This is a genomic window from Streptomyces sp. NPDC014889 (assembly GCF_043081205.1).
Classification (GTDB): Bacteria; Actinomycetota; Actinomycetes; order Streptomycetales; family Streptomycetaceae; genus Streptomyces.
This window is the reverse complement of sequence record NZ_JBIBWH010000017.1, coordinates 54,548-152,375: the sequence shown is the minus strand read 5'-3', so window position 1 is coordinate 152,375 and position 97,828 is coordinate 54,548. Positions and strand designations below refer to the sequence as shown.

The following is a 97,828-nucleotide window of genomic DNA, read 5'->3' as shown; positions in this document are numbered from 1 at the left end:
GGCGCCGCCCCCCCCGGGGGGGCCCGCGCGCGGCCCCCCCCCCCCCCCCCCCGCGGGGGGGCGGCGCCGGGGCCCCCCCCCCCCCCGGGGGGGGGGGGGGCCCCCCCCCCCCCCCCCGACCCGCACAGTCTGTTCAGGCCCTATGCCAGAAGGAAGCCACAGGTCACAGCGCCGGACATGCTCCCAACGCTGCCGCCAGAAGGCATATCGACGACGGAAGACGACGCTGTCCTGTCCCGAAGAAGAACGTGGGGAAGGTTGAAAGGCCTCTCGGCGGCAGCAGCCATGGAGCGTCACGGAGTCCACGTAAGTTTCCGAAGCTCGATCGCCGGTTACTGAAAGTCATATTCGGCGCGGTACGGCTCCGTCCTGCCAGCGGTAGAGGTCGCGCAGCAGGGAAATCTCGGCGCCGTGATGGATCAGCTCCCTGTTGACGTGCAGGACCCTGTTCTCCATGGGAAACCGCTCGGGACCCACCGTGGGCGGATTGTCCAGGTCAGCGTCCGAGAGCTCGCGGACCCCCGCGTTCCATCTCCCATACATCTCATCGAGTTGTTTCAGCGCCTCGTCAGCGGTCCCCGCGTAGGCGAATGTCTGGGAGTCGACGTCCTGGCCGCCGAAGTACCATCCGACCCGATAGCCCAGGCACGAGACGATGATGTGCGCCAGCCGCCAGGCAATCGTGGTCACCGGTGCCGGCACCGGGGCAGGGGACGCGGAGTCCATCGTCCATTCCCCCGAGCCTTCCAACATCGGTGCGGCCGACGGGACACGTGGGCGGATGCTCCAGCAGCCGCGCACCGGCTCCCAGAAGTACTCCTCGTCGGTAAGACCGTCCAGCCGTGGCCGCAGGTTCTTGCGCCAGTACCAGTCCAACTGCTCCGCGAGCCGCTCGCTTCTTGTCATTGCCGCACACTACAGACCCGTCGAGCAGAGTGATCGTCGCCGTCTGCGGTCCTCCTCCACTGTCACAAACCCTGCAGGCAGTCATCCCTAATTGGCACAGAAGTCAATCGATCGGCCTTCGCTGGCAATCGATCAACACCCACTGACACAGGTCAGAAGGCGCAGTTCGGAGGGGCTGGTCAAACGAACTGTTCCGATATATCGTTGAGGCATCGCGACGGATCGACGATGGAATGGAGTGGTTGCGATGCATACCCATGGATACGAGCACGGGCACCGGCAGGGTGGTCCTCGGCGTGACCGCGGTGGCTTCGAGGAGCGCAGGGCGGCCTTCGGGCCCTTCGGTCCGGGCGGACCGGGGTTCGGCCCCGGTTTCGGCCCGGGGCACTGGGGCGGTCGAGGGCGCGGCGGACCGCGTGGCCGGGCCCGGCGCGGTGACGTACGGGCCTCGATCCTGGCCCTGCTGAAGGACCGTCCCATGCACGGCTACGAGATGATCCAGGAGATCGCCGAGCGAAGTGGCGGCGCGTGGAAGCCCAGCCCCGGCTCGGTCTACCCCACCCTCCAGTTGCTGGAGGACGAGGGCCTGATCGTCAATGAGAGCGAGGGCGGCAAGAAGCTGTTCTCGCTCACCGAGGCGGGCCGTACCGCGGCCGGCGAGGGGCCGGACGCGCCCTGGGAGGAGGCCTCGCGCGGTGTCGACTGGGAGGCGCTCGGCGAGATCCGGCAGGCCGGCTTCGGTCTGATGGAGGCCTTCGGCCAGGTCTGGAAGACCGGCAGCAAGGAGCAGCGCGAGAAGGCGCTCGGCGTCATCAACGAGGCCCGCAAGAAGCTGTACCTGATCCTCGCCGACGAGGACTGACCGCCGACGAGGACCGGCGGTCGGCCGCGTGACCCGGGCGCCCTCCGAGCCGGAGGTCGCCCGGGTCACGCGTGTCTGTGCGTTTCCCGGGGAGCCGCTGTGGGGATGCGTCCCGATCTCATCCGTAAGGAGGAGATTTCATCCCCTCGGGTCCACTTCCCGTGGGAGGCCGAAATGCTTCCCGCCGGGGATGACCGTAGCCGGAGAGGCTGGTGAGCTGGACGATGTGCAATCCCGTGTTCCCCCGCGGCCGTCCTCCGGGCAGGACGCCCTGCGTCCGGACGACGACGCCCGGCTCAGTGCCGAACTGGCGGCGGTGGTCGCCGGTGCCCGCAGGAGGGCGGTCCGGGACGGGGACCGCCAGATCGACACCGCCCACCTGCTGCACACGCTTCTGGAGTCCGACCCCGAGGTGCGCGCCGTGTTCGGCGGCGGACCGCAGATCGCCCGGCTGCTCGGCTACCTCGTGCAGCGCAGCATCGGATACGGCCTGCGCTGGCAGGGCGCGGTCGAGGACTCCGGCGCGGTGCCCGTGGTGACGGAGGCCGACGGCCTGTCGCCGGTGGCCTCCGCCGCGCTGGAGCACGCCTGCGGGCGTGCCGCCCGGCGCGGCGACCACCTGGCGCGCGGCACGGACCTGCTCGCGGCGATCGTCGCGGACCCGCGGGCGCGCGCCGTCGAGGTGCTCACCGGCGCCGCGATCGACGCGCGGGAGCTGGCCGCGCGGCTGGACGACGATGCCGGCGCCTGTCCGGGGGAGTACGCGGCGGACGGCGGGCCCACCGCCTGAGAGAGGCGGTTCCGGGTCTTTTGCCCGGAATGCCCGGTGATGGTCCCGTCCATGCGGTGAGACAGGTGCCATCGAAGGTGACGCTCATGTCATCGCCTGTCATCATGTGCCGGTGCGTAAGTCTCAGATCAGTCAGGGCCGTTCCGGCAAGGGGGTCGGGCTCGGTCTCGCGCTCCTGTCCGCGGTCGCCTTCGGCGGTTCCGGTGTCGCGGCCAAGCCACTGATCGAGGCGGGCCTCGACCCGTTGCACGTGGTGTGGCTGCGTGCCACCGGCGCGGCCCTGGTCATGCTGCCGCTCGCCGTACGCCACCGCGGGCTGCTGCGCACCCGCCCCGCCCTGCTCGCCGGGTTCGGCCTGCTCGCCGTCGCAGGTGTCCAGGCCTGCTACTTCGCCGCGCTCTCCCGGATCCCCGTCGGGGTCGCCCTGCTCGTCGAGTACCTGGCGCCCGCCCTCGTGCTCGGCTGGGTGCGGTTCGTGCAGCGGCGGCCGGTCACCCGGGCCGCGGCCTTCGGCGTGGTCCTCGCGGCGGGCGGACTCGCCTGTGTCGTCGAGGTGTGGTCCGGCCTGAGCTTCGACGTCCTCGGACTGCTGCTCGCGCTCGGCGCGGCCTGCTGCCAGGTCGGCTACTTCGTGCTCTCCGACCAGGGCGGCGACGCGGGCGACGAGGCCCCGAACCCGCTCGGCGTCATCGCCTACGGGCTGCTGATCGGCGCCGCCGTCCTGACCGTCGTCGCACGCCCCTGGAGCATGGACTGGTCGGTGCTCGCGCACGGCGCGGACATGAACGGCACGTCGGTCCCGGCCGTCGCCCTGCTGCTGTGGGTCGTGCTGGTCGCCACGGTCCTGGCGTACGTCACCGGGGTGCTCTCCGTGCGGCGGCTCTCGCCGCAGGTCGCCGGGGTGGTGGCCTGCCTCGAGGCGGTCATCGCGACCGTGCTGGCCTGGGTGCTGCTCGGCGAGCGCCTCTCGGCCCCGCAGGTCGTCGGAGGCGCGGTCGTCCTGCTCGGCGCGTTCATCGCGCAGTCCTCCACGCCGTCGAAGGGCTCGGAGGGGCCGGTGGCCGGCGGCGGGGCGGAAAGGGAGTTGTCGGCCCGGGGAACGGCCGCCTAGGGATTCGGCGGCGGTGCCGGCCGTCGCCCTGCTCGGCGAACACCTGACGCCGGCAACCCTCCTCGGCACCGCCCTGATGCAACTGGCCCTGGCGGAGGCGCACGGAGGACGGACGCCGGCGGAGGAACCGGCCCCCGCCTGACACCGGACGGCCCGGCGTCGCGGACCCGCCCCCGGGCGGGCTCCGGCGGGTCGTCGTCGGGGCGGGTCCGCCCGGAAGTCTCCAGGGCGCGGTCGCGTCTCACGCGCGGATCAGGGTCACAGCGCCGTGAGATAGCCGGGAAGCTCCGTGCCGGGGGTCAGATCGGCGGCGGGGAGCGGGGCGCCGTACTGCCTGTCGACCGGGATCACGCCGGCCCAGTGAGGGAGGGAGAGGTCCTCGGGCTCGTCGTTCACGCCGCCGGTGCGCAGCTTGGCGGAGACCTCGGCCAGGTCGAGGCGGAGCACGGCGGTCGCGGCCAGTTCCTTGGTGTTGGCGGGGCGGGAGTCGGCGGAGCGGCCCGGCACCACCTGGTCGACGAGCGCGTCCAGCGCGGCGCGCTTCTCCTCGGGGTCGGTGACCTGCTGGGCGGTGCCGTGCACCACCACGGAGCGGTAGTTGATCGAGTGGTGGAAGGCGGAGCGGGCCAGGACCAGGCCGTCGACATGGGTGACCGTCAGGCAGACCGGCAGCCCGGGGTCGGTCCTGCCGGCCGTCCGCAGCGGGCGCGAGCCCGTCGAACCGTGCACGTAGAGCCGCTCGCCGACGCGGGCGTAGAGCGTCGGCAGCACCACGGGCGCGCCGTCGCGGACGAAGCCGAGGTGGCAGACGTAGCCCTCGTCGAGTATCGCGTGCACCAGTTCCCTGTCGTACGACGCCCGGTCGGCGGAGCGGGTGGGAACGGTCCGGTCGGTCGGGGCGTAGGCGGCGGACGGCGACGCCGGCGGCTGGGTCTCCTGCATTTGTGCCCTCCATTGCACTAGTGCATAATCTGCTTTGTGCTAGGAGAGTATCGGATCGAGGGGCGGCGCGCAGCAGAGATCGCGGCGAGCGTCGAGCGTGCGGTGGGCTCCGGAGACCTGGAGCCGGGCCAACCGCTGCCGCCCATGCGGGAGTTGGCAGCGGAGTTGGGGGTGAACCCCAATACCGTCGCGTCCGCGTACCGGACCCTGCGCGAGCGCGGGGTCATCGAGACCGCCGGGCGCCGCGGCAGCCGGGTGCGGTCCGCGCCCGCCACCACCGGGCGGGACAGCGTCCGCGTGGACGTTCCCGAGGGCGTGCGCGACATGTCGAGCGGCAACCCGGATCCGGAGCTGCTGCCTTCGCTGGCACCCGCGTTCGCGGCGGCGGCCGCCCTGGCCGACCGCGAGCCGGTGCTCTACGGCGAGGTGGCCGTGGAGCCGGAACTGGCCCGCATCGCCCGTGCTGCGCTGGACGCCGACGCGGTGCCGGACGGTCCGCTCGCCGTCCTGTCCGGTTCGCTCGACGGGGTGGAGCGCGTCCTCGCCGCCCACCTCAGGCCCGGTGACACCGTCGCCGTCGAGGACCCCGGGTGGGGGAGCACCCTCGACCTAGTCCCCGCGCTCGGACTGCGCACGGCGCCGGTGGGGGTCGACGACAAGGGCCCGCGCGCCGACGACGTCCGCCGTGCCCTCGCGGACGGCGCCCGCGCGCTGATCGTCACGGCCCGCGCGCAGAACCCGACCGGCGCCGCGGTGAGCGCCACGCGTGCGCGTGCCCTGCGGGCCGTCCTCCGGGAGTATTCCGAAACGCTGCTGATCGAGGACGACCACGGCCACGGCATCGTGGACCTGCCCCTGCACCCGCTCGCCGGCGCCACCCGGCACTGGGCCTTTCTGCGCTCGGTCGCCAAGGCGTACGGCCCCGACCTGCGGCTCGCCGTGCTCACCGGAGACCGGACCACGGTCGACCGGGTGCGCGGGCGGCAACGCCTCGGGCCGGGGTGGGTGAGCCGCCTGCTCCAGCGCGCGGTGGTGCGGCTGTGGGCGGACGGAGCCCTGGACACGCACGCGGTTGCCACGGCCTACCGGCGGCGGCGCGACCTGCTGACCGGTGCGCTGGCCGACCGCGGCATCGCGGCCCACGGGCGCAGCGGGCTGAACGTGTGGGTGCCCGTGCCGGACGAGACCGGCGTCGTCGCGAGCCTGCTGCACGCCGGCTGGGCCGTCGCCCCCGGTGCCCGCTACCGGCTCGCCGCCCCGCCCGGCATCCGGATCACGGTCTCCACCCTGCGGGACGAGGAGACCGAGCGGCTCGCGGACGCGGTGGCGACGGCCCTGCGACCGGCGCCCGCGCGGAGTTACGTCTAGTGCTGCGACCGGAAAGGTTCACCGGCTCGCGACGCCCGGCACGGCACCTCGCCGCGTTGTCGCATCACCCGAGTACATCCAGTACGCGGGCGATGCTCCGCCTTGCGACCACTGCCTGAAGGGCGTGGGAGGTGCCCCCGGCACCGGACGCCGCGAGCTTCCCGGCAAACCTTTCCGGCCCCAGCACTAGGCGGTATCAGGGCAGGGCCCTATGACATCTGCCGCTGAGCCGTCGTGGCCGGCTCCGGGCTCGACGGCGGCTCGGGCGTCGTCGGGGCGGGGGCGGGCGCCTCGGCCGGCCGCGGTGTGCCCGGCCGGGCGGACGTACCGCCGCTCTTCGGGCGGGCCTGCGTCAGCGCCGCGCCCGCCAGGACGATCACCGCGCCCACCGGGGTCGACCAGGTGAGCGTCTCGCCGAGCACGGCGACGCCGGCGGCGGTGGCGATCACCGGGACGAAATACGTGACCATCTGGGCCGTGGTCGGCCCGACCTCCGCGACCAGCCCGTACTGGACGAGCATCGCGAAGCCGGTGCCCAGGGCGCCCAGGGCGGCGATCGCGAGCAGCGGCATGACGGGCAGATGGTGCGGTGCGCTGGTGAACAGCGGTGTGACGACGGCCAGTTGCACCGTGGCCAGCAGCAACTGCCCGCCGGTCAGGGACAGGTGGGACTCGTTGGAACCGGCCAGGGTGCGCCGGACGTAGATCCAGCCGACCGGGTAGCTCAGCGAGGCCAGCAGCGCCATCGCCGTGCCGCCGGCGTCCAGTCCGTGGAAGCCCTGCCATGCGCCGAGCACCGTCAGCACGCCGAGGAAGCCCAGCCCGAGGCCCGCGACCCGGAGCCGCGTCGGGCGGTCCTCGGAGAGGGCGACCAGGGACAGCGCCATGCCCCACAGCGGCGAGGTCGCGTTGCAGATCCCCGCGAGGGTGGAGGGGATCGTCAGCTCGGAGTACGCGAAGAGTGAGAACGGCAGCGCGTTGAGGAAGAACGCCGCGACCGCCAGATGCCCCCAGGTCCGCCCGCCGCGCGGCAGCCGCTCCCGCTTCACCGCCATCGCCACCGCGAGTACCGCCGTGCCGAACACCAGCCGCCCGAGCGTCACTTGGAAGGGGGCGAAGCCGTTCGTGCCCACCTTCATGAACAGGAAGCTGAAGCCCCACACCAGCGACAGGAAGGCGAAACGGACCCGCCAGTGCACGGGGCGGCGGGCCGGTCCTGCGGGGCCGGGCGGGGACTGCGGGGAGTCGGGCGAGGTGCTGCTCATGGTCGTAGGATGCACGCCCGCGACCTCGTAGCACAATCGACGATTCGCGCGCGACATCTCGTAGCATTGCTTACATGTTGAATCTGGAGCGCCTGCGCACCCTTGACGCCCTCGCGCGGCACGGCTCGGTCAGCGGCGCCGCGGAGGGACTGCACGTCACGACGTCGGCCGTCTCCCAGCAGATGGCCAAGCTGGAGCGGGAGGTGGGCCAGCAGCTCCTGGCCAAGAACGGCCGGGGAGTTCGGCTCACGGACGCCGGACGGCTGCTCGCCGAGCACGCGACGCGCATCCTGTCCCAGGTCGAGCTCGCCCAGGCCGACCTGGAGGCACAGCGCGGACAGGTGGTCGGCGAGCTGCGCCTCGGCGCGTTCCCGACCGCCGCGCGCGGACTGTTCCCGGCCGCCCTGTCCCGTCTGCGCGACCGGCACCCCGGCCTGCGGGTCCGCACCGCGGAGATGGAGCCGGCCGCCGCCGTGCGCGCCGTGCTGCGCGGCGACGTCGACCTGTCCGTCGTCCTCGACTGGTACAACAAACCGCTGCCCGTGCCGGACGGGCTCACCCGGGCCGCGATCCTCGACGACCCCGCCGACGTGGCACTGCCCGCCGCGCACCCGCACGCCGACCGCACCGAGGTCGACCTGGAGGACTTCGCGGACGACGACTGGGTCACCTGGGGCGAGGCCGAGTTCTGCGACGAGTGGCTGCTCGACACGCTGCGCTCCAAGGGCGTCGAGCCGCGCATCGCCCATCGCGCCGAGGAGCACGCCACCCAGCTCGCCCTGGTCGCCGCCGGCCTCGGCGTGTGCGTGGCACCCCGGCTCGGGCGCGGGCCGCTGCCGGCCGGGGTACGGACCGTGCCGGTGCGGCAGGCGGTGCGGCGGCACATCTACGCCGTCTGGCGTGCCGACGCCGACCGCCGGCCCTCCATCCGCGCGGCCGTCGACGCCCTGCGGACGGTGGGAGCGCGGATCGCCTGAGACGCGGCCCACCTCCACCACCCGCCGCCCGTCCTGCCCCGAGCCCCGTGGCCCGTCCTGAGACGCGACCCGCCGCCCGTCCTGCGCGGAGCCGCCGGTGTCCTACACCGAGCCCAGCTTGCGGAAGTCCCAGGAGACGATCTTCTCGGGCGTCAGTCGCAGCCATGCGTGCCGGCCGTCGTACGGCAACTCCTCCAGGCCGAAGTTCTTGCGGGCGAACAGCGTCTCGGGCAGGTCGAGTTCGGCGCACAGCTCCCCGGTGCGCGGTGCCTCGCCCACGAACTCCGCGGTGCCGGACAGCTCCACGCCCCGCAGTTGTTCGTACTCCTCGCCCGTGTCGACGATCACCGCGACCCGCGGATCGCGGCGCAGATCGGCCCAGCGCCTGCTGCGCACCACGGAGTAGAGCCACAGCGAGGTGCCGTCCCAGACGAACCACAGGGCGCTCACGTGCGGAGCGCCGCCGGGCGACACGGTGGCGACCCGGCAGGTGCGCTGGGTGGTCAGGAACTCGTCCAGCTCGCCCGGCGTCATCATGATTTTCCGGCCCCGGCGCTGAGTGACGGTCATGCGGCTCTCTCTTCCCCTCTCCCATGCGCGGGGGGCACCCTCCGACGGCCCCCCGCTACGACCCGCCCCACCCTCCGGTGGCGTCAGGCGAGCCTGATCTCCCCGTCCGCGACCGAGATGTCCTTGGCGGGCAGCGGCTTCAGGGCCGGGCCCTTCTTCACACTGCCGTCCTCGGCGGAGAACTCGCTCTGGTGGCACGGGCAGACGATCACGCCGTCGGCGATCCGGTTCACCGCGCACCCCTGGTGGGTGCAGGTGGAGGAGAACGCCTTGAACTCGCCCTTCGCCGGCTGCGTGACCACCACGCCCTGGCTGCCGAAGACCTTGCCGCCGCCCTCGGGAATGTCGGAGGTCTTGGCGAGCACCGCGCCACCGGGACCCGCGTCGGCGCCGTCGCCGCCCGACCCACCGGCCGGGTCGGAGCCGTTCTGGGTGGTGGACGTACCGGAGCCGGACGTGTCCTTTGATCCGCACGCGGTCAGCGCGGCGGCGATCCCCGCCGCGCCCACCGCCGCCACCACCGTGCGGCGGGCCGGAGCCCCCTGGGGGTGAAGCGATTCACTGGTCATGCCGACGTTCCCCTCTCCCTATGGTTTTCGAGCGGCCCGCGCAGATGCACGTGGGTGCCGCGCGGGGCTTCCTGGTGTGTCCAGGGGTACGGGCGAGGGGCATCCGGTGTTCAGACGGGGTCCGGACCCCGAGCGGCGGTGAATCGGCCGCCCGCCGAACGCACCGTCACCGCACCGGTAAAGTGGGGCGGTGCTCAAGGACGTCATCGCGACCCGCTACATCACCCCGCTGCGTGAGGGCGGCTCGCTGCCGGGACTCGTCGAGGGCGACGACTTCGGGACGTACGTCCTGAAGTTCACCGGCGCCGGGCAGGGCCGCAAGACCCTCGTCGCCGAGGTGGTCTGCGGGGAACTCGCCCGCCGGCTGGGACTGCGGGTGCCCGGCCTGGTGACGGTCGACGTCGACCCGGTGCTGGGGCTCGGCGAACCCGACGAACAGGTGCAGGAACTGCTCAGGTCCAGCGGCGGCACCAACCTCGGCATGTACTTCCTCTCCGGAGCGCTCGGCTTCGACCCGCTCGCCTTCCCGGTGGACGCCGAGGAGGCGGGCCGGATCGTCTGGTTCGACGCGCTGGTGAACAACGTCGACCGCTCCTGGCGCAACCCCAACCTGCTCAGATGGCGCGGCGAGCTGTGGCTCATCGACCACGGCGCCACGATGATCTGGCACCACAACTGGCCGGGCGCGCAGGCCTCAGCGGTCCGGCCCTACGACGCCTCGGACCATGCCCTCGCGCCCTTCGGACCGGACGTCGCCGTGGCCGCGCGGCGGCTCGCGCCCCTGGTCACCGAGGACCTGCTCGCCGAGGTGACCGCCGAGGTCCCGGACGCCTGGCTGACCGGCGAACCCGGCTTCGACACGCCCGACGACCTGCGCCGGGCCTACGCGCGACCGCTGCTCGCACGGGCCGCCGTGATCCACGAGCGCATCCACGGCATCGAGGAGGCCCGGTGAACGAGCGTCACCTCGCCGGAGGCGGCCGGGCGGGCGACCGCCACATCGTCCGGGCCGGCCGGACGGACGACCGGGACGTCTACGAGTACGCGCTGCTGCGTGTCGTGCCGCGCGTCGAGCGCGGCGAGTGCGTCAACGCGGGCGTCCTCGTCTACAGCCGCGCCCGCGCCTACGTCGGCGCCCGCACCCACCTGGACGAATCCCGGCTGCTCGCCCTGGACCCGGACGCGGACGTCGCGGGCGTGCGTGCCGCGCTCGCCGCGATCGAGAGCGTGTGCGCCGGCGGAGCGGCGGCCGGGCAGGCCGCGGGCGACGACGCCGGGCGGCGCTTCCGCTGGCTGGTCGCGCCCCGCTCCACCATCGTCCAGCCCGGTCCGGTGCACACCGGGCTGACCACCGACCCGGCCGCGGAGGCGGAGCGGTTGCTGGACCTCCTGGTGAGGTAATGGATCACATGCACCCGTAGGGCCGTTGACACCGGGTGCCACGGCTTCTAGCGTCGCATCCACCAAAGGTACTAAGCGGTCGCTCACCATAGATCAGGTTCTCTCAAGGGCGAGGAGAAGCAGCAATGTCCACCACTGAGCAGCGGGTCGCGGTCGTCACCGGTGCCGCGCGCGGAATCGGCGCCGCCACCGCCGTACGACTGGCCGCCGAGGGACGCGCGGTCGCCGTGATCGACCTCGACGAGGCCGCCTGCAAGGACACCGTGGAGAAGATCACCGCGGCCGGCGGAAAGGCCGTCGCGGTCGGCGCCGACGTCTCGGACGAGGCACAGGTCGAGGCGGCGGTCGCGCGCGTCGTCGAGGAACTCGGCGCGCCCACCATCCTGGTCAACAACGCGGGAGTGCTCCGCGACAACCTGCTGTTCAAGATGAGCGTCTCGGACTGGGACACCGTCATGAACGTCCACCTGCGTGGCTCCTTCCTGATGAGCCGTGCCTGCCAGAAGCACATGGTGGACGCCGGCTTCGGCCGGATCGTCAACCTCTCCTCGTCCTCGGCCCTCGGCAACCGCGGACAGGTCAACTACTCGGCCGCCAAGGCGGGTCTGCAGGGCTTCACCAAGACCCTCGCCAAGGAGCTCGGCAAGTTCGGCGTCACCGCCAACTCCGTCGCCCCCGGCTTCATCGCCACCGAGATGACCAAGGCCACCGGGGAACGCGTCGGCATGGGCTTCGAGGACTTCAAGGCCCTTGCCGCCACGCAGATCCCGGTGCAGCGCGTCGGCGAGCCGGAGGACGTCGCCAACGCCATCGCCTTCTTCACCGGCGACGCGGCCGGCTTCGTCTCCGGCCAGGTGCTGTACGTCGCCGGCGGCCCGCTCGACTAGGGATCACGGACTATGACTGAACTTTCCGGCAAGGTCGCCCTCGTCACCGGCGCGAGCCGCGGCATCGGATACGGCATCGCCGAGGCGCTGGTCGCCCGGGGCGACCGGGTGTGCATCACCGGTCGCAACGAGGACGCCCTGAAGGAGGCCGTGGAGAAGCTCGGCTCCGACCGGGCCGTCGCGGTCGCGGGCAAGGCCCACGACGAGGCCCACCAGGCCGAGGTGGTCGAACGCGTCATGGAGGCGTTCGGCCGGGTGGACTTCCTGATCAACAACGCCGGCACCAACCCGGTGTTCGGACCGATGGCCGACCTCGACCTCAACGTGGCCCGCAAGGTCTTCGAGACCAACGTCGTCTCCGCGCTCGGCTTCGCGCAGCGGACCTGGCACGCCTGGCAGAAGGACAACGGCGGCGCGATCGTCAACATCGCCTCGGTCGCGGGCCTGTCGGCCTCGCCGTTCGTCGGCGCCTACGGTGTCAGCAAGGCGGCGATGATCAACCTGACCCAGCAACTGGCGCACGAGTTCGCGCCGCGGGTGCGGGTCAACGCGATCGCGCCGGCCGTGGTGAAGACCAGGTTCGCCAAGGCGCTGTACGAGGGCCGGGAGGAGGAGGCGGCCGCCTCCTACCCGCTGGGCCGGCTCGGTGTGCCCTCCGACATCGGCGGCGCGGCGGCGTTCCTCACCTCCCCGCAGTCCGACTGGGTCACGGGCCAGACGCTCGTCGTCGACGGCGGCATCTTCCTCAACGCGGGGGTGGGCTGACCCGCGGCGGTCCCGGGTGGCGCGGCGCGCCGGGGCGCCGATTCCGTCGCTTCGTCGCTTCGTCGACATACCGCTTCGTCGACGTTCTGCCGGCGGAACCGGCGCCCGCGCCGACGGCTTGCGCCCGCCCGTCGCCATGACAACGTCGTCATGTTTCGAACTGATCAAGAGCCCCCTCCGAAGCAGGTTCAACGGGTGGGGCTCTGCGGTATGGTCTGCCGACCCCGTCCCCTTGGCATGGCAGATCGAGGAGCGTGCGCGTGTTCAACCGGAAGCGATGCCTGCGGCCGGCGGCGGCGACCGCGGCCATATCCCTGGTGGCCGGATGCGGCGTCCTTTCCAACGGGGGCTCGCAGGACACGGGACCCATCGTCGTCGGGACCACGAGCGCCCCCAGCACCCTTGACCCGGCTGCGTCCTGGGACGGCTCCTGGGAGCTCTTCCGGAACATCTACCAGACCCTGCTCGCCTACCCGGACGGCGCGACCACGCCCCAGCCGGACGCCGCGGAGCGCTGCGAGTTCACCGACAACGGCTACCAGACCTACCGCTGCCAGCTGCGTCCGGACATGAAGTTCGCCGACGGGCACGTGCTGGACGCGCGAGCCGTCAAGTACTCGATCGACCGGATCAGGACCATCGACGTGGCCGGCGGCCCGGCCGGGCTGCTCGACAGCCTGGACCAGGTGCAGGTGACCGGCGACCGGGTCGTGGTCTTCAAACTGAACAAGCCCGACGCCACCTTCCCGTTCGTGCTCGCCACCCCGGCCATGTCGATCGTGGACCCCAACGACTATCCCGAGCGCTCGCTGCGCGAGGACAACCAGGTCGACGGGTCCGGTCCGTACTCGCTCAAGGCGTACGACGAGGGGAAGAAGGCGGAGCTGGTCAGGAACGACCACTACAAGGGGTTCGCCGACCGAAGAAACGACGCGGTGACCATCCGGTACTTCCAGGACTCCGCCGCCATGGTCAAGGCGCTGCGGGACAAGCAGATCGACGTCACCTACCGGGGCCTGGGCGCCGAAGACATCATCTCCCTCCAGCGCAAGGACACCAAGGACCTCCAGCTCGTCGAGGGCGCCGGCACCGACATCAGCTACCTGGTGTTCAACCCGAAGGACCGCTGGTCCGCCAAGCTGGCCGTGCGCCAGGCCGTCGCCCAGGTCGTCGACCGCGCCGCCATCGCGCACAACGTCTACGACGACACGGTCGACCCGCTGTACTCCATGGTCCCCAAGGGCCTCACCGGCCACACCACGGGATTCTTCGACGACTTCGGGGACCCCAGCGTCGACAAGGCCCGCAAGATCCTCACCGACGCGGGCATCACCGGGAAGGTGCCGCTGACCTTCTGGTACACCACCGACCGCTACGGCTCGGAGACGGCCAAGGAGTTCGAGGAGCTCAAGCGGCAGCTCGACGGCTCCGGCCTCTTCACGATCACCCTGAAGAGCCGGCCCTGGAAGACGTACGTCGTGGGCTACCAGAAGGGCGAGTACCCGGTGTTCGGGCGCGGCTGGTTCCCGGACTTCCCCGACGCCGACAACTTCATCGCGCCCTTCGTGGGCGAGCAGAACGCGCTCGGCACGCCCTACCCGGCGCCGGAGATCACCAAGGTGCTGCTGCCCGAGTCGCGCCGCGAGGCCGACCGCGCGAACGTGGTGAAGCAGTTCCAGCAGGCGCAGCAGATCATGGTGAACGACGCACGGCTGGTGCCGCTGTGGCAGGGCAAGGTGTACATCGGCGCCAGCGAGGACATCTCCGGCGGTGAGCGGGCGCTCGACCCGTCGACGATCATGATGATGTGGGAGCTGTCCCGGAAGACAAGCTGGTAGGGGGCGTTCTCCCGGGCGGGAGCCCGTTGTCAGTGGTCGCCTGTAGGTTCTGAGAACTGGAAGTGACCGCACATCGTGAGGACGTTGACGTGACCGACATCGCCATGCTGCCCGAGTCCTGGCGCGGGGTTCTGGGCGACGAACTGCAGCAGCCCTACTTCAAGGAGCTGACCGAGTTCGTCGAGGAGGAGCGGGCGAAGGGCCCCGTCCACCCGCCGCGCGAGGAGGTCTTCGCCGCGCTGGACGCCACGCCGTACGACAAGGTCAAGGTCCTGATCCTCGGTCAGGACCCCTACCACGGCGAGGGCCAGGGGCACGGCCTGTGCTTCTCGGTGCGCCCCGGGGTGAAGGTCCCGCCGTCGCTGCGCAACATCTACAAGGAGATGCACGAGGAGCTGGGCACGCCGATCCCGGACAACGGCTACCTGATGCCGTGGGCCCGGCAGGGCGTGCTCCTGCTGAACGCGGTGCTCACGGTGCGCGGGGGCGAGGCCAACTCCCACAAGGGCCGCGGCTGGGAGCGGTTCACCGACGCGGTGATCCGCGCGGTGGCCGGCCGGCCCGACCCCGCGGTCTTCGTCCTGTGGGGCAACTACGCGCAGAAGAAGCTCCCGCTGATCGACGAGTCCCGGCATGTGGTGATCAAGGGCGCGCACCCGTCGCCGCTGTCGGCGAAGAAGTTCTTCGGCTCCCACCCGTTCACGCAGATCAACGAGGCGGTGGCAGGGCAGGGGCACGAGCCGATCGACTGGCGGATCCCGAACCTGGGGTGACGTGGGCGCGGGGGCGCCCTGATCGGCGGGGGTCGCGGTTAGCGTCGTAGGCGTAGGCGTAGGCGTCGGTAGGGGACAGGCCTGGAGGGCGTGCGGTGGTGGAGCGACAGGAGCAGGCGTCGTCGGACGCCCTGCTGACACGGATCGGGCAGGGTGTCCTGCTGCATCACGCCGGGGACCGCGAGGAGGCCCGGGGCCGCTTCCTGGCCCTGTGGGCGGAGATCGGCGAGGACGGCGATCCCCTGCACCGGTGCACGCTGGCCCACTACATGGCCGACACCCAGGACGACCCCGCGGACGAGCTGGCCTGGGACCTCAGGGCGCTCTCGGCGGCCCAGGAGCTCACGGGGGACCGGCGCGCCGAGCGTGAGGGCGCGCCCGCGGCCCGCGCCCTGTACCCGTCCTTGCATCTCAACCTGGCCGCCGACTACGCGAAACTCGACCACCGCGAGGCCGCCCGGGACCACCTCCACCACGCCCGCAGCGCGGCGGACGCGCTCGGCCGCGACAGCTACGGCGACGGCGTCCGCTCGGCCATCCACCGCCTCGCGCTGCGACTGGGCGAGGACGGACCCGGCCCGGAGCCGGGGGGCCCACCGCGGCAGCGGTCTTAGGGGGTGTCTGACACGGGGGCTGGATTCCGACCGACTCACCGCCCGCGCGGTGCCGCACGGCGGGCGTCGCGCGGTGGGGCTCCAGGGCGTCTTTCTCGTCGGACGTACGTCCGACGGCGCGTGTTCGCCTCCGGGTCGCGGTGGGGCCTGCGCCGTGCGCCTCGGCGTGGGGCCGGGCGGTGGTCAGCGGTCGTACGTCTGGCGGCAGATCCTGGTTTCCGGGCTGTCCGGTTTCCAGCCGCCGTACTGCCTGCCGAGGGCGCAGAGGTCCGTGTTCGGCGGCAGGGCGTGCCTGGTGCCGGGGAGGTGGGTCCGCGGTGGAGACGCGGGCCGGGGGTGCCGGGGGGCCGTATGCGCCGGGGGCCGGCCGGTGGGGTGGGCCGGCGGGGGCTGCCGCTCGCCGCGCGGGGCCGCCTCGGAGGGCGCCCGGGGTGGTGTGGCCGGGGTGGAGGAGTGGTGCGGGTCGCCGATGCGCTCCAGGGCCTCGCGGGCGGGTGCCTGCACGGCCGGGTGCCCGGCGCTGCCGTCCGGGCGCGGGACCGAGAGCGAGGTGCTGGCCGCCGCCGGGCCGGGCGCCGGCGGCCGCTGGACCGTGACACAGCCGGAGAGGGCCGAGACGGCCACGGAGACCAGGAGCGTTGCGGTGGTCGTCGTACGATGCACCCGCGCAACTCTGCTCGCTCCGGGGCGCGGTCGGAACGCGGTCGGGCGGAGGATGCCACGGACGGGTGATCCTGCGCCCCGTAAGGGGTGTGCCACCGCGCCCGCGGCTGACGCCGGGTGCCGGGTTCAGTCCCCGGCCGCTCCGTCGATCCGCTCGCGGAGCAGGTCGGCGTGCCCGTTGTGCCGGGCGTACTCCTCGATCATGTGGGTGTAGATCCACCGCAGGTTGAACGGTTCGTCGGTGTGCGCGCTCCTGCCCTGCGACAGCTCGTCCAGGCCGAGGCCGGCGGCGTTGCGGCGGGCGGTCTCGATCTCGGACTGCCAGGTCGCGTACGCCTCCGCCCAGGTGTCCGCCTCGGTGACGTGGAACTCGCCGTCCGGGTCCTTTTCGCTGTAGTAGATCGGTCCGGGGGCGTCCAGCACGAGCACATCGCGGAACCAGTGCCTCTCCACCTCGGCCATGTGCCGCACCAGACCCATCAGGGTGAGTTCGGAGGGCTTCGCGGACGCGGTGCGCAACTGCTCGTCGGTCAGGCCCTCGCACTTCCATGCCAGCGTCTGCCGGTGGTAGTCCAACCAGCCCTCCAGCATCGCGCGTTCGGAGGCGTTCTGGGCGGGCTCTCGTCGTCGCTCGGTCGTCATGCCCCGATCCTGGACCGCGCCCGGGCCGTCACGCCAAGGGTTTTCCGGCGCCGAACATTCCGTCCAGCAACTCCCGTAGTCCTGCCCGCAGTTCGTCCAGTTCCGGTACCCGGGCGTGGAAGGACCCCGCCACGCAGGAGTACATGAGCCCGTCCGCCCAGGCGACCAGGGACAGTACGTGCCGCTCCGGGGCGGTCGAGCCCATGGCCGTGACCAGCGCGCTCAGTTGGTCGCGGAAGCGGGCGCCGGCCGCGTCGAAGTAGGAGCGCAGTTCGGGGCGGCGGGTGGCCTCCAGGGAGAGTTCGTAGCGGGCGAGGGTCAGGGCCCGGTTGCGGGTCAGGGCGCGGTGGGTGGCCAGTGCCAGTCCGTCCACCAGCGAGTCGAGACCTCCGGTGCGCGGGTCCGGCATCTCGTGCAGCGCCAGCACCCGCGCCTCCCGCTCGGCCAGCCGGCGCACCGCCAGTTCCAGCAGGGCCTGCCGGGTGCGGGCGAGGTTCGACGTCGAGCCCTGCGGCAACCCGGCCCTCTCGTCGACCGCCCGGTGCGTCAGACCGCGCATCCCGCGCTCGGCGAGCAGGGCGAGCGCGGTGTCGGCGACGAGATCGGCGCGCTGGGCGCTTTCGGGACGTGCGGACATGGAGATCAACCTACCCGGCGACTACACCCGTAGTGCAACGCACTACGTCCGTAGTATCGTCGGGTCACCGGGTCACTACAGGCGTAGTCTCACCATGCAGGAGGAGCCATGCCCCAGCAGCCACGCGTCGTCGTCATCGGCGGCGGCATCGCAGGACTCACCGCGGCCGCGGCCCTGCACCTCGCCGGCCGGCAGGTCACCGTGCTGGAACGGGCACCCTCCCTGGAGCCCGTCGGCGCCGCCATCTCGCTCTCCCCGAATTCCCTGCGCGCCCTGGACGTCCTCGGCGTCGGCGACCGGATCCGCGATCTCGCCGCCTGGCAGGGCGAGGGCGGACTGCGCAGCCCGTCCGGCCGCTGGATCACCAGGACGGACGCCGCCGCGGCGGCCGAGCGGTTCGGCGGCCCCCTCGTCCTGCTGCACCGCGCCACCCTGATCGACACCCTGGCCGCCCTCCTCCCGCCCGGCACCGTCCGCACGGCCGCCGAGGCGCGCCTCGCCGACCCCGGTGACGACGGCCGCCCGGCCCGCGTGAGCACCCCCGACGGCGACCTGGAGGCCGGCCTGGTGGTGGCCGCCGACGGTGTGCACTCCGCGGTGCGCCGCACGCTGTTCCCGGACCGGCCCGGGGCCGTCTACGCCGGATTCACCACCTGGCGGGTCGTGATCCCCGTGCCCGGCGCCGAGTTCGCCTCCCACGAGACCTGGGGCAGGGGATGCCTGTGGGGCACGCACCCGCTCAAGGACGGCAGGGTCTACGCGTACGCCGCCGCCGTCACGCCCGCCGGACAGCGCGCGGCCGACGACGAGAAGGCCGAACTCCTGCGCCGCTTCGGCCACTGGCACGACCCGATCCCCGCCGTTCTCGCCGCCGCCCGCCCCGAGGACGTGCTGCGCCACGACGTCCACCACATCGCCCGGCCGCTGCCCGCCCACCACCGCGGCCGGACCGTGCTCATCGGCGACGCCGCCCACGCCATGCCGCCGAACCTCGGACAGGGCGGCAACCAGGCCATCGAGGACGCCGTCGTCCTCGCCCACCACGCCGACGATCTCGCCGCCCACACCGCGGCCCGGCTGCCCCGCACGACCGCGATCGCCCGCCAGGCCGTCAGGGCCGCGCGGCTGAACCTGATGCGCAACCGCGCCGGGATCTTCCTGCGTGACGGCGCGATCGCGGCGCTGTCCAGGATCAGCCCGGACCTGCTGCTGCGCGGATTCGACGGCATCGCCGACTGGCGTCCGCCGCAGTCCCCGTATGCTGCCGTGCAGTCAGGCACGGCGGAGCGGTGAAGGAGCCCAGGTGAAGGTCGGCTGCATCGGACTCGGCGACATCGCGCAGAAGGCGTACCTGCCGGTCCTCGGCTTCCAGCCCGGGATCGACCTGCACCTGCAGACCCGGACACCCGCGACGCTCCAGCGGGTCGCCGACAGCCTGCACCTGCCCGCTCAGCGGCGCCACACCGACCTGGACTCCCTGCTCGCCCAGGGCCTCGACGCCGCCTTCGTGCACGCGCCCACCGCCGTCCACCCGCAGATCGTCACCAGGCTCCTGGAGGCGGGTGTGCCGGTGTACGTGGACAAGCCGCTCGCCTACGAACTCGCCGACTCCGCCCGCCTGGTCGGCCTCGCCGAGGAGCGGGACGTCTCGCTCATGGTCGGCTTCAACCGGCGTCACGCACCCGGCTACACCCAGTGCGCCGACCATCCCCGTGAGCTGATCCTGATGCAGAAGAACCGCGTCGGGCTGCCCGAGGAACCGCGCACGATGATCCTCGACGACTTCATCCACGTCGTGGACACCCTGCGGTTCCTGGTGCCGGGCCAGGTCGACGACGTCACCGTACGCGCGCGTGTGCGTGACGGTCTGCTGCACCACGTCGTGCTGCAGCTCGCCGGGGACGGATTCACCGCGCTCGGCGTGATGAACCGGCTCAGCGGCTCGGCGGAGGAGATCCTCGAGGTCTCCGGGCAGGACACCAAACGGCAGGTGGTGAACCTCGCCGAGACCGTCGACCACAAGGGGCAGCCGACCGTGCGCCGACGGGGCGACTGGGTGCCCGTCGCCCGCCAGCGGGGCATCGAGCAGGCCGTGCTGTTCTTCCTCGACGCCGTACGCGCCGGGAAGGTGCTCAGTGCCCGTGACGCGCTGGAGACCCACGAACTGTGCGAACGGGTGGTGCGGACGGTTCTGGAGCGCGCCGGCGCCGCCTGAGCGCCCGCGCGCTCTCCGTCGCCCCCAGCACGGCCAGCACCAGCAGCGCGCCGTGCGCCGGCCAGTCGCCGAAGCGGACGTACAGAGTGACGCCGTGCGCGGTCGGCACATCGTACACGCGCGCGGTGCTCTCGTCCGTGCCCAGCCAGGAGCCGACGCGCTGCCCGCGCGGCCCGTACACCGCGGACACGCCCGTCAGCGTCGCGTGCACCATCGGCCGCCCGGTCTCGGCGGCGCGCAGCGCGGCCAGCGACGCGTGCTGCTCGGGGGCCCAGCTCTGCTGGAAGGTCGAGGTCGAGGACTGCGCGAGCAGCACCTGCGCCCCGTCCTGCGCGAGGTGCCGGCTCATGTCGGGGAACGCCGTCTCGAAGCAGATCATCGGGCCGATACGCAGGCCGTGGCCGACGTTCATCACCACCTGATGGGTGCCCCGCTCGCGGTCCTCGCCCGCGGCCCTGCCGACGGAGGTCGCCCAGCCGAGCACCGAGCGGGCCGGTATGTACTCGCCGAACGGGACGAGCCGCATCTTGTCGTAGCGCTCGCCGGTCGGGCCGTCCGGTCCGACGAGGACCGAGCTCTTGTATATGCCCGGCCGGTCGGAGCGCCGGGCGTCCACGTTGACGAGCACGTCGGCGCCGGTCTCGCGGGACAGGGCCGCTGTCCGCCGCGCCAGGTCCGGCCGGTGGCCCAGGTCGAAGCCGACGCTGCTCTCGCCCCAGACGACCAGGTCGGGGTGCTGTCCCACCAGCCGGCGGGTCAGCTGCTCCTCCAGGTCGAACCGCCGCTGCCCGCTCTCGATACCGGCCACGACGCCCGGCTGCACGACGGCGATCCGGACGTGGCCGTCGGCGTCGGGGCGCGGCGCCCACACCCACACCGCGGAGGTCGCCGCGGCCATGGCCGCAAGGCCGGCCACCGCGGTCACCCGGGACGCGCGGAGCGCGACCGCCGCCTGCCGGGGCACCAGCAGCGCGACGGCGACATTGACGGCCACCACGAGGAAGCTCAGCAGCCACACTCCGCCCACCGAGGCCAGCCGCAGCGCCGGGGCCACCTGCCACTGGCTGGAGCCCAGCATGCCCCACGGCCCGCCGAGGCCCTGCCAGGACCGGACGAGCTCGATCGTCAGCCACGCCGACGGCAGCACGACCAGCGCTGCCGCGGCCCGTCCCGGTGAGGGCGTCCCCGCCAGGAACCGCCGCACCAGCCAGCCCCAGGGCGCCCACAGCAGGCCCATCAGCGCCGCGAGCACGACGGTGAACACGTTCAGGTTCGGCAGCAGCCAGTGGAAGACGGCCAGCATGAACCCCAGCCCGCCGAACCAGCCGTCGTAAGCCGCCCGCTTCCCGGTCGGAGCGGAGCGGGTGAGCAGGATCCACGGGACCAGCGCGACGTAGGCGAACCACCACAGGGACGGGGCGGGAAAAGCGAACACGAACAGGGCGCCCGCGAGCGCGGCGAGCACCGAGCGTTGCCACGGGGAGGTGAGCCACCGGCCGAACGTCTTCATACGGTGCCCTCCTACCCCCCACGGATGGCTCCAGTGTGCCCGTCCCGCAGGCGCCCCGGAAGATCCCCTCCGGAGGTCCCGGCGGGGCCCGGAATCCTTGCCTCCGCGCCCGGGCGGCAGCGGTCCTAGGATGATCACATGGGGTGTGGTCGCTCGGTGCTGCGGAGGTCCCAATGAAACGTCTCGTGACAGTCGTCACCGGCGGTGGCCGGGGCATCGGGGCCGCGATCTGCCGGCGGCTCGCGGCCGACGGGCACGACGTGGTCGTGGGGTACGTCGATGACACCGCGGCCGCCGAGGCGGTGGCCGACGAGGTGCTCGAGGCCGGCGCGCGGGGGGTGACCGTGCGGATGGACACCTCGGTGGAGGCGGACGTCGAGCGGCTCTTCGCCATGGCGGAGGAGCGGCTAGGACCGGTGACGGGGCTGGTGAACAACGCCGGGGTGAGCGGGCCGCTGGGCCGGCTCGCCGACACCGACACCGCCGACCTGCGGCGCGTCGTGGACGTCAACCTTCTGGGCACACTGCTGTGTTCGCGCCGTGCGGCCCAGCTGATGGCGCCCCGGAAGCACGGCGCGATCGTGAACGTGTCGTCGGCGGCCGCCACGCTCGGCAGTCCCGGGGAGTTCGTCCACTACGCCGCGACCAAGGCGGCCGTGGACGCCTTCACCCTCGGCCTGGCCAAGGAGCTCGGCCCGGACGGCATCCGCGTCAACGCGGTCGCGCCCGGCCTGATCGACACCCAGATGCACGCGGCGATGGGCGACCCGGAGCGGGTGCGGCGGGTGGCCGGAACCGTCCCACTGGGCCGGGCGGGCCGTGCGGAGGAGATCGCCGCGGCCGTCGCCTGGCTGATGTCACCGGACGCCTCCTACACGACGGGAGCGGTGCTGCGGGTGTCGGGCGGACGCTGAGCCGGAACCGGGCCGCGGGGCCCGGCCGGCCCGGGCCGGTGCGGCGACCGCCCGTGGACCGGGGACGTCAGGCGGCCGCGATGAGTTCGTCCCGCATCGCGGCGGCCCACTCGACCACCAGTAACTCGTACGCCGTGCGCTCCTGGGCCGACAGGGACCCGCCTGAGCGCAGCCACAGCGACCGGATCTGCTCGTTCAGCTCGGCGGCAGACCGCACGGAACCAGGGGCCACTGAATCGAGGAACATGGCCACAGCCTAGGGGCAAGGACTGACACTGCGCTACCGGACGGCTACAGCGGCCGTATGGACTCGGTCACGGGTGCGCGTCCCGGCCGCCGCGCCGAACGGTCGCCGGGCACGCGTACGCGTGCGGCGCCGTCAGCGGCGCCGCAGGTGGTGGCGCTTGCGCCAGGCGATCGCCGTGCCGAGCACGGCCGGTACCACGATGCAGGCCATCGCCAGGAGGAAGGCCGGAGACGTCGGTGCGGAGGCGCGGGCCCCGGCGACGGCGTACGCGGCGGTGTTCGGGATCGAGCCGAGGGCCGTGGCGAGGAGGAACGCGGTCCAGCCCATGCGGGAGACGGCGGCGCAGTAGTTGGCGGCCCAGAACGGGACGCCCGGGAAGAGCCTGGCCGCCATCATCGAACGGAAGCCGTGCCGGCTGAGCTGCCCGTCCGCCGCCGTCAGGAGCCGGCCGCGCAGCAGCGGCCGCAGCGCGTCCTGGCCCAGCACGCGGCCGAGGCCGAAGGCCGCCCCGGCGCCCAGGACCGTGCCGGCCAGCGCCGCCGCGAGTCCCAGCTGCGAGCCGAACAGGGCGCCCGCGGCCAGGTTCAGCAGGGGCCGTGGCACGAACGCCACCGTGCACAGGCCGTACGCCGCCGCGAACACCACCGCCGCGGCGACCCCGCCCAGTTGCGGCGGCCAGCCGTGCGCCAGCAGGCGCTGCGGCTCGAAGAGCAGCACGGACACTCCGGCCGCCGTGAGCAGGACGAGCAGGAGGGAGAGCCGTGCCCAGGGCGACAGGAGCGCACGCGCCCAGCGGGCGGCAGGAGCGGACGCGGACGGGACGACCGGGACCGGCGGGGCCGTGGTGACGGCGGCGGCCGGCTCGGTGGCGGCGGCCCGGGGAGAGGCTGTGGCGGTGCCCCCAGAGCGGGTGGTGGCATCGAGCATTCGGTGACATTAGCGGACGGATGAGAGTGATCGCCGCACGGCCCGGCGCACGAGAGGTGTTCACCGCCCCGAAAACCGTTCGACGGGCGGCCGGGATCTCGTGAATGATCGGTGCCATGTTCCGGCACGCCTTCGTCCTCGCAGCATCCGCGGTCGCGGATGCACCGGAGGCTGCCGTCCTGATCCTCGTCGCCGCAGTCGACGGCGCCCGAAGCTGACCCTCCCCGGACCGTCCGGCGGACCCCTCAGGGGGAGGGTCGGCCATCCCGTGGGGTCCCGCAGCGCAGCACCTACCAGGCTTCGAGGTGACAGCCATGCCCAAGACGGCGTACGTACGCACCAAACCGCACCTGAACATCGGCACGATGGGTCATGTCGACCACGGCAAGACCACGTTGACCGCCGCCATCACCAAGGTGCTGGCCGAGCGCGGCTCCGGCGCCTTCGTCCCGTTCGACCGCATCGACCGGGCCCCGGAGGAGGCCGCGCGCGGCATCACCATCAACATCGCGCACGTCGAGTACGAGACCGACACCCGGCACTACGCGCACGTGGACATGCCCGGCCACGCCGACTACGTCAAGAACATGGTGACGGGGGCCGCGCAGCTCGACGGCGCCATCCTCGTCGTCTCCGCGCTCGACGGGATCATGCCGCAGACCGCCGAACACGTGCTGCTCGCCCGGCAGGTGGGTGTGAACCACATCGTCGTCGCCCTCAACAAGGCCGACGCCGGCGACGAGGAACTCATCGACCTCGTCGAGCTGGAGGTCCGCGACCTGCTCACCGCACACGGTTTCGGCGGCGACGCGGTCCCCGTCGTCCGCGTCTCCGGCCTTCGCGCACTGGAGGGCGACTCGCGCTGGACGGCGTCGATCGAGGCGCTGCTCGACGCGGTGGACACCTACGTGCCGATGCCCGAGCGGTACCTGGACGCGCCGTTCCTGCTGCCGGTGGAGAACGTGCTCACCATCACCGGCCGCGGAACCGTGGTGACGGGCGCGGTCGAGCGCGGCACGGTCCGCGTCGGCGACCGGGTCGAGGTGCTCGGCGCCGGCCTGGAGACGGTGGTCACCGGCCTGGAGACCTTCGGCAAGCCCATGGAGGAGGCGCAGGCCGGGGACAACGTGGCGCTGCTGCTGCGCGGGGTGCCGCGTGACGCGGTCCGCCGCGGGCACGTCGTCGCGGCGCCGGGCAGCGTGGTCCCGCGCCGGCGCTTCACCGCGCGGGTGTACGTGCTGTCGGCGCGTGAGGGCGGCCGTACGACACCGGTGGCCACCGGCTACCGGCCGCAGTTCTACATCCGCACGGCGGACGTGGTGGGCGACGTGGACCTCGGCGAGGCGGCCGTCGCGCGGCCCGGCGACACGGTCACGATCACGGTGGAGCTGGGGCGCGAGGTGCCCCTGGAGCCGGGGCTGGGCTTCGCCATCCGTGAGGGCGGCCGCACCGTCGGAGCGGGGACCGTGACCGCTGTCGTGTGAGCCGTCCGAAGGGGACCGCACGGCCGGTGTCCGCCGGCCGTGCGGTCCCCCCCACCTGGGGAGCGAGGGACCGTGCCGGGTGTGACGGACCGGCACAATGGACGCGTGATGGAGTCGATACCCGTGAGCCGAGCCGTCGATCAGGGGACCGCCAAGCTGATGCCCGACGTCGACCGCGAGCGGGCCTGGCTGCTGACCGTGGACGGCGCGCCGCAGTCGTACGTCGACCTGGACGCGCCCGCCCACCTGGAGTTCGAGTACGCGCGGCGGCTCGGCCACGCCCTGGACACGGTCGCGGAGCCGGGCTCCCGGCTGGACGTGCTGCACCTCGGCGGTGGCGCCCTCACGCTGCCGCGGTACGTGGCCGCGACCCGGCCCGGTTCCCGGCAGGACGTCGTCGAGGCCGACCGCGGCCTGCTGGAGCTGGTCGTCGCCCATCTGCCGCTGCCGGACGGCGCCGATGTCTCGCTGCACACCGTCGACGCCCGCGCCTGGCTGGAGGCCGCCCCCGACGACTCGGCGGACGTCCTGATCGCGGACGTCTTCGGCGGCTCCCGGGTGCCGGCCCATCTCACGTCCCTCGGCTACGTCCGCGAGGCGGAGCGCGTGCTGCGCCCCGACGGCGTCTACCTCGCCAACCTCGCCGACTCCGCTCCGTTCGCCTTCCTGCGCTCCCAACTCGCCACCCTCGCGGTGGTGTTCGAGGAGATTGCGCTGATCGCCGAACCCGCGGTGCTGCGCGGCCGCCGCTTCGGCAACGCGGTGCTGATCGCCGCACATCGCCCCCTCGACGTGGCCGCGCTGACCCGGCGGACCGCCTCCGACGCGTTCCCGGCCCGTGTCGAACACGGCGCCGCACTGCGGGAGTTCACCGGGAGCGCCGAGCCGGTTCCGGACGACGGGGCCGTACCGTCGCCCGAGCCTCCGGAGGGCGCGTTCGGCATCGGCTGACCGGTGCCGCCCGGGCGCCGCCGCGGGTGCCGGCCGGCCGACGGTCAGCCCCCGGTCGGGGTTCCGTGCAGCCGGACCGTGCTGAGGATCTTCATGATGGTCGCCGTGGGGACCTCCTCGCCCACACCCTTGGCGCCGTAGAAGTTCCAGGACACGAAGTCCCCGGCGGAGTTCTTGAAGCCGAAGGAGAGCGCCTTGCCGTCGCTCGCGCACTTGCCCTTCTGGGGCGTGTTGCTCGACTGGGCCCAGGCGATGCTGCCCTTGATGCCCGACGTGGTCGTGTAGGGCTTGGCCTTCTGGTCGAACGTCAGGCTCTTCTTGTCGGGCTGGGTGTAGCCGCCGTAGACCCACCAGCCCACCGTGTTCACGGCCACCTCGTCGGTGTCCTTGGCGCCGTCGGCACCCTTGGTGCCCGCCGCGGCGAGCGACGTGTCCTCCTCGCGGCCGTCCTTGTCGTCGTCGGACGTGCACCACTTGGTCTTGTACTCGGCTACCCCGGACATGATGGCGAGCGGCTTGCCGTTCTTGTCCTCGAAGCCGATGCTCAACCCGGCCGACTGGACCTCCCAGTCGGTCGGGACGTCGAAGGCGACTCCCCGCTTGGGGTTCACGACGACCTTCCAGCCGGGGATCGTCGGCTTCTCGGTCTCCGTGCCGCGCGGGTTGTCGTCCGAGGCCGAGTCCGAGGCGCTCGGGTCGGCGGAGGCCGAAGCAGTGGGCGACGGGCTGGACTTGGTGTCGTTCGAACCGCCGTCGGCCTTGTCGTCCTTGTTCCCGCCGAGCACCAGGAAGCCGGTCACCGCGGCGGTCAGCGCCACGGCCGTGACGCAGAGGATCGCGACGAGCTTCGTCCGGTCGCCGCCCCCGCCGGGCTGCTTCGGCGACTCGGGGCCGCCTATCTGTGTGGGTGCGCCCCACTGCGGTTGCTGAGCATATGGGTTGGGCTGCTGGTAGCCGGGCTGCTGATAGGGATTCGGCTGTTGATATCCCGGCTGCTGATACGGGTTGTTCTGCGGGTTCTGCTCGCCCCCGGGCGGCTGCTGTCCTGGCCACATGGGCAGTAACCCTAGTGGCGCCAGGGACACGATTCGGTCACCGCCGGTTGTCAGGGACGTACCAGTGACGCATGCGGCCGACGGTCCGCGGGGTCTGGCCCGAACGGGCTACCGATGAGTAACATTCCGGCATGAGCGCTGACCAGATGTCGATCGGCGAGATGCTCGCCGCCACCGTGCCGATGGCACGGACCCTGAACCTCGAGTTCCGTCAGACCACGCCGGAGAAGGCGGTGGTGGCCCTGCCGGACCAGGCCGACTACCACAACCACGTGGGCGGGCCGCACGCCGGCGCGATGTTCACGCTGGGGGAGTCCGCGAGCGGGGCCATCGTGCTGGCCGCGTTCGGCGACCAGCTCTCGCGGGCCGTGCCGCTCGCCGTACGGGCCGAGATCGCCTACCGGAAGCTGGCCATGGGGGCCGTCACCGCCACCGCGACCCTGGGCCGCCCGGCCGCCGACGTCGTCGCGGAGCTGGACGCGGGACAGCGGCCGGAGTTCCCGGTGTCGGTCGAGATCCGGCGCGCGGACGGAGACGTGACGGGAGAGATGACCGTCGTCTGGACCCTGCGGCCCAACGGCTGAGCGGCTGCCGTCACCCTCCGCCAGGCCGGGGGGCGCTGGTCCGCACAGCACCGAGGCGGACACCCGGCGCCCCCCTGAGGCGGCGGCGCCGGTCCGCCCGGTGACGGCCGGGAACGACGGCGCGATGCTCGGGAGCCGCCCGGTGGCGGCCGGGAACGCGGGCGCGATCCGCGCGGGCCGCCCGGCCGGGCCGAACGGGTAGGCTTCCCCAGGGGCGCGTCGCGCGGCGCTCCGCAGCAGCACAAGGACGCGAAACGGGGAGGAACCGGCGGTGCACGTCCAGGAGTGGCTCGACACGGTACCCGCGGCCGCCGTCTACGCCTTGGTCGGTCTGGTGATCGGTCTGGAGAGCCTGGGCATCCCGCTGCCCGGCGAGATCGTCCTGGTCTCCGCGGCCCTGCTGTCCTCCCAGCACGCGGGCATCAACCCGGTCGTCCTCGGCGCGTGCGCCACCGTCGGCGCGGTCGTCGGCGACTCCATCGGTTATGCCATCGGCCGCAAGGGCGGCAGGCCGCTGCTCGCCTGGCTGGGGAAGAAGTTCCCCAAGCACTTCAGCGAGGGACACATCGCGACCGCCGAGCGCTCCTTCGAGAAGTGGGGCATGTGGGCGGTGTTCTTCGGCCGCTTCGTCGCCCTGCTGCGCATCTTCGCCGGCCCCCTGGCCGGCGTGCTGCACATGCCGTACTGGAAGTTCCTCGTCGCCAACGTCCTCGGCGGCATCTGCTGGGCGGGCGGCACCACGGCTGTCATCTACTACGTGGGCGTCGTGGCCGAATCCTGGCTGAAGAAGTTCTCCTGGCTCGGCCTGGTGGTGGCCGTGCTCATCGGTCTCGGCTCGATGCTGGTGCTCAAGCGCAAGGCGAAGCAGGCGCAGGCCGGCGCGCAGAGCGGGACCGAGGAGCCGGAACCGGTTCCCGCCGGGGAGTAGCCGGGCCGGCCCCGGCGAGAGGGGCGCGGGCGGCCGGTCTCAGGCGTGCACCTCGCGGTGTGCCTGCGCGAGCTGCGTGTACATCGTTCCGTTCAGGGTGATCCCCTGGCGTTCCTCCTGCGTCAGCTCCCGCCTGACCTTCGCGGGAACACCGGCGACCAGCGACCCCGGCGGCACCCGCATGCCCTGCGGCACCAGGGCCTGCGCCGCGACCAGGGACCCCGCCCCGATCACCGCGCCGTTCAGCACGGTCGCCCCCATCCCGATCAGGCAGTCGTCCTCGACGGTCGCGCCGTGCACCACGGCGTTGTGACCGATGGAGACGCGCTCGCCGACGCTGACCGGGAAGCCGGGGTCGGCGTGCAGCGTGCAGTTGTCCTGGACGTTGCTGCCCGCGCCGACGGCGATCCGCTCCACGTCGCCGCGCAGCACCGCGCCGTACCAGACGCTCGCCCCCGCGCCCAGTGCCACGTCACCGATCACCGTGGCCGTGGGCGCGAGGAACGCCTCCTCCTCCACCTGCGGCTCACGGCCGCCGATGCCCGCGATCAGCGCCTTGTCCGTCATCGTCGTTCTCCCTTTCACCGCATGGGTCCGACGGCACCGTACGTCATCCGGTGGGGTGAAGATCACAGACGTGCGGCGCCATGGGCGTGGCCGGGGCTGAGTACGGTGAGCGGGTGCCCACGCGTAGGAACACGTTCTCATCATGGTGGCGCCGCCTCGCGCAGCGCGCCGTCCACGCGGGCTGGGCCTGGGTGCAGCGCACGGGTTCCGTCACGGCCGAGCGGCCCGGACGCCTCCGCTTCGGCTCCATGGGAACAGGTACCAGGCTGGCCTTCCCGCTCGGCACGGTCTTCGGCGAACCGTGGATCCGCCTCGGCGCCCACTGCGTCGTCGGCGAGCAGGTCACGCTGACCGCCGGCCTGATGCCCGGCCTGGACCTCGGTCCGGAGCCGATCCTGCGCATCGGGGACGGGGTGGTGCTCGGCCGCGGCAGCCACGTCATCGCCGACACCAGGGTCACCATCGGCAGCGACTGCTACTTCGGCCCCTATGTCTACGTCACCTCCACCAACCACTCCTACGACGACCCGCACCAGCCCATCGGCAAGCAGTGGCCGCGGATGGAGCCGGTGGAGATCGGCCCCGGCTGCTGGGTCGGCACCGGCGCGGTGATCCTGCCCGGGGCGCGGATCGGGCGGAACGTCGTGGTGGCGGCCGGTGCGGTGGTGCGCGGCGAGGTCCCCGACCACGCGGTGGTCGCGGGGGCGCCCGCCAAGGTCGTACGCCGCTGGACCGCCGCCGAGGGCTGGCAGCCGCCGCTGCGGACCCCGGCGCCGGTGCCGATACCGCAGGGGATCACTCCGGAGCAGTTGCTGGCGCTGGCGGAGCTGGACGAGGAGGGCGCCGCCGAGTGGGACGGGGATGCCGGCTCCCGGCTGGCCGGGCTGGAGACCGAGGGCGGCTGATCCCGTCCGGTGGCCCCCCGGCCGGCCCCGTGGCTCAGCCCGTCGCGAGCAGCAGCGTCCCCAGCAGCGCCAGACCCGCTCCGGCCGCCTGGACGGCGCGCAGCCGTTCGCTGAGGAAGCCGCGGGCGGCGAGCGCGGTCACCACCGGGTAGAGGGAGGCGAGGACGGCGGCCACGGTGACCGGGCCGTGCTGGGCGGCGACGCAGTACGTGCCGTTGGCCGCCACGTCCGCGAGGCCCACGAAGCCGAGCGCGGGCAGCGAGCGCCAGGGGAATCCGGCCTCGGGCAGCACGGGTCCGCCGCGCCGGGCGGAGGCGTACAGTGCCGCCCCGCCCACCGCCACATTGGTCACGCGCTGCACGAAGAGCGCGAGGAACAGGCCGCTGACGGTGGTCGAGGCCTCGGCGATCAGCGCGAACACCGTGCCGAAGCCGAGGGCGGCGACCAGGGTCAGCCCGATCGCCCGCCGCTGTACGACGGCGCCCCCGAGGCGCGGTCCGCCCGCGAGCATCACACCCGTGACGGCGACCGCGATCCCCGCGACCTGGAGCAGTCCCGGCCGCTCGCCCAGCACCAGGCCGACGGAGATCGGCACGGCGACGCCGAGCGAGGCCAGCGGCGAGACCACGCCCATCGGGCCGAGGGCGAGCGCCTTGTAGAAGGAGAGCATCGCGACCGGCCCGACCAGGCCGGCGGCGAACGCGAACCACAGCCGCGGTCCGGCCTCGCTCCAGCCGCCGGTGGCGACGACGATCGCGCCCAGCACCGCCGCCACGACGGACTGGGAGACCACGACGACCGTCAGCGCGGGCATGCGCCGGGTGAGCAGTCCGCCGCCGAAGTCGGCCATACCCCACAGGAGGCTGGTGGCCAGGGCGAAGAATGCTGTCACGGCGTGCCTCGCAGTACAGTTCGGTGAACGATCGAGTGCAACCCACCGTAGTTCAGCGAAGTAAACTCTGTCATCCAGAATATTGGACGGAATGTGTCGGACCTCGAACTGCTGACCCAGTCCCTGGCGCGCAACGTCAAACGCTGGCGTACCGAGCGGGCCTTCACCCTGGACACCCTCGCCGCCCGCGCGGGAGTCAGCCGCGGCATGCTCATCCAGATCGAGCAGGCCCGCACCAACCCCAGCCTCGGCACCGTCGTCAAGATCGGTGACGCGCTCGGCGTCAGCATCACGACGCTGCTCGACTACGAGCAGGGACCCCGGGTCCGCGTCGTCCCGGCCGACCAGGCCGTCCGCCTGTGGCACACCGACGCCGGCAGCTACAACCGGCTCCTGGCCGGCGTCGAGGCGCCCGGTCCGCTGGAGATGTGGGAGTGGCGCCTGATGCCCGGCGAGAGCAGCCCCTCCGACCCGCACCCCGTCGGCACCGTCGAACTGGTGCACGTCACCGCGGGGGAGCTGACGCTCACCGTCGACGCCGTCGAGTACCGCGTGCCCACCGGTGCGAGCGCGTCCTTCGAGGCCAACACCCCCCACACGTACGCCAACGACGGCGCCGAGCCGATGGACATGGTGATGGCCGTGTCGGTCCCGCCCGTGCACTGAGACGCCCCGCCGCACCGCCCGCCGCGACTGTTAGCGTGCGGTCATGCGCGCACCCATCGGGAACTTCGACCAGGCCACCCCCGCCCCCGACTGCCTCGACCAGCTGACCCGCCCGGTCGCCGACGCCGTACGCCAGTGGCGCGGCGGTGTCCCGGCCGACCAGATCGTCTACGTCGAGACCGACCCGGAGTGGGCCGACACCGCCGTCTTCGTCGGCCACTACGGCCAGGACCTGCTCGAGGCCTCCGCGAACTGCGTGGTCGTGGCGGGCCGGCGCGGCGGCGAGACCCGGCTGGCGGCCTGCCTGGTCCTGTCCACCACCCGCGTCGACGTCAACGGCGTCGTCCGCCGACAGCTCGACGCCCGCAAGGCCTCGTTCGCGCCCATGGAGGTGGCGACCGGCGAGACCGGCATGGAGTACGGCGGCATCACCCCGATCGGACTGCCCGACGCCTGGCCCCTCCTGGTCGACTCGCGCGTCGTCGACCTGCCCTACGTCCTGGTCGGCAGCGGCCGCCGCCGCGGCAAACTCCTGGTCCCGGGCAAGGCGTTCGCACAACTGCCGGGCGCGGTGGTGCTGGAGGGGCTGGGCGTCTGACCGCGGCGGCCCGGAAGGGCACCCGCGCCAGACGTCCGTCACCCGCCTGGTCAGCCCAGGCGGGGGATCTCGATGGCCGGGCAGCGGTCCATGACCATGTCGAGGCCCGCCGCGCGGGTGCGTGCGAAGGCGGGCTCGTCGATCACTCCGAGCTGGAACCAGACGGCCTTCGCGCCCTTGGCGACCGCCTCGTCCGCGACCTGGCCGGCGAGATCGCTGTTGACGAACACGTCGACCACGTCCACGTCGAACGGGATGTCCGCGAGGGAGGCGTACCCCTGCTCGCCGTGCACCGTCTCCGCCTTCGGGTGGACCGGCACGACCCGCTTGCCGAAGCGCCGCAGCACCTCGGCGACGCCGTACGCGGCCCGGCCCCGGTTCGAGGACAGGCCCACGACCGCCCAGGTGTCACCGTGCTCGGTCAGGATCCTCCGGATGGTCGCAGCGTCGCCGTACACCAGCGGTCTCCTCGTCTCGGAAAGTGTTTCCCTCCGGCAACGACGGGCGCCGCCCGGCGATTCCCGGCCGGTGCGGAACGCGCCGCGGTGTCCGGAACACGCGCCGCCGGACTGCGCGCCGCCGTCCGGCGGCCTACGCTCGGGCCGTGCTGCGCATCATCGACGCCCGAACCGGCGAGCTCGTGGACGCCGCCCCCGCCCGCCACGGGCTGACCCGTGTCGAGGCGCACGCGTCCGGCTCCGACGCCTCGGGCCTGCGCGTGCTGCTGGTCACCGACATCCTCGTCCGCGCCCTCGAACTGGACGGCACGCCCGTGTGGCCGCTGCTGTCCGGCGGCCGGGAACAGGCGCAGGAGCTGCGGGCCGCCACCACCGCCCTCGGCATCCGCCCCTTCGAGGACGCCCGCGGCGCCGGCACCGCTCCGGGCGGGGCCCAAGTCCTCCATGTGGCCGCCGAGGGCGCCGGCACCGCGGCCGGGGGAGTGCGGATCGCCGTCGCGCCCGTCGACGCGGCCGTACCCGCCGTCCCCGCGCCCGACGACGACCCCGCCGCCCTGCGCCTGGCGCTGCTCACCCGCCGCCACACCCGGCCCGTGCGGCTGGACGAGGCCGCGCTGGACGACGCCAGGCAGAAGCTGGCGCGCTGGCGCGCGGCGGTCGCCGACTGGGCGCGACGGCCCTCCCGGCCGGTCCCCGACGAGGTGCGCGGACGGCTGCGCGGCGCCTGGGAGGACGACCTGGACGTGGCGGCCGTCCTGCGGGTCCTGGAGTGGGTCGGCACCGATCCGGACCTGGCGGACGGCGCGCGCTTCGAGACGTACGCGTACGCGGACCGGCTGCTCGGCGTCGACCTCATGCGCGATCTGGGGCGTACGGCGTGATCGCCCGTCCCGGAGCCGGCCCGCTGCGCCGCCTCGTCGTGCTGCGGCACGCCAAGTCCGCCTGGCCCGACGGCGTCGCCGACCACGACCGTCCGCTCGCCCCGCGCGGCCGCCGGGACGCGCCCGCGGCGGGCCGCGCGCTCGCCGAGGCCGACTGCCTTCCGGACCTCGCGCTCTGCTCCACCGCGCTGCGCGCCCGGCAGACCTGGGACCTGGCCTCCGCCCAGTGGGGCACCCCGCCGCCGGTACGCCACGACCGCCGGCTGTACGCCGCCGACGCCTCCGCACTGCTCGCCGCCGTGCGCGAGGCGCCGCCCGAGGCCGGGACGCTGCTCCTGCTCGGCCACAACCCGGGCCTCGAGGACCTGGTCCTGGAACTGGCCGGCGACGGTCTCGACGACACGCTGGAGCGCCTTCGGACGAAGTTCCCGACCTCCGCGATCGCCGTCCTGTCCTGGTACGGCCCCGGCTGGCCGTCCCTTGCCCCGGGCACCGCCCTCCTGACGGGCCTGATCGTGCCGAGGGGCACCAAGAAGCAGCGGTGAACACGGTCTGACCTTCCCTCCCCGCGGGCCGGAGTCAACCCTCGTGCGGCCCGCGCGCGGGTGCCGCATAGGCTGGACCGATGCAGGACGAGTACCGCACAGTCGCACGCGCGGGGGTGCACGAGACCGAGGTCAACCGCTCGCGCTTCCTGTGCGCTCTCGCCCCGGCGGCCACCGAGCGGGAGGCCCAGGACTTCGTCGCCGCCGTCCGCAAGGAGCACGCCGACGCCACGCACAACTGCTGGGCGTACGTCATCGGCGCCGACGCCGGGATCCAGAAGGCGAGCGACGACGGTGAGCCCGGCGGTACCGCCGGCGTCCCCATGCTCCAGATGCTGCTGCGCCGCGACATGCGGTACGTCGTCGCCGTCGTCACCCGTTACTACGGCGGCGTCAAACTCGGCGCGGGCGGCCTCATCCGGGCCTACGGGGGCGCCGTGGGCGAGGCCCTGGACACGCTCGGCACCCGAACCCGCCGCAGGTTCCGCATCGCCACCGTGACCGTGGACCACCAACGGGCCGGCAAGGTGCAGAACGACCTGAGGGCCACCGGGCGCGAGGTGCGCGACGTGCGCTACGGCGAGGCCGTCACCCTGGAGATCGGCCTGCCGGACGCCGACGTGGACGCCTTCCGGGGGTGGCTCGCGGACGCCACGGCCGGGACCGCCCGGTTCGAACTGGGCGGCGAGGCCTACGGGGACGCGTGACCGAAGGGGCGTCGCCCCCGCGCTGCCTTCTTCGTTGCTCAGCGCGGCGCGTGGAGATGAGCGGCACGGTACTCCGACGGGCTCATCCCGTAGGAGGAGCGGAAGGCGCGGCTGAACTCAGAGGGGCCGGCGAAGCCCCAACGGCGGCCGATCGCGTGGACGGGGAGGGCCGCCATCCGGGGGTCGGCGAGGTCACGGCGAGCCCGCAGAAGGCGCTGGCCGCGGATGAAGGAGGCGACCGTGACGCCGCTGTCCTGGAAGAGGCGGTGCAGTGTCCGCAGGGACACGTGATGAGCGGCGGCCACGCTGGAGGGCGTCAGGTCCGTGTCGGCGAGATGGCGCAGGATGAAGGCGCGGATCTCCAGGAACTGGACACGCTGCCGGGTCTCGACGGCCGTCCGGCTCCGCAGATCCAGGCTGTGCGCCAGCCAGGCGGTGATCAGGTCGGTCAGGAGGGAGCCCAGGCGTGTGCTGTCCGCCGGCCCGCAGGTGCCGGGGGCGGTGGCCAGTTGGCCCAGGAAGGCGGCGAGCAGACCGCCGACGCCGTCCTTCCCCGGCAGGCGGGTGGCCAGCAGCCGGTTGAGGTGATCCGCCGGCAGTGGCAGCGTCCCCGGATCGAAGCGGGCCAGAACGGCGGCGGCCGTGCTTCGGCCGTTCAGGGGCTCGGCCTGGGTGTCGTAGGGGCGGGAGTCGCAGTACAGCACCAACTCACGTGCTGTGACCGAGGCGTGACGCCGTTCCTGGTCGATCCACTGGTTGCCGCTCAGGGTCAGCGCGGCGACGTAGTGCCCCGGATCGGACCGGCGAATCAGCTTCGGGGTGCGGTGCGACCGCAGCGCCGAGTACGTCAGCGCCGTCACCTGCACCTCCCCCAGATCCCGGGCCCGCAGGGAAGCGCTGAAGGACGCGGGATCGTCGACCAGGACCTCGTTGGGCGCCAGGGCGTGCGTCATCAGCTCACGCCACGCTTCAACCCGGTCCTCGGCAGGCAGCTCTCTGGTGTCGAAGACGTCGGCCAGCATCGTTGGACCCCCCGTGAACCGGCCCGAACAGTTCTCACCAGCCTCTCTTCCGTTCCCCTGCCGGTCCAGAGCCCCGTCGGCCAACAATGACCGGAACGACCGGATGGGGCCCCGGACCGGGTCGTCCGGCTCGTGCGGTCAGAAGTTCCGCAGGCCGTACCAGGTGTTCTTGCCGACGACGCCGTCGGCCCCGCCCGCGACCTTGTAGTCGGTCTGGAACCGCTTGACCGCGGCCCGCGTGTTGGAGCCGAAGTCACCGTCGATACCCGACGAGCCCACGCTGTAGCCGAGGGACAGCAGGAGACACTGGGCCTCCCGGACGGTGTCCCCCTTCGCCCCGTACGAGATGGTGGGCGGCGTGGTCCGGTTGTCGTAGCCGCAGTACCACCCGGAGGCCTGCTTCGTGGACTGGGTCGTCGGCTGAGGCGCGGCGTGGGCGGGCGTCATGGTGGCTGCGACGCCGCCGAAGGCCAGGGCGGAGGCCACCAGAGTGGTGGTGGTGAAGCGACGTAAACGGTTCACGGTCATTGCCTCTCGGGTTGACGAAGTGAAACGGGCTTTCCGGGAGAAGAACCGTAGGCGCGCGGAAGAGGGAAGTCGTTGGCCGTCGACGCCAGGTCCTGTGCACTGCGCGCCACGAACCTGAGCGGCGTCCAACAGCACTGAGGAACGGGTATTTCGGGCAATCCGGCACCGAGCGACGGCGATGAGCGGGGTTCGTGAGGGATCGGGTGCCACGAGGCGTTAGCGTGGTGGGTGCTGACCACGAGCCTTGCCGGCTTGTGCTGGTCCGGATCCATAAGAGGGGGAGACGTGCAGGCCGGAGCGTTTTCTTGAGATTGCTGCACACGTCCGACTGGCATCTGGGCCGGGCGTTCCACCGCGTGAACATGCTCGGCGCACAGGCGGATTTCATCGGCCACCTCGTCACGACGGTGCGTGAGCGCGACGTCGACGCGGTGGTCGTGTCGGGAGACGTGTACGACCGCGCGGTGCCCCCGCTGGCCGCGGTCGAGCTCTTCGACGACGCCCTGCACCGGCTCGCCGGCCTCGGCGTGCCCACGGTGATGATCTCCGGGAACCACGACTCGGCCCGCCGCCTCGGCGTGGGCGCGGGGCTGATCGACCGCGCGGGCATCCACCTGCGCACCGAACCGTCGGCGTGCGGGATTCCCGTGGTCCTTGACGACACGCACGGCGAGGTGGCCTTCTACGGGCTGCCCTACCTCGAACCCGCGCTGGTCAAGGGCGAGTTCGGGGTCGACGGCGCCGGCCACGAGGCGGTGCTCGGCGCCGCCATGGACCGGGTCCGCGCCGACCTCGCCACGCGTGCGCGTGGAACCCGCTCCGTCGTCCTCGCACACGCCTTCGTCACCGGCGGCGAACCCAGCGACAGTGAACGGGACATCACCGTCGGCGGGGTCGCCGCCGTCCCCGCCGGTGTCTTCGCCGGCGTCGACTACACCGCCCTGGGCCATCTGCACGGCTGCCAGAGCATCACCGAGCGCGTGCGCTACTCCGGCTCCCCGCTGCCGTACTCCTTCTCCGAGGCCGCCCATCGCAAGAGCATGTGGCTCGTCGACCTGGACGCCGACGGCTTCGCGGGCGCCGAGCGGGTCGACTGCCCGGTCCCGCGCGCGCTGGCCCGCATCCGGGGCACCCTGGAGGACCTGCTCGCCGACCCGGACCTCGCCCGCCACCGCGAGGCGTGGGTCGAGGCGACGCTCACCGACCCGGTCCGCCCCGCCGAACCCATGGCCCGTCTCACCGAACGCTTCCCGCACACCCTCAGCCTCGTCTTCGAGCCCGAACGCGGCCCCGGCGAACCGGACGTGTCCTACGCCCGCAGGCTGGCCGGCCGCGGCGACCAGCAGATCGCGGAGGACTTCGTGGCCCACGTGCGCGGCGCCGCACCCGACGAGCACGAACGGGCGGTGCTGCGCGAGACGTTCGACGAGGTCCGCGCGGACGAGGCGGTGCGGGAGGTGGCGCGGTGAGGCTGCACCGGCTCGACATCACCGCCTTCGGCCCCTTCGGCGACTCCCAGACGGTCGACTTCGACGCGCTGTCGGCCGCCGGGCTGTTCCTGCTGCACGGCCCCACCGGCGCCGGCAAGACCTCTGTCCTGGACGCCGTGTGCTACGCGCTGTACGGGGCGGTCCCCGGCGCCCGGCAGAGCGGACAGGGCACGACCCTGCGCAGCGACCACGCCGCCGCGGGCACCCGCACCCAGGTCACCCTCGATCTCACCGTTGCCGGACGCCGGCTGGAGATCACCCGGCTGCCGCCCTGGGAACGCCCCAAGAAGCGCGGCACGGGCACGACCCTCGACAAGGCCCAGAGCCTGCTGCGCGAGTACGACGCGACGGCCGGCGCCTGGAAGGACCTCAGCCGCTCCCACCAGGAGATGGGCGAGGAGATCACCCAGCTCCTCGGGATGAGCCGCGAGCAGTTCTGCCAGGTCGTGCTGCTGCCGCAGGGCGACTTCGCGCGGTTCCTGCGCGCCGACGCCGAGGCCCGCGGCAAGCTCCTCGGCCGGCTGTTCGACACCCATCGCTTCGCCGCGGTGGAGAAGCGTCTCGCCGAGCGCCGGCGTACCACCGAGGCCCGGGTGCGCGAGGGTGACGCCGCGCTGCTGGCCGACGCGCACCGTATGCAGCAGGCCGCGGGCGACGCCATGGAACTGCCCGAACTCGCGCCGGGCGAACCCGGCCTGGCCCGGGCAGTCCTCACCGCGGCCGCCGTCGCCCGATCCACCGCGCGCGAGCAGCTGACCGTCGCCCGCTGCCGGCTCACGGCCGCCGAGTCCGCCCACGCCGACGCCGAGGCGGAGCTGCACCGGATACGCGAAGTGGCCCGGCTGCAACAGCGGCACGCCGAGGCGCGGGAGCGCGCCGAGCGCCTGGCGCAGCGGGCCGGCGCCCACCAGGAGGCACAGGCGCGCATGGAGCGCGGGCGCAAGGCGCAGACGGTGGCGCCGGCGCTGGAACTGCGCGAGGCCGCCGACGCCGGGCACCGCCGTGCGGCCGCCGCCGAGGCACGCGCGCGTGCGGCGCTCCCGGCGGAGTTCGCCGACGCCGGCGCCGCCGGACTGGCCGCCGCCGCGCGCCGCGCCGCCGAGGAACTGGGCGGGCTGGAGTCGGCCCGCCGCGCCGAGCGGCGGCTGGCCGAGGTCGTCGCCGAACGCGCCGCGGCCGACCGGCAGGAGCGCGCCGACGACGACGTCCTGCAGGAGGCCGAGGCCTGGCTCGCCGGATGGGAGACGTTCCGATCGGCGCTGCAGGCGCGCGTCGACACCGCCCAGGAGGCCGCCGGCCAGGCCGAGCGGCTCGCCCTGCGGCTCGAACCCGCGCGCCTGCGGCTCGCCGCCGCCCGGGTCCGCGACGCACGGGCCGCGGACACCGAGGAGGCAAGGGGGCGGGCGCTCGCCTCCGCCGAGGCCGCCGCGGACGCCAAGGACCACTGGCTGGCACTGAAGGAGCAGCGCCTGAACGGCATCGCGGCCGAACTGGCCGCGAGCCTCGCCGACGGAGAGCCCTGCGCCGTCTGCGGCGCCACCGAACACCCCTCGCCCGCGCGCAAGGTCGCCGGGCACGTCGACCGCGAGGCCGAGGAACGCGCGCTCGGCGAGCACCAGGCCGCCGAGGAACAGCGCGCCCGGGACGAGCGCCGCCTCGGCGCCGTACGCGAGGAACTGGCCGCCGCCACCGCCGAGGCGGGCGACACCCCCACCGCGCGCCTCGCCGAGGAGGCCGGGGAACTGGAGGCGGAGCTGGCCCGGGCCCGCCGGGACGCCTCCACCCTGCACGCGGCACAGCAGGAACTGCTCCGCGCCGAGCAGGAGCGCGAGCGGCGGCTGACCGACCGTCGGGAGGCGGAACTGAGGGCCACCTCGCGGCTGGCCCTGCGGGAGAGCCTGGACCGGGAGAAGGCCGCCCTGGAGGCGGAACTGGCCCAGGCCAGGGGAGCCGCCGGGACCGTCGCCGCGCGGGCCGCCCAACTGGAGCGGCGGACGGCGCTGCTCACCGAGGCCGCCGACGCCGCACGCGCTGCCGAGGACAGCGCAGAGCGGCTCAAGGACGCCGACGGACGACTCGCCGAGGCCGCCTTCCGGGCCGGCTTCGACACCCCCGGCGCCGCGTCCGCCGCCCTCCTCGACGACGCCGCCCACCGTGAGCTGCAACGGCGCCTGGACGCCTGGCACACGGCGGAGGCCGCCGTGCGCGCGGTCCTCGTCGAGGCCGACACCGCGGCCGCCGCCCACCAGCCGCCCGCCGACCTCGCCGCGGCCCGGGCCGCCGAGGCCGCCGCGGACCGGCGGTCGCGGGAGGCCGTCTCCGCGCGGGACGCCGCCGACCGCCGCTGTGCCGAACTCGACCGGCTCTCCGCGCGCGCGGAGACCGGCATACGCCGACTGGCACCGCTGCGGGAGGAGTACGACCGTGTGGCCCGCCTCGCCGCCCTCACCGCGGGCACGTCGGCCGACAACGAACGCAGGATGCGCCTGGAGTCCTACGTCCTCGCGGCCCGACTGGAACAGGTGGCCGCCGCCGCGACCGTGCGCCTGCGGCGCATGTCGTCCGGCCGCTACACCCTCGTCCACTCCGACGACCGGGCCGGCCGCGGCCGCAGCGGGCTCGGACTGCACGTCGTCGACGCCTGGACGGGCCGCGAACGGGACACGGCGACCCTGTCGGGCGGCGAGACGTTCTTCGCCTCGCTCGCCCTCGCCCTCGGGCTCGCGGACGTCGTCACGGACGAGGCCGGCGGGGTCCGCCTGGACACGCTCTTCATCGACGAGGGCTTCGGCAGCCTCGACGACCAGACCCTGGACGAGGTCCTCGACGTCCTGGACTCCCTGCGCGAACGCGACCGCAGCGTCGGGATCGTCAGCCACGTCGCCGACCTGCGGCGGCGCGTCCATGCCCAACTCGAGGTGGTGAAGGGCAGGTCGGGATCGGCCGTACGGCTGCGCGGGGCGGGCTGAGCGGACCGGGCGCGCGGGAGAGCCGGGGCGGCTGGAGGCCGGCCGCCCCGACCGGGCTCACAGCTGGGAGAGTTCGTCCACCAGGTCGTCCAGGCCCAGCGAACCCTGGGACAGGGCCGCCATGTGCCAGGCCTTCGCGTCGAACGCGGCGCCGTGGCGCTGCCTGGCCTTCTCCCGGCCCAGCAGCCAGGCCCGTTCGCCCAGCTTGTAGCCGATGGCCTGGCCGGGCATCGACAGGTAGCGGATCAGCTCGCTCGCGACGAAGTCCCTCGGGCGGCTGCTGTGCGAGCCGAAGAACTCCCGCGCCAGCTCCGGCGTCCAGCGCTCACCCGGGTGGAACGGCGAGTCCGCCGGAATCTCCAGCTCCAGGTGCATGCCGATGTCGATGATGACGCGGACGGCGCGCATCATCTGCGCGTCCAGGTAGCCGAGCCGCCGCTCCGGGTCGGTGAGGAAGCCGAGTTCGTCCATCAGGCGCTCCGCGTACAGCGCCCAGCCCTCGGCGTTGGCGCTGACCCCGCCGACGGTGGCCTGGTAGCGCGAGAGGTCGTCGGCCACGTGCGCCCACTGGGCGAGCTGGAGATGGTGGCCGGGGACGCCCTCGTGGTACCAGGTCGAGACCAGGTCGTAGACCGGGAAGCGGGTCTGCCCCATGGTCGGCAGCCAGGTACGGCCCGGCCGGGAGAAGTCGGCGGACGGTGCCGTGTAGTAGGGGGCCGCGGCGCCTCCGGGCGGCGCGATGCACGACTCCACCTTCCGCACCCGCTCGGCCAGTTCGAAGTGGGTGCCGTCGAGCGCCTCGATCGCCTCGTCCATCAGGTCCTGCAGCCACTGGCGGACCTCGTCGACGCCCTCGATGTGCGTGCCGTGCTCGTCGAGGTGCGCGAGGGCCGCCCACGGGGTCTCGGCGCCGGGCAGGACCTTCTCGGCCTCCTGCTTCATCTCGCCGAGCAGGCGGTGGAACTCCGACCAGCCGTACGCGTACGCCTCGTCGAGGTCCAGGTCGGTGCCGTTGAAGTAGCGCGAGAAGCGGGCGTAGCGCTCGCGGCCGACCGTGTCCGGGGCGTCGCCGATCGTCGGCGCGTACACGTCGCGCATCCAGTCCCGCAGTTCCACGACGGCCGCGTTGGCCGCACGGGCGGCCTCGTCCAGCTCCGCGCGCAGCGACTCGGGGCCGTCGGAGGCGAAGTCCTCGAACCAGCCGCGGCCGTTGCCGTCGGTGTCCGACCACTCGGTGAGCTGCTCGATGAAGATCGCGGTCGGCTGCGGACCGGCGTACAGCTTGCGGTCCAGACCGAGGGCGAGGGACTCGCGGTAGCCGCGCAGCGCGGCCGGCACGGCCCGCAGACGCTCGGCGATCGCGGCCCAGTCCTCGTCGGTGGCGCTGGGGGTGATCGTGAACACCTCGCGCACCGAGTGCACCGGGCTGTGGATGTTGCTCACCGTGCGCAGGCCCTCGTCGGCCTCGTGCACCGCGAGCTCCGCGGTCAGGCGCTCGCGCAGCAGCCGGGCGCACCGGCGTTCGATGTCACTGTCGGCGCCGGGCTGCCGCTCGGCCTCGTCCAGCCGGGCGAGCGTGGTGCGCGCGAGGTCGGCGAGCGCCTGCTGGCCGGCGGGCGAGGTGTCGGGCAGCCTGCTCGAACTCTCCTTCACGCCGAGATAGGTGCCGGAGAGCGGGTCGAGGGCGATGAGTTCGTCGACGTAGGCGTCGGCGACCTGACGGGGCAGCGGGCTCTTGGTCTGTGACATGCCGACCATCCTCGTACGGACGGGCGGCTCGCGTCAGCCCGGTTTACCCGGCTCCGGGCTCTGTTCGGTCCGATTTCGCCGAGAGCGTGCCCGGCTGCGCGCCGGGCGGCAGCAGCGGGCCGCAGTCCCACTGCTGGAAGATCAGCCGGGTCTCCACCCGGGCCACTTCCCGGCGGGCCGTGAACTCGTCCAGGACCAGGCGCTGGAGATCCGCCATGTCCGCCACCGCGACATGGACCAGGTAGTCGTCAGGACCGGTCAGATGGAACACGGTCAGCGACTCCGGCAGCGCCCGGATCCGCTCCACGAACGGTCCCACCAGCTCCCGCCGGTGCGGCCTGACCTGCACCGACAGCAGCGCCTGGAGGCCCCTGCCCAGCTTGGCGGGGTCGAGCCGCAGCCGGTGGCCGAGAATGAGCCCCGAGCGGCGCAGCCGGGTCACCCGGTCAAGGCAGGTCGACGGAGCGACCCCGACCTGCGCGGCGAGGTCGCGGTAGGTGGTCCGGGCGTCGTTCTGCAACAGCCGCAGCAGATGCAGATCCACCGGATCCAGTACGACGGATTCGGCCATGTGGCGAACGTAGCACGGCCCTCGGCCCCGTGATCCCGGCCGCTGTTCACCCTTCGGTCATGGACACGCCCTTGGACTCCGCGAGCACGCCCGCGTACGACGACGTACGCCCCGCACCCAGAGCACTGGCCACCGAAGCGGTGCACGCCGGCCGTGACGACCTCGCCCGGCAGGGACTGCACGCCCCGCCGATCGACCTGTCCACCACCTACCCCTCCTACGACAGCCGCGCCGAGGCCGCCCGCATCGACGCCTTCGCCACCGACGGCGCCGAACTCGACGGCACCCCGGTCTACGGACGGCTCGGCAACCCCACCGTCGCCCGCTTCGAGACCGCCCTGGCCCGGCTGGAGGGCACCGAGGCCGCGGTGGCGTTCGCCAGCGGCATGGCCGCGCTGAGCGCGGTCCTCCTCGTCCGGTCGGCCATGGGCCTGCGGCACGTCGTCGCCGTGCGCCCGCTGTACGGCTGCAGCGACCACCTGCTCACCGCCGGGCTGCTCGGCACCGAGGTGACCTGGACCGACCCGGCCGGGATCACCGACGCGCTGCGCCCGGACACCGGTCTGGTCATGGTCGAGACACCGGCGAACCCGACGCTGGCCGAGGTGGACCTGAGGGCCGTCGCCCACGCCTGCGGCTCCGTCCCGCTGCTGGTCGACAACACCTTCGCCACCCCGGTGCTGCAACGCCCCGCCGAGCAGGGCGCGCGCCTGGTGCTGCACAGCGCCACCAAGTACCTGGGCGGCCACGGCGACGTGATGGCCGGCGTGGTGGCCTGCGACGAGGAACTCGCCGGACGACTGCGGCAGGTGCGGTTCGCCACCGGCGGGGTGCTGCACCCGCTCGCCGGCTATCTGCTGCTGCGCGGGCTGTCCACGCTTCCGGTCCGGGTGCGGGCCGCCTCCGCCACCGCCGCGGAACTGGCCGCCCGCCTGGCCGGCGACCCGCGCGTCGCCCGGGTGCACTACCCGTCCATCGGCGGTGCGATGGTCTCCTTCGAGGTGCACGGCGACCCCCACGACGTCATCGGCGGCGTCGGTCTGATCACGCCGGCCGTGAGCCTCGGCAGCGTCGACACCCTGATCCAGCACCCGGCGTCCATCAGCCACCGCATCGTCGACGCGGAGGACCGGCGGGGCGCCGGGGTCGGCGACCGGCTGCTGCGGATGTCGGTGGGCCTGGAGGACGTCGAGGACCTGTGGGCCGACCTGGACCGCGCGCTGGGGGCGCGGACGGGGCAGCCGCAGGTGAAGGGGCTGCAGCAGGCGCTGAGCTGACCTGGGGGGCGGGCGGCCCGGACGGGTGCGCGGCCCGGCACGCTCCGGCCGCGCGCCCTCCCCGGGCCGCTGGTCAGTCCCCTGGACGGGACCCCTCGTACTGCGCCTGCCCGGCTTCGTACGGCAGGCGGGAGGCCACCGGGGTCGCGTCCAGCCGGGCCGTGACGACCAGGGTGCCCTCCTCGATCTGGAAGTCGAGCGGCAGGCCGAGGCCCCGCATGGCGGCGACCATGCCCGTGTTGGCCGCCCGCGTCACGGCGTACACGCTCGCGCAGCCCGCCTCGACGGCCATCGCCACCAGCCGGCCCAGCAGTTCGCCGCCGATGCCGCGGCGCTGCCAGGCGTCCTCGACGAGCAGCGCGACCTCCGTCTCGTCGCCGTCCCACAGCAGGTGACCGAGGCCGACGATCCGCCCGGAGGCGGTCCGGGCGGCCAGCGTACGGCCGAACCGCGGGCTCAGCAGGTGGCCGAGATAGCGGTCGGCGTCACCGACCGGCCCGTGGTAGCGCAGGCCGAGGGTGCGCTTCGAGCAGCGCGCGTGCATCTCGTGGGCCGCCGCGAGGTCGCCGGTGTCGGCCCTGCGCACGGTGATCGCGTCGCCCTCGGGCAGCGTCAGCACGTCCTGGCCGCGCGGAACACGTGGTCCGAGCCGGGTGTCCAGCTCCACCAGGGCACGCGCCCGCGCGAACTCGGTGGGTGTGAAGGGCGGATACGGCCGCTCCACGGTGATCGTTCCGCCCTCCGGCGCCCGCAGCCGCATCACCGTGTCCTCCAGCGCCCCCTCGGCCGGCACCTCCTTCGAGCCCCCGCCCGGCGCCGACCGGTCCGGCACTGAACGGATGGTGCACCGCCCCAGCAACTGCCGTAGCGCCAGCGGGAGTTCCGCCGCGTCGAGCGCCGTGCGGGTGGCCAGGCCCAGGACCCGTGTCGGCGCGTCCACCAGATCGTGCGCGTCGGCGCGTTCGATCCACGTGTCGGCCCCGCCGGCCAGCGCGACCGCCCGGGTGATGCCGGACGCCTCGAGCCCGCCGGGAGCGCGCAGCAGGAACTCGTCCACCGTGCCCTCGGCCAGCGGATGCGTCTGCAGGCTGAGGATGTCCACGTGCCGGACGGCCAGTGCCCCGCAGAGCGCGGCCAGCGAACCGGGCGCGTCCCGCACGGTCGTCCGCATCCGCCACAGCGCGCTGTCGCCCGGCGCCGCTCCGGCCGCCACGGGACCGGCGGCGGGCGGCCGGGCACCGGTGTCGTCCGCGGGCGGTGCGTGGCCGTGGCTCCGTGCCCACCAGGTGTGGAAGGCCGCCGTGGCCACCAGCGCGCAGGCCGAGATCATCAGCAGGGCCGGGCCGTCGGGGCCGTGGCCGATCAGGTTCGCCACTCCGTCGGCCACGGCCACCGCCGTGAAGAGCGCGGCCAGTTCGACCAGGTCCCGCCGCCAGTGATGCGCCCGGCGTCCGTGCTTCGACCACGTCGTGTTCGACACTTCTCGAGTCATACGACCACTGTGGCGGAACGGTGTTGCGTGATCGCGAACGCGCTGTGACCGATGAGTAAAGCGATGTTCGCACCTTTCGTCGCCGTTTCGTGAGGTTGTTCCTTCTGGTCGCTTCCAGGGGGGCGCCCGGGCGGGCGCCGGGTCAGGCGGCGGCCGCCTCCGTGGCCAGCGCGCCACGCAGCCGGCGGGCCTGCGCCACCAGGCGCGACGAGCCGCGCCGCTCCGCCGCCCCCGCCAGGTGCGGCATCTCGCCCCGCGCCCCCGACCGCTCGACGCACTCGGCCGCCACGGCCAGCAGATCACCGAGCCCCCGTATCGGCCCGTCCGGTCCGTCGGCGGCGAGGTCGGAGAGCAGCGGCGGCAGGGCGTGGCCGAGCAGACCCCACACGGTGGCGTACGCTCCCGTGGCCGCGGCCGTGCGCAGCGACTCCGCCAGCCGCAGCGGCTTCACCGCGTCGTCCAGCACCAGCTCCCCGAGATCCTTGCCGAGCCGGGAGGCGTCCAACTGGCCGCGCGCGGCGAGGACGAGCAGCGCGTCCACGGCGGCCAGCCGGTCCTCCGGGTGCCGGGCGCCCAGCCCGTACGCCACGCACAGGTGCGTCGCCGGGCCCGCCTCACCGCCGGACTCGGCCAGCGGCGGAAGCACGGAGGCCGTGCCCCGCGTGTCGTCCACGGCCACGGCGGACAGGTCCCGCAGGAACCGCACGGCCACCAGCTCACGCAGCTCGGGCAGCACGGCCAGCCAGTGGGGGCGCGGGGAGTCGCTCCAGTGGGAGCAGTACCGGCTTTCCACGAAGTCGCCGGACGGTCTGCCCAGTGCGCGGAAGGCGTCGGGGAAGTCCTCGCGCAGTTCAAGGAGTTCACCGGACTCCGCCAGTATCCGCGACCCCGACGTGCGGCGCCGGATCGCCGGCAGTACGGGAGCGACAGCTAGCCAGTGGGCGAGCCGCCTCCCTTCCACCGTGCCCAGGGCCGCCGCCCGCTCCGCTGCCGCCGCAGCCGCCGGGCGGTCCCCGGGCCGCACCCGCAGCAGCGCCTGCGCGAAGTCGGCCTCCGCCACGCGCGCCCTCAGTCGCCGGTATGCGTCGAGCCGCTCCACCAGTTCGTCCGGCTCCAGCAGGCCCGTGCTCCAGGTGGGCGTCGAGAGCAGGAACGGCAGGGGATCCGTGCGGATCCGGTACGCCACCTCCCACAGGCGGGCGTCGAAGGCCTGGGAGAGCGCGGCGTGCACACAGAACCGGCCCGGGGTCGCGGACCGGACCGAGGCGCGCAGCGTGGTGGTCTTCAGCTTTCCGCGCAGGGTGATGAGCAGCAGGTCCAGGCCCGTGGACGCGTCGAAGCTGCCCCGGCCGTCGCCGAATCGGTGGTCGAGCCGCAGGTGGTAGTACGGGTCGGTGCCGTCCCACCACCGGCGGGAGATCACCGGTTCCAGCGCCTGGAGCAGGGCGTCGCGGTCGCGGTGGGCGTGGCGCACCAGCCCGTCCAGGGCGCGTTCAAAACCGGTCACGTCGGTGTCGGACTCCAGCGCGGCCCCCACCTCCTCGGCGAGCTCGACGACCGAGGCCGCCGCGGGGGCGAGACGCGCGGGCCCGGGAACCAGCGGAAGCACCTCCTCGTACGCCGCGGTCGCCTCCGCCGGTGCCGCGCCCAGCGACCCGACCGCCTGGGCGCGCAGCGGGGGGATCAACTCCTCTGCCGCGAGCGCGATCGCGGCGCGTACCTCGGTGGAACGGACCTTCCCCACATGCCGCTGGGTGAGCTTGAGCGCCCGCTCCTGCACACCGGCGTCCTCGTGCCCGAAGGCCTGTGCGACGGCGGGCAGCAGCTCGTCGGCCGCCGCGGCGTCCCGGGCGAGCACCTTGCCGAGCAGTACGAGCTGAGCCCGCACCAGCTTGCGCTCCGGCCGGAACAGCACCGCACCGGACACCTCGGCCAGGTGACGGTGCGACAGCCGCCCCTCAAGGGCCAGCGCGCCCAGCACCGACTGGGCGTGCGAGGCCACCGGGGACACCGCGTCCGAGGCGAGCGCCATCCAGTCGGCCACCCGCTCCCGCTGCTCCTCGGGCGTGAGCGCCAGGGACGTCAGCACCCGCAGGAACGCCCGGTGGTCGGCGTTCGTGCCGCCCCGCAGCAGGCGGGCCACGCAGGCGTCGACCGTGGCCCTCCGGTCGAGCCGGCCCTCCGCGGTGAGCCGCTCGAGTGCCCCGTGCCAGCTGCCGGGCCCTTCTTCGGCCCCCCATTGCAGCAGGCCGCCGATGTCGTTCACCTCGAAGAGCGCGGCCACGAGCGGTACGAGGTGCGGGTCCGTGCGCAGCCGCTCCAGCAAGGTGTTGCCGCGCTGCCAGTCGCCGCCGACCTGCTGCACCCAGCCCCGCACATAGGCGTCGGTCGTCGGCACCGGGCAGCCCGCCAGGCGCACCAGGGCGGACATCAGCTCGTAGGGCACCTGCGCGGTGGCGGGCCGCCGGGCGAGCCGGTCCGTCAGATCGGCGAGCCAGCCGGTCTCCCGGTCGGCGAGGACGCGGAGCAGCACCGCGGGGGAGACCCCCGACCAACGCATGTCGGCGGCCGCGATCCAGCTCGCCACGCCGGCCGCGCCGGTCTGGCACGCGACCCCGGCCACGCAAAGCGCCGGATAGGCGCGGCGGGACGACGCGTCCCAGCGCGCCGCTCTGAGCTCCTTGCGCAGCGCCTTCAACTCCGCGAAGAAGGCCCGTCGTTCGGCGTCGGTCATGGCGTCCAGCACACCGATCACCTCGGCCGTCCGCCCGGCCCGCAGCGCCTCCATCAGCGACGTCATCGCACACCCCCGTCGACTCGTGCCACACCCTGCTCCACCGCGTCCTGCTCCAGGGCGTCCCGCTCCACCTCGGCGGAGCCCCGCCGCGCCATCCGCACCGCCAGCGCGTGCTTGCACGGCCCGCGCCCGCCCCGGTCCTTCGCCCACCACTGGCAACTGCAACTGAGCACGCCCCTCTCCTCACGCACTCGGTGCGCGTGCCCGTCCTCGGCCGTCACCGTCGCCAGGGTGCCGTCCAGGGCGACCGCTCCCGCGGCGACGAGAGCGCGGGCGGCGCGCAGACGCGGGTTGTGCCGCTCGGCACGATCCGCGTCGTAGGGCAGCTCCCGGTGGAAGTACGCCGCCTCCGCGGTGTCGTACCCGACCCGGCCCGAGGTGCCGAGCCGGACCAGGGCCGCGCGGACCCGCTCCGGGGTGAGCCCGGAGGAGGCGGCGAGGTCGGCGACGTCGACGCGGGGCTCCCAGGCCAGCAGCACGGCGATCAGCTCCGCGTCCTCGGCCGCCTCGTCGGTGGCGAGCGCGTCCAGCACCCCGCCCTCGCCGGAGAACCCGCGCGAGGCGTCGGGCGACAGCGTCAGCGTGAGCCGCATGCCCGGCAGGACCGCCTCCCAGGCGCTGGCCGTGGCGGCGGCGCCCGCGACCGCCGGGCCGTACACGCGCAGGGCGGTCGCATGGCGCAGCACCCGCTGGAGCGCGGCAAGCCGCTCGGGCCCGGGCAGGCAGACCGAGCCCGGCACGGGCCGGGTGGTCGGCCGCAGGGCACGACCCGCCGGAACCACCCACCGCGGACCGCCTCCCGCACCCCGAGGCCCGCTCCGCGGCAGCGACCGCAGGAACCGCACGGCCTCGGCCGCCGGCAGCTCGGCCCGCAGATCGAACCCGGCGGCCATGACCTGGGCCTCCGCGAACCCGCGCAGCCAACGGTCCGGCAGCGGCACCTTCTTCTCCACCACGGGTCCGTCCAGGGTGGTCACGGCCAGCTCCTGCGGACCCACCCGCATATGGAGCGGATCGTCCGAGCCGATGCGCGACAGCGCCTCGCGCAGCGGGTTGTTGACGTCGACGTTCGTTGTGCCGTGCCCCACCTCTCCGCCGTCCAGGCCGGAGCGCAGCACGTCGAGGCGCGCGTACACCCCGCAGCAGCCGGAGAAGGACTCGAAGCGCAGGCGGTCGCCGTTCCCCGTCACCACCGGGTCGAGGGAGGCGCGCAACTGCGGTTGGTAATAGCGGGCGGCCGCCACGTCCGCCACCGCCAGCAGCCCGGCCGAGGCGACCTGAGGGGACGTCAGGAAGCCCGAGAAGAACCGCGGATGGTCCTGGACTCCAGAGGGTGTCGCACCCCGGGACGTCTCGAGTCCCAGGAGCTGTCCGCCCCCGGAGGACTCCAGCACGGAGGGTCGGCGGTAGGCCACGGCCTGCAAGGATCGCGTCATGGAAAAACCGTAGAAGCGACCACTGACAACCGGCCCCGGCCTGCGGAAACACCCTCAGCCCGCGCCGCGACACGGGCCTCGGCCAGGCGCGCGAGGAAGCGCTCCTCGGGGCCGCCGGCCGGGCAGCGCGGCGATGAGGAGCAGGCCCGCGGCGACCCCGTTCGGGCCGGGCCGGACGGGGGCGGTGGTCAGCGGCTGCCGTCCAGGAGGACGCGCGCGACCAGGGCCGGGTCGTCGTTCATCGGGACGTGCCCGCAGCCGGGCAGGCGCACGAGCCGGGCCCGGGGGATGATCTGCTTGGCGCGCACTCCCTGGCGGCGCACCAGCAGCCGGTCCTTGGTGCCCCAGGCCACGGTGACGGGGATGCCGGGCAGGACGTCCGTGAAGTGGACATCCACGCCGGCCCGAAGGGTCTCCTCGAATCCGCTCGCCCGTGCCAGGGCGAGCGTCTCGGCCACCACCGCCTCGGGCGAACGGCGGGCCGGGCGGGCGTAGATGGTGCTGGTCAGAACGGTGCGGCCGGCCGCCGTCCGTGAGAGCCGCTCGACCAGTGGCAACGGCATCCGCCGGGCGAGCGTGCGCATCGTCCGCAGCACGCCGAAGGCGTAACGCCGCTCGGACCGCGTCCAGAACCCCGCCGGGGCCAGCGCGGTGACGGACCGTACGAGCTTCTCGCGCGCCAGTTCCAGGGCCAGGAGGCCGCCAAGGGAGTTGCCGGCCACATGGGGCCGTTCTATCTCCAGCGCCCCGCACAGGGCGCCCAGCACCACGTTCATCGTGGGCAGGTCGTGCCGGAGCCCTTCGGGCAGCGCCGGGGAGGCGCCGAAGCCCGGCAGGTCCACGGTGATCACCTCGCGTTCGGGCGCGAGCAGGTGGACCACCGGGTCCCAGGCCTGGCGGTGGTGTCCGATGCCGTGCAGCAGGAGCAGCGGCTCGCCGCCGCCCACGCGCGCGTAGGAGAGGGTCACGGTCCGCGGGCCGTGCGCGGAGGGGACCTCGAAGGAGACGGTGGCGGACATGGGTGCTCCTCGTGGGGGAATCGCCGACAACGACGGTAGACAGACTGTCAGCAATTGCTACCGACGGGTAGCCCCTGGCCCGGGGCGCCTCAGAACTCCATGGGCACGGCGCCCGCTCCAGCCGGCGCGCCTGGACACGAACGCGGGCATTCGGCTGGGATGAGTGCGTGACCATCGATACCGGGACCGAAGTCTTCGAAGAGCACCGCCCCGTCCTCATGGGTGTCGCCTACCGCATGCTCGGGCGGGTGGCGGACGCCGAGGACGTGCTCCAGGAGGCCTGGTTGCGCTGGTCCGCCGCCGACCGGAGCGCGGTGCGCGAGCCGCGCGGCTACCTGGTGCGGGTCACCACCCGGCTCGCCATCGACCGGCTCCGCCGGATCAAGGCGAGCGGCGAGTCGTACGTCGGCCCCTGGCTGCCGGAGCCGCTGGTCACGGATCTCGCGCAGACCGTCCCTGACGCGGAGGAGCGGGCCGTCCTCGCCGACTCCGTGTCGCTCGCCGTGCTGGTCGTCCTGGAGACGCTGTCGCCGCTGGAGCGCGCGGTCTTCGTCCTGAGAGAGGCCTTCGGCTATCCGTACGCGGAGATCGCCGCCCTGCTCGACCGCGGCGAGCCCGCGGTGCGCCAACTGGCCGGCCGGGCCCGCAGGCACGTCGGCGAACGGCGGCCGCGCTACGAGGCCGACCCCGCCCAGCGGCGCGACCTCACCGAGCGGTTCCTGGCCGCCGCGACGGGCGGCGACCTGGAGGGGCTGATGGCGCTGCTCGCGCCCGACGCCCGCCTGGTGGGCGACAGCGGCGGCAAGGCCAGGGCGCCGCTGCGGGTCCTGGAGAGCGCCGACAAGGTGGGCCGGTTCCTGGCCGGCGTGGCGCACAAGGGAATCCCGGACCCGTCCGTCCGCTTCCTGGAGGTCAACGGCGGCCCCGCCGTGCTGGTCCTGTCCGGGGGCGAGCCCGACAGCGTCTTCCAGCTCGACGTGGCCGACGGACGGGTCCAGGCGGTCTACATCGTCCGCAACCCGGACAAACTTCGGTCCCTGATCGCCTGAGCCCATCCGGCCCCGGCGCCGTGCGAACGGCTTGTGAACACCGCGCGACATGCTCCTGTGCGCCGTCCGAGGGAACGAGGATTGGTCTTGACCAAGGGTGGGGGTCGCCTTATCGTCGCAGATAAGTACAACAACCTTTAATAAACAAGGGCGCTAAAACGCGGCCCGGATCACGGCGATTGCGGAGGACAGGGTGGGGACCACGCAGCTGGAATCGGTGCCGGAGCCGAAGTACTGGCATCTCAAGACCGTGCTCAGCGAGGCACTGGATTCCGAGTTCTCAGTGGGCGAGATCCTGCCCAACGAACGAGAGCTCGCCGCCCGCTTCGGGGTGGCCCGCGCCACGCTGCGCCAGGCGCTGGAGCAGCTTGAGCTGGAGGGACGGCTGCAGCGCCGCCGCGGTGTCGGTACGACCGTCGCACCGCCACGCGTGGGTGTGGCCGTCGGCACCGAGCAGCATGCCTGGCCGGGAGCGTCCGGCGACGCCTGGCAGAGCGTCGACTGCAGCCGGGCCGTGCCGCCGGCCGCGATCGCCGACGCGTTGGAGACCGGCCACGAGGAGCCCGTGCACATGGTGCGCCGCTCCCGGATGAGCCACGGCCAGCCGGTCGCCGCCGAGCTGCTCTACGTTCCGGACGCCTCGGTGCCCGACCTCAGCGCGATCGACGCGCCGTCCGGGCCCGCACGCGCGCGTGCCGTGCTGCGCGAACTTCACCGCCTCGAACTGGAGGGCCAGGAACGCTCGGTCGAGCTGGGCTCGGCGCGCGCGGACGACGCCAAGGAGCTGGACCGACTGCCCGGCGCCCCCGTCCTCGTCGTCACCACCCGCTTCGCCGTCCAGGGACGCACGGCCGCGATCTCCGTCGCCACGTACCGCGCCGACACCTGCCGGCTCACCTTCGGGGACTCGGGCGGGGTGGAAATACACCACGGCCCGCACCGGCAGGCGTCCTAGCCGACGGGGCCCCTGGCCGGCAGGTCTCCTGCCCGGCGGGATCCGCCTTCGGCGGCGGGCCGTCACGGGGGAAGGGTCGGCCGTAACTGGAGGGGCGGACCCCGGACCCGTCACGGCGGCCCGTCACCGGGCGCCGGTGGCCGTCACTGGGAGAGGCGGACTCCCTGACGGCGGCCGCTCGCGGTGGTTTGTTACCGGGAGGGGCAGCCCCGCACCGGGGGCGGGTTGGCTGTCTCTGGGAGGAGGCCCCTGCGCGGCGGGCTCTCGCGGCGGCTCGTTACCGGTGGGCGCCCACGCACCGGGCGTGGGTGGCCGTCACTGGAAGGGGGACCTCCCGACGGTGCCCCCACGGCGGCCCGTCAACCGGACCGGCCCCCTCACCGCGAGTGGTCGGCCCTCACCGGGACTGGCAGGCCGTCACCGTGCCCTCCGGCCCGTCACCGTGCCCTCCGGCCCGTCACCGTGCCCTCCGGCCCGTCACCGTGCCCTCCGGCCCGTCACCGTGCCCTCCGGCCCGTCACCGGGACCGGGACCGGGCGGGCCGTCACCGGGACCGGGCGGCCCCTCACCATGACCGCCGGGTCGTCACCGTGCTCTCCACCGCGAACAGCTCCTCCTCGACGTGGTCGAGGGCCAGCCGCAGCGCGCCCGTCGCCACGGCCGCCTCGCCGAGGATGGACAGGGTCACCCTGGGCGGCCGCAGGCAGTAGCGGTCCAGTTCGCGCCGCAGCGGCTCCAGTACGCCGTCCAGCCCCGCCGCCCAGCCGCCGATGACGACGAGTTCCGGGTCCAGGGCCAGCGCCAGCGCGGCCACGTCGTGCACGAGCCGCTGAATGAACCGCTCGACGGCCGCGCCGGCCCGCCGGTCACCCCGGCGGGCCAGCGCGAAGACCTCGGCCACCGCCCGCTCGTCCAGCGGATGCAGCGGCTGGTCCGTCGTCGACAGCAGCGTCTCTGGGGTCGCCTCCCGGCCCAGCAGGTGCAGCGCCCCGATCTCACCCGCGGCCCCGCCGAACCCGCGGTGCAGCCGCCCGCCGATCAGCGAACCGGCGCCCGGGCTCAGCCCCGCCAGTACGAAGACCATGTCGTCGGACTCGGTGGCGGCGCCCTTCCAGTGCTCGGCCACCGCCGCCGCGTTCGCGTCGTTCTCGACCAGCACCGGGCACTTGAACGAACGGCTCAGCCGTTCACCCAGGTGCAGGCCGGTCCACCCGGGCAGCGCGGTGCCCAGCCGCACCGTGCCGTCCGCCTCGACGATCCCGGGCGTGCCGACCCCGACGGCCCGCAGCGAGCTGCGCGGGACACCGGCCCTGCGCAGCAGCTCGGCGACCGCGCCGCGCAGCCGCTCCAGCCGCTCGTCCGCCTCGGCGGTCTCCTCCACGTCCTTGGCCTGGGCGCCCACCACGCGGCCGTCCAGATCGGCCAGCAGCGCGGCGACTCGGTGCGCGCCGATCTCGAGGCCCAGCAGATGCCCGGCCTCGGCCCGGAACCGGAACCGGCGCGCGGGCCGTCCCTGCCGTCGGGCGGCGCCCTCCTCGGCCGCCGTCTCGACGACGAGTCCCGCTTCGATCAGACCCTCCACGACGCCCTCGACCGTCGGCCGGGACAGTCCCGTCACCCGGGTGATCTCCGTGAGCGTCGCGCAGTCCGTGGCACGCAGCGCGTGCAGCACCACCGCGGAGTTGATCCTTCGCAGCAGCGAGGGATCCCCGCCGGTCAGCCGCCCCACCGTCCGTCCTCCCAGCTCGTGCGCGTGTTGGGCGGATCGTACTCGGCGCGGACCGGGGCGGCGAGCGCCGGGCACGGCACGGGCACGCGGCGGAGCAGCGCCGCCCGGCCGGGACGCGGTCGCTGACGCCCCGCCAGTTGTCAGTGGGGGCCGCTTTACTGGAGCACATGGACATCGCGAAGGCTCTCGCCGTCATCGACCGGCTGCGCCGCGGGGAGTATCCCGCCCAGCGCACCAGGACGGACCTCGGCACGGCCGGACCCGGTTACCGCATGGCCGAGTTGGAGACGAGCGACGACTTCTGGGAGGACGACGGCAGCCGGCGGGAGGCGACGGCGGAGCAGTACGAAGTCGACCGGGACGGACTGGGGGAGCGGCTCACCGGGCGCTGGGGCCCGCCGCAGGTGTTCAGCCTGTACAGCGTGCTCGAACGCACCTTTTCGGATGAGGAGGTGCCCGAGCCGTGGGCCTCGCTCAGCGGGCATGTACCGGACGTCCAGCTGTGGCGGGCGGACGAGACCGGCCCGTGGATAGCGCTCGGGGTCTCCCATTGGGACAAGGAGCTGCCGTTCCAGCTCCTGGCGGTCGTCACCGACGTGGATCCGCCGTGATCCGGCCGCCAGGGAGCCTCCACGGCCACTCCCAGCCGTCCGAACTCCGCGGCTACGACGCCTCCGCCGCCACCCTCAGCCGTGCGAACTCCTCGGCCATCGTCTCGGCCGTCCAATGCGCGTTCAGCCCGCTCGGGTTGGGCAGCACCCACACCCGCGTGTCACCGAACGTCCTTTCCTGCGGCCCCACTTGGGCCGTACGGTCGCCGAAGGCCGCCCGGTACGCGGTGACGCCCACCACGGCCAGCCACCTCGGCCGCAGCCGCGCCACCTTCAGCGCCAGCAGCCGTCCGCCCTCGCGGTACTCCTGGGGCGTCAGCTCCTGCGCCCGGGCCGTCGGCCGCTCGACGACGTTCGTGATGCCCAGCCCGTACGACAGCAATTCGCCCTGCTCCGCCGGCCTCATCAGCCTCGGGGTGAACCCCGACCGGTGCAGCACCGGCCAGAACCGGTTGCCCGGCCGGGCGAAGTGGTGGCCGGTCGCGGCCGTCATCAGACCGGGGTTGATACCGCAGAACAGCACGCGCAGGCCGTCCGCGACGACATCCGGGACCGGACGGTCGCGGGCGGCCTCGAGCTCCGCCGGGGTGAAACGGGTCAGAGGATCGCCCCCGGCGTGTAGGCCGCGGCCGCCGGGTGCTGCTTCACGATCTCCTCGATCCGGCCCACGACCACGCCGACCTGGTCGGCGGCCGCGCCGGTGAAGGACAGCTTGTCGGCCATCAGCGCGTCCAGCCGGGCGCGGTCCAGCGGGAGGCGGTCGTCGGCGGCCAGCTTGTCGAGCAGGTCGTTGCGCTCGGCGCCCTGCTCGCGCATGGCGAGCGCGGTCGCGACGGCGTTCTCCTTGATCGCCTCATGGGCGACCTCGCGGCCGACCCCGGCCCGCACGGCGCCCATCAGCACCTTGGTGGTGGCCAGGAACGGCAGGTAGCGGTCCAGCTCGCGGGCGATCACCGCGGGGAAGGCGCCGAACTCGTCGAGCACCGTCAGGAACGTCTCCAGCAGGCCGTCCAGCGCGAAGAACGCGTCCGGCAGCGCGACCCGGCGCACCACCGAGCAGGACACGTCGCCCTCGTTCCACTGGTCGCCCGCCAGTTCGCCGGTCATCGAGGCGTAGCCGCGCAGGATCACCATCAGGCCGTTGACGCGCTCGCAGGAGCGGGTGTTCATCTTGTGCGGCATCGCGGAGGAGCCGACCTGGCCAGGCTTGAAGCCCTCGGTGACCAGCTCGTTCCCGGCCATCAGCCGGATCGTCCTCGCCAGCGACGAGGGCGCCGCCGCGAGCTGCACCAGCGCGGTGACGACCTCGTAGTCCAGCGAGCGCGGGTAGACCTGGCCGACCGACGTGAACGCCCGCGAGAAGCCCAGGTGCCCGGCGACGCGCCGCTCCAGCTCCGCGAGCTTCGACGTGTCGCCGCCGAGCAGGTCCAGCATGTCCTGGGCCGTGCCCACCGGGCCCTTGACGCCGCGCAGCGGGTAGCGGCCCAGCAGTTCCTCGACCCGGCCGTGGGCCACCAGCAGTTCGTCCGCCGCGGTCGCGAAACGCTTGCCGAGGGTGGTGGCCTGCGCGGCGACGTTGTGCGAGCGGCCGGCCATGACCAGCTCGCCGTACTCGGCGGCCAGCCTGCCCAGCCGGGCGAGGACGGCCACCGTACGGTCGCGCATCAGCTCCAGCGACTGCCGGATCTGCAATTGCTCGACGTTCTCCGTCAGGTCGCGGGAGGTCATGCCCTTGTGCACGTGCTCGTGCCCGGCGAGGTCGTTGAACTCCTCGATCCGCGCCTTCACGTCGTGCCGGGTGACCTTCTCGCGCTCCGCGATCGAGGCCAGGTCGACCTGGTCGAGGACCCGCTCGTAGTCGGCGATCGCCTCGTCCGGCACCTCGATACCGAGGTCCTTCTGGGCGCGCAGCACGGCGAGCCAGAGCTGCCGTTCCAGCCTGACCTTCTGCTCGGGCGACCAGAGCGTGGCGAGCTCGGCGGAGGCGTAACGTCCGGCGAGGACGTTCGGGATGCGGGGCTTGGCGGGCGCTGAAGTCACGTAGACGGATTCTACTGGCGATTCGTGCAGGCCAGCGTCGCGGGGGTGCTCGTGGGAAGCTACGAGAGCTCCGCGTCGGCCGCCGTCGGGGGCTGCGCCGGGTCCTCGTAGGGCAGCAGCTCGGGCCGCTTCGCGGGGCGGCCGTCGCCGGAGGAACGGCCGGTCAGGCGCCGCCCTATCCACGGCAGCAGGTGCTGCCGGGCGAAGCGGGCGTCCGCGACGCGGCGGGTGAGCCAGTCCGGAGGCGCGGTCGCCGGCATGGGCGTGTGCCACTCGGTGTCCTCGGGTTCGTGGCCGAGCTTCTGCCACACCGCCTCCGCGACCCGGCGGTGGCCCTCGGCGGTCAGGTGCAGCCGGTCCACGTCCCACAGCCGCGGGTCGGCGAGCGACGGCGCCCCGTACAGGTCGACGACCAGCGCGCCGTGCCGTGCGGCGAGCTCGTCGACGCAGGCGAACAACTCCTCCATGCGCGGCCGGAAGCGCTCGAGGACGGGGCCCCGCCGGCCGGGGCTGCGCATCAGCACCAGCCGCTCGCACGACGGCGCCAGCCGCTCCACCGCCTCCGTGAGCAGCCCGGTGACCCTGCCCATGTCGCACTTGGGCCGCAGCGTGTCGTTGAGGCCGCCCACCAGGGTCACGACGTCGGCCCGCATGGCCGCCGCCGCCTCCACCTGCTCGTCGACGATCTGCCTGATGAGCTTGCCGCGCACGGCGAGGTTGGCGTACCGGAAGCCGGGCGTGCGGGCGGCCATCCGCGCCGCGAGGAGGTCCGCCCAGCCGCGGTACGAACCGTCGGGCAGCAGGTCCGACATGCCCTCGGTGAAGGAGTCGCCGACCGTGACCAGGCTGGTGTATGTGGGATTCGTCTGCATGGCGTGAGCGATGGTATCCGGGCGGGCCGGCGCCGTACCAAGCGGTCGGTCGGTATCCCGTCAGGCCGTTCCGGTCACCCCCGCCGGTCCGAACAGCTCCCGCAGCACGTCCTCCATCGTCACCAGGCCCGCGAGCCGGTCGTCGGCCCCGAGGACGGCCGCCAGGTGCGTACGGCTGCCGCGCATCGCGGTGAGCACGTCGTCCAGCGGCGTGCCCTCGCGGACCCGGGCGATCGGCCGCATGTCCCGCAGCCGGAACGGCTCTTCCTGCGGCGAGGCGTCCAGGGCGTCCTTCACATGCAGGTAGCCGACGATGTGGCGTTCCTCGTCGACCACGGGGAAGCGCGAGAAGCCGGACTCGGCCGACAGCCGTTCCAACTGCTCGGGGGTGACTCCCACGGACGCGTGGACGACCCGCTCCAGCGGGAGCACCACGTCGCGCACCGGCCGGCTGCCCAGCTCCAGCGCGTCGTGCAGCCGCTCCTGCGCGCGGTCGTCGATGAGTCCGGCCGCGCTGGCGTCCTTGACGATCTGGGCCAGCTCCGCGTCCGTGAAGGTCGACGAGACCTCGCTCTTGGCCTCCACCCGCAGCAGTTTGAGCAGGCTGTTCGCGAACGCGTTCACCGTGAAGATCACCGGGCGCAGGGCCCGGGACAGCGCGACCAGAGGCGGTCCGAGCAGCAGCGCGCTGCGCACCGGCTCCGCGAGCACGACGTTCTTCGGCACCATCTCGCCCAGCAGCATGTGCAGATACGTCGCCAGGGCGAGTGCGATCACGAACGACACCGCGTGGCCCGCCCCCGGGGGCACGCCGACCGCGTGGAACGCCGGCTCCAGCAGGTGCGCGATCGCCGGCTCGGCGACCACACCGAGGACCAGGGTGCACAGGGTGATGCCGAGCTGCGCCGCGGCCAGCAGCGCGGACACGTGCTCCAGGCCCCACAGCACGCTGCGGGCGCGCCGGTCGCCCTCCTCGGCGTACGGCTCGACCTGGCTGCGGCGCACCGAGATCAGCGCGAACTCGCCGCCCACGAAGAAGGCGTTGACGACCAGGGACGCCAGCCCGATCAGGATCTGCACGCCAGTCACCGCCCGGCCCTCCCCTCGTCGCGCCCGTCATCGCACGGATGCCCGCCCCACGACACGGACCCGCCACCGCGTTCACCGCTCTCGCGGTGGTCGCGGTCATCGCGGTCCCGGCGCACCTCGCCCTCTTGGCGGTGCTCGCGGTCATCGCCGTCCCGGCGGTGCTTGCCTCCCTCGCCCTGGTCGCGGTGTTCCTCGGCGTACGCCACCCGCTCGTCGTCCAGCGGCGCGTGCAGCAGTACGCGCGCCGCCCGGTGGCCGGTCGAGTCCACCACGTCGAGTCGCCAGCCGGCGGTCTGGAGGATGTCGCCGGTCTCCGGTATCCGGCCGAGCTCGGTGGCGATCAGGCCGGCCAGCGTCTCGTACGGGCCCTCCGGCACCCGCAGCCCGACCCGCGCGAGCTGGTCCACCCGCGCGGAGCCGTCCGCCGAGTACAGGGCGCGGCCCTCCTCGTCGGCACCGGCCGGGGCGAGGTCGGGCGTCTCGTGCGGGTCGTGCTCGTCGCGCACCTCGCCGACGACCTCCTCGACGATGTCCTCCAGTGTCGCCACGCCCGCGGTGCCGCCGTACTCGTCGATGACGACCGCCATCGTGCGCTTGCCGGAGAGCCGGTCGAGCAGCCGGTCGACGGTCAGCGACTCGGGAACCAGGAGCGGCTCGCGCATGATCTCGGAGACCCGCGTGCGGGTACGGCGTTCGGCCGGTATCGCCAGCACGTCCTTGATGTGGGCGGTGCCCACGACCGAGTCGAGGCCGCCCTCGTGGACAGGGAAACGGGACAGCCCGGTCGCGCGGGTCGCGTTCGCCACGTCCTCGCAGGTCGCCCGGGCGTCGAGGGCCACGACCTGGACGCGCGGGGTCATCACGTTCTCCGCGGTCAGGTCCGCCAGGTTGAGGGTCCGTACGAACAGCTCGGCGGTGTCGGCCTCCAGGGCGCCCGCCTTGGCCGAGTGCCGGGCCAGGGCGGCGAGCTCCTGGGGACCGCGCGCGGAGGCGAGCTCCTCGGCCGGCTCCACACCGAGCCGGCGCACCAGGCGGTTCGCCGTGCTGTTGAGATGGGTGATGAAGGGGCGGAAGGCGGCGCTGAACCAGCGCTGCGGGCTGCCCACCCGCCTGGCCACCGCGAGCGGCGAGGAGATCGCCCAGTTCTTGGGCACCAGCTCGCCGACGATCATCAGGAACACCGTGGACAGGGCCGTGCCCAGGACCAGTGCCAGCGAGGTCGCCGCGGACCGGGACAGTCCGACTGCCTGGATCGGACCCGCGATCAGCTTGGCGATCGACGGTTCGGCGAGCATGCCGACCACCAGATTGGTGACGGTGATGCCGAGCTGCGCCCCGGAGAGCTGGAAGGTCAGGTTCCGTACGGCCTTCAGGGCACCGGCGGCCCCGCGCTCACCGCGCTCGGCCGCTCGCTCCAGGGCACCGCGCTCGACGGTCGTCAGCGAGAACTCGGCCGCGACGAAGGCGCCGCAGGCGAGACAGAGCAGCACCGCCACCAGCAACAGGAGCACTTCGGTCATCGGGTCACCCCCGTCCCATGGTCGGGCAGGACAGGGTCAGGCGCGCTGTGTCGCGCTCGGGGAGGCTCGCCCATGGGCGGACGCTCACAACCTTTCATGGATGACCGGGTGTCCCCCAATAGTAAAGGAAGCGCAAAGAAAGGGTCGCACTCAGTCCCTCAGGGGCTTCACCCGGCGAGGCCACCGCTCCTCCGGCGCGTAGCCCGCCGCCCGCCAGGCGTGGTGCGAAGCCGGCTATGACGGTTTCCGGTGAGCAGGCCGTCACGCTCTGCGAGGAGCAGGGCTTCGGGTCCCGTGTGATGAGGCGGGCCACCCCGTCGTGGTCGTTGCGGCCGCCATCAGCTGCGCTGCCACGCGAACATCACCCGCTCGAAGCGCCGCGCGGTCAGGCGCGGATGCCAGGGCTCGGTCGCCGTCATCGCCCGCCCAGCTCTCCCGGTCCTCGGCCGGAACGAGAGCCTGAACGCACCCTGCACCAGATACATGCGTCGTACCGACAGCGGTCATTTGCCTTCGAAGTGGTGATGTCGCCGGACCTTTCCGGAGCTCAGCTGCCGGGTTGGTCAGGGTCGGCGCGGTCGCGCAGGCGGTCCGCGACGGTCGATGCTGCCTTGCCGATCGCGAGCCATGCGCCTTCCTACTGTCGTGGCCTGTCATGTCGGTCGCGCAGCGCGCCCAGGAGCAGCGCGGCGCCTGCCGTGGCCGCGGCCGCGGTGAGAGCGACCGCTTTGTCGGCCCGGGGCGGCGGCTCGTACCAGCCCCGCTCCGGGTAGTCGCCCGGCGTGCCCTCGGGGCCCTCGTGCAGTGCCATCCGCAGGACCTGGGCGAGGTGGAGCGGGCGGCGGTCGGTGCCCTGGGCGATCTGTTCGCGGCAGCTGAACCCGTCGGCGATGACCAGAGTGTCCTTGGGTGTCTCCCGCACGCGGGGCAGGATCACGCGCTCCCCGGCCTTCAGGGAGACCTCGTACCGCTCGCCGTGTTCGTAGCCGAAGCTGCCCGCCATGCCGCAGCAGCCGGAGTCCGGCCGCTCCACGTCGAGCCCCATGGCGGCGAGCAGGTCCAGTTCGGCGTCGAAACCCATGACCGCCTGGTGGTGGCAGTGTGCCTGGACCAGAGCACGCCGGTGCAGTTGCGGTGGCTGGTAGCCGTGGCGGGTGAGGAGCTCACTGAGGGTCAGGCTTTGCTGGGCCAGCCGCCGGGCGTCCATGTCGTGGGGAAAGAGATTGACCAGTTCGTCACGGAAGACCGCCAGACAGCTCGGCTCCAGACCCACCAGGGGCGTACCGGCCCGGATGGGCTCGCGCAGTTCCTCCAGAGCGGCCCGCAGCCACCGCTTCGCGGTGGACAGCATGCCGTAGTCGTACAGCGGGCGGCCGCAGCACAGCTCACGGCGGGGCAGGCGAACGGTGAAGCCCGCCGCCTGAAGGACCTCGACCGCGGAGATGCCCACCTCAGGTGCGAAGTAGTTGGTGAAGGTGTCCGGCCAAAGGACGACCTCCGGCCCGTCGGGCGAGGCACCGTTCGGAGCGCGCTCGGCGAACCAGGGACCGAAGCGACGGGACGCGAAGCCGGGCGCCTCCCGTTCCTTGGCCACCCCCGCAGCCCGCTTGGCCAGTCCGTTCACGACGGGCGCGTGGGTGAGGGTGTTGGCCGCGCCGGGGACGCGGCCGGCCAGACGCGCCCAGAGGGGGATGAGGCCGAGGGCGTAGGCCGCGCGCGGGCGCAGCCGGTGCGCGTAGTAGTGGGCGAGGAACTCCGCCTTGTAGGTGGCCATGTCGACGTCGACCGGACAGTCGCCCTTGCACCCTTTGCAGGACAGGCACAAATCCAGGGCTTCCTTGACGGCCTCGTCGCGCCACAGGCGGCGCGGGTCGTCCTGCGCGCCCCGCATCATCTCGAACAGCAGGCGGGAACGGCCGCGTGTGGTGTGCTGCTCCTCCCTGGTGACCATGAAGCTGGGGCACATCGTGCCGCCGGAGAGGCGGCGGCACTTGCCGATCCCGAAGCAGCGGTTGACTCCGTCCGCGAAGCCCTTCTCGTCCTCGGGGAAAGCGAAATGCGTACGTACGCTTGGCGGACGGTAGTCCGGGCCGAGTCGCAGGTTCTGGTCGGGCCGGTAGGGGTCCACCACCTTGCCCGGGTTCATCCGCCCATCGGGGTCGAAGAGGTGTTTGAACTCGCGGAAGGCTCGCACGAGCTCGGGGCCGAACATCTTGCCCAGCTGGTTGGCGCGCAGCTGCCCGTCGCCGTGCTCGCCCGACAGGGAACCGCCGTAGGAGACGACGAGGTCGCCGGCCTCGTCGATGAAACGGCGGAACCGGTCGATGCCGTCGGCGGTGGCGATGTCCAGGTCGAGGCGGTTGTGGACGCAGCCCTGGCCGAAGTGGCCGAACAGAACGGTGTGGTATCCGGAGCGCTCCACCAGTGCGCAGTAGTCCCGCAGATAGTCGCCGAGCCGCTCCGGGGCCACCGCGGCGTCCTCCCAGCCCGCCAGCCCCGAATGGCGGCCGGGGATGCGCGTGTACTCGATGGTGCTGCGACGCACCTCCCAGATGTCGCTCTGCCGGGCCGGGTCACTCTCCACCGAAACGTTGTCAGAGGTGGACAGGACCCGCGCGGCGGCGTGGGCCTTCGCGTCCGCCTCTTGCTGGGTGTCGCCGCCGTACTCGGCGAGCAGCCAGGCGCCCCCGGGCGGCAGCTCGTTGGTGCCGGGCAGGTGGACGTCGTGCGCGTCGAGGTTGGAGATGACGCCGGCATCGAAGCACTCGAGCGCGATCAGCTCGGTGTCGAGCAGCTCCGGCACGGCGTCCGCTGCGGCGCACGCGTCGGGGTACGCGGCCACCAGCAGGGAGTGCCGGGGCGGATCGGGCACGAGCCGCACCGTCGCCCCGAGAACCAGAGCGCAGGTGGACTCCGAGCCCACCAGAGCCTTCGCCGTGTCGAACCCCTTCTCCGGGAGCAGGTCATCCAGGTTGTAGCCGGAGACCCGGCGCGGAATGGCGGGATAGCGGTCCCTGATCAGCTGCGCGTAGCGGTCCCGCAACTCCGCCAGCCCGCGGTGGATCTGCGCGGCACGTCCTGCGGCACGGACGATCGACTCGAAGTCCTGGGGCGTCGTGGGACCGAGCCTCATGCGGGTGCCGTCGTAGGTCAGCGCGTCGAGGGCGAGGACGTTGTCCACGGTCTTCCCGCCCATGACGGAGTGGGTTCCGCAGGAGTTGTTGCCGATCATTCCGCCGAGCGTGCAGCGGTCGTGCGTGGCGGGGTCGGGCGCGAAGGTCAGGCCGTGCACCGCGGCGGCCTCACGCAGCTGGTCGCAGATCACGCCCGGCTGCACCCGGGCGGTGCGCCGATCCGGATCGACCTCGATGATGCGGTTCAGGTACTTGGAGAAGTCGATCATCACCGCCTCATTGACGCTTTGACCCGCCAGACCGGTCCCGCAGCCACGAGCAAGCACCGGGACCTCGTGCAGTCGGCAGACCTCCAGCGCGGCCAGGACGTCGTCCTCGTTTCGGGGTATCACCACGCCCAGCGGGGGTTGCCGATAGATCGAAGCGTCGTTTGCGTACAACGCTCGACTCCCAGGGGTGAAGCGCACCTCCCCGCCGACCGTGTGACGCAGATCGCGAACCAGGCTCTCCCCGGCAGACGACGGGAAGCTGCCTTCGGCCTGAGAACGATCCGGCACCAGCTACCACCACCATTCGGGCTTGTAGAATAATTCGGGTATCCGGCTCAATCTGCTCGAAACGGTCTTTGATCGCTGCCGGGCTTCGGGCTCGGCTGTTTGGCGAACTCCTCTTCCGCGCAAGGCCCTGGGCTCCACGGGGGAGTGACCGCCGCGCTCCAACGGCGTCCGGCCTGTGGCGTGCTTCGGGGCTGCGCCGTCGCCCACAGCCAGAAGGAGGGATTCTCGTGGGTGCAGCACCGGACGCCCTGCGGAAAGCCGAACTGACGGAGGAACAGACACGCGACACCGAGCGTGAGTGGTTCCTCGATGCCGACACCGGGGAGCTGAAGCCGGAGGATTATTGCAATCGCGACGAGCAGGACCGGCCGCGCCCGGTTCGAGTTTCGAGCGCGGAGAGGTCGATCGTGTCGGTGAGGTCGTAGACGGCGTCCGGCTCGGTGGGCAGCTTGCGGAAGTCGGCGTCGCGGCCCAGCTCGGCACCCATGTTGGCGATGACGTGCCGGTCCATGGCGGTCAGTCCCGCAAGGCCCGGGCGGTGATACTCCAGGATCCCGTTGACCGCTCCATCCCACTTGCGAGCCGGCGGCGCACGTGTGCGAGTCGGATCCCCGCCAGTGTCTTGCCGGGGATGCCGAAGTACGGCATGTGGGTGGGGTGGGTTGTGGTCGACGTACTTGACACCGGCCTCGGTGCGCACCCGGTCCAGGAGCCCTCCAGTTCCCGTATCACCAGGGTGCCGGTGGCGTCCTGCGTGAGGGTCTGGTCGATCCCCGGCCGATCTCATGACCTGGTTCCATCCGGCCGTCGAGGAGGTGATCGGCGATGAGCCGGTGTGCCGGCGTGCCGCGGGAGAGGATCACAACGTCAGGCTGCGCGTCTGTGCTCCGGAACGGCAAGTTGCCCGCTACGGCTGTTCGGGGGCCTGCCCGGGGCCGGGAAGCGGTTCGAGTTCGGTCACTGCGTACTCGATCCGGACGTCGTCGGCCAGTTTCAGCGCGCCCAGGAACGCGCTGTACGGCTTGATCCCCCAGGTGGACTGGGTGACGGTCGCCCAGCCGCACACCATCCCATCCCCGTCACTGCCCCCGTGCACGGTCACCGGATGGGTCTGGCGCTTGATGGTCAGGTCCCCCGTGATCTCGAACGACTCGATCGTGCCCGTGATGCTCGTGGAGCGGAAGGTGATGGCTGGATGCTGTGCCGTGTGCAACAGGCCCTCGCCCTTCAATGTCCGCCCGATCTCCTCCTTGTCGGCGTCGGTGAGGGGTTTGAGTCCTCCCGTCCCCTCCAGGACGGTCAGCGATCCCGTCTCGACCGTCACGGTCACCGACGACTTCTCGGGATCGCTCGCGACGACCATCGTGTTCCCGGACCATCGGGTGGCCTCGATCGTGAGGTCGTGCCCCGCCTTCCGGCCGAGCCCAGCGCGACTGGTCTTGATCAGCAGGCGGCCGGCCGGCGGCCCGAACCGATGCCTTCCGTCACTAAATGTCACAAATTTCACTTTACGCGATTAGTGCGGCGTGTCACCTGAGGTGCGCCAGTATGACGGGCCGCTCGGCTGGAACCGGCATGAGCCGTCCTGCCCCCGGCCGGCACGCGGGCATCGAGGTCCACAACTGGCGGTTCGGCGGCGCGGCCGTGCCCGCTGGTGCGGACGCTCCCGTGGTGATCGCGCAGGCGTGGCGTGCTCGGCGGACGGTTCCGGCTGGAGGCCGGCACCGGCGAGGCGCTCAGCGAGCACATCCTGGGCGGCCCGTGGCCCGAGACATCGGTGCGCCTGGAGATGCTGGAGGAGGCGCTCCAGATCATCCGGAAGCTGTTCACCGGGGAGCAGACCAGCCATCGTGGCAAGCACTACACCGTGGAGAACGCCCGCCTGTACACCCTGCCCGAGCAGCCGGTGCCCATCGACGTCTCCGCCTTCGGTCCGCAGGCGGCCGAGGCCGCGGCGCGGATCGGGGACGGGCTGATCACGACGATGCCCGACGCCGCCCTGGTCGAGCGCCGCTCTTCCTGGCCGAGGCAATCGAACCACTCGATGCTCTCTGACACCGGGCGCAGCCAGGTCCGCCCCGTCGTGGAGCGGTTGGAAGGTGCCGCCTTCCCGTCGAAGCCTGGCTGCTCACAAACATCGCCTACAGCGGTTTGACCCAGCGTCGCCAGTGGTCCTCGCGGTGGTAGCCACCCGCGGCCCATGTGCGGTGGGCCTGTTCGTTGGCTTCCAGGACCATGGCGTCGACGCGTCGCCCGCCCAGGGCGGTGAAGCGTTGTTCTGCGGCTTCCAGCAGGGCGGTGGCGATGCCTTGCCGTCGGTGGTCGGGGTGTACGGCGAGTCGGTAGGCGGAGCATCGCCATCCGTCGAAGCCGGCTATGACGGTTCCAGTGAGAAGGCCGTCGCACTCTGCGAGGAGCAGGGCTTCGGGGTCTCGGGTGATGAGTCGGGTCACTCCGTCGTGGTCGTCGCTGATGCTCGTTCCTTCCGCGGCGTCGCGCCAGAACCGCAGCACGGTGTCGATGTCCGAGAGGGCGGCGCAGCGGATGCGAAGATCACTCATGGGGCGAGCCAAGCAGAGCACCGGCCTGTCCGGCGAACGGTTTCCGTGCCGAGGCTGGACATCGCGGGCTGCTCACCGCCAACGACATCGCGGCGCGGCTGTGGGTCGACCCAGGAGCGCTGGGTGCGCACGTCAGGACCTGGGGCCGGGGCGTCCGCGTCCTCCGCCGCATGCAGCCGAGGCCCCGGCCACCCCGCTGGGGCGCTGCCCGTGTGATGCGCTTGTGAACACCCCACACTCCTGTGCTTGTTCCGGGAACGTGACGGCACGCCGTTGTCAGTCCCTCCTATCAGAATGTCGCACACAGAGATCGAGATGCAGGAGTGACGTATGGGTACCTGGGATGGCGGTCCCTTTGACAACGACACCGCAGCGGACTTCTGCGGCGACCTTGATGAGGCAGCCGCAGGCGAACGCGAGGGCATCATCCGCGGCGCTCTCATACGTGTGATCGACACCGCCGGCTACCTCGAAGCGCCCGAGTCCGAGGAAGCCGTAGCTGCGGCCCTTGTCTCCGCGCAGTGTCCCGGGGGTGAGGCCCCCGATCCTGCCCATGGGCCGGAAGAGCCCCTCCCTGACCTCACCGGCCTGCGCGATCTCGCGCTCCAGGCCCTGGACCGTGTCATGGCCGACCCTTCCGAGCTGATGGACCTTTGGGCCGAGTCGGACGGCGGCCCCTGGCGTGCGAACATCCGCCGCCTGCAGAACGTGCTCCTGCCACAGCAGCCCGGAAAACAGCTCAGCCTGAGCTGACCCACGGCAACGGCTCCTCGAGTCCTACCCGGAAGGCCACCATGAGCTGGGACGCACTCCTCCTCCGCCTGCCCGACGACCTCACCTCCGTGCAGGAGATCCCCGCCAGCCACGCCCCGGCCCCGCTCGGCCGACGACACGACGTACTCGCGGCTGTCACCCGGGCCTGTCCCGAAGCTGATCTCTCGGACCCCTCGCAGTGATGCCTCCCGACCGCACCACTGGCATCCGCCCCATGCACCCTCACACCCGTTTGAGCGGGAAACGATCTTCCGCCGAATGGGAAGCGATCTGCAGCAACCGCAGCTTTCGCTCCGGTCCGCCCTCCGTCGTAGAGCAGTTGGAAGCTGCCGCCTTCACCCGTCGAAGCCCGCGATGACCGCGCGCCGGGCGCGATTTCGGCATCCGGACGCGCGCCCCCGCGCTCGGTCACTCGTGCGCGATCGCCGCCAGCACGTTCATCCGGGAGGCGCGCAGCGCGGGCAGCAGGGCCGCCACGACGCCCACGAGCGCCGCGCCGACCACCACCGCCACGATGGTGCTCCAGGGGATGGCCAGCGCCTTCATGCCCTGGAGGGCCAGCACCCGCTGAGTGCACAGGCCCCACACCAGGCCGAGGGACAGCCCCAGGACCGCGCCGAAGACGGCGATCACCACCGACTCCAGCCGGATCATCCGCCGCAGTTGGCGGCGGGCCAGCCCGATGGCCCGCAGCAGACCGATCTCCCGGGTGCGCTCCACCACCGACAGTGCGAGGGTGTTGACCACGCCCAGGACCGCGATGACGATCGCCAGGGCGAGCAGCGCGTACACGAGGTAGAGCAAGACCGCGATCTGGTCGTGGACGAGCTTCTTGTAGTCCGCCTGGTCGCGCACCTCCACATTGGGGTACGGAGCCAGAGTCTTCTCGAGGTGGGCGCGCAACTGCCCGGCGCCGGTGCCGGGTGCGGCGTTCACGTACAGGGCGGCGTCCGGGGTGTTCGGCACGTACTTCTCCAGGGTCCCCATGCCGAAGTACACGCCGCCCTCGATGCCGAACCCCTCGGCCGCGTCCTGGTTGGTGAGCGCCGCCACGGTCAGCCGGGCCTGCCGTCCGCCCTGGAACTCCACGGGCAGTACGGTTCCGGCCCGCACCCCGTGCTTCCCGGCGAAGCGGGCCTCCATGGCGATGTGCCCGTCGGCGAGGGCGGTGGCCGTGTTGCCGTGGACGTACTTGATGTGGGCGACCGCGTCGAGCCGTGGGTCGTACCCGGAGGCGGTGGTCTCGACGCGTTTGCCGTCCGGCAGCCGCATGGCGACCGCCGCGAGGCGCTGCCGTACGACTGTGCCGGCGCCCGGGGTGTCGCGCACCGTGTGCGTGACCTCCGCGGAGAACGGCAGGAAGCTGCGGTTCTGCACCACGTAGTCGGCGCCCAGCACCCTGTCGATCTGCCGGTCCAGGGAGTTGGTCATGGAGGCACTGGCCACGGACAGCCCGCCGACCAGGGCCAGGCCCACCATCAGGGCGGCCGCGGTGGCACCGGTGCGGCGCGGGTTGCGGAGCGCGTTGCGCTGGCTCATCCGCCCGATGGACCCGAACAGGGCCGGGAAGGCCCCGCCCAGCACCCGGATCAGCGGACGCACCAGCAGGGGCCCCGCGACGACGACGGCGACCAGGGTGAGGACGATGCCCACGCCGAGGAACGAGGCGGCGGTCGCCGTCCGGTGCGCGGCGGCGCAGCCTGCGAGCGCCGCCGCGCCGGCCGCTCCCACGCCCGCGCCCGTCAGCGCCCGCACCCGCATCGGCCGGCCCACCCCGGCCACCTCGGTGTCCGCCAGGGCCGCCATGGGCGAGACGGCGGCGGCGCGGCGGGCCGGGAGGTAGGCCGCCAGGAAGGTGACGCCGATGCCGACCGCGTACGCGGCGACGGGCGTGATCCACCGGACGACCATCGCCGTGGCCGTCAGGTTCATGCCGAACGCGCTCATGAGCTGGATCAGCCCGGCCGCGAGACCGATCCCGGCCGCGAGCCCCACCGTGGAGCCGACCACGCCGAGCAGCACCGCCTCGGTCAGCACCGAGCGCCGGACCTGCCGCCGGTCGGCGCCCAGGGCGCGCAGCAGCCCCAGCTCGCGGGTGCGCTGGGCGATCAGCATGGAGAAGGTGTTGACGATCAGGAAGATGCCGACGAGGACCGCGATCCCGGCGAACCCGACCATGACGTACTTGATGATCTTGACGAATCCGCCGAGCCGGGCGGCGGCCGACTTGGCCTGCTCGCCGGCGGTCCGCAGGTCGTAGCCGCCGGTCCCGACTGCCTGGCCGACGCGCTGCTTGAGCTGCACGTCGGTGACGCCCTTGGCCGCGTCGACCGAGATGCTCGTCGCCCGGGCGGTGGAGCCGAGCAGCCTGGCCTGGGCGGTGGGGGTGTCCAGGAAGAGCCTGGCCGCGCCCGGGTTGGTGGTGGTGAACGTGGCGATGCCGACGACCCGGACGCGGAACGAGCCGGGCTGCGCCTGGACCGCGAGCATGTCTCCGATCCGTACGCCGTCGTGCCGGGCGGTGTCGGCGTCCAGCGTGGCCTCGCCGTCGCCGTGCGGGGCGTGGCCGGAGGTCAGCCGGACCGGGCTGCGGTCGGTGACCTGCCAGTTGGAGACGACGGTCGGGGCGCCCGTGGTCGGGCCGACCGGTTCGTTGCGGCTGTCGACGACCATGGCGTTCTGGACGGCCACGTCCACGTGCGTCGCCGCGACGCCGTCGACCCCGGCCACCCGCTGGGCGAGGGAGGCGGGCACGGTCTGCACGACCCCGGTGGGCAGGGCGGACGTCAGCTCCTGCCTGGGGGCCACCGTCACATCGGCGGCGGTGGAGGCGAAGAGCTGGTTGAAGGTGCGGGCGACGGTGTCGGAGAAGATCAGGCTGCCCGTGACGAAGGCCACGGACAGGATGACGGCCAGGGCCGAGAGCAGCAGCCGCCCCCTGTGGTCCAGGAAGCTGCGCAGGGTCGCCTTGAGCACCGGGTCAGACCTCCTCGACGGCGACGCCGTCCCCGCCGAGCCGGCCGTGGACCGCGTCGAGACCGGCGGCGGGAGCGACCGCTCCGGCGAACAGGCGCATGCGCTCCAGCACGGCCTCCGCGGTCGGGTGCTCCATCGCGTCCACGATCCGGCCGTCCGCGAGGTACAGCACCAGATCGGAATGGGCGGCGGCGTTCGGGTCGTGGGTCACCATGACGACGGTCTGCCCGAGGCTGTCGACGGCGTCGCGCAGGAAGCCCAGCACCTCGAGACCGGCCCGCGAGTCGAGATTGCCGGTCGGTTCGTCGGCGAAGATCAGCTCCGGGCGGGAGGCCAGGGCCCGCGCGCAGGCCACGCGCTGCTGCTGGCCGCCGGAGAGCTGGGACGGACGGTGCCCCAGCCGGTTGCGCAGCCCCAGCGAGTCGATGACCTCGTCCAGCCACTTCTCGTCGGGCCTGCGGCCCGCGATGTCCATCGGCAGCGTGATGTTCTCCAGCGCGTTCAGGGTGGGGATGAGGTTGAACGACTGGAACATGAAGCCGATCCGGTCCCGGCGCAGCCGGGTCAGTTCGCGGTCCTTCAGTCCGGTGATCTCGGTGTCGCCGACCCAGACCTGACCGGCCGAGACGGTGTCGAGCCCGGCCAGGCAGTGCATCAGCGTCGACTTCCCGGAGCCGGAGGGGCCCATGACCGTGGTGAAACGACCGCGCTGGATGTCGACGTCCACCGAGTCCAGCGCGAGCACGCCGGTCTCGCCCGATCCGTACGCCTTGGTCAGCCCGCGGGCGCGGGCCGCGATCCCGTCGGCCGACGCCCGGCCCGACGGCGCAGCAGATGTGGACACGGGGGCCTCCTCGGGGGTCCTGCGACCCGTTACGTCCTGGCTCGTGACAGTTTCGTCCCCAGCCGAGCGTAATGTGACCGGGCCCACAGCCGGTATCCGTCGTTGGGCCGAGCGCACGTCCCGGGACCCCGACAACCGTGTAAGGGGCATGAACGCAGCGCCCTCTACCCGCGCCGGTACCGAGGCGGCACAAGTAGTCGTCCGATCGGCTGATCAGGTGATCGGCCGCTCACCTGGGCCCGTGGAGAGCGGACGCCAGGCCGTGCCCAGCACGCAGTACGAGGACGGCAGGACCGGTCCCTTCTCCGGAACCAGCATCCGCTGGTAGGGGCCCAACTCGAACCCGGCGTCGCGCAGGGCGGGGACCGGGTCGCGGGCCAGATGGCAGCCACCGCTCAGCAGCGGCCACACCGTGAGGTCCAGAGCGCGCTGGGTGAGGTGCATCGCCCGGCCGCCGCCTCTGCCGTGCTCGAAGAACCGCACCTCGCCGCCGGGCTTCAGCACCCGCCGCGCCTCGGCGAGCGCGCGCGGCACGTCGCGCACGCTGCACAGCACCAGCGCCAGCACCACCGCGTCGAACGCCTCGCTCTTCACGGGCAGCGCCTCCGCGCAGCCCGGCACCACGTCGACCGGGACCTCGGCGCGCTGCGCGGCGTCGAGCGCCCGCCGCCGCAGCAGCCGCTCCGGTTCGATTGCGACGACCTCCGCGACCGAGTCCGGATAGCGCGCGAAGTTCAGCCCGTTGCCCGCGCCGATCTCGATCACCCGACCGGACAGCCCGGCCAGCAGCCGCCGGCGCACCGCGGCCATGCCCATGCCGGTCTCCGCGGCCACGCTGGCCCGGGCGTAGTAACGGGCGAACACCGGATGCCGGACGGCGTCCCGCGCCGCCTTCCCGGAACCGCCTGACCGCAACACCATGGCGCCCTCCCGACCATGACGGGCCTACGGTGAGTGTCCTCAGTGCCTACCCGCCGCACACCCATCCATACCGGGCCCCGCGCTGCCCGGCGGGCCCGGCCGGGCGTCTCCGTCAGGTGCCCGGGGTGAACTGCTCGGGTGCCTCACGGGCGGTGAAGCCCACCGCGTCCCACGTGCCGTCGAGCCGGGGGGCCAGCCAGGTCGGGGCCAGCGAGCGGAAGGCGGCCGGCGGCAGGGCGGCGGCGGCCTCGGGTAGGGCGCCGAGCAGGGGGGCGCCGGCCGCTTCGGGGAGGTCGGTGACGTTGCAGCGGCAGGCGAGGTCGGGCTCGGTGGGCCAACTGCCGATCACCACGCCGAGGAGGTCCAGGCCGCGGGTACGCAGTTCACGGGCCGTCAGCTCCGTGGTGTTCAGCGTCCCCAGGCCCGCCGTGGCCACGACCAGCACCGGAGCGCCCAGCAGCCGCGCCGCGTCCGCCAGGGTGCCGCCCTCCGCGTCGAAGCGGACGAGGAGCCCGCCCGCCCCTTCCACCAGCACCAGGTCGTGCTCGGTGGCCAGCTTGGCCGCGGCCTCGGCCACCTCGTGCGGGCGCACCGGCGCCAGCCCGGCCCGCAGGGCCGCCGTCGCGGGCGCCAACGGCTCCGGATAACGGGCGAGTTCATACGCCGTCACATCACCGGCCAGCCGGGCGACCTCGTCGGCGTCCCCGCGCTCGTCCGGCCCCACGCCGGTCTGCGCGGGCTTCAGCACGGCCACCGACCGCCCGACCGCCACGGCCGCCGCGGCGACGGCGGCCGTCGCGACCGTCTTGCCGACCTCCGTGCCCGTGCCCGTGATCACCAGGACCGGCATCTCAACCCTCCCGCGCCGCCGCGCACACCGCGCGCGCGATCCGTGCCACGTCCACGTCACCGGTGACGTACGGCGGCATCGTGTACACCAGGTCCCGGAACGGCCGCAGCCACACGCCCTCGCGCACGGCCGCCCGAGTGGCCGCCGCCATGTCCACCGCGTGGTCGAGCTGGACCACTCCGATGGCGCCCATGACGCGCACGTCCCGCACACCCGGCAGCTCCGCCGCCGGAGCCAGTCCGTCCCGCAGCCCCGCCTCGATCCGCTTGACCTCCGCACGCCAGTCCTGGCCGAGCAGCAGTTCGATCGACGCGCAGGCCACGGCCGCCGCCAGCGGGTTCGCCATGAACGTCGGGCCGTGCGCGAGCACCGGCACCTCCCCGCGCGAGATGCCCTCGGCCACCCGCGCGGTGCACAGCGTCGCCGCCATCGTCAGATAGCCGCCGGTCAGCGCCTTGCCCACGCACATCACGTCCGGCGTCACGGCGGCGTGCTCCGCCGCGAACAGGGCGCCGGTGCGCCCGAATCCGGTCGCGATCTCGTCGAACACCAGGAGCACGTCGTGCGCGTCGCAGATCTCGCGCAGCACCTGCAGATAGGCGGGGGAGTGGAAGCGCATCCCGCCCGCGCCCTGCACCACCGGTTCGACGATCACGGCGGCCAGTTCACCTGCGTGCCGCTCGACCGTCTCCCGCAGATGGCCGGCGTACGCCTCCTCGTACTCGGCCGGCGGCGCGTCCGCGAAGACCTGACGCGGCAGCACACCGGTCCACAGATCGTGCATCCCGCCCTCGGGGTCGCACACGGACATCGGCTGCCAGGTGTCCCCGTGGTAGCCGCCCCGCCAGGTGAGCAGCCTCCGCTTGTCCGGGCGGCCGAGCGAACGCCAGTACTGCAGGCACATCTTGACCGCGACCTCGACCGACACCGAACCGGAGTCGGCGAGGAACACATGCTCGAGTCCTTCTGGTGACATGTCGACAAGGAGCTTCGCCAGCCGGACGGCGGGCTCGTGCGTGAGCCCGCCGAACATCACGTGGCTCATCCGGTCCAGCTGCTCCCGGGCGGCCTCGTTCAGCACCGGGTGGTTGTAGCCGTGGATCGCCGCCCACCACGACGACATGCCGTCGACCAGTTCGCCCGAGCCGTCCGCGAGCCTCAGCCGCACCCCGCTCGCCGACTCCACGACGAGCGGTTCCTGGCGGCCGGGCATGGGTCCGTACGGGTGCCACACGTGCCGCCGGTCGAGCTCCAGCAGTTCGGGCACGCTCGGGCCGGGCGTGTTGCGCGGTTCAGGCATTGGGCGCGAGGTCCGTTCCGGCGCCCCGGCGGCGCACGGCGACCAGGTCCGGCCGCGGCCCGTTGCCGGCCGCGGCCGGTGCCGTTTCCGGTGCTTCGGCCGGTGCCGCGGCGGAACCGCAGACCCCGCCACCCCGGTGCGACCCGCACCCCTGCCCCTCGTGCGACCCGCAACCCGATCCCTCGTGGGACCCGCATCCCGAATCTTCCTGGGACCCGCACCCGGCGCCGTCGTGCGATCCGCACCCGCCCCCGGCCGCCACCCGGTGCTCGGGCAGCGTCACCTGGTCGGCGCCCTCCACCTCGAAACCGGCGTCCGCGATCATCTCCAGGTCGGCCCTGCCCGCCTGTCCCTCGCTGGTCAGGTAGTCGCCGAGGAAGATCGAGTTGGCCAGGTGCAGCGCGAGGGGCTGCATGGTGCGCAGGTGCACCTCCCGGCCGCCCGCGATCCGCACCTCCACGTCCGGGCAGACGAACCGGACCATCGCCAGGATCCGCAGGCAGCGCTGCGGGGTGAGGTTCCACTCCTTGGCGAGCGGTGTGCCCTCGAACGGGATCAGGAAGTTCACCGGAACCGAATCCGGGTCCAGCTCGCGCAGCGAGAAGACCACGTCCACCAGGTCCTCGTCGCTCTCGCCCATCCCGGCGATGAGCCCGGAGCAGGCGGACAGCCCGGCCGCGTGCGCCTTGTGCACGGTGTCCACCCGGTCGGCGTAGGTGTGGGTGGTGGTGATGTCGCCGTACGTCGCCTCGGACGTGTTGAGGTTGTGGTTGTAGGCGTCGGCCCCGGCCTCGCGCAGCCGTTCGGCCTGGCCGTCGGAGAGCAGACCGAGGCAGGCGCACACCTCGACGCCCTCGTTCTGCTCCTTGATCGCCTTGATGGTGTCGGAGACCCGGTCCACGTCACGGTCGGTCGGGCCGCGCCCGCTGGCCACCAGGCAGACCCGTTTGGCGCCGCCCGCCAGCCCGGCCGCGGCGGCCTCGGAGGCCTGGTCGGGCTTGAGCCAGGTGTACTTGAGGATGCCGGCCTTCGAACCGAGCCGCTGAGAGCAGTAGGAGCAGTCCTCGGGGCACAGACCGGACTTGAGGTTGACGAGATAGTTGAGTTTCACCCGCCGGCCGAACCAGTGGCGGCGCACCTTCCCGGCCGCGGCCACCACATCCAGCAGGTCGTCGTCCGAGGTGGCCAGCACGGCCAGAGCTTCCTCGCGGGTCGGCGACTCGCGCCGAAGTCCCTTGTCCACCAGCGTGTTCAGCAGGTCCATAAGAGCTGATCCTTTCCTACGGCCCGGTCCGCGGCCAAGGAGACCTCGCACAATGACGGACCGATCGACATGTGGGTATTGCCACATCATGGGCGGCAAGCGCTGCCGTTAGGGTCTGTGGACTGCCTACAAATGCCCCGGAGGACCCATGGCGTTCGGCTGGATCGAGGAGCGGGCGGACGCACGCCGCCGGGCCGGGCTCGTGCGGACCCTGCGGCCCCGCCCCGCCGACTCGCCGCTGCTCGACCTCGCGGGCAACGACTACCTGGGGCTCGCCCGTCATCCGGAGGTGACCGAGGGGGCGGCGGCCGCCGCGCGCACCTGGGGCGGCGGCTCGACCGGCTCCCGGCTGGTCACCGGAACCACCGAACTGCACGCCGAACTGGAACGCGAACTGTCCGGTTTCTGCGGCTTCGAGGCGGCGCTGGTCTTCTCCTCCGGATACGCCGCGAACCTGGCCGCGGTCACCGCGCTCGCGCCGCACGGATCGCTCGTCGTCTCCGACGCGGGCAACCACGCCTCCCTCATCGACGGCTGCCGGCTGGCCCGGGGCACGACACAGGTCGTCGCGCACGCCGACCCGGACGCGGTGCGCAAGGCGCTCGGCACGCACGAGGGCCCGGCCGTGCTCGTGTCGGACACGGTGTTCTCGGTCGACGGCGACGCGGCCCCGCTGGCGGAGTTCGCCGCGGTCTGCCGGGAGCGCGGCGCGGGCCTCCTCGTCGACGACGCCCACGGGCTGGGCGTCCTGGGCGCCGGCGGCCGCGGCGCCGCGCACGCAGCGGGACTGGCGGGCGCCGGCGACGTGGTCGTCACGGCCACGCTCTCGAAGTCGCTCGGCAGCCAGGGCGGAGTCGTCCTCGGACCCGCGCGGGTGATCGACCACCTGGTCAACGCGGCCCGGACGTTCATCTTCGACACCGGCCTCGCCCCCGCGGCCGCGGGCGCGGCCCTGGCGGCGCTGCGGCTGCTGCGCCGCGAGCCGGAGCGGGCGGCACGCGCGCGAGCGGTGGCGGCCGAACTCCACGCACGCCTGACCGCCGCGGGTCTGGAAGCGGTACGTCCGGACGCCGCGGTGGTCTCGGTGCGCGCGCCGTCCCCGGAGCGGGCCGTGCGGTGGGCGGCCGACTGCCGGGCGGCCGGCCTCGCCGTGGGCTGTTTCCGTCCTCCTTCCGTGCCCGACGGCATCTCACGGCTGAGGCTGACCGCCCGCGCGGACCTCTCCGGGGCGCAGATCGAACGCGCTGTACGGGTGATCGGTGAGGCACGGCCATGAGTCGGCGTGACACGGCCGGACGTCACCGGGGGCGGATATGACCGGATGGTGCGTCAGACGCGGTGCGCCGCAGCCGTGAAACGGGCCCAGCTCGCGGGGGAGAAGAGCAGGGCCGGCGCGGCCGGGGCCTTGGAGTCGCGCACGGCGAGCAGCCCGGACCACGGTCCCGTGGCGGGCCGGGCCGTCTCGACGCAGTTGTTGGCTCCCGTGCTGTAGCTGCTCCGCAGCCAGCGCACGCCGTGCAGATCGGTGCTGGAAGATACGTGCCGAGGCAGAGCGGACATGGTGCCTCCTTAGGCGGTACGTGGTGGAGCGCCGTCAGGGTCCTGGCGTATCCCGGCGATGAAGTCCAACGAGTCCTCGGGCGAGAGGGCGTGGATCCGCAGGGTGTCGAAGGCCTCCGTGTAGGCCTCTAGGTCTTCTTTCCGCTCGAGATGGAGGCTACTCGTCAGGTGGTCGAGAACCACCACGTTCAGATCAGAAGTGTTCGAAAATGAGAAGATTACGAAAGGACCGGTGATGCCGATGTGCGCGCCGGCGGCGAACGGCAGCACCTGGAGCCGTACCTGCGGCAGCCGGGCCGCCTCCGTCAGCCGCTCCAGCTGCCGCCGCATGATCTCCGGGCCGCCCACCTCGCGGCGCAGCACCGCCTCGTCGAGCACCGCGTCCAGCTCCAGCGGCGGCTGCGCGCGGAGCACGTCCTGGCGGGCCAGCCGCACCTCCACCAGCGCGTCCAGCCGGTCCTCGTCGAGCCCGTCCACGGCGGCCCGGGTGACCGCGCGGGCGTACTCGGGCGTCTGCAGCAGTCCGGGGACGACCGAGGTCTCCAGGGTGCGCATCCCGCTCGCCTGCGACTCCAGGCTGATGAAGTCCCGGTAGGTCGGCGGCAGTACCCCGCGGTAGGCGTGCCACCAGTGGTGCCGGCCGTCGCCGTCGTCCAGTCCCGCGAGGACCAGGAGCAACTCGCGCAGCTGGGAGTCGTGGACCGCGTACGCGTCCAGGAGGGAGCGCACATCGGCCGGTTTCACCCCACTGGTGCCGGTTTCGATCCGGCTGACCTTCGACTGGTGCCAGCCGACCAGGCCGGCCGCCTCACCGCTGGTGAGACCCGCGCCGGTGCGCAGCGCGCGCAGTTCGGCGCCCAGTTTCCTGCGGCGCACCGCGGGACCGTGCTGCATGGGCTACTCCCTCGCTCCGTCTGAACGCTCCACGCGACCCGCTTCACATACGGTCTTCCGTCGCAGAGTTCACCGCATCGAGCGACAGATATATGCATATCTTGGTGGATCGCCACCGAGACGGCAGGACTGGTGGCAGTCTGACGGCGAAGCACCAGTGCGGGACCGTACTCGAACCATCCGCTCAGTGTCGGACTCCGGTCCCGTGGGAAAGGGACGACGTCGCCATGGCAGACCATCTGGAAGCATCCGTCACTCTGCCGAGCGATCCCGCCTCGGTCTGCGCGGCCCGTGCCTATGTGGCGGGCACGCTCGCGGAGTGGGGCCTGCCGCCGGCCACGGACACCGCCGAGACGGTGCGGCTCATCGTCTCCGAACTCGCCACCAACGCCGTACAGCACACTTTCGGGCAGTCACCCACCTTCACGGTGGACCTCGTCCTCGTGCGTGACGAACGGCTGTGCATCGGGGTCACCGACAGCCACCCCCGGTTCCCCAAACGGCTGCCGGCCGCCGTCCAGCAGGACAACGGCCGGGGCATGGTGATCATCCGGTGGCTCACCGCGGAGTGCGGCGGCAGACTGACCGTGCGGCCGACCCGGGAGGGCGGCAAGACGGTCTGCATCGAACTTCCGTGGACGGCTCCTGCCCGGCCCGTGACGGCCGCGGGCCAGGAACCGTAGGAACGTGGGGTGACGGCGTCGCAGCGCCGCCACCGCCCCGCACCGCGGCCGGGTCAGCGGACCCGGCCGTACCAGACGCTCTTCGTCCAGATCTTCTGGAGCTTCACCACGTCCCCGGTCTTCGGGGCGTGCCAGATCTTGCCCGAGCCGGCGTAGATGCCGACGTGGTACACGTACGAGCCCGAGTGGAAGAACACCAGGTCCCCGGCCCGGCGGCTGCTCGCGGAGATGTGCCGGCTGTTGTTGTACTGCTGCGCGGCCGTGCGGGGCAGTTTCTTGCCCGCCCTCTTGAACGAGTACAGCGTGAGCCCGGAGCAGTCGAACCTCCGCGGCCCCGTGGCGCCCCACTGGTAGGGCGACCCCTTCTTGGACGCGGCGATCTGCAGCGCCTTGGACGCCATCGTGACGGCCGAGGCCTCGGAGGCCACACCCGGCACGACGATCGAGCCGCCCACGGCGGCCAGGGTCAGGGCCGAGGCCGTGCCGGCCCGGGCCATCAGCGACGGGACGCGATTGAGCGCAGTCATGCGCAACCCTTCGTCAGCCGCCTGTGAAGGATGACCTGTCGGATTCGGGCTGGCGAAGTTGCCCGGCCGCGTTGCCGCGGCTTCACCCCAAGGGCTGCTCGGTCCGGTCATGGTGCGACCGTTCCGGCGACCCGTCGTGCTTGGGTCCTCCACTCCTGCCGATCCACTCCTGTCGACCGGTCATCCGGGCGGCGGCAGGACTCGGCGTCCGCCCGGACCGCCCCGCCGTTGTGGCGGGGGCTTGTCGTCAGACAGGGATCTTCACCCACGGATGTCCGAAAATCCCAACGGAAGCGAGTGTTTGTGTTGTTACTCACCACGCGCCCGTTCGGGTGGACACCCTCACGATCGAACGGATGCCCCCTCACCCGACGACCCCCGGACCAGCACCGGAACGCCTCGTGCCGCCATTCGGGGAGGCGGGCTGCGCAACTGTGGCGGTCCCGAAAAGGGACCTGAACCTACACCGAAAGGGGGTCGGTCATTCGGGGACATTCCGTGTCGCTTGTCCCGGCGCGCCGCCTCCCGCGCCCGCCGCGCCCCCGGTGTGGACGACGTCAACTTCCGCAGTTTGGCGGCTGGGTGAAGCGCACGGCGCGCGACTCACCGTCCGGCACCCACGGGGGCCGGGCGCCCGGCGGCCTCCGGACAGCGGCCGATCGGCTCTGCCAGGGTGCGGGGTGGGTCCGGTGGATCGTCCCGCGTCCGGCGAGGTGGGCATTGCCGTGCGATTCGGGATGTACCGGCCAACCGGCCCATATGTGGCGGCTTCTGGCGTCTCCGGCGCCGGCTGCCGCTTCGGGCCGGCCCGCGCCTGCCGCGCGGACCGCCGCTGGGGCTTCCGGCCCCGCACCGCCATCCGGCCGCCGGGGTTCCGGTTCCCCGCCGACCCGGGCCCGGCGGGTGCCCCTGACGGCCCGGGTGCCCGGTCGTCTCCGGGCGGCGGCCGATCGGCGCTGTCCGGGTGTGGTGCGGGGTCCGGTGGATCGTCCCGCGTCCGGTGAAGTGGGCATTGCCGTGTGATTTTGGGCGTTCCGGCCAACCGGCCCATATGCGGCGGCTTCTGGCGTCTCCGGCGCCGACCACCGCTCCAGGCCGGCCCGCGCAGCCTCGGCCGCGTGGCCCGCCTGCTGGCCTTCAGGCCTCTCAGGTTGGCCCGCTTGCTGGGTTTTTGACCCCTTTCGTGGGGGCCGCCCGCCGACTCCCCGTCCCTTCCGTGCGTGCCGTCGCCGGCCTTCCGGTTCCCGTCGAGCCGCTCGGGGTTCCGCTCAGCGGGACACGTCGCGCCGCTTATCGGATTGGCAAAGAAGGTCAACGCCCCCTGTTCTCAGGGACCTCACAGCAGCAAGGATCCCCGTACCCAATTCGCAACGACGTACGGGGAGGTCCCCCCTTGAGGGACATGAGACCCAGGAACCGGGTGCTGGCGCTCGGTTCGGCCGGTGCGCTGGTCACGGCGACCCTGATAGCCGGCGCGGTGGCGACGCCCGCGGCCGGTGCGAACAACGGCCAGGGCCAGGACCGCGAGACCCGCGGCGCGGCGATCGCCGCGGAGCGGGCCGCGAAGGCCGGCATCGACTGGCAGGACTGCCCCGCCGACTGGGGGCTGGCCAAGCCCATCCAGTGCGGTTACGTCTCGGTGCCGCTCGACTACGCCGACCCCTACGGCAAGCAGATCAAGCTGGCCGTCGACCGCGCCGGCAACACCGGCACCAAGGAGGAGCGCCAGGGCGCCCTCGTCTACAACCCGGGCGGCCCCGGCGGTTCGGGCCTGCGCTTCCCGACCCGGGTCACCGGAAAGAACGCCATCTGGGCCAACGTGGCGAAGGCCTACGACTTCGTCGGCTTCGACCCGCGCGGTGTCGGCCACTCGGCGGCCATCTCCTGCGCCGACCCGCAGAAGTTCGCCGAGGGGTCCAAGCTGGACCCGGTGCCCGGCTCCGAGGGCGACAAGAGCATCCAGCGCAAGCTGGCCCGCGAGTACGCGCAGGGCTGCCTCCAGCGCACCGGCCGCGCCATGCTCCAGCAGATGACCACCCCGAACACCGTGCGCGACCTGGACGTCATCCGCGCCGCGCTCGGCGAGCAGAAGCTCAACTTCCTCGGCGTCTCCTACGGCACCTACCTCGGCGCCGTCTACGGCACGATGTTCCCGGGCCACGTGCGCCGGATGGTCGTCGACAGCGTCGTCAACCCGGCCCGCGAGAACATCTGGTACCAGGCCAACCTGAACCAGGACGTCGCCTTCGAGGGCCGCTGGAAGGACTGGCAGGACTGGGTCGCCGCGAACGACGCCACCTACCACCTGGGCGCCACCCGCGACGCCGTCCAGGAGCAGTGGCTGAAGCTGCGCGCCACCGCCAAGAAGAGCCCCATCGGCGGGGTCGTCGGCCCGAACGAGCTGATCTCCTTCTTCCAGAGCGCGCCGTACTACGACTCGTCGTGGGCGCCGGTGGCGAGGGTGTTCAGCAAGTACGTCGCCGGTGACACCCAGGCGCTGGTCGACGCCGCCGCCCCGGACCTGTCCGACATCGCGGGCAACATCTCCTCGGAGAACGGCAACGCCGTCTACACGGCCGTGGAGTGCACCGACGCCAAGTGGCCCACCAACTGGCAGACGTGGGACCGGGACAACACGCGGCTCCACAAGACGGCCCCGTTCATGACCTGGGCCAACGCGTGGATGAACCTGCCGTGCGCCACCTGGCCCGTCAAGCAGCAGAACCCGGTGGACGTCAAGACCGGCAAGGGTCTGCCGTCGGTGCTGATCGTGCAGTCCACGCGGGACGCCGCCACGCCGTACGCGGGCGCCGTCGAGCTGCACAAGCGGTTCAAGGACTCCCGTCTGATCACCGAGAAGGACGCGGGCTCCCACGGTGTCACCGGCCTGGCCAACCCGTGCGTCAACGACCGGGTGGACACCTACCTGCTCACCGGGAAGACCGACTCGGCCGACGTGACCTGCGCACCGCACGCCACGCCGAAGCCGTAAGGCCCGGCATCGGGTGACGAGGGGCGGCCGGGAAGCCCGGCCCCCCCTCTCTCGCGTTCGGTGTGCCCAGCGGCGCAAGCCCACAGGCGTCAACCGAGGGGCGCGCGCGGGAACCTGCGCCGGTCGCCCTTCGCCTCGGCCTGCTCCGCCTTGGCCACGGCCGCGTACTGGTCGACGTACTCCTGCTCGGACAGAGTCAGGATGGCGTACATGATCTCGTCGGTGGCGGCCCGCAGGATCGCCTTCTCGTTCTCCATGCCCGCGTAGCGGGAGAAGTCCAGCGGCTTGCCGAAGCGGATCACGATCGGGTGCGGGCGCGGGACGACCTTCCCGGGCGGCTGGGCCTCGAACGTGCCGATCATCGCGCACGGGACGACCGGCACCCCGGCCTTGAGCGCCATGACCGCGACGCCGACCTTGCCCTTGTACAGGCGGCCGTCGTGCGACCGGGTGCCCTCCGGGTAGATGCCGAGCAGCTCGCCCTTGCGCAGCACCCCGAGCCCCTCCCGGATCGCGGCCTGCCCTGCCTCCTTGCCCGACCGGTCGACCGGGATCTGTCCCGCGCTGCGGAAGAAGGCCGCGGTGAGCCGGCCCTTGATGCCCGGGCCCGTGAAGTACTCGGCCTTGGCCAGGAAGGTGATCCGCCGTTTGAGGATCGCGGGCATCACGAAGTGGTCCGAGAAGGAGAGGTGGTTGCCCGCGACGATGGCCGCACCCGAGGCCGGCACGTGCTCCAGCCCTTCGATACGCGGCCGGAAGACCAGTCTGAGCAGCGGTCCCAGCAGAACGTATTTGAGCAGGTAGTAGAACACGGCTCGCCCTTCGATCTACCAGGTCCGCTTCAGGCCGGTGTTTTGAGAGGTCAAAGCCATGATCCCGGGAATTGACCCACGTGCATCCGTAGTCATCTGTAACCGCGTTCGACCCAGCTCATGCTGACCACTTGCTGACTCGTCCAGTATGAGATTCATCGTCTGCTGGAGACATAGAGCTCGGACGGAGTTCAAGTAGCGAAATCGTCATGGCTGCGATAGGAGTGGGCGGCGGTTACCTCCGGAATGGTCCGTATCCTGGCCGCTGGCTGCCCCTGCCGAGACGCAGTGTGCCGGGTCGGCTGCCGCCTGCCCGCCGAGCTGCCCAGAACTGCACGGCCCGGCGGCGGGCAGTTCACGGCGCGGCGTGGTGTTCAGCGCAGGGTGAGCGGGGTCGCGGATGCGACGTGGGACAGTTTCTCCGGGTTGCGGACGTAGTAGAGGCCGGTGATGCGGGCGTCCTCGACACGGATCGCCATGACGCCGTCGAACTCGCCGTCCAGGCGGACGAGGAGTGCCGGGTTGCCGTTGACCACGGTCGGTTCGACGGTGGGCGTTCCTTCGAGCTTGCCGATGCCGCCGGCGAACATGCGGGCCACCCGCTCGGCGCCGGTGACCGGCCGCAGCGCGGCGTGTTTGATGCCGCCACCGTCGCTCATCAGGACGACTTCGGGGGCGAGGACCTCAAGAAGGGCCTGGGGGTCCCCGGTTTCGATCGCGCGTTGGAATGACTTCAGGACCGCCTGGCCCTCGTTCGAGGAGACCATCCGGCGGGGGCGGCGGGAATCGACGTGCCGGCGGGCGCGGTGGGCGATCTGGCGGACGGCCGCGGGGTTCTTGTCGACGGCGGCCGCGATCTCGTCGTAGCCGATGTCGAAGACCTCGCGCAGCACGAAGACGGCGCGCTCGGTCGGTGACAGCGTCTCGAGGACGAGCAACAGCGCCATGGACACGCTCTCGGCGAGTTCGACGTCCTCGGCCACGTCCGGCGCGGTGAGCAGTGGCTCGGGCAGCCAGGGGCCGACGTATGCCTCCCGGCGGCGCTTCATGGTGCGCAGCCGGTTGAGCGCCTGGCGGGTGGTGATCCGGACCAGGTAGGCGCGCTGGTCGCGCACCTGCCCCTGGTCGGCCTCGGCCCATCGCAGCCAGGTCTCCTGGAGGACGTCTTCGGCGTCGGCCGCCGATCCGAGCATCTCGTAGGCGACGGTGAACAGCAGGTTGCGGTGGGCGAGGAACGCCTCGGTCGCCGGGTCGGTGGCGTCGTCGCTCATCCCTCGTCCCTTCTCTTCGCCCTTCGCGGTCGGCCCTGGCGGTCGACCGCGTTCGTGCGCGTCCACAGCAGCATCCTCGCAGCACGCACCGGTCAGGCCGCCCGGTCGGCGGCGGCCGGTGCCTCGGCGCGCTTGGCGCGCAGCAGTTGCCGGCGCTTGGACAGACCTCCCGGGACGCGGTGCAGGCTGAACGAACCGGGTTTGTGCGCCTCTTCGGCCAGGTGCTCGGGGATGCCCTTGCAGACCAATTCCTTGATCCTGGCGCCCAGGCCGTCGGCGATGTGCAGCCACACCGCGACGTCGGACCTGTTGGCGAACTGGTAGACGCCCGCGCTTCGGCCCAGGCTGACGCACTGGGCGTAGAACGACTGGTGGAGGTCCCCCGGCTGCTCACCCGCGAGTCGGCTGAGCACGGTGTCGGCAGCCCGCGCGCCCAGCGGCATTGCGTTCAGGCAACTCATCCGCAGCGGCAGACCGGACGGTGCCGCCGAGTCCCCGGCCGCTACGATGCGCGCGTCGTCCACGCTTGTCAGCGTCTCGTCCGTGAGCAGGCGGCCTACGACGTCGGTGCTCAGCCCGCTGCGGGCGGCCAGGTCAGGGACGCCGAAGCCGGCGGTCCAGACGGTGACCTCGCTGGGCAGGTCACGGCCGTCGGCGAGCCGCACGGCGTCGCGGGTCACCGCCGTCACTCTCGCGTCGGAGCCGTCGATGACCGTCACGCCGAGCTCGGCCAGCCGCTTAGCAACCGAGCGCCGGCCCCGGGTGTGCAGGTACGGGCCGAGAACGCCGCCGCAGACCAGGGTCACCCGGCGGCCCTGCTCCGCCAGCTCGGCGGCGGTCTCGATGCCGGTGGGACCGGCACCGACCACCGTCACCGGGGCCGTCGCGGGAGCGGCGTCGATGACAGGGCGCAGCCGCTGTGCCGCCTCCAGGGTGGCCATCGGGTAGGCGAACTCAGCCGCGCCTGGCACGCTCAGTTCGGCGCTGCCACTGCCCACGGCGTAGATCAGGTACTCGTAGTCGAGCGTGCCGCCGGCCGCCGGCGTGACGCTGCGCTCGGCCGCGTCGATCCGTGTCACCGTGTCGACCATCAGTCGGACGCCCTCGGACAGGACGTGCTGGTAGGCGACGACCGCGTCGTCGGACCCGCCCACCAGCTGGTGCAGGCGGACCCGGTGGACAAAGTCCGGGCGCGGGTTGATCAGCGTCACGGTCACGTCGTCGCGCAGCGTCAGCCGGTTCGCGGCCATCACGCCCGCGTATCCGCCACCGATCACCACCACATGCGTGTTCCCAGGCACTGTGCCTCCTCCGTTTCCAGGTGTTCGGCCTCAAGACACCGCGTCTCAGGTCGCTGTGACAGGGTGTGAGTCAGATCACTTCACTGGAGCTCGGCTGGGGCTGTGACCGCAGTCAGGTCGACCGCCACCGGCCGACGCCGGGCCGAGTGCGGCGGGCATCGAGCTGGCGGTCCGCCGTGAGGCAACCGCGCTGGTCGTGGCCCTCAATGAGTGGCTGTGGCCACACGCTTCGCACCAGTTGTTCGTCAACCCTTTGCCGAGGCACTGGTGGGCAGGCTAGATTTTTCCAGCCGTCCGCGTTGTTCCGGACCGGCGCTGTCGACGAGGAGGTGTGGAGCACATGCGCAGGAGTGCCCAGCAGTTGAGCCCGCGTACCCACCTTTGCCACCTCCTCACGACGGAGACGCCTTGTCGCTTCGCATCACCCCACTGACCGACCTCACTCACGGGCCGCACAGCCGGCGTCTTGCATGGCTCGCGTCCGACGCCGATTCCATCCCTGTCGGGACGGCCTTTCTGCGGCTGTTCACCGATCCTGGCCAGGAGCACCTGGCCGAACTGACCCTCGGTGTCCATCCCGCGGAGCGGCGCAAGCGCGTCGGATCCCGGCTCCTCGATGCCGCCGTGGCCACCGCCCGGGACAATGCCCGACGCTGCGTTGTCGCGCAGGCCGAGGCCGGATCGCCGAGCGACCGCTTCCTGGCGGCGCGCGGTTTTCGTAAGGTCCTCACCTTGGGGTTCTTCCGCTTGCCGCTGGCCGATGTGGACACCGCCGCCCTGGCCGAGCTCATTGAGCGTCCGCATCCCGGCTACCGGCTGGTGTCATGGCAGGGAGCCGTCCCCGACGGCCTGGCCCAGACGTTCGCCGCCTCACGTCACGCCATGGACGACATGCCCATGGACGACACCGACTACGGGTCCGTGACCTGGGACGTGGACCGCGTCCGGGCCGCGGCGAAGGCCGTCGAAGAGCGCGGCGACCAGTTGCACACCGTCGTCGCCATCGACGCCTCCACCGGCTCGATCGCCGGATTCACCGAACTCGTCATCCCCGGCAACGGCGCAGGTGATGGCCAGCACTACGGCACCGGCGTGCTGCCCGAGCACCGTGGACACGGCCTCGGCCGATGGATGAAGGCCGAGTCGATCCGACAGGCCCATGGGCGCTATCCGGGCCTCGGTGGCCTCCTGACCGACACGGCCGACAGCAACATGCACATGAAACAGATCAACGACAGCCTCGGTTACACACCCACACACACGACACACCAGTACCGACTCGACCTTTAGCGGCGAAGGGACAGGCCCAGACGCCTCGCTGACCCAACCGACACAAACCGCGGGCCGCCAGCGCTCCACAGCGCGGACGGCCCGCCGGCGTTGCCGCCGCAGCAGGCGAAAGCGGCCGTCAGGTCAGCCGCTACCTCACCGAAGACCACGCCCTGCGCGACTACTTCGCCTCCCACGCCTGACAGGCGAAGTACGAGCCCCTCGCACACCTCCACGACCAAGCCGACTTGCACACCGCTGCGGTCGGTGGTGGTGTGGGTGGTGGTGTCGCCCCCTCCTGTGACGGTGGCGGTGTTGGTGACCTTGTGGCGTTCGTCGGCTGGATCGAGGAGTACGACGTCCAGTGCGGGACGTGGATCGGCCTGATCGACAGCAGCATCGTCTCCGACGCCGTCGGCGAGCCGAAGAACCTTCCGGCGTGAGAGGTGAGCTGCCCCGTGTTCGATGGAGTGCGCGATCGTGTGATCAAGCTGCGTCGCCGTACGCGGCTCCCTGACGAAGTCGAGGTCGTGCGGCGCGGGCGGCGAAGTGCACAAGCGGAAGGGCTCATTCGAGTAGTGCCGATGATCTTTCGCTGAGTACCGTGAAGCATCGGATGATTGGCAGCTGTTCGTGAGCCGCCCTCGTGACTCCGCGCTTGACCACTGGCGCTTGCCATGCGCGAAGACGCCTCTGCGGCGGGGATGGTGCGCCGCGGGACGACGACTCGTTCCCCGGCCTTGGCCGCGAGGTGGTTCGCGGCGCCGGAACGAGCGATGCGCGTGCCGCCGATGCTGCAGAGGCCAGAAAGTGAGCAGATAGATGCAACCGACGTTCGTACTGGTTCACGGAGCTTTCGCCAACTCCTTTTCCTTCGCGCCGCTCCAAGCCGAACTCGGCCTCCTCGGGCATCGCTCCGTCGCCATCGACCTTCCAGGGCACGGGTTTGCCGCGACGTACCCGCACGCCTACCAGGCGCCGCAGGACCTTGAAGGGCTCGCCACCGTGCCCGGGGCCATCAAGGGCGTCACACTCGCCGACAACGCTGCGCACCTCATCGGGATACTGGAGCGGGCCAAGCGGAACGGGCCCGTCATCCTCGTCTCCCACAGCCGCGGCGGCATGACGGCCACCGTCGCAGCCAACCAGCGGCCCGACCTGATCGACCGCATCGTCTACGTCTCCGCCTGGTGCCCCGTCAACCTCGACGTCAGCGCCTACTACGCCGAGCCCGAGATGGCCACGGTCGACGCCACAGGGCTGGCCTCGGCGATGGTCGGCAACCCGGCCGAACTCGGACTGCTGCGCTCCAACTTCCGCACCGCCGACCCCGGCGTCCTCGCGGCCTTCAAGGCTGCCTTCCTCGCCGACGGCACGAACGAGGAGTTGATGGTCTTCCTCAACACCTTCCAGCCCGACGAGAACCTCGACGCCGGCACACCCGACGACCGGGCACGGGCCGACACCTGGGGGCGGATCCCCAAGACGTACATCCGGCTGACCGAGGACACCAGCGTGCCGCTCGCCATGCAGGACCGGATGATCCGTGAAGGCGACGCACTGACACCGGAGAACCCCTACGACGTCCGTACACTCACCAGCAGCCACCTGAAGTGGCTGGTCGACCCGGCACCCGCGGCCCTCGTTCTGGGCGAACTCGCCGCGCTCTCGCCCTCGTCCGCCGGATCATGAGGGAGCAAATCGGCCGCCGACGGGCTGGTGACGACGTAGATGCTCTCGCGTGTCTCGCGTTCGCCGGTGGGCTTGCGCCGACGGTGGACGCGGATGGCCAGGAGAGCGTGGGGGAAGGAGATCCCAGGCCGGGGGTTCCAGTGTCACTTGGCCATGCCCGCAGATCGCAATACCGGGCGATACGCTCCCAAGCGGACGGCCGGAGCGGGAGTGGCGCGGAGCGGGAGTAGCGCCGTGGGCGCTACGAGCAAAAAGCGCGGTTTCGCCCTGGCTGCCAGTTGCTCTGTCGAGCCGGGACCGTCAGCACCTATTGCGCAAACAATTCGTGGCCAGGGATGATGCCCCGCGTTATTCGTGCGGCAGGGGTGGAACAGCTGTGAACCAGGAAGCCCGTAATGGCGGAGCGGAATCGTCGGGAACGGTCGGCCGAGTCCGCTATCGGGCTTCGTGGCAGCAGTCCCTGCCATTGGCCCTGATCCTCGGCGCCGTCGTGCTGATGCAGTTGTCGAACCCCTTGCTGTGGGCGCACCAGCGGCCCGGACTGTCCGGCCTGCCGTTCGAGTTGCGGGTCCTGACCATGGTGCTGCCGTTCTTTGTCACGCTCGAAGCATGGGTGCTGAGCCGCTACGTCGGGGTAACCCTGACCCCTGAGGCGGTCGTCGTCCACAACCTGCGCCGCCGGACCATCCCGTGGACCAACGTGGCCGAGGTCGCGGTCGAGCGGTTCACCGGCGGACGGCGGGTGGTGCTCTACGAGACGGATGGACGCCGCACCCCCCTACGAATGCCCAGCTCCGGTTTCCTGTCCCGCGACCGCCGGTTCGACGACAAGGTCGCGACCATCCGAAGCTGGTGGCTTGCCAACGGCGGCGCGGCCCAGGTCGAAGACACAGCTGGTGAACTCGGCGCCTGGGGGCACACCTACGGCCGGCTGCCCCAGCGACTGAGCATGCGACCTGCGCCAAGCCGGTCGGTGCCCACGGTCCTGCTGCTCGGCTGGCTTGCGGCTGATGCGGTGATGGCGGGGTTCGCCGAGGGTCCCGGCGCTGGTTACCCGACGTTCCTTGGCCGCGCGCTCGGCGCACTCGTCGCGATCTCGCTGCTGCTGAGCGCGGGCTTCCTGAGTTTCGGCAGAGGCGTCATCCTCACTGCCGACCACCTGGTCATACGAGGGCTGCGCCCCCGAACCGTTCCCTGGGACGACATTCAAGGAATCGTCGTCGAGCGCCACCGCGGCGGGCGCAGGCCAGTCATCCTTGAAGCGAGCAGTCGCCGAACGCCATTGCCAGTACCGCGTGTCGGACGCGTCCTCTGGGACTCGGAGTTCGAAGCCAAGATCCAAACGCTACGTTACTGGTGGCGCACCCACGCGGAGATCGGCGCGAACCCGCCCGAAGCGGCGCGCCAACCCTCGGACCAGTCAACGCTCCTTCCCTACCGCGGACCGCGTCTGTGGCAGAAGGTGGTGTTGACCCTGGCCTGCATCGTCCTCGGCTACGAGGTCCTCCTGTCCGTTCTAGTCGGAGCTCTGTTCCTCACCGTCAGTCAGTGAGAAAACCTCAATGAGCTCACGGGGCTGAACGTGCGCTGGGCTGACGATCGATGGCCAGTCCCTGTGGGCCCCGAAGGCGCGGGTAGTACCCAGGACCCCGGGCGCTGGTGCGAGTCCGGGGCCGCGTGCGTCGACGACGTAGGCCGGGCGCTGCCAACAGGCCGGAGACGTTTGGCCAGTCGGTCTCGGCCCAGGCTCAGCCAGGTTGAACGGTTACGGGGGCGGCCTTGCGGCTGCGGCGGCTCACTGGCCCGTCCCGCTGCGCGCGCGGCGCCAGGCGCCGTCGGCCAGCAGGCGCAGGCCGTTCAGGCCCACGATGACGGTGGAGCCCTCGTGCCCGGCGACACCGAGCGGCAGCGGCAGGGTCCCGGCCAGGTCCCAGAAGACCAGGCCGGTAATGAAGACCGCGGCGATGACCAGGTTCTGCACCACCAGTCGCCGGGCGCGGCGGGAGAGCGCGACGACGGTGGGGACGGTGGCCAGTTCGTCGCGGACCACGACGGCGTCTGCGGTCTCCAGGGCGAGGTCGGAGCCGGCCCGGCCCATGGCGATGCCGGTGTGGGCGGCGGCGAGTGCGGGGGCGTCGTTGACGCCGTCGCCGACCACCAGCACCTTGCGTCCGGCCTGCTCCAGTTCCTGGACGGCGGTCACCTTGTCCTGTGGGAGCAGTCCCGCGCGGACGTCGGTGATGCCGACCTCACTGGCGAGGCGGGCGGCAGCGCGCGGGTTGTCGCCAGTGACCAGCACCGGCGTGGCCCCGGTCAGGCCGGTGAGTGCGGTGACGGTGGTGGCGGCCTCCTCGCGCAGCCGGTCGGCGATGCCCAGCACTCCGACCGGGGTGCCCTCGACCTTCACCAGGACGGCGGTACGGCCCTCGTCCTCCAGCCGGGCGGCCACGACGGCGGCCGCGTGATCGGTACGCTCGTTCAGCAGCCGGGCGGGGCTGCCGACCGCGACGTTCCTGCCTTCGACGGTGGCCCTCACGCCGGTGCCGGGGGCGGAGGTGAAGTCCTCCACCACGGGGATGTCCAGGTCGCGTGTGCGGGCGGCGTCCACGACGGCGCGGGCCAGCGGGTGTTCGCTGGGGCGCTCGGCCGCCGCCGCGATCCGCAGCAGCTCCTTCTCGCTCAGGCTTGAGGCGGCCAGCGGGCGGATGTCGGTCACCAGCGGGGTGCCCTCGGTCAGGGTGCCGGTCTTGTCCAGTGCCACCGCGTCGATCTGGCCGAGCCGTTCCATCACGACGGCGGATTTGACCAGGACGCCGTGGCGTCCGGCATTCGCGATCGCGGACAGCAGCGGGGGCATGGTCGCCAGCACCACCGCGCACGGTGAGGCGACGATCATGAAGGTCATCGCCCGCAGCAGCGTCGGCTGCAACGCCGCGCCGAACAGCAACGGCAGCGCGAACAGAGTGACCGTGGCGGCGACCATGCCGAGGCTGTAGCGCTGTTCGACCTTTTCGATGAACAGCTGGGTGGGCGCCTTGGTTTCGGAGGCTTCCTCCACCATGGCCACGATCCGGGCGATCACCGAGTCGGACGGGTCGCGCTCGACCTTCACCCGCAGCGCGCCGGTGCCGTTCGAGGTGCCGGCGAACACCTCGTCGCCCTCCAGCTTGGCCACCGGCAGAGGCTCGCCGGTGATGGTGGCCTGGTCGACCTCGCTCGCGCCGTCCAGGACGCGGCCGTCGGCGCCGATCCGCTCGCCGGGCCGCACCAGAATGGTGTCGCCCACCGCGAGCTGCTCGGTGGGGACCGTCTCCTCAGTGCCGTCGTCGGCCAGCCGGGTCGCTGTTGTAGGGGCGAGGTCGAGCAGGCCGCGCACCGAGTCGGCGGTGCGGGCGGTGGCGATCGCCTCCAGGGCGCCGGAGGCAGCGAAGATGACGATCAGCAGCGCACCGTCCAGCACCTGACCGATCGCCGCCGCCCCCAGCGCCGCGACGACCATCAGCAGGTCCACATCCAGCGTCTTCTTCTTGAGCGCCTGCAATCCGGCCCAGCCGGGCTCCCAGCCGCCGGTGACGTAGGTGAGCGCGAACAGCGGCCCCCAGGACCACGCCTGCGCCCCGACCAGGTACAGCGGCAGCGCGACCAGGAACAGCAGCAGGGCAGCTGCCGCCCAGCGGGCCTCGGGCAGCGCGAAGATCCGGGTGCGGCGCCTGGGCAGAACCGCGTCGCGCACGGCAGCGTCGTCTGCGGACGCCGGGCGGGTGAGGGTGGAGGACATGGAGACAGGGGTCCTTTGCGCAGACGTGAGCGGGAAGCGTCCAACCCCACCACCGTAGCAGGAACGAATGAACATCGATTCATGCGTTCATGGGGTGGCTACCATGGGCGCATGGGTCACGGAGCCAAACTGCCAACCGACAGTGTTCCGCGCACGCGCCTGGACGCAGCCAGTGCCGCCCGGGTGGCCACCACCCTGCAGGCCCTGGCCACCCCGTCCCGGCTGCTGATCCTTGCCCGGCTGCGTGAGGGACCGCTGCCGGCGACCGAGCTGGCCGCCGAGGTCGGCATGGAGCAGTCCGCCTGCTCCCACCAGTTGCGCCTGTTGCGCAACCTCGGGCTGGTCACCGGAACCCGTCAGGGCCGCTCCGTCGTCTACGCGCTCTACGACAACCACGTTGCCGAGCTTTTGGATCAGGCTCTGTACCACGTCGAGCACCTGCGGCTGGGCCTGAGCGACACCCCGGCCGGCCGCGGCACGGCTGCGGGCGAACCAGCGGAACCCGTGGCACGCTGACAGCCGCTCGTCAGCGAGGAGTCCGGCGGACGGCCAGGACGGGCAGCAGCAGCGTGGTCAGCAGCGCCAGCGCGGCGTATCCCCAGCCGAGGGTGATGGTCGCGGCGACCGCGGCGACGAGCAGCGGGCCCCCGGCATCGCCGAGTTCACGGCCGAGTTCGGCGGCCCCCATCGTCTGCCCGATCCGTTCCTCGGGGGTGGCGGCGGCGAGCGCGGCGAACCCCAGAGGTGTGATCACCCCGGTCCCCGCGCCGATCAGGACGGCCGCCGGCAGCAGGCCCGCCACACCGGGCAGAACGGCTGCGGCCAAGCCGCACGCGGTCAGGGCAAGTCCTGCGGAGAGGCCGGTCCGGGTGCTCAGCCGTCCCCCATCCAGCGCGCGCCCTGCCCACGGCTGCACGAGGGCCGCGCACGCGGCCAGGACGGACACGGCCGCGCCGGTGACCACCGGAGGCAGGCCGTCGGCCCTTCCGGACAGGGGCAGGAACCCGACACCGACGGACAGGGCGGCGGTGGCCGCGGCCAGGGCCGCGACCGGCCGCACAAACGACCCGTCCGCCAGCCGCCGTACCAGGTCCGCGAGCGTCTGGCGCGTCTTCGGCAGCGGCGGCACGGCCGGTACCGCCAGGGCGGCCCAGAGGGCGACCACCGCGGCCAGCACCATAAGTACGGCGAACAGCAGCGTCAGCCCGCCCGCCCACACCAGCACGCCGCCGAGCAGCGGACCCGCGGTGTAGCCGATGCTCTTGTAGAAGCCGTAGGAGCCGAACGCGCGGCCATGCTTGGCCTGCGGGTTCAGCCGGGCGACCAGCGCGGAGGCGGCCGGGGAGAACGCGGAGGCCGCCGCCCCCTGGCCCAGCCGGGCCGCCCACAGCCAGCCCGAGTCCCGTACGGCGACGAACACGGCCGAGGACGCGGCGAAAGCGACCAGGCCCCCGAGCAGCACCGGGCGGGCACCGACACGGTCGGCGACGGTGCCGAACACCGGCTTGAGGACGACCTCCGCGCCGTCGTACAGCGCCAGCAGCACCCCCAGATACAGCACCGACCGCACCAGATCCTGATCAGCGGCACCGAGGTTGGCCGCGATGCCGTGCGCGCCGAAGGCCGTGGTGAACCCAGCCGCGTACAGCGGCCACATACGCCGCCTGTCCGAGGCGGCCATCACGCCGGCATCACCGGCCGTCGGCCCGTTCACCGCGCACCCTCATCACTGCCGTTGGAGAAGGCGTGCTGCGAAGACCCGCTCGCTGTAGTCCTCGAACCGCCGCGCGCACTCGGCCAGCCGCCGTTCGGCCTCCTCGGCCCCTTGGGCGCCGAAGACGTCACGGGCCTTCAGATCGCGGTGCCAACGGCGCAGCCGTTCCAACGACTGCTCCTCCTCTTCCAGCTCGGCCAGGGTGAACTTGCCCTTGCCGATCTCCTTGCCCAGCTCGGCGGTGTACTTGCCGCAATCCGCGGTGAACTCCGCCCAGTCCTCCTCGCGGGCAGCGCTGAACATCGCCTCGAACCGGGTCGCATCCTGCGGTTCCCGGCCGGCGGCGCGCAACACCACGCTCTCGCCCCGGGCACGCTCAGCCAGATCCAGTGCACGCTGCACGCCCTCGGCGAACACCGGCACGTCCGGTACCGCCCAGACACCCTGCCCCAGGGACAACGCGCCGACTTTGCGCAGTTCCCGCCATACAGCCACCCGATGCCGTGACGGCTGCGCCGGCAGCCGCACGATCAGCACCACCCACTGCATCACCGATCCAGCGCTCACCACGAGAAAGTAACACGCGTTACATGCTTCCGGGCGGTTGGGTCGCTGGCGCCCCGGCAGCTCCCTGTCGGGGTCAGGTCGTCGTCGACGACTTCTCGGTCGACGGCTTCTCGCGGAGGGCGTTGACGACCGCGCGCTCCAGGACCGCCGACTTGTTGGTCAGGGTGCCCTTCTTGCCCATGGAGGTGTCCCTGGTGAGGTAGCTCCGTTCGCCCAGGTACTCCAGGGTGGTCGAGTTGAAGATCCAGGTGGTGCGGTCACCGGTGCGGGTGTTGTCGCGGGCCACGCCGATCCCGTGCCGGCCGGCCGCGTCCACCGCGTCGGGATCCACGGTCACGCCGGGGATCTTCGCTGCGGCCTTGTAGAAGGCGGCCGCGGTCTTCGGGGGCATCACCGTCTCCCGCAGCAGTTCACCGATGGTGTCGAAGGTGTCCTGGGCCTGGTCCCGGTCCTTGGCCGGGGTGTCGCGCCGGTCCTGGTCCCGGGTGATCTCGGTGGTGAGCCGTTGGAGCAGGGCGTCGGGGTCGGTGGGCAGCGAGGCCAGCCATGTGTACGTCGGCCGGCTGAGGCCCGCCGGGTAGCCGACGGCGGGCTCGCCGTCCGGGACGCCGACCTCGATCGGGTAGTACGAGCCGTCCTCGTGGATCAGGCCGACATCGATCACCGGTCCTGCCTTCTGCGACATCCAGACCTCACGCTCGCGGGGCTTGGTCAGCTTCACCGGGCCCCGGAACGTGCCGTCGTTCTCGGTCTGCAGTGTCTTGACGTACACGAACTGGTCGTCGGTGACCTTCTGTTCGTCCTTCTTCGCGGCGACCGAGGCGATCCGGTCGAGCAGCACGGCCGCGCCACGCGGGGCCGTGGCCCGGGAACCCGTGCCCGCGGCGGACGGTGCCGGAGCGCTGTCCTGGCCGGTGGCGGCGAGCGTGGTCAGCAGCACCCCGCCCAAAGCCAGTCCGGCGGCGGGCAGCAGAACGGCGGGGCGCAGGAGACGGGGGCGGGTGGAGGTGCGCTCGCCGTCCTGGTCGATCAGACGCATCAGGGTGTCCTTGTGGTGGAGATGACGGCCAGGGGGCAGGTCCCGTTCGGCCGGGGCCGGCAGCAGCCGGGCCAGTTCCTCGCGTTCGGCCCGCTCGGGGCCGGAGGTACGGTCGTTCATCAGGCTTCCTCCTGGATGGGCAGGGCCATGAACGCGGCCCTGCTCTCTACCTCTCCGCGGCCGGGGCGGGGTTCCCTTCCGGACCGGACCGGTTCTCCGGGGTGTGCTTGCCGCGCGGACCCGTCCGGCGTCCGGCCGAGTTCCTCGTCGGTGAGCCGGCGCAGCCGGGTACGGGCACGGGACAGCCGCGACCGCACGGTGCCCACCGGGACGCCCAGGGCCTCGGCGGCCTCGGCGTAGTTCAGCCCGGACCAGACGCAGAGGGCCAGCGCCTCGCGTTCCTGGCGGCGGAGTGCGCCCAGCGCCTGCCGGACCGCGGTGAGCCGCCGTGCGTCGTCGACGCGTCCGACCGTGGCATCCGCGATGTCCGCCACCAGTTCCGGGGCGGGGCGGCGGGCCAGGAAGGCCAGGCGCCGCGCGAGACCGCGGTTGGTGTTGCGTGCCTTGTTGGTGGCGATCCCGAGCAGCCACGGCCGCAGCGAGTCGCCCTCCGGGTCGACGGTGTGACGGGTACGCCAGGCCGTCAGGAACGTCTCGGACAGCACCTCCTCGGCCGTCGACCAGTCGCCCGACAGCCGGTAGGCGTGGTTGTAGACCTCCCGCGCGTATTCCTCGTAGAGCGCGGTGAACGCCTCGTGGTCGCCCGCACTGATCCGTGCGCGCATGCGCTCCCGATCTCCCTGCTCATCACATCTCACACCCGCTACCTCTCCGGCCGGACCGAGGAGTTCCCGTGACCCGCGCCACATCGTGGGGTCACTGATACCGGACGGCCGGATCCACAGACCGCCGGTGAGGCGCAGCCTCCCCCCTCCCTCTCGGTGCCGGCCGATCCGCCGGAGGCATCGTCCTTGACCGTGGCCGGGAAGCGAGGACGGCCACACCAACATCGCCGCCGCCCGCCGCGCGCGCCGGCCAGCCGGGTTGACGGTCGCCCCTCTCTTGCGGCACCCTTTCACTACTTAACTAGTGAAAGGGTGGTGCAGCGCGTGGTCGAGTACCGCATCGACCGGCACAGCGGCGTCGCCACATACGTGCAGATCGTCCAGCAGACCAAACAGGCCCTGCGCCTCGGACTGCTGCGCCCCGGCGACCGGCTGCCGCCCGCCCGCGAGGTGGTCGAGGCCACCGCCATCAATCCCAACACCGTCCTCAAGGCCTACCGCGAACTGGAGCGGGAGGGCCTGGTCGAGGCGCGGCGCGGGCTCGGCACCTTCGTCCGCAAGGCACTGGGCGCCGCACCGGCCGACTCCCCGCTCCGCGCAGAGCTGGAGGACTGGGCCCGGCGCGCCCACGAGGCCGGACTCGAACGGGACGACGTGGCCGCACTCTTCACCGCCGTACTCGACAAGCAATTCCTGGGAGATCCGTCATGAGCAGCGACACGGCCCTGCGGGCCGACGCTCTGGGGAAACGATTCGGCCGCCGTGCGGGCTGGGCCCTGCGGGACTGCTCGTTCCGGCTGCCGACCGGGCGCGTGTGCGCCGTCGTCGGCCCGAACGGCGCGGGCAAGTCCACCCTGCTGACCCTGGCCGCCGCCCTGACGGCGCCCACCGAGGGCACGCTGACCGTCCTCGGCACCACCCCGGCCAGGGCCCG

The 97,828-nt window shown here is 72.5% G+C and carries 93 protein-coding genes, 1 pseudogene and 1 riboswitch (1 of these 95 only partly in view); of the genes and pseudogenes, 44 read left to right on the top strand and 50 right to left on the bottom strand.

The features are described from left to right. Positions 1–342: 342 nt before the first annotated feature. Positions 343–906, bottom strand: a complete 564-nt coding sequence (locus ACF09J_RS30085; RefSeq protein WP_392308613.1) for a DinB family protein — start codon at positions 904–906, stop codon at positions 343–345. A gap of 247 nt (positions 907–1,153) precedes the next feature. Between ACF09J_RS30085 and ACF09J_RS30080 the strand changes: the two genes are divergently transcribed. The 4 genes from ACF09J_RS30080 (at position 1,154) to ACF09J_RS30065 (ending at position 3,811) form a co-directional block, all read left to right on the top strand. Next, complete coding sequence (locus ACF09J_RS30080; protein WP_392308612.1) at positions 1,154–1,768, top strand: PadR family transcriptional regulator; 615 nt, start codon at positions 1,154–1,156, stop codon at positions 1,766–1,768. A gap of 190 nt (positions 1,769–1,958) precedes the next feature. Beyond that, complete coding sequence (locus tag ACF09J_RS30075) at positions 1,959–2,558, top strand: Clp protease N-terminal domain-containing protein (protein WP_392308611.1); 600 nt, start codon at positions 1,959–1,961, stop codon at positions 2,556–2,558. A gap of 106 nt (positions 2,559–2,664) precedes the next feature. Further along, entirely contained in the window at positions 2,665–3,669 is a 1,005-nt protein-coding gene (locus tag ACF09J_RS30070) for a DMT family transporter (protein ID WP_392308610.1), read from the top strand. A 13-nt stretch (positions 3,670–3,682) separates the two neighbouring features. Beyond that, positions 3,683–3,811 (top strand): hypothetical protein, encoded by a 129-nt coding sequence (locus ACF09J_RS30065; protein WP_392308609.1) that lies wholly within the window; start codon positions 3,683–3,685, stop codon positions 3,809–3,811. Positions 3,812–3,927: 116 nt separating this feature from the next. Here ACF09J_RS30065 and ACF09J_RS30060 read toward each other — a convergent pair whose 3' ends face one another. Further along, on the bottom strand, positions 3,928–4,611 hold the full coding sequence (locus ACF09J_RS30060; RefSeq protein WP_392308608.1) for a pyridoxamine 5'-phosphate oxidase family protein: 684 nt from the start codon (positions 4,609–4,611) through the stop codon (positions 3,928–3,930). Between the two features lie 36 nt (positions 4,612–4,647). Here ACF09J_RS30060 and ACF09J_RS30055 point away from each other — a divergent pair, with 36 nt between their 5' ends. Continuing rightward, on the top strand, positions 4,648–5,979 hold the full coding sequence (locus ACF09J_RS30055) for an aminotransferase class I/II-fold pyridoxal phosphate-dependent enzyme (protein WP_392308607.1): 1,332 nt from the start codon (positions 4,648–4,650) through the stop codon (positions 5,977–5,979). A 209-nt stretch (positions 5,980–6,188) separates the two neighbouring features. Here the strand turns inward: ACF09J_RS30055 and ACF09J_RS30050 are convergent, their stop codons facing one another. Further along, positions 6,189–7,244 carry a DMT family transporter gene (locus ACF09J_RS30050; RefSeq protein ID WP_392308606.1) on the bottom strand — a complete coding sequence of 352 codons (1,056 nt, stop codon included), beginning with the start codon at positions 7,242–7,244 and terminating at the stop codon, positions 6,189–6,191. A gap of 74 nt (positions 7,245–7,318) precedes the next feature. On the opposite strand from ACF09J_RS30050, the gene ACF09J_RS30045 reads away from it, so the two are divergent. Beyond that, positions 7,319–8,221 (top strand): LysR family transcriptional regulator, encoded by a 903-nt coding sequence (locus ACF09J_RS30045; RefSeq protein WP_392308605.1) that lies wholly within the window; start codon positions 7,319–7,321, stop codon positions 8,219–8,221. Positions 8,222–8,323: 102 nt separating this feature from the next. On the opposite strand, the gene ACF09J_RS30040 is transcribed toward ACF09J_RS30045, so the two are convergent. Together ACF09J_RS30040 and ACF09J_RS30035 are read right to left on the bottom strand one after the other, a co-directional pair. Continuing rightward, positions 8,324–8,791 (bottom strand): pyridoxamine 5'-phosphate oxidase family protein, encoded by a 468-nt coding sequence (locus tag ACF09J_RS30040; RefSeq protein ID WP_392308604.1) that lies wholly within the window; start codon positions 8,789–8,791, stop codon positions 8,324–8,326. 83 nt (positions 8,792–8,874) lie between these two features. Further along, positions 8,875–9,360 (bottom strand): Rieske (2Fe-2S) protein, encoded by a 486-nt coding sequence (locus ACF09J_RS30035; RefSeq protein ID WP_392308603.1) that lies wholly within the window; start codon positions 9,358–9,360, stop codon positions 8,875–8,877. A 190-nt stretch (positions 9,361–9,550) separates the two neighbouring features. On the opposite strand from ACF09J_RS30035, the gene ACF09J_RS30030 reads away from it, so the two are divergent. The 7 genes from ACF09J_RS30030 to ACF09J_RS30000 all read left to right on the top strand — a co-directional run bounded on the left by ACF09J_RS30030 (position 9,551) and on the right by ACF09J_RS30000 (position 15,638). Beyond that, on the top strand, positions 9,551–10,315 hold the full coding sequence (locus ACF09J_RS30030) for a HipA family kinase (RefSeq protein WP_392308602.1): 765 nt from the start codon (positions 9,551–9,553) through the stop codon (positions 10,313–10,315). After that, positions 10,312–10,761, top strand: coding sequence for a DUF3037 domain-containing protein (locus ACF09J_RS30025; RefSeq protein ID WP_392308601.1), 450 nt, complete (start codon positions 10,312–10,314; stop codon positions 10,759–10,761). The genes ACF09J_RS30030 and ACF09J_RS30025 overlap by 4 nt, the downstream gene beginning before the upstream one ends. Before the next feature lie 125 nt (positions 10,762–10,886). Then, positions 10,887–11,648 carry a 3-oxoacyl-ACP reductase FabG gene (fabG, locus tag ACF09J_RS30020; RefSeq protein ID WP_392308600.1) on the top strand — a complete coding sequence of 254 codons (762 nt, stop codon included), beginning with the start codon at positions 10,887–10,889 and terminating at the stop codon, positions 11,646–11,648. Between the two features lie 12 nt (positions 11,649–11,660). Beyond that, positions 11,661–12,413 (top strand): SDR family oxidoreductase, encoded by a 753-nt coding sequence (locus ACF09J_RS30015; RefSeq protein ID WP_392308599.1) that lies wholly within the window; start codon positions 11,661–11,663, stop codon positions 12,411–12,413. Between the two features lie 254 nt (positions 12,414–12,667). Then, positions 12,668–14,251, top strand: coding sequence for an ABC transporter substrate-binding protein (locus ACF09J_RS30010; RefSeq protein WP_392308598.1), 1,584 nt, complete (start codon positions 12,668–12,670; stop codon positions 14,249–14,251). Between the two features lie 89 nt (positions 14,252–14,340). Further along, positions 14,341–15,024 carry a uracil-DNA glycosylase gene (locus tag ACF09J_RS30005; RefSeq protein WP_392308597.1) on the top strand — a complete coding sequence of 228 codons (684 nt, stop codon included), beginning with the start codon at positions 14,341–14,343 and terminating at the stop codon, positions 15,022–15,024. A 95-nt stretch (positions 15,025–15,119) separates the two neighbouring features. Beyond that, positions 15,120–15,638: a hypothetical protein gene (locus tag ACF09J_RS30000; protein WP_392308596.1), complete on the top strand. Its 519-nt coding sequence runs from the start codon at positions 15,120–15,122 to the stop codon at positions 15,636–15,638. A gap of 183 nt (positions 15,639–15,821) precedes the next feature. Here the strand turns inward: ACF09J_RS30000 and ACF09J_RS29995 are convergent, their stop codons facing one another. The 3 genes from ACF09J_RS29995 to ACF09J_RS29985 all read right to left on the bottom strand — a co-directional run bounded on the left by ACF09J_RS29995 (position 15,822) and on the right by ACF09J_RS29985 (position 17,580). Further along, the gene (locus ACF09J_RS29995) at positions 15,822–16,301 is read right to left on the bottom strand and encodes a hypothetical protein (protein WP_392308595.1); all 480 of its coding nucleotides are present in this window, start codon (positions 16,299–16,301) and stop codon (positions 15,822–15,824) included. Between the two features lie 126 nt (positions 16,302–16,427). Further along, a complete protein-coding gene (locus tag ACF09J_RS29990) occupies positions 16,428–16,943 on the bottom strand; it encodes a DinB family protein (protein ID WP_392308594.1) in 516 nt (171 codons plus the stop codon). 28 nt (positions 16,944–16,971) lie between these two features. Next, on the bottom strand, positions 16,972–17,580 hold the full coding sequence (locus ACF09J_RS29985; protein WP_392308593.1) for a TetR/AcrR family transcriptional regulator: 609 nt from the start codon (positions 17,578–17,580) through the stop codon (positions 16,972–16,974). 108 nt (positions 17,581–17,688) lie between these two features. Here ACF09J_RS29985 and ACF09J_RS29980 point away from each other — a divergent pair, with 108 nt between their 5' ends. Further along, positions 17,689–18,873, top strand: coding sequence for an FAD-dependent oxidoreductase (locus ACF09J_RS29980; RefSeq protein WP_392308592.1), 1,185 nt, complete (start codon positions 17,689–17,691; stop codon positions 18,871–18,873). A gap of 10 nt (positions 18,874–18,883) precedes the next feature. Next, positions 18,884–19,795, top strand: coding sequence for a Gfo/Idh/MocA family protein (locus ACF09J_RS29975; protein WP_392308591.1), 912 nt, complete (start codon positions 18,884–18,886; stop codon positions 19,793–19,795). On the opposite strand, the gene lnt is transcribed toward ACF09J_RS29975, so the two are convergent. Further along, positions 19,713–21,305, bottom strand: a complete 1,593-nt coding sequence (gene lnt, locus ACF09J_RS29970) for an apolipoprotein N-acyltransferase (RefSeq protein ID WP_392308590.1) — start codon at positions 21,303–21,305, stop codon at positions 19,713–19,715. The two genes, ACF09J_RS29975 and lnt, sit on opposite strands and share 83 nt — an antisense overlap. A 173-nt stretch (positions 21,306–21,478) precedes the next feature. Between lnt and ACF09J_RS29965 the strand changes: the two genes are divergently transcribed. Beyond that, positions 21,479–22,219 carry an SDR family NAD(P)-dependent oxidoreductase gene (locus tag ACF09J_RS29965; protein WP_392308589.1) on the top strand — a complete coding sequence of 247 codons (741 nt, stop codon included), beginning with the start codon at positions 21,479–21,481 and terminating at the stop codon, positions 22,217–22,219. Positions 22,220–22,286: 67 nt separating this feature from the next. On the opposite strand, the gene ACF09J_RS29960 is transcribed toward ACF09J_RS29965, so the two are convergent. Together ACF09J_RS29960 and ACF09J_RS29955 are read right to left on the bottom strand one after the other, a co-directional pair. Next, positions 22,287–22,466, bottom strand: coding sequence for a hypothetical protein (locus tag ACF09J_RS29960; protein ID WP_392308588.1), 180 nt, complete (start codon positions 22,464–22,466; stop codon positions 22,287–22,289). Positions 22,467–22,598: 132 nt separating this feature from the next. Then, positions 22,599–23,393 carry a TVP38/TMEM64 family protein gene (locus ACF09J_RS29955; protein ID WP_392308587.1) on the bottom strand — a complete coding sequence of 265 codons (795 nt, stop codon included), beginning with the start codon at positions 23,391–23,393 and terminating at the stop codon, positions 22,599–22,601. Between the two features lie 314 nt (positions 23,394–23,707). On the opposite strand from ACF09J_RS29955, the gene tuf reads away from it, so the two are divergent. Both tuf and ACF09J_RS29945 read left to right on the top strand, forming a co-directional pair. Next, positions 23,708–24,877, top strand: coding sequence for an elongation factor Tu (tuf, locus tag ACF09J_RS29950; RefSeq protein ID WP_392308586.1), 1,170 nt, complete (start codon positions 23,708–23,710; stop codon positions 24,875–24,877). Between the two features lie 105 nt (positions 24,878–24,982). Then, a complete protein-coding gene (locus ACF09J_RS29945) occupies positions 24,983–25,828 on the top strand; it encodes a spermidine synthase (RefSeq protein ID WP_392308585.1) in 846 nt (281 codons plus the stop codon). 44 nt (positions 25,829–25,872) lie between these two features. Here ACF09J_RS29945 and ACF09J_RS29940 read toward each other — a convergent pair whose 3' ends face one another. Continuing rightward, entirely contained in the window at positions 25,873–26,883 is a 1,011-nt protein-coding gene (locus tag ACF09J_RS29940) for a hypothetical protein (RefSeq protein WP_392308584.1), read from the bottom strand. Between the two features lie 131 nt (positions 26,884–27,014). Between ACF09J_RS29940 and ACF09J_RS29935 the strand changes: the two genes are divergently transcribed. Together ACF09J_RS29935 and ACF09J_RS29930 are read left to right on the top strand one after the other, a co-directional pair. Next, on the top strand, positions 27,015–27,467 hold the full coding sequence (locus ACF09J_RS29935) for a DUF4442 domain-containing protein (RefSeq protein WP_392308583.1): 453 nt from the start codon (positions 27,015–27,017) through the stop codon (positions 27,465–27,467). Positions 27,468–27,738: 271 nt separating this feature from the next. Next, positions 27,739–28,395: a DedA family protein gene (locus ACF09J_RS29930; RefSeq protein WP_392308582.1), complete on the top strand. Its 657-nt coding sequence runs from the start codon at positions 27,739–27,741 to the stop codon at positions 28,393–28,395. Positions 28,396–28,434: 39 nt separating this feature from the next. Here ACF09J_RS29930 and ACF09J_RS29925 read toward each other — a convergent pair whose 3' ends face one another. Beyond that, entirely contained in the window at positions 28,435–28,962 is a 528-nt protein-coding gene (locus ACF09J_RS29925) for a gamma carbonic anhydrase family protein (protein ID WP_392308581.1), read from the bottom strand. Positions 28,963–29,042: 80 nt separating this feature from the next. On the opposite strand from ACF09J_RS29925, the gene ACF09J_RS29920 reads away from it, so the two are divergent. Further along, a complete protein-coding gene (locus ACF09J_RS29920; protein WP_392308580.1) occupies positions 29,043–29,867 on the top strand; it encodes an acyltransferase in 825 nt (274 codons plus the stop codon). Positions 29,868–29,901: 34 nt separating this feature from the next. Here the strand turns inward: ACF09J_RS29920 and ACF09J_RS29915 are convergent, their stop codons facing one another. After that, a complete protein-coding gene (locus ACF09J_RS29915) occupies positions 29,902–30,759 on the bottom strand; it encodes an EamA family transporter (protein ID WP_392308579.1) in 858 nt (285 codons plus the stop codon). Between the two features lie 93 nt (positions 30,760–30,852). Between ACF09J_RS29915 and ACF09J_RS29910 the strand changes: the two genes are divergently transcribed. Together ACF09J_RS29910 and ACF09J_RS29905 are read left to right on the top strand one after the other, a co-directional pair. Further along, entirely contained in the window at positions 30,853–31,425 is a 573-nt protein-coding gene (locus ACF09J_RS29910; protein ID WP_392308578.1) for a helix-turn-helix domain-containing protein, read from the top strand. Positions 31,426–31,468: 43 nt separating this feature from the next. Beyond that, on the top strand, positions 31,469–32,023 hold the full coding sequence (locus ACF09J_RS29905; RefSeq protein WP_392308577.1) for a YbaK/EbsC family protein: 555 nt from the start codon (positions 31,469–31,471) through the stop codon (positions 32,021–32,023). Between the two features lie 50 nt (positions 32,024–32,073). Here the strand turns inward: ACF09J_RS29905 and ACF09J_RS29900 are convergent, their stop codons facing one another. After that, positions 32,074–32,481, bottom strand: a complete 408-nt coding sequence (locus ACF09J_RS29900) for a CoA-binding protein (protein WP_392308576.1) — start codon at positions 32,479–32,481, stop codon at positions 32,074–32,076. A gap of 146 nt (positions 32,482–32,627) precedes the next feature. On the opposite strand from ACF09J_RS29900, the gene ACF09J_RS29895 reads away from it, so the two are divergent. The 3 genes from ACF09J_RS29895 to ACF09J_RS29885 all read left to right on the top strand — a co-directional run bounded on the left by ACF09J_RS29895 (position 32,628) and on the right by ACF09J_RS29885 (position 34,614). After that, complete coding sequence (locus ACF09J_RS29895; RefSeq protein ID WP_392308575.1) at positions 32,628–33,362, top strand: hypothetical protein; 735 nt, start codon at positions 32,628–32,630, stop codon at positions 33,360–33,362. Further along, positions 33,359–33,907, top strand: a complete 549-nt coding sequence (locus ACF09J_RS29890; protein ID WP_392308574.1) for a SixA phosphatase family protein — start codon at positions 33,359–33,361, stop codon at positions 33,905–33,907. The genes ACF09J_RS29895 and ACF09J_RS29890 overlap by 4 nt, the downstream gene beginning before the upstream one ends. Before the next feature lie 80 nt (positions 33,908–33,987). Beyond that, on the top strand, positions 33,988–34,614 hold the full coding sequence (locus ACF09J_RS29885) for a YigZ family protein (protein ID WP_392308573.1): 627 nt from the start codon (positions 33,988–33,990) through the stop codon (positions 34,612–34,614). A gap of 38 nt (positions 34,615–34,652) precedes the next feature. Here ACF09J_RS29885 and ACF09J_RS29880 read toward each other — a convergent pair whose 3' ends face one another. Together ACF09J_RS29880 and ACF09J_RS29875 are read right to left on the bottom strand one after the other, a co-directional pair. Beyond that, entirely contained in the window at positions 34,653–35,636 is a 984-nt protein-coding gene (locus tag ACF09J_RS29880) for a helix-turn-helix domain-containing protein (RefSeq protein ID WP_392308572.1), read from the bottom strand. A 138-nt stretch (positions 35,637–35,774) separates the two neighbouring features. After that, the gene (locus tag ACF09J_RS29875; RefSeq protein ID WP_392308571.1) at positions 35,775–36,158 is read right to left on the bottom strand and encodes a peptidoglycan-binding protein; all 384 of its coding nucleotides are present in this window, start codon (positions 36,156–36,158) and stop codon (positions 35,775–35,777) included. A 311-nt stretch (positions 36,159–36,469) separates the two neighbouring features. Between ACF09J_RS29875 and ACF09J_RS29870 the strand changes: the two genes are divergently transcribed. Further along, positions 36,470–37,633: an exonuclease SbcCD subunit D gene (locus ACF09J_RS29870; protein ID WP_392308570.1), complete on the top strand. Its 1,164-nt coding sequence runs from the start codon at positions 36,470–36,472 to the stop codon at positions 37,631–37,633. Next, complete coding sequence (locus ACF09J_RS29865; protein ID WP_392308569.1) at positions 37,630–40,623, top strand: AAA family ATPase; 2,994 nt, start codon at positions 37,630–37,632, stop codon at positions 40,621–40,623. The genes ACF09J_RS29870 and ACF09J_RS29865 overlap by 4 nt, the downstream gene beginning before the upstream one ends. A 57-nt stretch (positions 40,624–40,680) precedes the next feature. Here the strand turns inward: ACF09J_RS29865 and ACF09J_RS29860 are convergent, their stop codons facing one another. Both ACF09J_RS29860 and ACF09J_RS29855 read right to left on the bottom strand, forming a co-directional pair. After that, positions 40,681–42,372 carry a DUF885 domain-containing protein gene (locus ACF09J_RS29860; protein WP_392308568.1) on the bottom strand — a complete coding sequence of 564 codons (1,692 nt, stop codon included), beginning with the start codon at positions 42,370–42,372 and terminating at the stop codon, positions 40,681–40,683. Between the two features lie 43 nt (positions 42,373–42,415). Continuing rightward, on the bottom strand, positions 42,416–42,943 hold the full coding sequence (locus ACF09J_RS29855; protein ID WP_392308567.1) for an Lrp/AsnC family transcriptional regulator: 528 nt from the start codon (positions 42,941–42,943) through the stop codon (positions 42,416–42,418). Positions 42,944–43,002: 59 nt separating this feature from the next. Between ACF09J_RS29855 and ACF09J_RS29850 the strand changes: the two genes are divergently transcribed. Next, positions 43,003–44,220: a trans-sulfuration enzyme family protein gene (locus tag ACF09J_RS29850; RefSeq protein ID WP_392308566.1), complete on the top strand. Its 1,218-nt coding sequence runs from the start codon at positions 43,003–43,005 to the stop codon at positions 44,218–44,220. Between the two features lie 73 nt (positions 44,221–44,293). Here the strand turns inward: ACF09J_RS29850 and ACF09J_RS29845 are convergent, their stop codons facing one another. The 4 genes from ACF09J_RS29845 to ACF09J_RS29830 form a co-directional block, all read right to left on the bottom strand. Then, on the bottom strand, positions 44,294–45,712 hold the full coding sequence (locus ACF09J_RS29845; RefSeq protein WP_392308565.1) for a GNAT family N-acetyltransferase: 1,419 nt from the start codon (positions 45,710–45,712) through the stop codon (positions 44,294–44,296). A gap of 142 nt (positions 45,713–45,854) precedes the next feature. Beyond that, entirely contained in the window at positions 45,855–48,512 is a 2,658-nt protein-coding gene (locus ACF09J_RS29840; RefSeq protein ID WP_392308564.1) for a DUF6493 family protein, read from the bottom strand. Then, positions 48,509–49,945 (bottom strand): SWIM zinc finger family protein, encoded by a 1,437-nt coding sequence (locus ACF09J_RS29835; RefSeq protein ID WP_392308563.1) that lies wholly within the window; start codon positions 49,943–49,945, stop codon positions 48,509–48,511. Before ACF09J_RS29835 ends, ACF09J_RS29840 begins: the two co-directional genes overlap by 4 nt. Before the next feature lie 188 nt (positions 49,946–50,133). Beyond that, positions 50,134–50,964: an alpha/beta fold hydrolase gene (locus ACF09J_RS29830; RefSeq protein ID WP_392308562.1), complete on the bottom strand. Its 831-nt coding sequence runs from the start codon at positions 50,962–50,964 to the stop codon at positions 50,134–50,136. A gap of 167 nt (positions 50,965–51,131) precedes the next feature. On the opposite strand from ACF09J_RS29830, the gene ACF09J_RS29825 reads away from it, so the two are divergent. Both ACF09J_RS29825 and ACF09J_RS29820 read left to right on the top strand, forming a co-directional pair. After that, positions 51,132–52,013, top strand: coding sequence for an RNA polymerase sigma-70 factor (locus tag ACF09J_RS29825; RefSeq protein ID WP_392308561.1), 882 nt, complete (start codon positions 51,132–51,134; stop codon positions 52,011–52,013). A 193-nt stretch (positions 52,014–52,206) separates the two neighbouring features. Next, entirely contained in the window at positions 52,207–52,968 is a 762-nt protein-coding gene (locus tag ACF09J_RS29820) for a GntR family transcriptional regulator (RefSeq protein WP_392308560.1), read from the top strand. A gap of 565 nt (positions 52,969–53,533) precedes the next feature. Here the strand turns inward: ACF09J_RS29820 and ACF09J_RS29815 are convergent. Beyond that, entirely contained in the window at positions 53,534–54,697 is a 1,164-nt protein-coding gene (locus ACF09J_RS29815) for an ROK family transcriptional regulator (protein WP_392308559.1), read from the bottom strand. A 167-nt stretch (positions 54,698–54,864) separates the two neighbouring features. On the opposite strand from ACF09J_RS29815, the gene ACF09J_RS29810 reads away from it, so the two are divergent. Next, positions 54,865–55,308 carry a hypothetical protein gene (locus ACF09J_RS29810; RefSeq protein ID WP_392308558.1) on the top strand — a complete coding sequence of 148 codons (444 nt, stop codon included), beginning with the start codon at positions 54,865–54,867 and terminating at the stop codon, positions 55,306–55,308. Between the two features lie 52 nt (positions 55,309–55,360). On the opposite strand, the gene mug is transcribed toward ACF09J_RS29810, so the two are convergent. The 8 genes from mug to ACF09J_RS29770 form a co-directional block, all read right to left on the bottom strand. Then, positions 55,361–55,909 carry a G/U mismatch-specific DNA glycosylase gene (mug, locus tag ACF09J_RS29805; RefSeq protein WP_392308641.1) on the bottom strand — a complete coding sequence of 183 codons (549 nt, stop codon included), beginning with the start codon at positions 55,907–55,909 and terminating at the stop codon, positions 55,361–55,363. Beyond that, a complete protein-coding gene (purB, locus tag ACF09J_RS29800) occupies positions 55,906–57,348 on the bottom strand; it encodes an adenylosuccinate lyase (protein ID WP_392308557.1) in 1,443 nt (480 codons plus the stop codon). Before purB ends, mug begins: the two co-directional genes overlap by 4 nt. Positions 57,349–57,407: 59 nt before the next feature. Continuing rightward, the gene (locus tag ACF09J_RS29795; protein WP_392308556.1) at positions 57,408–58,220 is read right to left on the bottom strand and encodes an SGNH/GDSL hydrolase family protein; all 813 of its coding nucleotides are present in this window, start codon (positions 58,218–58,220) and stop codon (positions 57,408–57,410) included. A gap of 60 nt (positions 58,221–58,280) precedes the next feature. Next, entirely contained in the window at positions 58,281–59,309 is a 1,029-nt protein-coding gene (locus tag ACF09J_RS29790; RefSeq protein ID WP_392308555.1) for a hemolysin family protein, read from the bottom strand. Beyond that, the gene (locus ACF09J_RS29785) at positions 59,306–60,829 is read right to left on the bottom strand and encodes a hemolysin family protein (RefSeq protein WP_392308554.1); all 1,524 of its coding nucleotides are present in this window, start codon (positions 60,827–60,829) and stop codon (positions 59,306–59,308) included. Before ACF09J_RS29785 ends, ACF09J_RS29790 begins: the two co-directional genes overlap by 4 nt. A 637-nt stretch (positions 60,830–61,466) precedes the next feature. Then, entirely contained in the window at positions 61,467–64,358 is a 2,892-nt protein-coding gene (locus ACF09J_RS29780; protein ID WP_392308553.1) for an FAD-binding and (Fe-S)-binding domain-containing protein, read from the bottom strand. A gap of 502 nt (positions 64,359–64,860) precedes the next feature. Next, positions 64,861–65,031, bottom strand: a complete 171-nt coding sequence (locus ACF09J_RS29775) for a hypothetical protein (protein WP_392308552.1) — start codon at positions 65,029–65,031, stop codon at positions 64,861–64,863. Positions 65,032–65,427: 396 nt separating this feature from the next. After that, the gene (locus ACF09J_RS29770) at positions 65,428–66,018 is read right to left on the bottom strand and encodes a YceI family protein (RefSeq protein ID WP_392308551.1); all 591 of its coding nucleotides are present in this window, start codon (positions 66,016–66,018) and stop codon (positions 65,428–65,430) included. A gap of 201 nt (positions 66,019–66,219) precedes the next feature. On the opposite strand from ACF09J_RS29770, the pseudogene ACF09J_RS29765 reads away from it, so the two are divergent. Continuing rightward, a pseudogene (locus ACF09J_RS29765) lies at positions 66,220–66,531 on the top strand (LLM class flavin-dependent oxidoreductase); the annotation flags it as partial. A 130-nt stretch (positions 66,532–66,661) separates the two neighbouring features. Here the strand turns inward: ACF09J_RS29765 and ACF09J_RS29760 are convergent. Continuing rightward, positions 66,662–67,081 (bottom strand): GNAT family N-acetyltransferase, encoded by a 420-nt coding sequence (locus tag ACF09J_RS29760; RefSeq protein WP_392308550.1) that lies wholly within the window; start codon positions 67,079–67,081, stop codon positions 66,662–66,664. A 330-nt stretch (positions 67,082–67,411) separates the two neighbouring features. Between ACF09J_RS29760 and ACF09J_RS29755 the strand changes: the two genes are divergently transcribed. Both ACF09J_RS29755 and ACF09J_RS29750 read left to right on the top strand, forming a co-directional pair. Beyond that, positions 67,412–67,834, top strand: a complete 423-nt coding sequence (locus ACF09J_RS29755; RefSeq protein ID WP_392308549.1) for a DUF4259 domain-containing protein — start codon at positions 67,412–67,414, stop codon at positions 67,832–67,834. Positions 67,835–67,875: 41 nt separating this feature from the next. After that, positions 67,876–68,037 carry a hypothetical protein gene (locus tag ACF09J_RS29750; RefSeq protein ID WP_392308548.1) on the top strand — a complete coding sequence of 54 codons (162 nt, stop codon included), beginning with the start codon at positions 67,876–67,878 and terminating at the stop codon, positions 68,035–68,037. 226 nt (positions 68,038–68,263) lie between these two features. On the opposite strand, the gene ACF09J_RS29745 is transcribed toward ACF09J_RS29750, so the two are convergent. The 6 genes from ACF09J_RS29745 to bioB all read right to left on the bottom strand — a co-directional run bounded on the left by ACF09J_RS29745 (position 68,264) and on the right by bioB (position 76,010). Continuing rightward, positions 68,264–70,831 (bottom strand): ABC transporter permease, encoded by a 2,568-nt coding sequence (locus ACF09J_RS29745; protein ID WP_392308547.1) that lies wholly within the window; start codon positions 70,829–70,831, stop codon positions 68,264–68,266. Between the two features lie 4 nt (positions 70,832–70,835). Further along, positions 70,836–71,675, bottom strand: coding sequence for an ABC transporter ATP-binding protein (locus tag ACF09J_RS29740; RefSeq protein WP_392308546.1), 840 nt, complete (start codon positions 71,673–71,675; stop codon positions 70,836–70,838). Positions 71,676–71,888: 213 nt separating this feature from the next. Continuing rightward, complete coding sequence (locus ACF09J_RS29735) at positions 71,889–72,596, bottom strand: class I SAM-dependent methyltransferase (protein ID WP_392308545.1); 708 nt, start codon at positions 72,594–72,596, stop codon at positions 71,889–71,891. 112 nt (positions 72,597–72,708) lie between these two features. After that, positions 72,709–73,446: a dethiobiotin synthase gene (bioD, locus tag ACF09J_RS29730; RefSeq protein WP_392308544.1), complete on the bottom strand. Its 738-nt coding sequence runs from the start codon at positions 73,444–73,446 to the stop codon at positions 72,709–72,711. A 1-nt stretch (position 73,447) separates the two neighbouring features. Next, on the bottom strand, positions 73,448–74,746 hold the full coding sequence (locus ACF09J_RS29725) for an adenosylmethionine--8-amino-7-oxononanoate transaminase (RefSeq protein WP_392308543.1): 1,299 nt from the start codon (positions 74,744–74,746) through the stop codon (positions 73,448–73,450). Next, on the bottom strand, positions 74,739–76,010 hold the full coding sequence (bioB, locus tag ACF09J_RS29720) for a biotin synthase BioB (protein WP_392308542.1): 1,272 nt from the start codon (positions 76,008–76,010) through the stop codon (positions 74,739–74,741). The genes ACF09J_RS29725 and bioB overlap by 8 nt, the downstream gene beginning before the upstream one ends. A 148-nt stretch (positions 76,011–76,158) precedes the next feature. Here bioB and ACF09J_RS29715 point away from each other — a divergent pair, with 148 nt between their 5' ends. Beyond that, positions 76,159–77,286: an 8-amino-7-oxononanoate synthase gene (locus tag ACF09J_RS29715; RefSeq protein WP_392308541.1), complete on the top strand. Its 1,128-nt coding sequence runs from the start codon at positions 76,159–76,161 to the stop codon at positions 77,284–77,286. Between the two features lie 53 nt (positions 77,287–77,339). Here ACF09J_RS29715 and ACF09J_RS29710 read toward each other — a convergent pair whose 3' ends face one another. Continuing rightward, positions 77,340–77,570: a DUF397 domain-containing protein gene (locus tag ACF09J_RS29710; RefSeq protein WP_392308540.1), complete on the bottom strand. Its 231-nt coding sequence runs from the start codon at positions 77,568–77,570 to the stop codon at positions 77,340–77,342. Positions 77,571–77,579: 9 nt separating this feature from the next. Beyond that, a complete protein-coding gene (locus ACF09J_RS29705; RefSeq protein WP_392308539.1) occupies positions 77,580–78,464 on the bottom strand; it encodes a helix-turn-helix domain-containing protein in 885 nt (294 codons plus the stop codon). A gap of 227 nt (positions 78,465–78,691) precedes the next feature. On the opposite strand from ACF09J_RS29705, the gene ACF09J_RS29700 reads away from it, so the two are divergent. Continuing rightward, positions 78,692–79,147 carry an ATP-binding protein gene (locus ACF09J_RS29700; protein WP_392308538.1) on the top strand — a complete coding sequence of 152 codons (456 nt, stop codon included), beginning with the start codon at positions 78,692–78,694 and terminating at the stop codon, positions 79,145–79,147. 53 nt (positions 79,148–79,200) lie between these two features. Here ACF09J_RS29700 and ACF09J_RS29695 read toward each other — a convergent pair whose 3' ends face one another. Further along, positions 79,201–79,674, bottom strand: coding sequence for a C40 family peptidase (locus tag ACF09J_RS29695; protein ID WP_392308537.1), 474 nt, complete (start codon positions 79,672–79,674; stop codon positions 79,201–79,203). A gap of 3 nt (positions 79,675–79,677) precedes the next feature. Next, positions 79,678–79,891, bottom strand: a riboswitch (cyclic di-AMP (ydaO/yuaA leader). 1,185 nt (positions 79,892–81,076) lie between these two features. Between ACF09J_RS29695 and ACF09J_RS29690 the strand changes: the two genes are divergently transcribed. Next, positions 81,077–82,666: an alpha/beta hydrolase gene (locus tag ACF09J_RS29690; protein WP_392308536.1), complete on the top strand. Its 1,590-nt coding sequence runs from the start codon at positions 81,077–81,079 to the stop codon at positions 82,664–82,666. A gap of 89 nt (positions 82,667–82,755) precedes the next feature. Here ACF09J_RS29690 and ACF09J_RS29685 read toward each other — a convergent pair whose 3' ends face one another. The 3 genes from ACF09J_RS29685 to ACF09J_RS29675 form a co-directional block, all read right to left on the bottom strand. Next, positions 82,756–83,478, bottom strand: coding sequence for a lysophospholipid acyltransferase family protein (locus tag ACF09J_RS29685; RefSeq protein WP_392308535.1), 723 nt, complete (start codon positions 83,476–83,478; stop codon positions 82,756–82,758). A 374-nt stretch (positions 83,479–83,852) separates the two neighbouring features. Further along, complete coding sequence (locus tag ACF09J_RS29680; RefSeq protein ID WP_392308534.1) at positions 83,853–84,749, bottom strand: RNA polymerase sigma-70 factor; 897 nt, start codon at positions 84,747–84,749, stop codon at positions 83,853–83,855. A gap of 92 nt (positions 84,750–84,841) precedes the next feature. After that, entirely contained in the window at positions 84,842–86,050 is a 1,209-nt protein-coding gene (locus ACF09J_RS29675) for an NAD(P)/FAD-dependent oxidoreductase (protein WP_392308533.1), read from the bottom strand. 408 nt (positions 86,051–86,458) lie between these two features. Between ACF09J_RS29675 and ACF09J_RS29670 the strand changes: the two genes are divergently transcribed. The 3 genes from ACF09J_RS29670 to ACF09J_RS29660 all read left to right on the top strand — a co-directional run bounded on the left by ACF09J_RS29670 (position 86,459) and on the right by ACF09J_RS29660 (position 90,563). After that, positions 86,459–87,340 (top strand): GNAT family N-acetyltransferase, encoded by an 882-nt coding sequence (locus ACF09J_RS29670; protein ID WP_392308532.1) that lies wholly within the window; start codon positions 86,459–86,461, stop codon positions 87,338–87,340. A gap of 801 nt (positions 87,341–88,141) precedes the next feature. Then, a complete protein-coding gene (locus ACF09J_RS29665) occupies positions 88,142–89,011 on the top strand; it encodes an alpha/beta fold hydrolase (protein ID WP_392308531.1) in 870 nt (289 codons plus the stop codon). A 376-nt stretch (positions 89,012–89,387) separates the two neighbouring features. Beyond that, positions 89,388–90,563, top strand: coding sequence for a hypothetical protein (locus ACF09J_RS29660; RefSeq protein ID WP_392308530.1), 1,176 nt, complete (start codon positions 89,388–89,390; stop codon positions 90,561–90,563). A gap of 243 nt (positions 90,564–90,806) precedes the next feature. Here ACF09J_RS29660 and ACF09J_RS29655 read toward each other — a convergent pair whose 3' ends face one another. After that, positions 90,807–92,789 (bottom strand): heavy metal translocating P-type ATPase, encoded by a 1,983-nt coding sequence (locus tag ACF09J_RS29655; protein WP_392308529.1) that lies wholly within the window; start codon positions 92,787–92,789, stop codon positions 90,807–90,809. Between the two features lie 111 nt (positions 92,790–92,900). Here ACF09J_RS29655 and ACF09J_RS29650 point away from each other — a divergent pair, with 111 nt between their 5' ends. Continuing rightward, positions 92,901–93,305, top strand: coding sequence for an ArsR/SmtB family transcription factor (locus tag ACF09J_RS29650; RefSeq protein WP_392308528.1), 405 nt, complete (start codon positions 92,901–92,903; stop codon positions 93,303–93,305). Positions 93,306–93,315: 10 nt separating this feature from the next. Here the strand turns inward: ACF09J_RS29650 and ACF09J_RS29645 are convergent, their stop codons facing one another. The 4 genes from ACF09J_RS29645 to ACF09J_RS29630 all read right to left on the bottom strand — a co-directional run bounded on the left by ACF09J_RS29645 (position 93,316) and on the right by ACF09J_RS29630 (position 96,894). Beyond that, positions 93,316–94,446 (bottom strand): MFS transporter, encoded by a 1,131-nt coding sequence (locus tag ACF09J_RS29645; protein ID WP_392308640.1) that lies wholly within the window; start codon positions 94,444–94,446, stop codon positions 93,316–93,318. A gap of 69 nt (positions 94,447–94,515) precedes the next feature. Continuing rightward, on the bottom strand, positions 94,516–95,070 hold the full coding sequence (locus ACF09J_RS29640; protein WP_392308527.1) for a Chromate resistance protein ChrB: 555 nt from the start codon (positions 95,068–95,070) through the stop codon (positions 94,516–94,518). 73 nt (positions 95,071–95,143) lie between these two features. Continuing rightward, on the bottom strand, positions 95,144–96,229 hold the full coding sequence (locus tag ACF09J_RS29635; RefSeq protein WP_392308526.1) for a CU044_5270 family protein: 1,086 nt from the start codon (positions 96,227–96,229) through the stop codon (positions 95,144–95,146). Continuing rightward, positions 96,229–96,894: an RNA polymerase sigma factor gene (locus ACF09J_RS29630; RefSeq protein WP_392308525.1), complete on the bottom strand. Its 666-nt coding sequence runs from the start codon at positions 96,892–96,894 to the stop codon at positions 96,229–96,231. Before ACF09J_RS29630 ends, ACF09J_RS29635 begins: the two co-directional genes overlap by 1 nt. Before the next feature lie 324 nt (positions 96,895–97,218). Between ACF09J_RS29630 and ACF09J_RS29625 the strand changes: the two genes are divergently transcribed. Continuing rightward, positions 97,219–97,605, top strand: a complete 387-nt coding sequence (locus ACF09J_RS29625; protein WP_392308639.1) for a GntR family transcriptional regulator — start codon at positions 97,219–97,221, stop codon at positions 97,603–97,605. Then, a protein-coding gene (locus ACF09J_RS29620) for an ABC transporter ATP-binding protein (RefSeq protein WP_392308524.1) crosses the window boundary here: on the top strand, positions 97,602–97,828 show its start. The gene runs 655 nt beyond the window's last position; only the first 227 of its 882 coding nucleotides appear in the window; the start codon lies at positions 97,602–97,604; the stop codon falls past the right edge of the window. Before ACF09J_RS29625 ends, ACF09J_RS29620 begins: the two co-directional genes overlap by 4 nt.

Coding starts and splice junctions, on each gene's coding strand:
- ACF09J_RS29835 (WP_392308563.1), bottom strand. CDS start 49,945: ATGACGCGATCCTTGCAGGCCGTGGCCTACCGCCGACCCTCCGTGCTG.
- ACF09J_RS29850 (WP_392308566.1), top strand. CDS start 43,003: ATGGACACGCCCTTGGACTCCGCGAGCACGCCCGCGTACGACGACGTA.
- ACF09J_RS30050 (WP_392308606.1), bottom strand. CDS start 7,244: ATGAGCAGCACCTCGCCCGACTCCCCGCAGTCCCCGCCCGGCCCCGCA.
- ACF09J_RS29980 (WP_392308592.1), top strand. CDS start 17,689: ATGCCCCAGCAGCCACGCGTCGTCGTCATCGGCGGCGGCATCGCAGGA.
- ACF09J_RS29645 (WP_392308640.1), bottom strand. CDS start 94,446: ATGTGGCCGCTGTACGCGGCTGGGTTCACCACGGCCTTCGGCGCGCAC.
- ACF09J_RS29725 (WP_392308543.1), bottom strand. CDS start 74,746: ATGCCTGAACCGCGCAACACGCCCGGCCCGAGCGTGCCCGAACTGCTG.
- ACF09J_RS29990 (WP_392308594.1), bottom strand. CDS start 16,943: ATGACGACCGAGCGACGACGAGAGCCCGCCCAGAACGCCTCCGAACGC.
- ACF09J_RS29845 (WP_392308565.1), bottom strand. CDS start 45,712: ATGACTCGAGAAGTGTCGAACACGACGTGGTCGAAGCACGGACGCCGG.
- ACF09J_RS29735 (WP_392308545.1), bottom strand. CDS start 72,596: ATGGTGTTGCGGTCAGGCGGTTCCGGGAAGGCGGCGCGGGACGCCGTC.
- tuf (WP_392308586.1), top strand. CDS start 23,708: ATGCCCAAGACGGCGTACGTACGCACCAAACCGCACCTGAACATCGGC.
- ACF09J_RS29860 (WP_392308568.1), bottom strand. CDS start 42,372: ATGTCACAGACCAAGAGCCCGCTGCCCCGTCAGGTCGCCGACGCCTAC.
- ACF09J_RS29755 (WP_392308549.1), top strand. CDS start 67,412: ATGGGTACCTGGGATGGCGGTCCCTTTGACAACGACACCGCAGCGGAC.
- ACF09J_RS29775 (WP_392308552.1), bottom strand. CDS start 65,031: ATGGACCGGCACGTCATCGCCAACATGGGTGCCGAGCTGGGCCGCGAC.
- ACF09J_RS30035 (WP_392308603.1), bottom strand. CDS start 9,360: ATGACCAGTGAATCGCTTCACCCCCAGGGGGCTCCGGCCCGCCGCACG.
- ACF09J_RS29940 (WP_392308584.1), bottom strand. CDS start 26,883: ATGTGGCCAGGACAGCAGCCGCCCGGGGGCGAGCAGAACCCGCAGAAC.
- ACF09J_RS29635 (WP_392308526.1), bottom strand. CDS start 96,229: ATGAACGACCGTACCTCCGGCCCCGAGCGGGCCGAACGCGAGGAACTG.
- ACF09J_RS29650 (WP_392308528.1), top strand. CDS start 92,901: ATGGGTCACGGAGCCAAACTGCCAACCGACAGTGTTCCGCGCACGCGC.
- ACF09J_RS30085 (WP_392308613.1), bottom strand. CDS start 906: ATGACAAGAAGCGAGCGGCTCGCGGAGCAGTTGGACTGGTACTGGCGC.
- ACF09J_RS29695 (WP_392308537.1), bottom strand. CDS start 79,674: ATGACTGCGCTCAATCGCGTCCCGTCGCTGATGGCCCGGGCCGGCACG.
- ACF09J_RS29855 (WP_392308567.1), bottom strand. CDS start 42,943: ATGGCCGAATCCGTCGTACTGGATCCGGTGGATCTGCATCTGCTGCGG.
- ACF09J_RS29710 (WP_392308540.1), bottom strand. CDS start 77,570: ATGTCCGCTCTGCCTCGGCACGTATCTTCCAGCACCGATCTGCACGGC.
- ACF09J_RS29925 (WP_392308581.1), bottom strand. CDS start 28,962: ATGACGGACAAGGCGCTGATCGCGGGCATCGGCGGCCGTGAGCCGCAG.
- ACF09J_RS30015 (WP_392308599.1), top strand. CDS start 11,661: ATGACTGAACTTTCCGGCAAGGTCGCCCTCGTCACCGGCGCGAGCCGC.
- bioD (WP_392308544.1), bottom strand. CDS start 73,446: ATGCCGGTCCTGGTGATCACGGGCACGGGCACGGAGGTCGGCAAGACG.
- ACF09J_RS29810 (WP_392308558.1), top strand. CDS start 54,865: ATGGACATCGCGAAGGCTCTCGCCGTCATCGACCGGCTGCGCCGCGGG.
- ACF09J_RS29760 (WP_392308550.1), bottom strand. CDS start 67,081: ATGAGTGATCTTCGCATCCGCTGCGCCGCCCTCTCGGACATCGACACC.
- ACF09J_RS29750 (WP_392308548.1), top strand. CDS start 67,876: ATGAGCTGGGACGCACTCCTCCTCCGCCTGCCCGACGACCTCACCTCC.
- bioB (WP_392308542.1), bottom strand. CDS start 76,010: ATGGACCTGCTGAACACGCTGGTGGACAAGGGACTTCGGCGCGAGTCG.
- ACF09J_RS29705 (WP_392308539.1), bottom strand. CDS start 78,464: ATGCAGCACGGTCCCGCGGTGCGCCGCAGGAAACTGGGCGCCGAACTG.
- ACF09J_RS29935 (WP_392308583.1), top strand. CDS start 27,015: ATGAGCGCTGACCAGATGTCGATCGGCGAGATGCTCGCCGCCACCGTG.
- ACF09J_RS29840 (WP_392308564.1), bottom strand. CDS start 48,512: ATGACGTCGCTGATGGAGGCGCTGCGGGCCGGGCGGACGGCCGAGGTG.
- ACF09J_RS29960 (WP_392308588.1), bottom strand. CDS start 22,466: ATGTTCCTCGATTCAGTGGCCCCTGGTTCCGTGCGGTCTGCCGCCGAG.
- ACF09J_RS29955 (WP_392308587.1), bottom strand. CDS start 23,393: ATGCTCGATGCCACCACCCGCTCTGGGGGCACCGCCACAGCCTCTCCC.
- ACF09J_RS29700 (WP_392308538.1), top strand. CDS start 78,692: ATGGCAGACCATCTGGAAGCATCCGTCACTCTGCCGAGCGATCCCGCC.
- ACF09J_RS30060 (WP_392308608.1), bottom strand. CDS start 4,611: ATGCAGGAGACCCAGCCGCCGGCGTCGCCGTCCGCCGCCTACGCCCCG.
- ACF09J_RS29655 (WP_392308529.1), bottom strand. CDS start 92,789: ATGTCCTCCACCCTCACCCGCCCGGCGTCCGCAGACGACGCTGCCGTG.
- ACF09J_RS30080 (WP_392308612.1), top strand. CDS start 1,154: ATGCATACCCATGGATACGAGCACGGGCACCGGCAGGGTGGTCCTCGG.
- ACF09J_RS30045 (WP_392308605.1), top strand. CDS start 7,319: ATGTTGAATCTGGAGCGCCTGCGCACCCTTGACGCCCTCGCGCGGCAC.
- ACF09J_RS29985 (WP_392308593.1), bottom strand. CDS start 17,580: ATGTCCGCACGTCCCGAAAGCGCCCAGCGCGCCGATCTCGTCGCCGAC.
- ACF09J_RS30075 (WP_392308611.1), top strand. CDS start 1,959: ATGACCGTAGCCGGAGAGGCTGGTGAGCTGGACGATGTGCAATCCCGT.
- ACF09J_RS29715 (WP_392308541.1), top strand. CDS start 76,159: ATGGCGTTCGGCTGGATCGAGGAGCGGGCGGACGCACGCCGCCGGGCC.
- fabG (WP_392308600.1), top strand. CDS start 10,887: ATGTCCACCACTGAGCAGCGGGTCGCGGTCGTCACCGGTGCCGCGCGC.
- ACF09J_RS29830 (WP_392308562.1), bottom strand. CDS start 50,964: ATGTCCGCCACCGTCTCCTTCGAGGTCCCCTCCGCGCACGGCCCGCGG.
- lnt (WP_392308590.1), bottom strand. CDS start 21,305: ATGAAGACGTTCGGCCGGTGGCTCACCTCCCCGTGGCAACGCTCGGTG.
- ACF09J_RS29785 (WP_392308554.1), bottom strand. CDS start 60,829: ATGACCGAAGTGCTCCTGTTGCTGGTGGCGGTGCTGCTCTGTCTCGCC.
- ACF09J_RS29920 (WP_392308580.1), top strand. CDS start 29,043: ATGGGCGTGGCCGGGGCTGAGTACGGTGAGCGGGTGCCCACGCGTAGG.
- ACF09J_RS29885 (WP_392308573.1), top strand. CDS start 33,988: ATGCAGGACGAGTACCGCACAGTCGCACGCGCGGGGGTGCACGAGACC.
- ACF09J_RS29680 (WP_392308534.1), bottom strand. CDS start 84,749: ATGAGCGACGACGCCACCGACCCGGCGACCGAGGCGTTCCTCGCCCAC.
- ACF09J_RS29905 (WP_392308577.1), top strand. CDS start 31,469: ATGCGCGCACCCATCGGGAACTTCGACCAGGCCACCCCCGCCCCCGAC.
- ACF09J_RS29965 (WP_392308589.1), top strand. CDS start 21,479: ATGAAACGTCTCGTGACAGTCGTCACCGGCGGTGGCCGGGGCATCGGG.
- ACF09J_RS29690 (WP_392308536.1), top strand. CDS start 81,077: ATGAGACCCAGGAACCGGGTGCTGGCGCTCGGTTCGGCCGGTGCGCTG.
- ACF09J_RS30040 (WP_392308604.1), bottom strand. CDS start 8,791: ATGACCGTCACTCAGCGCCGGGGCCGGAAAATCATGATGACGCCGGGC.
- ACF09J_RS29880 (WP_392308572.1), bottom strand. CDS start 35,636: ATGCTGGCCGACGTCTTCGACACCAGAGAGCTGCCTGCCGAGGACCGG.
- ACF09J_RS29665 (WP_392308531.1), top strand. CDS start 88,142: ATGCAACCGACGTTCGTACTGGTTCACGGAGCTTTCGCCAACTCCTTT.
- ACF09J_RS29795 (WP_392308556.1), bottom strand. CDS start 58,220: ATGCAGACGAATCCCACATACACCAGCCTGGTCACGGTCGGCGACTCC.
- ACF09J_RS29630 (WP_392308525.1), bottom strand. CDS start 96,894: ATGCGCGCACGGATCAGTGCGGGCGACCACGAGGCGTTCACCGCGCTC.